Consider the following 112,480-nt stretch of genomic DNA (forward strand, 5'->3'; position numbering starts at 1 on the left):
TGGCGCACCATGGCACAGCACCCGCACGCGATCGCCGGCGTCGTCCTCGCCGCAGGTGCGGGATCGCGTTTCGGCGGGCCGAAGGCGCTCGCCCGCGATTCCGACGGCGAGGCGTGGATCGCGCTCGCCGTCGAGGTGCTGAGGGAGGGCGGCTGCGCGCCCGTTGTGGTCACGCTCGGCGCCTCCGCGGACCATGCCCAGGCGCTCGTTCCCGCGAACGCCGAGCCGGTGCGGGTCGAGGCGTGGACGCGCGGCCTGTCGGCATCGGTCGCGGCGGGCCTCGACGCGGCGGCCGCGCACGAGGTCGACGCCGTCGTGGTGATGCCCGTCGACACCCCGGATGCCGCGGCATCCGCCGTGCGCCGTGTCATCGCCGCGGCCGGCCCGCGACCGCGGCGGGCGCTCGTGCAGGCCACGTATGCGCGGCGGCCGGGGCATCCCGTGCTCATCGGTGCCGACCATGTGCGCCCGCTGATCGCGGCCCTGGAGGGCGACCGCGGTGCGCGAGACTACCTGCGTGCGAACGGCGCGGTCGCCCTCGAGTGCGAAGACCTGTGGAGCGGCGCCGACATCGACACGCGTTCCGAGGCCGGATCCGGAGGGTAGGGCGCCGATCGTCCGCCGGCGACTACCGCGTGCCGTCGAGCACGACGTTGAGCGCGGGCTCGCCCCTCACCATGCGCTCGGCCTGCGTGCGCACGAGTCGCGCGATGCGCGGCCGCATCGCGTCGGAGGCGCCGCCCACGTGCGGGGAGACGAGCACTCCGGGCAGGCGCCAGAGCGGGTGGCCCGGCGGCAGGGGCTCGGGATCGGTCACGTCCAGCGCGGCGCGGATGCGACCATGCTCCACGTGGCGCACCAGCGCGTCGGTGTCGATGAGCGGCCCGCGGCCGACGTTGACGACGAGCGCGCCGTCGGGAAGGGCCGAGAGCACCTCGTCGTCGATGATGTGACGGGTGCTCTCCCCGCCCGGCAGCGTCGTGATCAGGATGTCGGCGCCCGGCAGCAGCTCGGGGAGCTCCGAGACGCCGTGCACGACCACCCCGTCCTCCTCGCGGGCGCGGGAGGCGACGGGGACGATCTCCACCTCGAACCCCTGCAGGCGGGCGGCCACCGCCTTGCCGACCCCGCCGTACCCCAGCAGCAGCACGCGGCGATCGGCGAGGCTCGGGGTGAAGGCGGTCGTCCAGCTCTCGCTGATCTGCGAGTGCACGAAATGCGGGATGCCGCGCTGGGCCGCCAGCGTCAGGGCGACGGCGAGCTCCGCCGTGGACGTCTCGTGCACGCTCGCGGCGTTGGCGAACAGCGTGCCCTCCGGCAGGCGCTCCTTCATCCCCTCGTAGCCGATCGACTGCCCCTGGACGAGGCGCGTCTCCACGGTCTCGAGCATCGGCAGCCGCCTGCCGCCCCCGAGGTAGGGCGGGACCACGATGTCGATGACCGGCCGGGGCGCGGGGGTGGAGAGGTCCCACACGATCACCTCGACGCCCTCCGGCGGGGGTGTCAGGTCTTCGGCGAGCTGCTCGGTGGGCACGGACACGACGACGTGGGTCATGCTTCCAGCCTAGAGACGTCGCGCGGGCCGGGTTCGCGCGCCTGCCCGCACCGTTCGCCGGGGGCCGATCGGGGGCTTACCCCCTACGCCCCGCGCCGCCGGGGGCTACGCTCGGCATCGAACCGAAGGGAGCTTCCCCATGATTCCCGAGATCAACTACTGGGCCGTGCTCATCGCCACGGCATCGAGCATGGTCGTCGGCTCGATCTGGTACACGCCGAAGGTGTTCGGCACGAGGTGGGCGCGGCTCGCGAAGGTCGACATGGACCGGCCCGGCGCGTCCGCCGTGCTGCCGATCGTCGTGACGGTGATCGTGAGCTTCGTCACCGCCTGGGTGCTCGCGGGGGCCGTGGCCATCGCCTGGCACTTCTACGGCGGATCGTTCCTCGTGTCGGCGCTCGTGACGGGGCTCCTGCTCTGGGCCGGCTTCACCGCGGCGCGGTTCATCACCCACGACGCGTTCGAGGGTCGCCCGGGCGCGCTCACGGTGATGAACGTCGCGCACGAACTGGTGACGATCGTCGTAATGGCGCTCATCATCGGCGTGTGGCCCCCGGCCGGGACCGTCTGAACCCGCAGGCTCAGGCGGCGGCGCCCACGAGGGCCGCGACGGCGCTTTCGAAGAAGACCCGGCCGTCGGTACCCGATCGCATCGCGGCGCGGGTGTCGGGGCCGAAGCCGGGCTCGACCGCGTGCTCGGGGTGAGGCATGAGGCCCACGACGTTTCCGCGCTCGTTGCGCAGGCCGGCGATGTCGCGCAGCGATCCGTTGGGGTTGACGCCCAGATACCGGAACGCCACGAGACCCTCGCCCTCGATCCGATCGAGGGTGTCGTCGTCGGCGATGTAGCCGCCGTCCCCGTTCTTCAGCGGGATGACGATCTCCTGGCCGTCCGCGAAGCCGTTGGTCCACGCGGTGTCGGCGCTCTCGACGCGCAGCCGCTGGTCGCGCCGGATGAACTGCTGGTGGGCGTTTCTGATCAGCCCGCCGGGCAGCAGGTGCGCCTCGACGAGCATCTGGAATCCGTTGCAGATGCCGAGCACCGGCATCCCGGATGCCGCGGCATCCTTCACCTCGGTCATGATCGGCGAGTGCGCGGCGATCGCGCCCGCGCGCAGGTAGTCGCCGTAGCTGAATCCGCCGGGGAGCACGATGGCGTCGACGCCCTGCAGGTCGTGGTCGGCGTGCCAGAGCGCGACCGGCTCCGCGCCGGCGAGCGAGACGGCTCGGCGCGCGTCGGCGTCGTCGAGCGAGCCGGGGAAGGTGATGACCCCGATGCGCGTCGTCACGCGACCACCTCGATGTTCACGACATCCTCGATGACCGAGTTCGAGAGGATGTCGTCGGCGACCTCGCGTGCCTTGGCGAGCACGGCGTCGGTGACCTCGCCCTCGACGGAGAGCTCGAAGCGCTTCCCGATGCGGACGGCGCTGAAATCCTCGACCCCCAGGCGGGAGAGGGCTCCGGTGACGGCCTTCCCCTGCGGGTCCAGCAGCTCGGCCTTGGGCATGACGTCGACGACGATGGTGGGCATTCGAGGCTCCGGATGTCGCGGGTGGGGATCGCGGCAAGTCTAGCCGCCGGCGCGTTGCCGTCGCCCCGACGTTGTGCGGCGCGACCCCGGCAGAACTTCTTGACACTCGTGGGCGTCGATGATCCGCACGTTCTGGACCGTCGGGCTCGTCGCGGCCCGCCCCGCGGCGGCGATGCTGGGTCTGTTCACCTTCGTCACGGCATGGAACAACTTCTTCTGGCCGTTCATCGTGCTCGACCGGCAGAACCCGACCCTCCCGGTCGCGCTGTCGCTGCTGCAGTCCAACTACTTCGTCGACTACTCGATCGTGCTCGCCGGCGTGCTGCTGTCCACCATCCCCCTGCTCATCCTCTTCGTGTTCGCGGGGAGGCAGCTGGTGAGTGGCATCATGCAGGGGGCAGTAAAGGGCTGAGGCTGCTGCGTCACAGCGCCTTCCGTCCGTCATCTCCACCAAGAAAGGAGCGCGCGATGAGCGTGTCCGAAACACGTCCATTCCCGACCGACTTCCTGTTCGGCGCGGCCACCGCCGCCTACCAGATCGAGGGAGCGGCCTTCGAGGACGGGCGGACGGCATCCATCTGGGACGCTTTCGCGCGCGTTCCCGGAGCCGTCATCAACGCCGACAACGGCGACGTCGCCTGCGACCACTACCACCGGTACCGCGACGACGTCGCGCTGATGCAGCGCTTGGGTCTGCAGACGTACCGGTTCTCGACGTCGTGGTCGCGCGTGCGTCCCGACGGCGGCGCGGTGAACCCGGCGGGCCTGGACTTCTACAAGCGTCTGGTCGACGAGCTGCGCGAGGCGGACATCATCCCGTGGCTGACGCTGTACCACTGGGACATGCCCCAGGCCCTCGAGGAGAAGGGCGGCTGGACCTCGCGGGAGACCGCCGACCGGTTCGCGGAGTACGCGCTCTCGGTGCACGACGCGCTGGGCGATCGCGTCGACATCTGGACCACGCTCAACGAGCCGTGGTGCTCGTCCTTCCTCGGATACACCGCGGGGGTGCACGCGCCGGGGCGGCAGAGCGTCACCGACGGGGTCCTCGCCGCGCATCACCTCCTGCTCGGGCACGGCACGGTGGTGCGAGAGCTGCGCGCCCGCGACGCGGAGCTCGAGCTCGGCATCACGCTCAACCTGACGGTCGCCGAGCCGGTGGATCCGGCCGATCCCGCCGACGTCGACGCCGCCCGGCGCATCGACGGGCAGTTCAACCGATGGTTCCTCGACCCGATCTTCCGCGGGGAGTATCCGGGCGACATCCTCGGCGATCTCGTCACCGTGGATGCCGCGGCCCGCGCCGCCCTCGACGCAGCCATCCTTCCGGGCGACCTCGAAACGATCGCGACGCCCATCGACTCCCTCGGCGTGAACTACTACCACGGCGAGTTCGTCGGAGGCCACGAGGCCCCGAACCCCCCGAGGCCCGGGGAGGCCCCCACGGACCGCGAGGGAAGGTCTCCGTTCCCTTCGCACGAGGGCATCTTCTGGCACGAGCGGGGCCTGCCGCGCACGTCGATGAACTGGGAGGTGCAGCCCGAGGGCCTCACGATCCTGCTCGAACGGGTGTGGGAGGAGTATGCGCGACCGGCAGGCACGACGCTGTACGTGACCGAGAACGGGGCGGCGTACGACGATGTCGTCACGATGTCGGAGTCCGGCCCCCGCGTGCACGATGAAGAGCGCCGCGAGTTCGTCCGCATGCACCTGGGGGCCGTCCTCGACGCGATCGCCGCCGGTGTCGACGTGCGCGGATACTTCTACTGGTCGCTGCTCGACAATTATGAGTGGGCCTGGGGGTACGAGAAGCGGTTCGGCATCGTGCGGGTGGACTACGACACCCAGGAGCGCACCGTGAAGGACAGCGGCCTGGAGTATGGTCGCATCATCGCCGCGCGTGCCCTCGACCCGGAGTCGGCCGCGCGACGCTGACCCGTCCCGCGCCCGCGGCTCGACGGCGAAGCGCCGCTGCGCCCGGCGTCGTTCGTGCGCGGCGGGGCGGTCGACGGGGCGCTGGTCGCGTCGCAGCACGCCGGCGATGGCTTCATCGAGGCGATTGCCGCCGCCGTCCCGCTCGTGTTCGGCGGCCGTCCGGCCAGGTGGAGCGACACGCACCACTTCGTCGACGTCGACAACGTCGCGGGTGCTCGCGTGGCGACGCAGCACCTCATCGAGCGCGAGCGACATGATGGCGCGCGCCGCGATCCGCGTGCTCACCACCGAGGGTATCCGGGTGCCCGAGGACGTCGCGATCGTCGGCTACGACGACACTCCGGTCGCGACCGATCGCGAGCCCCAGCTGACGACGATCCGTCAGCCGCTCGAGCGGATGGGCGAGACGATGGCGTCGTTGCTGATCCAGGTGATCGCGGGCACGGCACCGGCGGAGCGGGCGCTGATCATGCCCACCGAGCTCGTGGTGCGCGAGACGACCTGATTCCGCGGATCCGCGGGGCTCAGCCGCGGCCGGGGGAGGTCGCCAGGAGCGCGTTCCCCCAGGGGTCCTCGAACGACAGTGTGCGTCCGTCATCCTGCACGGCCGTGCCGAAGTGGGCCAGGCGCTCGCCCAGACCGCCCAGGGCGTCGTCGTCGGGGAGCGTGAGATCGATGCGGCCGAGCCCGAGCGCCGGCATGCGGGGCCCCGCGCCCCGGGAGTTCCACACGTTCATCGCCATGTGGTGGTGGTAGCCGCCGGCACTGACGAACAGCGCCTGGCCGCCGAGGGCGGCCGTCTGGTCGAACCCGAGCCGGCCCACGTAGAACGCGTGGGCGGTGGCGATGTCGCCGACGGACAGGTGCACGTGGCCGACGGATGCCGGCGACGAGCCGCTCGCGGCATCCTCGCTCAAGTGCTCGCGGAGGAAGGCGGCCGGGTCGAGATGCAGCGTCGCCATCTCGATCTGCCCGTGGGTCCACGACCACGTCGTCCGGTCGCGATCCCAGTAGAGCTCGATCCCGTTCCCCTCCGGGTCGGTGAGGTAGAACGCCTGGCTCACGAGGTGGTCGGCGCTGCCGGTGAACGTGTGGGGCGCCCGGGTCGCGACGGAGTACAGGGCCGCGGCGAGGTCGGCCTGGCTCTCGAAGAGGATCGCGGTGTGGAACAGCCCGGCCGACCGCGGCGCGGCGGCGCGCAGGTGGGGGCTGTGCCGGAGCACCACGATGACCCGGCCGTCGCGGCCGAGCGCGACGGTGTCACCCTGGGCGTCGATCACGGTGAGCGTGATCACGTCGCGGTAGAACCGCGTCATGGCGTCGAGGTCGGCGACGTCGAGCGTGACGGCACCCATCGTCGTGGCCGGGTCGATGCCCGGGCGGGCTGTCTCATTCACATGTATGCATAACGCACGGCGAGGTGCGGGCATTCCGCGGGTCCCGGCCCGCCGATGGTCGGCCGGCGGGCCGGGAACCCGATCGGTCCTGCGGGTCTCCGCCGATCTGCCCGACCGCCGGCAGCGGGCCTCCGTCGTCGGCGCCGGTGCGACGCCAGCGGGCGATCGCGTTGCCCGCGTGATAGATCCCGAGCGCGGCGGCCGCGCCGAGGACGATGGCGCCGAGCTGGAAGCCGCCGCCCAGGTCCATCGTGAATCCGGCGATCGCGATTACGAGTGCGACGGCCCCGGTGTACTGGTTGACGGGCCGGGAGAAGTCCACGCGGCCCTCGACCCAGATCTTGATGCCGATGATGCCGATGAGCCCGTAGAGCGCCGTCGTGACCCCGCCGAGCACGCCCGCGGGGATCGAGTTGAACACCTCGCCGACCTTCGGCGAGAGGCTGAGGAGGATCGCGACCGATCCCGCCACCCAGTACGCGGCCGTGGAGTAGACCCGGGTCGCCGCCATGACGCCGATGTTCTCGCCGTAGGTGGTCGTGCCCGATCCGCCGAAGGCTCCCGCGAGGGCGGTGGCGGCGCCGTCCGCGATGAGCGCGCGACCGGTCGAGGCGTTGACCCGGTCATCCGTCATCGTCGCGACGCCGCGCACGTGGCCGACGTTCTCGGCGATCAGCACGAGCACGACGGGCAGGAACATCGCGATGACGCCCCACGTGCCGGGCGAGGCGAAGTCGGGCAGGGTGAAGGAGGGCAGGCCGATCCACGCGGCATCCGCCACCGCGGCGTAGTCGACCTCGCCGCGCAGCAGCGCCACGACGTATCCGACGATGACGCCGACGAAGATCGAGATGCGTCCGAGGAAGCCCCGGAACAGGACGCTGAAGAGCACGACCGCGACGAGGGTGATGGTGGCCGTGATCGGCGCCTGCTGGTAGCTGTCCCACGCCACCGGCGCGAGGTTGAAGCCGATCAGGGCGACGATCGCGCCCGCGACGACGGGCGGCATGAGCCGGTTGATCCACCCGAGGCCCGCGAACTGCACGACGACGCCCACGAGGGCGAGCAGGACGCCGGTGGCCACGATCCCCGCGAGGGCCGACCCCATGCCCGCCGACGCGGTGGCCGCCGTGACGGGCGCGATGAAGGCGAACGAGGAGCCCAGGTAGCTGGGCAGCCGGTTCTTCGTGATGAGCAGGAAGAGGATCGTCCCGACGCCGCTGAACAGCAGCGTCGTGGCGACGGGGAACCCCGTGATGGCGGGTACGAGGAACGTCGCCCCGAACATCGCGACGACGTGCTGCACGCCGACGGCGGCGGTGAGCGGCCAGTTCAGGCGCTCGTTCGGCGCCACGACGGCGTCGGGGGCGACGGTGCGGCCGTCGCCGTGCAGGCTCCACAGGGGCATGGGTTCTCCGTTCGGAAGGGTTGTCGGGTCGGACGCCGCGGTCGGCGCCCGACCCGGCTGCGCGAGGTGCGCAGTGATCGGGCTGGTGTCTCGTCGGGCGCTCAGGCGCCGGTGAGTCGCGTGAGCAGCTCGCGGTAGCGCGCGCTCGTGCGGTCGATGATGTCCGCCGGCAGGGCGGGTGGCTCGCCCGTGCGATCCCAGTGGGCGCCGAGCCAGTCGCGCACGATCTGCTTGTCGAAGCTCGCCATCCGCTGCTCGGGCGTGCCGCCGGCGTTCCACGCCTGCGCGTCCCAGTAGCGAGACGAGTCGCTCGTGAGCACTTCGTCGGCCAGGCGCAGCACGCCCTCCTCGTCGACGCCGAACTCGAACTTCGTGTCGGCCAGGATCAGGCCGCGCTTCTCCGCCAGGGCCGCCGCGCGCCGGTAGATCTCGAGCGAGAGGTCGCGCAGCTGCGCGGCCCGCTCGGCGCCGACCAGCTCGACCGTGCGCTCGTAGGCGATGTTCTCGTCGTGCTCGCCGACGGGGGCCTTGTATGCGGGCGTGTAGATCGGCTCGGGAAGCCGGTCGCCGTTGCCCAGGCCCTCGGGCAGCCCGATGCCGCACACCGTGCCCGAGGCCTGGTACTCCGCCCACCCCGAGCCCGTCAGATACCCGCGGACGACGCACTCGATCGGCGCCATCTCCAGCGAACGCACGACCATCGCGCGGCCGGCGACGGCGTCGGGCACCCGCGAGCGGGCGTCGTCGTCGAGACCGAGGTCGGCGGCGGCCACGAGGTGGTTCGGGATGCCGCGGCCACCGTCGCCGCCGGCGAGCATGTCGAACCACCACAGGCTCAGGGTCGTCAGCAGCTCGCCCTTTCCGGGGATGCCGGGCGAGAGCACGTGGTCGAACGCGCTGACCCGGTCGGAGGCCACCACCAGCATCCGCTCGGCCACGCCGCCCTCGGGCGTCGTGTCCGGGACGTACAGGTCGCGCACCTTGCCGGAGTAGACGTGCCGCCAGCCGGGAAGATCGTGGGGGGAGCTCACCCGCCCATTATCGCGGAGGCGCGCGGCGCGCCGTGGTCAGCGCCGCCGGGGGCGGTCCTCGCGCTTCGCGGAGGCGCCGTGGCGGTCGGGCTTGAGCTCGATGAGCTGGCCGCTGATGCGCGTGCCCTCGAGCCTGCGCAACGTGTCGCGGGGGAGCTCTGCCGGCAGCTCGACGAGCGAGAAGTCGGTGCGGATCTGGATCGCGCCGAAATCCTCCCGGCGCAGCCCGCCCTCGTTGGCGAGGGCGCCGACGATCTGGCGGGGCTCGACCCGGTGCCGGCGGCCGACCGAGATGCGGTAGGTCGCGCGCGTCGCGCCGCCGTCGCGGCTGCGGCGCTCGCGGCCGCCGCGGTCGGTACCCGGGCGCGCGTCGCGCTCGCGCTCGCCACGCGGTTCCGGCGCGGCGTCGGGCTCGAGCAGCAGCGGGGTGTCGCCCTGCGCGACGATCGCGAGCGCCGCCGCGACATCCGCTTCGGGAACGTCGTGGTGCTCGACGTAGTGGGCGACGATGTCGCGGAAGACGCCGATCTGCGACGGATCGGCGAGGGCCGCGGTGATCGCGTCGTCGAAGCGGGTGAGGCGCGTGGCGTTGACGTCGTCGACGCTCGGCAGCTTCATCTCGGTCAGGGGCTGGCGGGTGGCCTTCTCGATCGCGGAGAGCATGCGGCGCTCGCGGGGCGTGACGAAGCTGATCGCCGCCCCCGTGCGCCCGGCACGGCCCGTACGCCCGACGCGGTGCACGTAGGACTCGGTGTCGATCGGCAGGTCGTAGTTGACGACGTGGCTGATGCGGTCGACGTCGAGGCCGCGCGCCGCGACATCCGTCGCGACGAGGATGTCGAGCTTGCCGCTCTTGAGCTGGTTCACGGTGCGCTCACGCTGCGCCTGCGCGACGTCGCCGTTGATGGCGGCGGCGGTGTAGCCGCGGGCCCGCAGGCGCTCGGCGAGGGTCTCGGTCTCGTTCTTCGTGCGCGTGAAGACGATCATGCCCTCGAAGTTCTCCACCTCGAGGATGCGCGTGAGCGCGTCCACCTTCTGCGGGTACGACACGACGAGGTACCGCTCCGTGATGTTCGCGGAGGTCGTGGTCTTGGTCTTGACCGTGATCTCTTCGGGGTCGTTGAGGTACTGGCCCGAGATGCGGCGGATCTGTGCCGGCATGGTCGCGGAGAAGAGGGCCACCTGCTTGCCGGAGGGGGTGTCGGCGAGGATCGTCTCGACGTCCTCCGCGAAGCCCATCTTGAGCATCTCGTCGGCCTCGTCGAGCACGAGGAAGCGCAGCTCGGAGAGGTCGAGGGTGCCCTTGTCGAGGTGGTCCATGATGCGGCCGGGGGTGCCCACGACGATGTGTACGCCGCGGCGGAGGGCGGAGAGCTGCTGGCCGTATCCCTGGCCGCCGTAGACCGGCAGCACGTGCACGCCGCGCAGGTGCGCCGCGTACTTCTCGAAGGCTTCGCACACCTGCAGGGCCAGCTCGCGGGTCGGTGCGAGCACGAGTGCCTGCGGCGCCTTCTGCGACAGGTCGAGCTGGGAGAGGATCGGAAGTGCGAAGGCGGCGGTCTTGCCCGTGCCGGTCTGGGCGAGACCGACGACGTCGCGGCCCGACAGCAGGGGTGGGATCGTCGCGGCCTGGATGGCGGACGGGGTCTCGTATCCGACGTCCTTGAGTGCCTTCAGCACTGCATCGTCGAGACCGAGGTCGGGGAAGGTGGATTCGACGAGGGCAGGCTCTGCCTCGGCGTGCGTGTTCTTGGAGGAGGCCATACTGCGACCGTAGCCGGGTGCCTGCCCCGTCGCGACCCGGTGCGCGAGGGCGGACGCCCCGAGGGGTCGGCGCGGGCCTGGCGACCGGTGCGGCTCAGGCCCGGGCGCGGCTCAGGTAGTGCTCGATCACGTACTGCGCGATCGCGATCGAGCTCGTCGCGGCGGGGGAGGGAGCGTTGCGCAGCACCGTGACGGGCCCGACCTGGTCGACCGCGAAGTCATCGAGCAGCTCCCCGGCCCGGCCCCAGGCCTGTGCGCGCACGCCCGCCGACGTCTTCGCCGTCAGGTCGCTCATCCGCAGCTCGGGGATGAAGCGCCGCGCCTTGCGGTAGTAGAGCGGCTTGATGAGCGACCCGCTGATCTCGTCCACCCCCATGCGCCAGTGCTGCTTCGCGAGCGGCCATGCGCCGGGCCACCGCAGCGACGCCATCGTGTCCTTCGGAGAGATGCGCAGCCAGCCGTATCCCTCACGCGCCAGGGCCGGCACCGCGTTGGGCCCGACGTGGATGTCGTCGTACACACCGCGGGTGAAGTGCACGCCCAGGAAGGGGAAGCGAGGGTCGGGGACCGGGTAGATCATGCCGCGCACGAGGTCGCCGCGCTCGGGCGCGAGCTCCCAGTACTCGCCGCGGAAGGGGAGGATCTTGGGTGAGGGGTCTGCCCCGACGAGCTGCGCGACGACATCGGACTGCAGGCCCGCGCACGCGATCACTCGGTCGAACACGTGCTCTCCCGAGGGGGTGACCACCCGCACGGCGCCGTTCTCCAGGTGGATGCCGGTCACCTCGCTGTGCAACAGGATGTGCCCGCCCGCCGCGCGCACGTCCTGCGCCATCGCCTCGGTGATGGCGGCGTAGTCCACCGACGCGGTGTGCGGCGAGTGCACCGCGGCGACGCCCGCGACGTGCGGCTCGATCTCCCGGAGCCGGTCGACATCGTCGATGCGCACGAGATCGGGCACGCGGTTCTCGATCGAGCGTCGTTCGATCTCGGCGAGAGCGGGCAGTTCGGTCTCGTCCACCGCGACGACGAGCTTGCCCACCTCGCGGTAGGGCAGCCCCTTCTCCTCGCAGAACTCGCGGATCGACACCCGTCCCGCGGCGCACAGCGTGGCCTTCAGCGAGCCGGGCTTGTAGTACAGGCCGGCGTGCACGACGCCGGAGTTGTGGCCGGTCTGGTGGGCCGCAAGGCGCGCCTCCTTCTCGAGGACGGTCACCTCGCCCGCCCCCGTCATCGCCAGTTCGCGCGCGAGCGCGACACCGACGATTCCGCCCCCGATGATCCCGATGCGGTCAGCAGACATCCCGAGCTCCCCCCCAGAAACACGGTGCCCCCTGCACCGTCCCCTGCCAGAACCGTACCGGCAATCGCTTCGGCGCGCGCGCCCGGATCGGGAGGGCGCGCGCCCCGGTCAGTCCGCGACGCGGGCGGCGATGTCGGTGCGGTGGTGGGAACCCTCGAGGTGGATGCGCCCGAGCGCTTCGTAGGCCCGTTCGCGGGCTTCGCCGAAGCCCTCTCCGGTCGCGACGACGCTGAGCACCCGCCCTCCCGTCGCGACGAGCGCCCCGCCCCGCACGGCGGTCGCGGCGTGGGCCAGGTGCACGCCGGGGACGGATGCGGCGGCATCCGCGCCGTCGATGACCCGTCCGGTGACCGGGGCCTGCGGGTAGCCCTCGCTCGCGAGCACGACCGTGACGGCCGCGTCGCCCGCGAAATCGGGCCGCGGCTCGTGGTCGAGGTGACCGGATGCCGCGGCCATGAGCAGGCCCGACAGCGGCGTGCGCAGGCGCGGCAGCACGACCTGCGTCTCGGGGTCGCCGAAGCGCGCGTTGAACTCGATGACCTTGACGCCCTGCTCGGTGAGGATGAGGCCCGCGTAGAGCAGACCGATGAAGGGGGTGCCCTCGGCATCCAGGCGCCGGATGACGGGCTCGGCGATGTCGCGCGTGACGAGGTCGACGAACTCCCGCTCGGAGCCGAAGCGCTCGGCGAGCCACGGCAGGGGGGAGTAGGCGCCCATGCCGCCCGTGTTCGGGCCCGCGTCGCCGTCGTAGGCGCGCTTGTAGTCCTGCGCGGGGGACAGCGGCAGCACGGTGTCTCCGTCGGAGAGGAAGAAGAGCGAGACCTCGGGACCGGAGAGGAACTCCTCCACGAGCACCGCACCGCCCTCGAGGTAGGTCGCCGCGTGGGCGAGGGCGGCGGACCGGTCCTCCGTCACGAGCACGCCCTTGCCCGCGGCGAGGCCGTCGGCCTTCACGACGAAGGGGGCGCCGAGCTCGTCGAGCGCGGCCTCGACCTCCGCGGGCGTCTGGGCGCGCATGGCGCGGCCGGTGGGCACCTTCGCGGCATCCATGATGCGCTTGGCGAACGCCTTGGATCCCTCCAGCTGCGCTGCGGCGCGGCCGGGGCCGAACACCGGCACGCCGCGGGAGCGTAGCGCGTCGGCGACCCCTGCGACGAGGGGGGCCTCGGGCCCGATCACGACGAGGTCGACCGACTCGGTCTCGACGAAGTCGCTCACCGCGACGGGGTCGACGGGGTCGACATCGACGAGCGTCGCGACCTGCGCGATGCCCGCGTTGCCCGGGGCCGCGAGCAGGTCGTGCCCGGCGCCCTCAGACGCCAGCGCGAGGACGATGGCGTGCTCTCGCGCGCCGGAGCCGAGGACGAGGATTCTCACCCGGCCAGCCTACCCAGGGCCCCGCCGGGTACCGTGGTGGGGTGCCCCGAAAGATCTCCGTCGCCGACGGCCGCGCCGCGCTCGACGCCGTGAACGCCTCACCCGACGAGCCCGCCCGCGACGATCTCGCGACCGCCGTGCGCTACCTGCTGCAGCTGCTCGTGGAGAAGGCGCCGGGCAACGCCGTCGAGGTGAGGGTGCCCCCGTTCGGAGCCGTGCAGGCGATCCAGGGGCCGCAGCACACGCGCGGCACGCCGCCCAACGTCGTCGAGACCGACGCGGCGACGTGGATCGCGCTCGCGACGGGGGCCGTGCGGTGGGGGGATGCCGCGGCCGCCGGCCGCATCATGGCCTCCGGCGTGCGCGCCGACCTCTCCGACGTCCTCCCGCTCCGCCCCTGACCCCCCCACCCCGCGCCGAGACACCACTTCCGCGCCGAGACACCACGCCGCGTACGGTGGCTCGACGCAGAAGTGGTGTCTCGCCCGGGGGCAGCGCCCCGGCATCCGGTGGGAGAATGGTGTGGTGAGCACCGAACAGCCCGAGGGCACGCCCGCTGCGCAGAGCGGGGCGATGCAGGATGCCGCGGCCGGGCGTCAGCACTGGACCAGCGACGAGATCCTGGCCGCCAGCGTGAGGCGCGTGCCCAAGTACAGCGTCTTCATGGTCTTCGGCGTCGTCGTCGGCATCTTCGTCGCCCTGATCCTCACGTTCTCGTGGAACGGATCGGCGGGGCCGAGCCCGCTCACGGGGGTGCAGTACTCGTCGGCGCAGGTCTTCGGCTTCCTGGCGATCTTCTGCGGCGTCATCGGCCTCGGGATCGGCGGGATCGTGGCCCTCGTCATCGACAAGATCTCGGGCCGCCGCGCCCGCACCGTGCTCGCCGACCGGGAGACCGTCGTCGACGACTGAAAATCGTGCGGTCGCTGAACGTGCGCACGCTCACGGCTTCACCCCGTCAGGCGATCTCCGCGATGATCGGGTGGATCGCCGAGTCGAACGCGACCACGTCGCTGCGCAGGCCGTCGGTCACGGCGATCGTGAGCGACCCGATCCACCACACGCCGCGCTGCGACAGCGGCAGCACCTGGACGTTCAACTCGAACGAGTGCGCGCGCCGGCCCACCTCGCGCTCGTGCTGCGCGATCGCGCCCGCGTAGGCCCGGTACGACACCCCGCTCCGACCGATCGGCTCGGACGAATGGCGCTCGTGCACCCGGCGGGCGAAATCCAGCGCCTCGGGGTGGGCCGTCATCTGCTCGCGCAGCTCGTCGAACCCCTCGACCGGCAGCGCGGCGTACGTCTCGAATCCGTCGACGAGGTCGAGCGGTCCCGTCGCCGGATGCGCCTGCGGCTCCACGGTCAGCGCCCAGTACTCGCGCCACTGCCGCTCGAGCAGCGCCTGCGTGGCCTCGTCGCGCCGGCCGACCGGGGTCGTGGCCAGACCCCGGAGGGGCGGCAGCTCCTCGGGGGATCGGATGCCGATCAGCTGGCGCAGCGTAAGAGCCAGGATGACCGCGACACTCGCGTCTTCGCGGACCACCCACTCCGGCTTTCCGGCGCTGTGCATGCCGATATTGTAGGCGCGGGCGGTCGGTGGACGGCAGGCGCCCCCTGCCCTGCCGGTAGGCTGTGGGGGTGGCCGAAGCCTCGCACCAAAACTCCCCTGATCCCTACGCCGCCGCCGGTGTCGACACCGCCGCCGGCGACGTCGCCGTCGAACTCATGAAGACGGCGGTCCGGCGCACCCACGGACCGGAGGTGCTGGGAGGGGTCGGCGGATTCGCCGGTCTGTTCGATGCCAGCGCCCTGCGGGACTTCGAGCGCCCCCTGCTGGCGACGAGCACTGACGGCGTCGGCACGAAGGTCGCGATCGCCCAGGCGATCGACAAGCACGACACGGTCGGCCTCGACCTCGTCGGCATGGTCGTCGACGACATCGTCGTCGTGGGCGCGAAGCCTCTGTTCATGACCGACTACATCGCATGCGGCAAGCTCGTGCCCGAGCGTATCGCCGACATCGTCGCGGGCATCGCACGGGGCTGCGCCGAGACCGGCACGGCCCTCGTGGGCGGCGAGACCGCCGAGCACCCCGGTCTCCTCGGGCCGAACGACTACGACATCGCGGGCGCGGCGACGGGGGTCGTCGAGGCCTCCCGCATCCTCGGCGCGCAGCGCGTACGCGCGGGCGACGCGGTTCTCGCGGTCGAGTCCAGCGGCCTGCACTCCAACGGCTACTCGCTCGTGCGCCACATCGTCGCCGGCCGCGGCATCCGCTACGCCGACCGCGCGCCCGACCTCGGCGTGAACGGCGCGACGTGGGGCGAGGCGCTGCTCGAGCCGACCCGCCTCTACACGACCCCCCTCCTCGCGCTCGCCGCTGAGCACGGCGACGCCCTCCACGCCCTGAGCCACGTCACGGGGGGCGGTATCGCGGCGAACCTCGCCCGCGTGCTCCCCGCCGGAACGTGGGTCGACGTCGACCGCTCGACCTGGTCGCCGCCGCCCGTCTTCCGCATCCTCGCCGAGGCGGGCGACCTCGACCTGACCGACACCGAGGGCACATGGAACCTCGGCATCGGCTTCCTCGTGGTGATCGACGAGGCGGTGGCGGATGCCGCGGCATCCGCGCTCACCGCCGGCGGACTGCCCGCGTGGCGGGTCGGAACCGTGCGCGGCGACGCCCGCCCCGAGGGCGACTACGAGCAGGGGGCGAAGGGCGTCGACGGCGGCGCCGTACGCCTCGTCGGCGGCTACCGCGCGGATGCACCCGCCACGGACGGAGCGAAGTAACACCCATGTGCGGCATCGTCGGCATGGTCGGTCAGGGACCGGTCAACCAGGAGATCTACGACTCGCTGCTTCTGCTGCAGCACCGCGGCCAGGACTCGACGGGCATCGCGACCGCCGAGCCGAGCGGCGTCTTCCACATCGCCAAGGCGCGAGGCCAGGTGCGCGAGGCCTTCCGCACGCGCGACATGCGCGCGCTGATGGGAAACCTCGGCCTCGGACACGTGCGCTATGCCACGAAGGGCGCCGCCGGCAACGAGGAGGAGGCGCAGCCCTTCTACGTCAACGCCCCCTACGGCATCGTGCTCGTGCACAACGGCAACCTCACCAACACGCGCGAGCTCACGCAGGAGCTGTTCACGAAAGACCGCCGTCACCTCAACACCACCTCCGACACGGAGCTGCTGGTGAACGTGCTCGCCAACGAGCTGCAGGCGTCCATCTCGGGGCTCGACCTCGACCCGGAGCAGATCTTCCAGGCGGTCACCCGCGTGCATGAGCGCGTCGAGGGCTCGTACGCGGCGATCGCCCTCATCGCGGGATACGGACTGCTCGCGTTCCGCGACCCCTTCGGCATCCGCCCCCTCATCCTCGGCGCTCGCAAGACCGAGTCGGGCCGGTACGAGTGGATGGTCGCGTCGGAGTCGCTCGTCCTCGAGAACGGCGACTACGACGTCGTGCGCGACGTCGCCCCCGGCGAGGCGGTCTTCATCGACCTCGACGGCGCCCTGCACACGCGCCAGTGCGTCGCCGACCCGCAGCTCAAGCCCTGCTCGTTCGAGTACGTCTACCTCGCGCGCCCCGACTCGATCATGAACGGCATCTCGGTCTACGAGGCGCGGCTTCGCATGGGGGAGCGGCTCGCCGACACGATCGCGAGGTACACGCCCGCCGGCGCGATCGACGTCGTCATGCCGATCCCGGATTCGGCCCGTCCCGCGGCGATGCAGGTGGCCCGCAAGCTCGGCATCGAGTACCGCGAGGGGTTCTACAAGAACCGCTACGTCGGCCGCACGTTCATCATGCCGGGGCAGGCGGTGCGCAAGAAGAGCGTGCGCCAGAAGCTCAACGCCATGTCGAGCGAGTTCAAGGGCAAGAACGTGCTGCTGATCGACGACTCGATCGTTCGCGGCACGACGAGCAAGGAGATCATCCAGATGGCGCGGGATGCCGGGGCCAAATCCGTCACCTTCGCCTCCGCCGCGCCGCCGGTGCGCTTCCCTCACGTCTACGGCATCAACATGCCCTCGAGGCATGAGCTGGTGGCGCACGGCCGCACGATCCCCGAGATCGCGCAGGAGCTCGGCGCCGACTACATCGTCTACCAGGAGGTCGAGGACCTGAAGGCGGCGATCCTCGAGGGGTCGGATCTCGACGACCTCGACCTCAGCTGCTTCGACGGGCGCTACGTCACGGGCACCGTGTCGGAGGAGTACCTCGCGTGGGTCGAGGGAACCCAGACGTCCTGACGGGGCACCCAGCTTCCTCGAGATATATCGAGTTACCGTGGCACGGTGAGCGACCCTCAGGCCCCCTTCGAGCGGGAGATCCGGGCGGACATCGTCCGTGCCGAGCGACCCGACCGTCCTCTTCGCCGCCTGCTGCGCCGCCTGCGCGCGGGGGTCGCGCGGCACCGCGCGCTCGAGGCGGCCTACCGCGTGGAAGCGGCGCCGAGCTCGCAGGGCGGCCGCTGGGGTTCACCGCTGAGACGAGCGGCCCGTCAGGCCTTCTCGTCCTCGTATTCGTCGGCGTAGTCATCCGCCCACTTGTCGATGAACTCGTCTTCGCCCTCGGGGCTGTGTGCGAGTTCGCGCTCGAGCGCAGCGTAGTTCACCGACGGGCTGTACGACTTGAGCTCGCGGGCGATCTTGGTGTGCTTCGCCTTCTGACGGCCACGCCCCATGCGAGACCCCCTCACGATATGTGACTGCGGACGCTGAGTGATGATGTCCGCTGCGTTCATGACACCGGTCCGTGCGACCGGTAAGAGTAGCATTCAGAATAGCACGGGCGCGCGTGCCGAAGCCGGTATGCGCGGCCTCCGGCAGGAGGGAGGATTCCATGTCCGAGACCGATCCCGGCGCATCGGCGCGGTCGGAGGATTCCGACGAGGTCATCCACGGCGCGGTGATCGTCGGGGTGGTTCCGGGCCAGCCGACGCGCGTCCTGAAGGAGGCGGCGTACTATGCGCGCCTCATGTCGGCGCCGCTCGTCGTCGTCCACGTCGACGTCACGCGCTTCGTCACCTACGAAGACCCCGACGGGTTCGTGCACTCCGCGCCGATCGACCTGAACATCGCGCCGGGAGAGAGCGAGCTCGAGGAGGTGCGGGGCGTCGCGGCCTCCGTCTACGACTCCCGCGGCATCGCCTGGACGATGCGGCAGCTGGTCGGTGATCCCGCGCTGGCCATCAAGCACCTGGCCGAGAAGATCGACGCGAAGCTCATCGTCGTCGGCACGCGCAACCGCGGGCTCGGCGAATCGATCCGCGAGTTCTTCACGGGTTCCGTGGCGGCGCGGCTCGCCCACCGTCAGGGGCGACCGATTCTCGTGGTCCCCGTGACCGAGCCCGCCGCCGACGACGAGGAGATCTGGGCCGAGTAGGTCAGCGCTCGCGTCTCAGCGCGTCGCTCAGCGTGCGCGCGGCGTTCTCCAGCGCCTCGGTCAGCTCGTCGACGACGGATGCCGCGACGTCGCCACCCCGGGCGACGTGGGCCCGCAGCTCCGCCCGGACGCGTCCGCGGACGTCGTTCAGCGCGGCATCCGCCCGGTGCAACTGCTGGCGGCTGTGCGCGCGCGGATCCTCCGCCGGCGGTGACGCCTCGCCGTGCCGTTCCCGTGCGGCGGCGGCGAGATCGGCGCGAAGGCTCTTCATGGCCTCGCGCACGCTGCCGCGCACCTCCTCGGCGATGAGGCGCACCGAGTCGGTGAGACCCGCCTCGATGCCCTCGAGCTCCCCGGCGCGCGCGAGCACCTCGGCGCGTCCGGCCTCGGTGATCGCGTAGACGGTCTTGCGGCCATCGACCGACTTCGAGACGAGCCCCTCCTCCTCGAGCTTGGCCAGCCGCGGGTAGATCGTGCCGGCGCTCGGGGTATAGGTGCCGCCCGTGCGGTCGGAGAGCGCCTGGATGATGTCGTAGCCGTGGCGCGGAGACTCGTCGAGCAGATTGAGCAGGTACAGCCGCAGGTCGCCGTGGGAGAAGACGGGGCTCACGATGCGCCCTCCTCGATGTCGCCGGCCCGCGCCGATGCGGAGCCGGGGCGGCGCAGGACGGTGAGGTCTCCCGAGACCGAGTTCGTGCGCACGTCGACGAACGTTCCGCTCGGCTCACCCGTCGAGCCGGTGTACGTCGTGGGGCCCGAGCCCGAGCGCACCACCCCGTCCACCTGGATCCGGCCCGTGATGCTGCGGCAGACGTAGTTCGCCGGGAGGCCCTCGTCGAGGCGGATGGTGGTGTTGCCGGCGATGGTGTTCACGCTGATCTGCTGGATGTCGCCTTCGGAGTCGATGACGACGGCTCCGGAGACCGTGTCGACGTCGGCCTTGCGCAGCCCACCGGTGGCCGCGACGTCGCCGGAGACGCTGTTGGCGGAGAGCGAGCCGACGAGCCCACGAGCCTGCACGTCGCCGGAGACCGCGTTCACCTGGAGATCTCCCGTCAGGCCGTCGACGATGACATCCCCCGAGACGGTGTTTAGGCGCGCCTCGTGCTCCAGGCCCGAGACGAGGGCGGATGCCGAGACGACCCCGAGCGTGAGGGCGACCTCGCGCGGCACGGCGACGCTGATCTCGGCGCGCGGTCCGCCGGCCCCGAAGTTGCGGAACACGTCGAGGAAGTTGTCCCACCGAAGCTGCGGGTGGTCGATCTCGACGGCATCGCCGATCGCCTCGATCCGCAGGTCTTTCACGGTGACCGTGTGCACTTCGATGCGCACGCCCGGCTGATCGTGCGCCACGACGTCGATCTGTCCCCCGGCGAGCCCCACCTTGAGGGAGCGCACGCTCTCGAGGTCGATCACCCGCGACCCGCCGGGGTGGACGAGCCACTTCTCCATGGTCATCTCGTGCACCTCACGATATATCGTGAGGTGAAGATAACACGTTATATCGCGTTATGCCAGGGCATCGCGCAGAAATGCGGATGCCGCGGCCGACGAGACGTCGAGCCGCGGCATCCGCGGAGGTGGCCGGTCAGTGCACCCGATTCACTGACCGGCCGATAGAAGCGGCTATGCCCTGCGGTTGCCGCTGATCACCCGGAAGAGGAAGACGATCAGTGCGATGAGGCCCGCGATGATCGCGACCCACAGCAGCCAGTTCAGCGCCGAGTTCAGGCCACCTACGATGGCGAGGACGATCGCAACGACGATGACGATGATGAGTGCGAGGTTCATGGAGGGTCTCTCCCTTTCATGTCAGTCGCCCCCGGACGTGGGAGCGGAGTGCCGAAGCACGAGGACACTCTGCCATTACGCCGTGGGTTCTCCCGAGGGGCTTGACGGTCGCTCGCCCGCGATGGTAACTGCGGGTCTCGCCGCCGACGCCACCTGTCAAGCCCCCGCGCGCCGTGGACGCACGGCCCTAGCATCGCGGTGTTCACCCAGACGAGAGGAGTCGCCATGCCCCAGGGACGTGGATCGAACAGCCTGAAAGACCCGGAGCTGTATGAGGAGCTCCGCAAGGACGGTGCGTCGAAGGAGAAGGCCGCGCGCGTATCGAACGCGGCGGCACGCGACGGCCGGGGCGAGGTCGGCCGTCGCGGCGGGTCGTCGGGCGACTACGAGGACTGGACCGTGCGGCAGCTGAAGGGCCGCGCGAAGGAGCTGGGGCTCACGGGCTACTCCGGCAAGCGCAAGGCTGAGCTCATCTCGATGCTGCGCGATCACTGAGGGTGGCGAGGCTCAAGCGGGTCCGGCCGCTCGAGGACCGGGGCTTCACGCGCGTGCGCGCGGGGCGAGGGTTCCGGTACGTCGACCACCGGGGGCGCGTCGTCGCGCGGGTGCATCTCGATCGCATCGAGACCCTCGTCATCCCGCCCGCCTGGACGGACGTCTGGATCTGCCGGGAGGCGCGGGGACACATCCAGGCGGTCGGCGTGGACGACGCGGGGCGACGCCAGTACGTCTACCACCCCGACTGGAGCGCCCGGCGTGATCGCGGGAAGTTCGCGCGGGCACTGGCGCTCGCCGACGCCCTGCCGCGGGCCCGTGCCCGCGTGACGGTGGGACTGCGGCGACCGGAGCTCGACCGCGAGCGCGTCCTGGCGGTGGCGTTCCGGCTCCTCGACCAGGCGGCACCGCGGATCGGATCCGAGCGCTACTTCCGCGCGCACGGCAGCCGAGGGTTGACGACGCTCATCAGGCGGGATGCCGCGGTGGACGGCGACACGGTGATTCTCGACTTCCCCGGCAAGAGCGGGAAGCGGGCTTCCCTGAGCGTCGTCGACGCCGACCTCGCCGCCACGATCGCCGAGCTGGCGACGGGGCGTCCACGCGCCGCCCTGCTGTCCTATCGCCGCGGGCGTCGTCGCGTGCCCCTCGCGCCATCCGACGTCAACGCCTACGTGCGCGCGCTCACGGGTGGCACATTCACGGCGAAGGACTTCCGCACGCTGCGCGGCACGATCCACGCCGCCGAGGCGCTCGCGCGAGCGGGTACGGTGAAGACGGCGAAGGATCGCGCGGCGGCCGAGCGATCGGCGATCCGCTCGACGGCGGAGGCGCTGGGCAACACCCCCGCCGTGGCGAAGTCGAGCTACATCGACCCGCGGGTCTTCGCGCGGTACGCGCGCGGGCAGGTGCTCGATCTCTCCATCGCGCCCGAGTCGGCGATCCGCGACCTGCTGTCCTGAGGCGTCGGGCGTAGCGTTGGGGGGGTGTCCCCGATCCGCTGGAGCCTCCTGCCCCTCGTGATCCTCGGCGGCACGCTCGGTGTCGCCGCGCGGGAGGGCCTCCTCCTCCTGGTCCCGGCAGACGCCGCGCCCATCATGACGCTCGCGATCAACCTGGTGGGTTCGGCGCTGCTCGGCGTCGTCGTGGGCGCACTCGACGACCGGCATCCGCGCTGGCGCGCGGCTCTCGGAACCGGGGCGATGGGCGGGTTCACCACGTACAGCGCCTTCGCGGTGCAGGCGGTGGCCTCGGCCACCCCCGTCCTCGGCGTTGCGCTCGTGATCGCCACGCTCGCGGGCGGAGCCGTGGCGGGCTTTCTGGGCCTGGTCGCGGGCCGGGCGCTCGCGGATCGACCCGGCGAGGTCGAGGACCCGGCGGGCGCCGAATGAGCATCGGGCTGTTCGCCGTGGTGGCGCTGGCGGGGGGCGCCGGCGCGGGTGCGCGCTGGTTCGTCGATGTCGCGCTCGGGCGGGTCCTCCGTGCCCGCTTCCCCTGGGCGATCCTCCTCATCAACGTCACGGGCTCGTTCGCGCTGGGAGTCGTCACGGGCGCCTCCGCCGCGCTGGATGCCGCGGTGATCGCGGCCGTCGGCACCGGCCTCCTCGGCGGCTACACGACGTTCTCGACCGTCGCCGTCGAATCCGTCCTCCTCTGGGAGAGGCGGCAGCGCCGCCTCTTCTGGGCGAACGTGCTCGGCACCGCCGCCGCCGCGCTCGCCGCCGCGGCGCTCGGTGTGCTCGCGGGCTCGGTCGCCGCCGGGGCGGTGCTCGGATGAGATACTGAACTTCGATACACCTCCGTATCGAACGTCGCCGTCGCGACGCCCGAGCACTCCCGCGAAGGTCGCCCGTGTCGAAGCTCGCCGTGTTCAGTCTGCGCAACCGCGCGCTCATCGCCCTCGTCACGATCGTCGCCGCCGTCTTCGGCGGCCTCGCGCTGGCGAACCTGAAGCAGGAACTCATCCCCTCGGTCGAGTTCCCGCAGCTCGCGATCGTGACGACCTATCCCGGCGCGTCGCCGGACGTCGTCTCGAATGACGTCTCGACACCGATAGAGACCGCGATCCAGGGCGTCGACGGCCTCGAGTCGACGGTGGCCACGAGCACGACGAACGCCTCGATCATCCAGGCGTCGTTCACGTACGGCACCGACCTGACGACCGCCGAACAGAAGATCGTCCAGGCGATCAACCGCATCGACGGCCAGTTGCCGGAGTCCGTCGAGCCGAACGTCCTCTCGGCGAGCATCGACGACTTCCCCGTCATCCAGGTGGCCGTCACGGGGTACGAGGATGCCGAGGGCATCCAACGGCTCCTCGAGGCCAGCGTCATCCCCGACCTCGAGGACGTCGCGGGGGTCAACGCCGCCCAGATCGTCGGCGGGATCGGGCAGCGGGTGACGATCACGCCCGACCTCGAGCGCCTCGCCGAGCGCGGCTACACGCAGCAGGCGATCACCGACGCGCTCGACCAGAACGGCGTGCTCTTCCCCGGCGGGGAGATCTCCGAGGGTGACGAGACCCTGACCGTGCAGACGGGGTCGAAGATCACGACCGTCGACGAGCTCGCCGCGCTGCCCCTCGTCCCGACGGACGCGGGTCAGCTCTCGGCGGGCGCGACGACGATCGCCGACGTCGCCACGGTCGCCGAGAACCAGGATCCCGTGACGACCATCTCGCGGGTGGACGGCGAGCCGGCGCTCACCATCGCCGTCACGAAGCTCCCCGCGGCCAATACGGTCGACGTCTCCCGGGGCGTCACGGGCCTGCTCCCTGAGCTGGCCGACTCGCTCGGCGGCGCCGAGTTCACGATCGTGTTCGATCAGGCGCCCTACATCGAGCAGTCGATCGAGGCCCTGGCCCAGGAGGGCCTGCTCGGACTCGTCTTCGCGGTGCTCGTCATCCTCGTGTTCCTCTTCTCCGTCCGCTCCACGCTCGTCACCGCGATCTCCATCCCGACGAGCATCCTCATCACCTTCGTCGGTCTGCAGGCGTTCGGGTACTCGCTCAACCTGCTCACACTCGGCGCTCTCACGATCGCGATCGGCCGCGTCGTGGACGACTCGATCGTGGTGATCGAGAACATCAAGCGCCACTACGTCGGCGATGCCCCGAAGCTCCCCGCCATCGTCGCCGCCGTGCGCGAGGTGGCGGGGGCGATCACGTCGTCGACGCTCACGAGCGTGGCGGTGTTCCTGCCCATCGCGTTCGTCGGCGACATCACGGGCGAGCTCTTCCGTCCCTTCTCCGTGACGATCACCATCGCGCTGCTCGCATCGCTCCTCGTCGCGCTCACGATCGTGCCGGTGCTCGCCTACTGGTTCCTCCGCCCCGGCAAGGCCGTCGTCGACGACGAGGGCCGCGCGGTCGACCCCGAATCCCCCGACGCCCCGCCCGACCGGCTGCAGAAGTCGTACCTTCCCGTGCTCGGCTGGACGCTCCGCCACTCCTGGGTCACGCTGGGGCTGTCCGTGGCCCTCCTGGCCGGCACCGTGGCCCTGAGCCTGTCGCCCCTGCTGAAGGTCAACTTCCTCGGTGACACCGGGCAGAACACCTTCACCATGACGCAGGAGATCGGCCCCGCGCCGAGCCTCGCCGCGGAGGACGCGGCGGCCGCGGAGGTCGAGCGCATCCTCGCGGGAGTGGCGGGCATCGAGACGGTGCAGGTCTCGATCGGGTCGTCGGGCTCCCAGCTGCTCGACGCGTTCGGCGGCGGCGGCTCCGGCATCACCTACTCGATCACGACCGACGCGGACGCCGACCAGGTCGAGGTGCGCGAGCGCGTGCGCGAGGCGGTGGCCGACCTCGAGGATGCCGGCGAGATCACGATCGCCGGCGGCGGCGGCGGGTTCGGCTCCAGCGATGTCGAGATCGCCGTGAGCGCTCCCGATGCCGTCACGCTGCAGGAGGCGACGGACATCGTCGCGGCGGAGCTCGACGGACGCGAGGGCATCGGCCAGATCACGACGAACCTCTCCGCGTCGCTCCCGTTCATCTCCGTCGACGTCGACCGGCAGGCGGCCGCCGAGCGGGGCCTGTCGGAGGTGGCCGTGGGCGGGATCGTGTCGCGCGCGATGCAGCCGCAGCAGGCGGGCTCGATCGAGGTCGACGGCAGCGCGCTGTCGGTGTACGTCGCGGCATCCGATGCACCGGCCACGCTCGACCAGCTGCGGGCCCTGAGCATCCCCACCGTCTCCGGGACCGTACGCCTCGACGAGATCGCAGCGGTCGAGCGGAGCGAGAGCCCGGCCTCGATCACGACCGAGCGCGGGCAGCGCACGGCGACGATCAGCGTCACCCCCTCGACCGACAACCTGCAGGTGGCATCGGCATCGGTGCAGGCTGTCCTCGACGAGGTCGACCTGCCCACGGGGGCGGATGCCGCGGTCGGCGGCGTGCTCGCCGATCAGACGGAGGGCTTCGCGCAGCTGGGCCTGGCGATCCTCGCCGCGATCCTCATCGTCTACGTGATCATGGTCGCGACCTTCCGCTCGCTGCGGCAGCCGCTGCTTCTGCTCGTCTCGGTGCCCCTGGCGGGGACGGGAGCCGTGGGGCTCCTCGTCCTGACCGGCGTTCCTCTCGGCATCCCCGGGATGATCGGGGCGGTCATGCTCGTCGGCATCGTCGTCACGAACGCGATCGTGCTGATCGACCTCGTCAATCAGTACCGCGAGCGCGGTCTGAGCGCGCGGGAGGCCACCCTTGCCGGCGGATCCCGTCGACTCCGGCCGATCCTGATGACGGCGCTTGCGACGATCCTCGCTCTCGCGCCGATGGCTCTCGGCATCACGGGCCACGGCGGATTCATCTCGCAGCCACTCGCCGTCGTCGTGATCGGCGGGCTGGTGTCGTCGACGGTCTTGACGCTCATCGTGCTTCCCACCCTTTACAACCTCGTCGAGGGGGCGAGAGAACGTCGCGCCGACCGCCGTGACGGCGGCGCTAGCCTAAGCTCGGCTCCGCGTCCGCGCGGGCCGAGGTCGGGCGCGGGTGACGCCGCGGCGACGGAGAACGCGACGGCCGAGCAGAGCGCGAAGGGCGGCTCGATCGGGGGCCTGCCGCCGGCGCCCGCCGTGCAGCAGACGCTCCGACCCCGACACGACGACGGCGCGCGCTGAGGGATCGCCGGGGTCCCGTCGCCGCGGCGGCCACCGGCACGCCGCTCGGCGTCACCGCGGTGTCTCCGCTGTCGGCTCGGCGTGGCTGCGCACGGTCCATGTCGATCGCGAAGACGCCGATCCAGGTGAACATGAGAGCGAACGCGAGCACCTCGAACGCGGTCAGGTTGATGATCCCGAAGATGAAGAGGACGGCGCCGACCAGCAGGATGCCGGAGACCCACGCGGTGGATCGGAAGATGCGCCCCGGCATTCCACGCAGCAGCCACGGAGTGGTCGCCAGCATGCCGGCGAAGGCGAGCGTCATGCCGGTCGCGGCGCGGTCGTGCCAGAACTGCAGCGTGTTGACGGGGATGAAGCCCACCATCGCCAGGTGGAAGCCGACCGCACCGACCAGGAACGCGAGGGTGCGGGGCGCACGGCGGCTGCGCAGGACGGAGCGCCGGTGCATCTTCGTCATCTCGCGGTGCACGCGCACGGAGAAGACGAGGATGAGAGCACCCGTCATGATGAGGGTTCCGTTGAAGACGAATCCGGAGAAGACCCGGAACGCGCCGAGCTGACTGAAGTAGAGGACCCACCAGTCGGGATCCGGGGTGGTGGCGATGGAGGTGAGCGACCCGACCGCGATCAGTGTCATGAGCAGCGCGACGGCGTGGATCGTGCCGGTGTGACGGGCCGATGCCGATACCGCGAACGCGACGAAGGTCAGCGAGGCGGAGGCGAGCACCGTGGCCTGCAGGAGATTCGCCGCCCGGTCGTCGGCAAGCCAGTCGCAGGCGATGAAGACGAGCGCGACCGCCAGACCCGCGATCAGTGCGTACGCGACGGCCGCGGCGGCCCGGTCGAGGGCATCGGCCCGCGGCGTGTCGCTGTCGTCGGTGATGACGTGAGCATGCGCCCTCAGGGCGATGACGGCCGCCGTCGTTGCGGCGGCGAGCGCGGTGAGAGCACCGGCCGACCAGCCGCCCCAGAGCGGCACCTGCATGTCAAAAGGCGTGAGGAGGGCGGCGGCGCCGACGGCGCTTCCGGCGATCAGGGTCGTCCGCAGCGCACGCCAGGGTCGCAGGCTCGAAGGCGCTGACGGGGCGATAAGATCGACGGGACCGGGGGTTGTCACGTCAGGTCACCTTTCAGGCGTTCGGAGGATGTGACGGGTCCGAACCGAGAAGTCCCCAGTGGCGGTGCGTGCGCCGACTCCTCAGACCGTAGCGCCGTTATGTGTTCGTGTTCCCCATGAACGCAGCTCGCATCTTTAGTTGCCGAATTATACCGCCCTGTCATTGCGTTTTCGCTACAGACAGCCGGCATATACTTCCGCGGTCGCGGCTTCATGCCCCGGGGGAGATGCGTCCGGTCACAGGCCGCCGGACGTGATGCCCCACTCGAGAAGCCATTCCTCGCCGGGAGCGAGCCACCGCAGCGAGCGGCCCGAGTTCAGCGCGTCGGCGGGGGCGGTCATCGGCTCGACGGCGATCGCGAGAGGCTGGCCGGGGTAGCGGTCCGTCGTGAAGATCTGCACGTAATCGAAGCCGGCGCCCTGCCAGAGGGTGACGGTCTGGCCGGAGGGGGCGGTGAGGGTCGTTCGCGCGACCCCATCCTCATCGCGTCGGAGCGAGCCGAAGGCGGTGTCCATCTCGATGTCGCCCACCCGCCGGCCCTCGCGCAGGTCGGTCGACCCGTCGACGGGGACCTCGTCGACGGGGAGCTTCCGATCGTCGACGACGAAGCGCGTCGCACCCGGTGAGGTGAGGGTCAGGTCCGCGGTGTCGGCGGTGGAGAGCATGAGATAGGGGTGAGCGCCGAGTGCGACCGGCGCGTCCTCGCCGCCGAGGTTGACGATCTCGTGCGCGATGGCGATGCCGTCGGGAACGAGGCGGTACGACACCCGGGTGCGCAGATGGAACGGATATCCCGTCTGCGGCACGATGTCGGCCCCGAGCGTCAGCTCCCCGGCCGTGGTGGCGACCGGCTCGTAGGAGGTGAAGCGCAGCAGGCCGTGGGCGGCGTTGTGGAACTTCCGCTCCGACAGCGCCAGTTCGCGTGTCACGCCGCGCTGTGTCCACACCCCGTCGCGCACGCGGTTCGGCCAGGGAGCGAGCACGATCCCGGATGCCGCGGGCGTCGGCGAACCCGCCGGGTAGGGCGGCACGAGGTCGACCCCCGCGACGCGGAGGGCGCGCAGCGACGCGCCGACCTGCGCGACCTGGGCACTGACCCGTCCGTCGGAAGTGCGCAGGAGGTGCTGACGACCGGTGGGGTCGGTGCCGGCGTCGTCGCTGTCGGTCATCGTCATCCTCCGTCGTGTCCCACCCATGCTAGGCGCCCTCGGCGGTCGGTCAGGTGGCGTCGGCTACGCTGGGGAGGTCGGCTCTGAACACTGCGCGTGTGCGCGGATGGGTTTGTGAGTTCATGGGGCCGATGGTGAGCGCCGATCGGTGCACATGACCATCACGACAATGGCCCCGGCCGACGGATGTCCGGGTTTCGCTCGAGTGCGCTCGAGCGCTGTTCGCGTGCGAGAACAACCCAGGAAGGCATCCCCATGCCGAAGAACAAGAAGCCCGCAGGCGGCCGCCCGGCCGCGAACTTCGACCCGAGGTACGGCCAGCGCTCCGCGGCCAAGCCCGGAAGCCGCAGCGCGGGGCACCGCGGACACCGTCCCGACGAGGCCGAGCCCGCCGGGAAGCGCCGCTGGAGCGCGCAGGAGAAGGCGGGCCGCGACGAGGCCCGCGGCATCCGCACCCACAGCCGCGACGCGCGCGGCGGCCGCTTCGACGACGCCCGCCCGCCCCGCCCCGAGCGCGGCCCCCGCGAGGACCGTCCGGCGCGGTCGTTCGAGGGGCGTCCCCGTCGTGATGAGGGTGATCGTCCGCGTCGGTCGTTCGAGGGGCGTCCTCGCCGTGATGAGGGTGATCGTCCGCGTCGGTCGTTCGAGGATCGTCCGCGTCGTGAGTTCGGTGACCGCCCCGCGCGGTCGTTCGAAGACCGCCCTCGTCGCTCGTTCGACGACCGTCCGGCGCGAGGACGCGGCGACGCGGCCCGAGGCTCGCGGGACGGCGGAGCGCGTGCCGCAGGAGGCAACCGCTCGGACTGGAACGCGCGACCGGAGCGCACCGCGGCCCAGGAGCAGCGCGTGGACGTCGTGCACGAGCGCCTGCAGGCCGAGGCGATCCAGGCGACCGATGTCGACGGCGTCGGCTTCGGCGATCTCGGTCTGGGCGACAACATCGTCCGGGCGCTCGCCGAACTGGGTGCGGCGTCGCCGTTCCCCATCCAGGCTGCCACGATCCCCGAGGTGCTCTCGGGCCGTGACGTGCTCGCCCGCGGGCGCACGGGCTCGGGCAAGACGATCGCCTTCGGCGCGCCGCTGGTCGAGAGCGTCCTGCGCGCCCAGGCGGGTCAGCGACGCGAGTTCGGCCGCCGTCCGAAGGCGCTGATCCTGGCGCCGACGCGCGAGCTCGCCCTCCAGATCGACCGCACCGTGCAGCCCATCGCCCGCAGCGTGGGGCTGTTCACGACGCAGATCTACGGTGGCGTGCCCCAGGCCCGTCAGGTCGGCGCGCTCAAGAAGGGCGTCGACATCATCATCGGGACGCCGGGCCGCATCGAGGATCTCGTCGAGCAGCGCAAGCTCGACCTCTCCCAGGTGCAGGTCGCGGTTCTCGACGAGGCCGACCACATGTGCGAGCTCGGGTTCCTCGAGCCGGTGCAGCGCATCCTCCGCCGCACCGCCGACGGGTCGCAGAAGCTGCTTTTCTCGGCGACGCTCGATCGTGAGGTCTCGGCGCTCGTCGATGAGTTCCTCGTCGAGCCGGCCGTCCACGAGGTTGCGGGAGAGGACCAGGCCTCGAGCACGATCGAGCACCGCGTCCTCGTCATCGACCACCGGGACAAGGCCGAGATCCTCGACCGGCTCGTCGACCGCGACGGGAAGACGCTCGTCTTCGCCCGTACGCGCGCGTACGCCGAGATGCTCGCCGAGCAGTTCGACGACGCCGGCATCCCCGCGGTCTCCCTCCACGGCGATCTCAACCAGGCCAAGCGCACCCGCAACCTGCAGCGCCTCACCTCGGGACGCGTGCGGGTGCTGGTGGCGACGGATGTCGCGGCCCGCGGCATCCACGTCGACGACATCGACCTCGTGGTCCAGGCCGACGCGCCCGACGAGTACAAGACCTACCTGCACCGGTCGGGCCGGACGGGGCGTGCCGGAGCGACGGGACGGGTGGTCACGCTGATCACGCGTCAGCGCCGCCGGCGCATGACCGAGATGCTCTCCCGCGCGGAGATCACGGCGCCGTTCGAGGAGGTCTCCCCGGGCGACGACGTGATCGACGAGCTGGCGGGGTCGTCTCCGACGGCGGCCGAGCTCACCGCCTAGGGACCGCGGACCTGCAGGAGGGCGCCCCGGCTCGTCGGGGAGCCCTCCTCGTCGCCGTGCGGACGCCCTCAGAAGAGGGTGGGGTCGGCGAACCTCGGCGCCGCCCCCGCACCGCGCCGTCCGGTGGCCAGGACGGGCCCCGGCGCGGCTGCCCGCATCGGCTGCTCGTCCTCGTCGCCGCCGTCCAGCCGGTGCGCGCGCAGGAGCGGGCGCACGCGCTTGGCGAGCCACACGCGGTAGCCCTTCGGGGCGTACGACGTCTGGCCGGGGTACAGGCCGCGATAGGACGACACGAGCTCGGGGTGTTCGCGCTCGAGCCACTGGAGGAACCAGGGCTTCACGCCCGGGCGCAGGTGCAGCGCGCCGTAGATCACGCGGCGTGCGCCCGCCGCGGCGATGCGTGCGAGGGCGTCGTCGATCGCCGCGACCGAGTCGGTGAGATGCGGGAGGACCGGCATGAGGAAGACCGTGACGGCGAACCCGGCGTCGGATGCCGCGCGCACCGCCTCGAGCCGCGCGGTCGTGGTGGGCGTCCCGGGCTCGAGCGACTGCTGCAGGGCCTCGTCGAAGACGGCGATCGAGAACGACAGGTCGACCGGTACGTTCTCCGCAGCCTGCCGCAGGAGGGGCAGGTCGCGCCGGATGAGCGTGCCCTTCGTCAGCACCGACAGCGGTGTGCCCGACGCGGCCAGGGTCTCGATGATGTCGGGCATGAGCCGGTAGCGCCCCTCGGCCCGCTGGTAGGGATCGGTGTTCGTGCCGAGCGCGACGTGCTCGCGCTGCCAGGTCGCGGAGGCGAGCTCGCGCCGCAGCACATCGGCGACGTTGATCTTCACGACGATCTGCGAGTCGAAGTCCCGGCCCGCGTCGAAGTCGAGGTACTCGTGCGTCCCGCGGGCGAAGCAGTTGTGGCTGATCACCCCATTGGCGATGAAGTCGCCGGTGCCGGTCGTGATGTCGATCATGTCCATCTCGACGCCGAGATCGTCGATCGACTCGATGCGCAGGTCTGAGACCGTCTTGACTGCCGTCCCCGACAGGTCGAGCTTGCGGCTGATGGATGGCTCGGTGATGCGGAAGAAGCGCTCACCGCCGAACCCGAATCCCATCAGGCGGTTGCTTGTCGTCAGGTGAGGACGGCGAGCTGCTCCGCTTGTCGCGCCCGTGACGTGCTTCCAGCCCCGGTCGCTGAGGAATCGGTGGTCACCGCTCGCCACGAGTTGTGTGCCATCGGCCAGGTGAACGCGATGGGCGCGCTTGCGAGTCGACCATTTGGCGTCCACCCGCGTGCGCACGTAGCGACGGTATGAGCCGTGAACCTGGGTGCCCATGATCTCATCGCCGACTTGCACGGCCCGCAGGGAACGGCTGAATCCGTCGGCCATCAGGATCATCGTGTCGGGCGATAGGCAGTAGGCGCAGGCATGCGTGCAGCCCCGATAGGGGTTGATCGTCCAGGAGAAGGGCATCGCCGAGTCGCCGGGCACGTGGTTCAGTGCCGACCGGGACATGACCTCGTGAAAGGTGATGCCCGCGAACTCCGGCGTGGTGACGCTGCGCACGAGCCCGTCGATGCGCTCGAGCCCCGGCAGGGCGTCGGCGTCCACCGCCCCGATCTGCTGTCCCCGCCACCTCATGGCGAACAGTCGAACACAGATTCGATGATGAAGCAAGAAGACGTGCCCCATGATCGTCTCTGTGTGCGCCACCTCGCCGGCTGCGCGGCGTGCGGGTGAGAATGGGCGGGTGACCGACCCCGACGGCTCCGCATCCTCTCGTGCCGAGGCGAGGCTCGAGCGGGAGCGCGCAACGTCTCCCGAGAGGGTGCGCCGACGCCTCGTCTACGGGGCCGGTGGCCTGGCGGTGGTCGCCGCCTTCGCCGTCGCCGTCGGCGTCGCGCTGGCCGGGGCGGGGCCGGGAGCGGGCGGGCCGGCGCCCGCGGCATCCGCGACCGTCACGGCCGCGCCGTGGGCGAGCGCGATCCCCGCCCCCGACTTCACGGGCGAGCCCGCGGCCGTGACCGCCCTCTGCGACCGGCCCGGAGTGCAGCAGGCGCTCGCCGAAGGCGATGACGCCGCCGTGATCGCCGCGGCGGGCGGCGGGGAAGGGTTCCGACGTGCGGTGATCGACGGCGTGGCGCCCTGCATCAGCCTGCGCGTCGCCTCACACGTCTGGTCGGTCGTGAACAAGGCGCTTCCGATCGACCCGATCGACTTCGCGCCGTACGACTGGGTGGCCCCGCCCGGCACGCGCAACGGGCCGAACGCCGCGGTGCGCACCGACATCGCCCCGACCCTCGCCGACATGGCCGACGCCGCACGCGCCGCCGGCGTCGGCGACCTCGGGGTGCAGAACGGGTATCGCGGCTACTCGGTGCAGCAGCGGATCCACTCGCAGCGGGTCGCCGAGCTCGGTCGCGAGGCGGGGGAGCGCCTGGCCGCCCGGCCCGGTCACAGCGAGCACCAGACGGCGCTCGCGGTGGACGTCTTCGCCTGCGATCCCGGCTGCGGGTCGTCGGAGCAGTTCGGTGGGACGGCCCTGTCGGCCTGGGTGGTCGAGAACGGGTGGCGGTACGGCTGGATCGTGCGCTACGAAGACGGCTACACGCCGATCACGGGCTACGACCCCGAGGCCTGGCATCTGCGGTACATCGGGCCCGAGCTGGGGGCGGCCTACCACGCGGGCGGATTCCACACCCTCGAGGAGTTCTTCGGACTGCCGGCGGCGCCCGGATACGTCGATTGATCCCCGCCGCGGACGGCCGGTCCGGGGGCGCCGCGGATCAGCCCCAGGGCGCCAGCACGACGAACAGCACGGCCGTGACGACCCAGAAGGCGGCGACGAAGACGGTGTCGCGCGTGCGCCACGCCACGCGGTGGCGCTCGGTGCGCTCGGGGTAGGCGCCGAACGCGCGCGAGTCCATCGCGAGCGCCATCCGTTCCGCGTGACGGATGCCGCCCGCCAGCAGCGGCACGATGTACCCCGCCCGCCGGCGCGCCGCGGCGATCGGGCCCCGGCCCCGGGAGGCGCCTCGCACGCGGTGCGCGGCGCGGATCACCTCCAACTCGTACCGGAACCGCGGCACGAAGCGGAAGGCGGCCAGCGCCGTGTATCCGATGCGGTAGGGCACCCGCAGCTGCTGGACGACGGCGCGCGTGAGATCGGCGCCGCTCGTGGTCAGCCCCCCGATGAGGGCCAGAGCGAGAATCGCGCCGAGCCGCAGCGAGGTCGAGAAGCCGATCTCCAGCGCCGCCCCGTACAGCACGGCATCCCCGATCCGCACGACCACGACGTCGTGAGGGATGCGCGATGCGTCGGTCCACACGGCGAACCCGACGCCGACGAGCGCGAGGAAGGCGGGAACGGCCAGAAGCAGCACCGCCAGCAGTCGCATCGACAGGTGCGCCCCGACGAGGAGCACGGCGTAGGCCAGCACGAGGAACGCCGCCGGCGTCGCGAGATCGCGCACGAAGACGAGCATCAGCATCGCCGGCGCGGGGCCGGCGATCTTGGCCAGCGGCCCGAGCGCGTAGAGGAAGCGCCATCGGGACCGCGCGGCGGGCGACGCATACGGGTCGAACGCGGTGCGGGATGCCGGCACGACGGTGATCGCGTCGGTGCCGATCGGTGCGGAGGTCACGATCGTGTCCCGCCGGGGAGGTCGGACAGACGCGCGATCCCGTCGAGCTCGGGGTGGGCGGCGACTGCCCGCAGCGCCTCGGCCAGGGGCGGTCGTCGGAGCCCCGCTCGCCGAAGGAGGTCGGCGTCGGCGAAGAGCTCGGTCGGGGAGGTGTGTGCGAGCAGGCGCCCCCCGGCGAGCACCGCGGCCCGCGTGGCGTACTCCGCGACCAGCTGCATGTCGTGGGTCACGACGATCACGGTCGTGCCGCCGGCGTTCAGTTCCGCCAGGAGGGACATCAGCTCGTCGGCCCGCGCGCGATCCTGGCCGAACGTGGGTTCGTCGAGGGCGAGCACCGGGGCCCCCGCGATGAGCGCCGTGCCCACAGAGAGCCGACGTTTCTGCCCTCCCGAGAGGAGGAAGGGGTGGGATGCCTCGCGGCCCGCCAGGCCGAAACGCTCGAGCATCTCCGACACGCGCTCGGTGATCTCCGCCTCGGAGACGCGCCGCAGCCGCAGCGGCAGGGCGAGCTCGTCGAAGACGGTCGCCGCGACGAACTGGTGCTCGGGGTTCTGGAAGACGAACCCGACCGCGCGGGAGAGCGCCCCGGCATCCGCGCGCGACGGGTCGAGTCCGTTCACCTGCACCCGGCGGCGGGGCGGCGGCACGACGCCGGCCATCGCCTGCACGAGCGTCGTCTTGCCCGCCCCGTTGGCCCCGACGACGGCGAGGAAGTCGCCCGCCTGCACGTCGAGGTCGACGCCGCGCAGGATGTCGCGACCGCCGCGTGCGACGGTGAGGCCCCGCACGCGGACGAGGGGCTCGGAGTCAGGTGGCGGCGCGTGCCACACCGCGATGGGAGGATTCTGCGCGGGGCTGAGGAGCTTCGGCGCGGCATCCTCCTCCGGTTGCGAGCTGCTCGTGCGGGCCGATGGAGCCGGGCAGCTCTCGAGCGCGCGGCGGAGGTCTGCGGGCGTCAGTGGAAGGGGGTCGAGCGGGTATCCGGCGGCGCACAGCCGCAGGGCCGCGAGCGCCGCGGTCGGCAGCCAGACCCCGAGTCCGTGCAACTCGGCCGCGCGCCGGCGCAGGACATCGTCTACCGGCCCGTCCGCCACCAGTCGCCCCGCCGCGTCGAGCACCACGACGCGGGTAGCGAGCGCGACGGCCTGGTCGAGATTGTGCTCGACCAGCACGATGGTGCGGTCCCCGCGCGCGACGACGTCGCGCAGGGCGGCGTACACGTCGTCGATGCCGGCGGGGTCCAGGTTCGCGGTGGGTTCGTCGAGCACCAGGATGCCGGATCCCATCGCGAGCGCACAGGCGATCGCGAGGCGCTGCCGCCCTCCGCCCGAGAGCCGTTCGGGGTTCTCGGCCCGGCGCTCCCACAGCCCCACGCGCCGCAGCGCCGACTCGGCACGGGCGAGCACCTCGGCGACGGGGAGGCGCAGGTTCTCGGGGCCGAATGCCACCTCGTCGAGCACGGTCCCCGTGACGAGCTGGGCATCGGGATCCTGGAAGACCATCGCGACGTGCGTGCTGAGCAGGGCGACCGGCGTCGTCGTGGTGTCGAGGCCGGCCACCTCGATCCGTCCCGAGATGCCCGCCGGCAGGGAGTGGGGGATGAGCCCGTTCATCGCGAGCGTCAGCGTGGACTTCCCCGAGCCGCTGGGACCGAGCACGAGCACGACCTCGCCCGCTTGGACCGAGAGCGAGACGCCGCCGGGGGCGGGGGCCGCGGCATCCGGATACGTGATCGACACGTCGTGCAGCGCCAGTACCGGGCTCTCGGCGAGCGCGGGCGGATCGCTGACCGCCGGATGCGGGCGAGCGGGTACGGTCAAGGGGGCCTCGAGACGACGGGTGGGCTCCCAGGTTAGCCGACCCTAACCTGCCGTGGGCGGGTCGCGGCCGGCGGTCAGCGGGCGGTGGGGCGGGCGACGCCGGCGCGGCGCAGGGCCACACCGACCCACAGGCCCGCCGCGGTCCACGCGACGGGTCCGAGCACCGAGAGCACGACGTAGACGATCTGCGCCCAGACGGGCAGGCGTGCGAGATCGGCTGCGAAGCCCACGATCACCGCCACGATCACGCCGATGACGGCCGCGGAGACGAAGAAGCGCCACGCGCCCCACGCGCGGTAGCGCGTGAGCGCGGCGACGCCCTCCTGGATCGCGCCGAACAGCAGCGCCGTGCCGAGGAAGCGGGGCGCCCATGCCGGGTTGAAGGCGCTCGCGACGAGCGCCGCGATGACGTGTGCGAGGAGGGCGACGAGGGGGAGGCGGAGCAGCTCCTGCGCGATGATCCCCGGGAGCACGTGGCTGCCCAGCACGAGCCCGTAGACGATCGGCAGCGCCGCCACGACCACCGGCGTGAGCCACCCCGCGACGGCCCCGAGGAGCCCGGTCGCGACGCCGATCGCCGCGCAGATCAGCAGGACGCGCGTCGAGAGGGCTGTCGGGGTGCGCACCGGGCCAGGCTATCGCGCGGCACGGCGCCCCGGCCCGCCCGGCGGCCGTGAGTATTCGCCCGCGGTGGCGTGGCGAGGGCAGGGGCCGAGCCCGCTGGCGTCAGACCCGGCGGCGCCGCGGCGTGAGCCGCACGTGCGGCAGCGGGGGCGCGGGGATGCGCTCGGAACCGTGCCCGACGACGTGGCCGAAGCGGGGCGAGTCGGCCTCCCACTCGTCGCGGGCCGCGACGATCTCGTCGTGGCTGCGACCGACGAAGTTCCACCACATCACGATCTCGTCGGCGAAGGGCTCTCCTCCGAGCAGGAACACCGTCGCGCCCTCGGGGCCCGCGACGACGTCGATGTGGGAGCGATGGATGCCGAGGTAGAGCAGGTCGTGCGGGGCGAGGTCGAGGGCGGATGCCGCGGCATCCCGATGCGCGTGCACCCGTACGTCGCCGAAGACGCCCAGCAGGCCGTACTCCCACGCGGGTTCGAGCGGCAGGCGGGCGCTTGCGCCCGCCGCGATGCGCACCTCGACGCCCGCGAGCGGTGTGTGGACCGTCGCGGGCGATTCCGCCCCGCCGAAGGGCCCCATGACCACCGTCGCCTCTCCCGCGTCCTCGCCGTTCGGAGAGCTGATCGTCACCTCGGGCAGGTTCTCGTGGCGCTCGAACGCCTGCGGCCCGTGCCGCCGCGCGTCGGGCAGGGTGATCCAGAGCTGCAGGGCGTCGAGGGCCACGGCATCCTCTCCCGTGGAGTACTCGGAGTGGGCGATTCCGGCGCCGCTGGTCATGAGGTTGAGGGCGCCACGGGCGACGAGGACGTCGCTGCCGACGGTGTCGCGGTGGCGCACCTCGCCGACGAAGGGCCACGTGACCGTCTGCAGGCCGATGTGCGGGTGGGGTTCCACGCGCATGCGCGCGACCTGCGGGCCGAACCGGTCGAGGAAGCACCACGCGCCGATCATCGGCAGGTCGCGCTGCGGGAGCGCGCGGTGCACCTCCATGCCCCGCACGCCCCCGAGGGGCACGTCGCGCGAGGTCAGCAGCAGGGCGCGCGGTCCATCGCATGCGGCGGGCGCCTCGACCTCCTCCGGGCCCGCGTCGAGCCGGGTCATGCGGGGGATTCTCCGGGGCTCGCGGAGTCCTGCGCCTGCGAGGAGCGCGGCCAGTCGATCACGGCGCCCGCGACCTCGTTCTCGCTGAGGTACTTCGCGATGAACGGGCACAGCGGAACGATCGTGGCGCCCTCCCGGGCCGCGTCCGACAGCGCCTCGGAGGCGAGGATGTCGGCCAGGCCCTGCCCGCGGAACTCCTTCTCCGTCTCCGTGTGGGTGAACAGGATCCGCCCATCGGGCCGGGTCTTGTACTCGGCGAAGCCCGCGAGCTTGTCGCCGACGTGGATCTCGTAGCGCGAGGCATCCTCGTTGCGGGTCACCGTCGGTGTCGGATCGGTCATGGGACTCCCTCGGTCGGAACGGTCACCTCGGTCCAACGTACGGGCGCCGTGAGGTGTTCCGCGAGGGCCCCGGTTCGCCGTCGTGCGCCCCGCCGTCCCCCGCGCCCCGCCTCGGGCGGGCGGATGCCGCGGCGTGATGAGGAAGACTCGAGGGATGGACCTCCTCGCGACGATCCCCGACGATGCCGGGCCCGACGAGGTGTACGAGGCGTTCGCGCTCTGGGCCGAGCACCGGGGATTCACGCTCTACCCCGCGCAGGACGAGGCCGTGATGGAGCTCGTGTCCGGATCGCACGTGATCCTCTCGACGCCGACGGGCACCGGCAAGTCGCTCGTCGCGGTCGCCGCGCACGCGGCGTGCGTCGCCGGCGGCGGACGCACCTACTACACCGCCCCCATCAAGGCGCTCGTGAGCGAGAAGTTCTTCGCGCTCGCCGAGATCTTCGGCGCGGAGAACGTGGGGATGGTCACGGGCGACTCGTCGGTGAACCCGGATGCCCCGATCATCTGCTGCACGGCCGAGATCCTCGCCAACCTGGCGCTGCGCGAGGGGGCCGGGGCATCCGTCGACCAGGTCGTGATGGACGAGTTCCACTACTACGGCGAGCCCGATCGCGGCTGGGCGTGGCAGGTGCCGCTCCTGCTGCTGCCCCGCGCGCAGTTCCTGCTGATGTCGGCCACGCTCGGCGACGTCTCGGCGATCGCGTCCGACCTCGAGCGGCGCACGGGTCGCACGGTCGCCGAGGTGACGGGCGTCGAGCGTCCCGTTCCGCTGCACTTCTCCTACGCGCGCATCCCCGTGCACGAGCAGGTCGAGCAGCTGCTCGGCACCGGGGAGGCGCCGATCTACATCGTGCACTTCTCGCAGGCGGCCGCGATGGAGCGGGCGCAGGCGCTGTCGAGCATCAAGGTGATCTCGCGGGCCCAGCGCGACGAGATCGCCGAGGCGATCGGCGGCTTCCGGTTCACGACGGGGTTCGGGCGCACGCTCTCGCGCTACGTGCGGGCGGGCATCGGCGTGCACCACGCCGGGATGCTGCCGCGGTACCGCCGGCTCGTCGAGACCCTCGCGCAGCGGGGACTTCTGCGCGTCATCTGCGGCACCGACACCCTCGGGGTGGGGATCAACGTGCCGATCCGCACCGTGCTCCTGACGGCGCTGACGAAGTACGACGGTCAGCGGATGCGGCACCTGAGCGCCCGCGAGTTCCACCAGATCGCGGGGCGGGCGGGCCGCGCCGGCTACGACACGGCGGGAACGGTCGTGGCCATGGCGCCCGACCACGAGATCGAGAACGCGACGGCGATCGCCAAGGCGGGCGACGACCCCAAGAAGCAGCGCAAGATCGTGCGGAAGAAGGCCCCGCAGGGCTTCGTCTCATGGGGCGAGGCGTCGTTCGAGAAGCTGGTCGAGGCCGTGCCCGAACCGCTCGAGCCGCGCATGCAGCTCACGGCGGCGATGCTCATCAACGTCATCGCGCGCGGCGGCGACGTCTTCGCGAACGTGCGCTCGCTCGTCTTCGACAACCACGAGCCGCGCGCGCGGCAGTACGAGCTGGCGCGCCGGGCGATCGCGATCTTCCGCACGCTGCGGGATGCCGGGATCGTCGAGTACTCGGAGGGACGCGTCCGCCTCACGGTCGATCTGCAGCCCAACTTCGCCCTGAACCAGCCGCTCTCGCCGTTCGCGCTCGCCGCGATCGAGCTCCTCGACCCCCTCGACACCCCCGGGGCGGCCGGGACGGGGCACTACGCCCTCGACGTCGTGAGCGTCATCGAAGCGACGCTGGACGACCCGCGTCCCGTGCTGTCGCAGCAGGAGTTCCGCGCCCGCGGCGAGGCGGTCGCGGCGATGAAGCGCGACGGCCTCGACTACGACGAGCGCATGGAGGCGCTCGAGGAGATCACCCACCCGAAGCCGCTCGCCGAACTGCTGACCCAGTCGTTCGAGGTCTTCGCGACCAGCCAGCCGTGGGTGCGCGACTTCGAGCTGTCCCCGAAGTCGGTCGTGCGCGACATGTTCGAGAGGGCGCTGTCCTTCGGCGAGTTCGTCTCGCTCTACCAGCTCGGGCGCAGCGAGGGGCTCGTGCTCCGATACCTCAGCGACGCGTACCGCGCGATCCGGCAGACGGTGCCCGCGGAGGCGCGCACCGAAGAGTTGCTGGATGTGATCGAGTGGCTCGGCGAGCTCGTGCGACAGGTGGACTCGAGCCTCGTCGACGAGTGGGAGGCGCTCGTGAACCCCTCGCCGGCCGAGGCCGGCGCGCCCGTCGTGCCCCCGGCCCCGCCCTCCGTGGTCGTGAACCGCCGGGCGTTCACGGTGCTCGTGCGCAACGAGATGTTCCGGCGCGTGCAGCTCGCGGCGCTGCAGAAGGACGACGAGCTGGCGGAACTGGATCCCGACGTCGACTGGCCGGCGGCGTTGGATGCGTACTTCGACGAGCACGACGAGATCCTCACCGGCGGACCCGCGCGCTCCCCGGCGCTGTGCGTCATCGACGAGACGGATGCCGCGGCATCCGGTGTGTGGCGGGTCGAGCAGACGATCGACGATCCCGCGGGCGACCACGACTGGCGCATCCGCGCCGAGGTCGACCTCGGCGCCTCGGCCGACGAGGGCACGGCGGTGGTGCGGGTGCTCGAGGTGCGCCGGCTCTGACGGCCGCTCCCGGTCTGGTGTCGCGGGCCCGCCCGGCGTAGCGTGGCCCGAAACGGACGCTTCGGGGGTGGTCGTGATGGCCCTGTTCAGACGCCGGCGGCACGAGCCCTATGCCGCCCTCAGCGAGGAGGAGCGGATGTCGCGGTACGTGTATCTGCTGAACACGCTTCCCGCCGAAGTGATCGAGAAGGCGCACGAAGCCGCGTTCCGGGAACTCTCGGTGCGTGAGCGGCGCGAGATGTTCGATCGCCTGCGACCCTTCATGTCCGTAGAGGAGCAGGCCGGGAGGCCACGACCGGCTCTCATGGCCGGCGTGCTGCGCAGGATATCCGGGGTCAACGGCGGGACGACGGTGCGCGAGCGCGACGGCTCCGGAACCGGAGCGAGCACCGGAGCGGGCACCGCCGAGGATCCCCGGCGCGCGTTCGAGGACAGCCTGCAGGCGAACGCCATCACCGCGGCGATGGCGCAGCACTTCATCCTCTCGGCCGTCGTCGTGTCGTACTTCGCGCACGGCGCGGGGGCGGGAATGCTCGCCGCGCAACCCGCGTGGGTGTCGGACCTCGCGGCGACGGACGCCGCGGGCGCCGGGCACGCGGGCGGGTACGGCGGCGAGCACTCCGCGGGGTACGGGGACGGCGGCGGATACGACGGCGGCTTCGGCGGGGGATTCGGGGGCGGCTTCGACGCCGGGGGCGGCTTCGCCTGAGGCGTGACCCCGAACGGATCGGGGCCGGATGTCGGGGCGCGTCGTTACACTCGACGGGTGCCGCCCAGCGATCCCGACTCCGCTCCGTGGGGCGAGCCCCCCGAGGAGTGGGCGCCCCCCGAGGACGCGTGGATCCCGCCCGACGACTGGGCTCCGCCGGAGGGTGACGCTCCCCCGCCCGAGGATCGGGCGCTTCTCGCGGGTGAGGCCCCGGCATCCGCCCTGCTCGCCCCGGCCCCCACGCCCACCCCGGCACGCCACGACACCCCCATCGAGGCGCTGCGCACCGTCTACGGATACGACGCATTCCGCGGCGAGCAGGCGGCCATCATCGATCACGTCACGGCGGGCGGCGACGCCGTCGTGCTGATGCCCACGGGCGGCGGCAAGAGCGTCTGCTATCAGATCCCCGCGCTCGTGCGCGAGGGCACCGGCCTCGTCGTGAGCCCGCTCATCGCGCTCATGCACGACCAGGTCGACGCCCTGCGCGCCAACGGGGTGAGCGCCGCGTACCTCAACTCCACCCAGGCCGCCGCCGAGCGCGCCCAGGTCGAGCGCGACTACCTCGCGGGCAGGCTCGACCTGCTCTACGTCGCGCCCGAGCGGCTCAACACCTCCGCGACGCAGGCGCTGTTGCAGCGCGGGCGGCTGAGCGTCATCGCCATCGACGAGGCGCACTGCGTGTCGCAGTGGGGCCACGACTTCCGCCCCGACTACCTCGGCCTCGGCGACCTCGCCGAGCGGTTCCCCGGCGTGCCGCGCCTCGCCCTCACCGCCACGGCCACCCCCGCGACCCACCGCGAGATCGCCGAGCGCCTGCGGATGCCGCAGGCACGGCACTTCGTCGCCAGCTTCGACCGCCCCAACATCCAGTACCGCATCGAGCCGAAGGTCGAGCCGCGCAAGCAGCTGCTCGCATTCCTGCGGGCGCAGCCCGAGGGCGCGGCGGGCATCGTCTACGCGCTCAGCCGCAAGAGCGTCGACCAGACGGCGCAGTTCCTCCGCACGCAGGGGATCGACGCCCTGCCGTACCACGCGGGCCTCGACGCCGGCGTCCGGGCCGCGCACCAGTCGCGGTTCCTGCGCGAGGACGGCGTGGTCATGGTCGCGACCATCGCTTTCGGCATGGGCATCGACAAGCCCGACGTGCGCTTCGTCGCCCACATCGACCTGCCCAAGTCGGTCGAGGGGTACTACCAGGAGACGGGGCGCGCGGGTCGCGACGGCGAGCCCTCCGTCGCGTGGATGGCCTACGGCCTCGGCGACGTCGTGCAGCAGCGGCGCATGATCGACCAGAGCCCGGGCGACCGCACCTACAAGATGCGCCTCGGTCAGCACCTCGACGCGATGCTCGCCCTGTGCGAGACGGTGGGATGCCGCCGACAGAACCTGCTCGGATACTTCGGGCAGGGGGCGGATCCGTGCGGCAACTGCGACACGTGCCTCACCCCGCCCGAGACATGGGACGGCCTGGTCCCGGCGCAGAAGCTGCTCTCGACGATCGTGCGGCTGCAGCGAGAGCGGGGACAGGCGTTCGGCGCGGGGCACCTCATCGACATCCTCCGGGGGGCGCGCACCGAGCGCATCGCGCAGCAGCGGCACGACGAGCTGAAGACGTACGGCATCGGCGCCGATCTCACGGAGCAGGACTGGCGCAGCGTCATCCGGCAGCTGCTCGCGCGCGGCATCCTCGTCGCTCAGGGCGATTACGGCACGCTCGCCCTGAGCGAGGCGAGCACGGGGGTCCTCACGGGCTCGACCCCGGTCGCCCTCAGGCGCGACACACTGGGCCGCGGGGGAGGCGGCGTATCGTCCCGAGGGCGCAGGGCCGCGGCATCCGCGTCGCTCGACGAGGCCGACCAGCCGCTCTTCGAGGCGCTGCGCGCATGGCGCGCCGAGGAGGCGAGGCGGCAGGGAGTGCCGGCCTACATCGTCTTCGGCGACGCGACCCTGCGCGCGCTCGCCGAGCACCGCCCGTCGAGCGAGGCGGAACTCGGCGGCATCTCGGGGATCGGGGAGAAGAAGCGCGAGGCCTACGGCGAGGCCGTGCTCGCCGTCATCGCCGCCGCCTGAGGGTGCCACGGCCGGAGTCCCGGTCCGAGCGCGCGGGATGTCCTCAGCCCCGGGCTGTGGGCTCGCCACAAGTCAACGGGCCGACGGCGCCCCCGGGAGTTGGTGCTACTCCACAGTCGAGTTCCCGCATCGTTGTGGCAGTCCTACCATCGAGGAACACCCCCTTTCCGCGTCGAGAGGATGCCCCATGGCTGACGCCGCCGTCCGTCCGAACAAGCCCGCCACCGCCGCGCGCACGCCCGCAGGCGGCGCCACGCCTGCGCCCAACAGCGCCGCCGAGGCATCCGAGCCCCGCATCGACGTCGAGGGCGTCACCGACATGCTGCTCGGCACGTGGGCCGACACGCGCCGCGAGGCGCGCGAGATGCTCAAGGACCCCGCCTTCTGGCGCGTGGACGGCCTCGGCATGGACGAGCACCGGGAGCGCGTGCTCAGACAGCTCCACCTCCTCGTCGAGAACGGCGCCGTGCACCGGGCCTTCCCCGTCGAATACGGCGGGGAGGCCGACAACGGCGCGAACATCGCCGGCTTCGAGGAGCTCGTGGTCGCCGACCCGAGCCTGCAGATCAAGTCGGGGGTGCAGTGGGGCCTGTTCGGCTCGGCCGTGCTGCAGTTGGGCACGAAGGAGCACCACGACAAGTGGCTGCCCGGCATCATGAACCTCGACATCCCGGGCGCGTTCGCGATGACCGAGACGGGACACGGGTCGGATGTCGCGGCCATCGGCACGACGGCGACCTACGACCCCGAGGCGCAGGAGTTCGTCATCCACACGCCGTTCCGGGGCGCCTGGAAGGACTACCTCGGCAACGCCGCCCTTCACGGCATCGCTGCGACGGTGTTCGCCCAGCTCATCACCAACGGCGTCAACCACGGCGTTCACTGCTTCTACGTGCCCCTGCGCGACGAGAACGGCGACTTCCTCCCCGGCATCGGAGGCGAGGACGACGGGCTCAAGGGCGGGCTGAACGGGATCGACAACGGTCGCCTGCACTTCGACCAGGTACGGATCCCCCGCACCAACCTCCTCAACAGGTACGGCGACGTCGCACCCGACGGTACGTACTCGAGCCCGATCGCGACCCCCGGCCGCCGCTTCTTCACGATGCTCGGCACCCTCGTGCAGGGCCGCGTCTCGCTCGACGGCGCGGCGGCGTGGGCCTCGGCACTGGGCCTTCACATCGCCATCACCTACGCCACCCAGCGCCGGCAGTTTGATTCGGGCGGGGGGAGCGAGGAGGTCGTGCTGCTCGACTACGGCCGGCACCAGCGCCGTCTGCTGCCGCGCCTGGCCACGACCTACGCGCAGATCTTCGCGCACGACGAGTTCCTGCAGAAGTTCGACGCCGTCTTCAGCGGCGCCGCCGACAGCGACGCCGACCGCGAAGACCTCGAGACCCTCGCCGCCGCGCTCAAGCCCCTCTCCACCTGGCACGCGCTCGACACGCTGCAGGAGGCGCGAGAGGCCTGCGGGGGCAACGGCTTCATGTTCGAGAACCGGCTCGTGGGCCTGCGTGCCGACCTCGACATCTACGCCACGTTCGAGGGCGACAACAACGTCCTCCTCCAGCTGGTGGGCAAGCGCCTGCTCAGCGACTACGCGAAGCAGTTCAAGGGCAAGGATGCCAGGGCCCTCGCCGCCTACGCGGTCGGCCAGACGGCGGGCAAGGTCTTCCACGGGGCGGGCCTGCGCCAGCTCGGGCAGGCCGTCGGCGATCTCGGTCAGGTCGCCCGCTCGGTGGAGCGGGGCCTGCGCGCCGACCAGCAGCACCAGCTGCTGACCGAGAGGGTCGAGCAGATGGTCGCCGATGTGGCGGCGCGCCTGCGTCCCGCCCCCAAGCTTCCGCCGGCCGAGGCGGCAGAGCTGTTCAACCAGAACCAGTCCGAGCTCATCGAGGCGGCGCGCGCCCACGGCGAGCTCCTGCAGTGGGAGGCCTTCACGGACGCGGTGAACCGCGCCGACGGCGAGGGGACCCGCCAGGTGCTGACGTGGCTGCGCGATCTCTTCGGCCTGTCGCTGATCGAGAAGCACCTCGCATGGCACCTGATCAACGGGCGACTCTCCGCCCAGCGCGCGTCGGCGGTCTCGGCCTATATCGACCGTCTGTGCGCTCGGCTGCGCCCCCACGCCCTCGACCTCGTCGAGGCGTTCGGCTACGCACCCGAGCACGTCCGCGCGCCGATCGCGTCCGGCGCCGAGAAGCAGCGCCAGGACGAGGCCCGCGAGTACTACGCACGACTGCAGGCGTCGGGTGAGGCGCCCGTACCGGAGAAGGCCGCTCGACGGGCGTAATTACCGCATCGGGGGTGCGTAGCGCAACCGGCTGCCTCTCGGGCCGGTTCTTCCGTACTGTCGTCGGCGGCGCGTCGGGCGCCGTCCTCGACCAGGAAGCGAGTACACCGATGAGCATCGGCTTCGGCATTTTCCTCTTCGCCATCGGCGCGATCTGCGCCTTCGCGCTCAACCTCGACCTCGGCTGGATCGAGATCACGACCGTCGGCTACATCCTCATGGCCGCGGGCGCCGTCGTCACGATCATCGGGATCGCCCTTCTGGCGCGCCGCCGCAGCATCAGCTCCACGGAGCGCACGCAGGTCGACCCGGCCTCGGGCACCCGCGTGACGCAGCGCGAGGCATCCGCCCCGGACGACCCGCGGGTCTGAGTCCGGCCCCGCACGCATCCCGCGGACGGCCGCTGTCCGCGGGATGCGGCATATTGGTGCCCGAGAGGGAGGCGCCATGGCAGAGCAGCCGCACGAGCACATCGCCGACAGCCACGAGGTCATCCGTGTGGTGGGCGCGCGGGAGAATAACCTGAAGGATGTCTCCCTCGAGATCCCCAAGCGTCGCCTCACCGTCTTCACCGGGGTCAGCGGGTCGGGGAAGTCCTCGCTCGTCTTCGGAACGATCGCCGCCGAGTCGCAGCGCCTCATCGACGAGACCTATCCGACCTTCGTGCAGCAGTTCATAACGCAGCTGCAGCGGCCCGACGTGGACGCGCTCGAGAATCTCAGCGCCACGATCCGCGTCGACCAGGAGCGGATGGGGGCCAACGCCCGCTCCACCGTCGGGACCGCGACCGACGTGCATGCGATGCTGCGCATCCCTCAACACCCTCTCCGGCGGCGAGCGCCAGCGCCTCAAGCTCGCGATCAGCATGGCGAAGAAGGGAGCGGTCTATGTGCTCGACGAGCCGACGACCGGACTCCACCTCGCCGACGTGGACACCCTGCTGGGGCTGCTGGACCGGCTCGTCGACGCGGGCAATACCGTCATCGTGATCGAGCACCACCAGGCCGTCATGGCGCACGCCGACTGGGTCATCGATCTCGGCCCGGGCGCAGGACACGACGGCGGACGCGTCGTGTTCGAGGGCCCCCCGGCGGAGTTGATCGAGGCCGACACGCTCACCGGCCGACACCTGCGGGACTACGTCGGCGCCGATCGGTGACGGTGGTGCGGGGGATGCGCCGTCGTCGGATCAGCGGCCGGTGTCGAACAGGTGCCGGCCGCCGTGTTCCAGGACCTTGACCATGATCCCCCGCGCGCGCAGGTCTGCGACGGCCCGTGACTCTTCGTCGATGTCCCGCCCCAGAGCGTGGACGTTGGCGACGACGAGGACGTCGCCGCGGACGAGGGTCGCGAAGAAGCGGTCGAGGCGAGCGGACCACTCCTCGAGGATCTCGGGGGAGGGGTGGCGGAAGCCTTCGATGGGAACGCCGAAGCGGGTCAGCTCGTCGCGCTGTTGGACGACCGACGGCATCCCGGGGCGGGAGACGACCAAGCCGACCAGTCGTGCGCCGGCGGGCCTGGCCCGCCACCAGTGGCGGTCCCGCTGCAGCTCGACGAAGCACTTGGGGCATTCGGCGGCCGCGTGCGGCAGCGTGAGCGGGGCCGTGTCGGCCGTCGGGGCGGCGGCATGACGATGCGGTGCGCCTGCGATGCTCGCCTCGTCGATCATGATGCCTCCCCGGACTCTCGCTCCATTCTGCCCGAGCCGGGGCCCGGGGTCATGCCCTGTCGAGGCGGATCTGGAGACTCAGCTCCTCCGCGTCGAGCTCGTCGAGCGCGTGCCGGAGCGTCGCGGACCCGTAGTCGCCGTCGCCCCTGATCTCCACGAGGCGGACCCGCATGGCGCGGATCGCGGCCAGCCGCAGCTCGAGCACCTCATGGGCGGTCGCGGACAGGTCATCCTCGCGCGGCGCCGACCATCGCCGGGCGACCCGATCGCGGAGGACCGGATCGAAGGGCTCCCCGTCGCCCCGCCGTAGCGCCGGATCGGCGAGGGTGCGGGAGGCCGCCTCGTGCAGGTGCACGTTGAGCGCGTCGAGCTCAGTTCGCGACGGACGGTCGTGGTCCTCTCCTCCCAGCCCGAGCACACGCGTCAGCCACGCCAGCGTTCCGCCCTGCAGCAGGAGCGTCCCGGCGGCCACGAGGAAGGCCACCAGCACGAGCAGCGCCCGGCTAGGGGTGTCGCGGGGGAGGGTCTGGGCTGCCGCCAGCGTCACCGCGCCGCGCATGCCCGCCCACACGATGATCGTCCCGTGCCGCCATCCGAGGGGCGACGCCTCGAAGTAGTCGAGGTCGGCCAGCGCGCGGCGCACGCGGCGCCGGGCGCGGTGCCACGGGCGCCCTCGGGTGGTCGAGTGTGCGATATCCCGCGCCTGGGCGGTGTCGATGCGGCTCTCGAAGCGGCGCAGCATCGTGCGCCCTCCGAACCGCCGCCGCGCACGGCGCGACTGCAGCCAGATGAACGGGGTCACCCAGGCGACACGGACGGCCAGCACGATGAGCACCGCCGCGCCCGCGAGGCCGAGGGCATGGGCGAACCCGCCCAGCGTACGCTCGTTCTCGCCGAGGATCGCGGAGAGCTCGAGACCCATGATGAGGAAGACCGCACCCTCGAGCACCACCTCGACGGTGCGCCAGTTCACCCTGTCGGAGAGCCGCTGCTCCGGGGTGAACCACCGCGCGGCGCCCTGTCCCGTGACGATCCCCGCCACGACCGCCGCCACGAGCCCAGACCCTCCCGCCTGCTCCGTGGGGAGGTAGGCCAGGAACGGCACGACCACGCCGAGGGCGGTGTTCGCGGCGGTGTGGGAGATCAGCGCCCGCAGCCGCAGACTCACGAGCCCCACGACCAGGCCGATGCCGACGGCGACGACGACCGCCCAGAGGAAGTCGAGGACGCCCTCGCCGAGGACGAACGTGCCGGTGGTGGCGCCCACGGCGGAGCTGAGCAGGACGAGCGCGGTCGCGTCGTTGAGAAGACTCTCCCCCTCGAGCACCGTGACGACACGGGGGGAGATGCCGAGGCGCTTGACGATGGAGGTGGCCACGGCATCCGTGGGGCTGAGGATCGCTCCGAGGGCGATCGCCAGCGCGATGCCCAGACCCGGAACGGCCCACGCGAAGAACAGCCCGAGCGCGAACGACGTGAGCAGCACGAGCGCGATGGAGAGCCCGCTGATCGCCGTGAAGTCGCGGCGGAACTCCATGGCAGGCAGCGAGACAGCCGCCGAGTAGAGCAGGGGAGGCAGGATCCCCATGAGGATCCACTCCGGGTCGACGAGCAGGTCGGGCACGAAGGGGAGGAGGCTCACGACCACCCCGACGGTGACGAGAGCGAGCGGGGTGACGACCCCCAGGCGCGGGGCGACGGCGGTGATGACCGCGATCGTGACGACCGCGACGACGATGACGAGCAGCAGCTCCATCGATCAGGCGAATCCGAGAGCGCGCACCGCGTCGCGCTCGTCGATCAGCTCGGCGACCGAGGCGTCGATCCGGGATCGGGCCCGCTCGTCGATCGTCAGCCCCTCCACGACGCGGTAGCCGGTGCCGTCGGATGCGACGGGGAACGAGCACACGAGCCCCTCCGGCACGCCGTACTCGCCGCGCGACACGATGGCCGCCGAAGTCCACCCGCCCGGGGTGCCGTGCACTTCGTCACGGACGTGCTCGATGGCGGCGTTGGCCGCCGACGCGACGGAGGAGGATCCGCGCACCTGGATGATCTCGGCCCCGCGCCCCGACACACGCGGGATGAAGACCTCGTCGAGCCATGCCAGGGCATCCCCCACGCTTCCCATGCGCTCCGCGAGCACGCGGGAGAGCGGGCGGCCCGCGAGGGTCGCATGGCTGACGTCGGGGAACTGCGTCGCGGAGTGGTTGCCCCAGATCGCGACATCGCGGATCCACTCGACGGGCGCGTCGAGCACGGCGCTGAGCTGTCCGACAGCGCGGTTGTGGTCGAGGCGGGTCAGCGCCGAGAAGCGATCGTCGGGCACGCCGTCGGCCGCGGCGGCCGCGATCAGAGCGTTCGTGTTCGCGGGGTTGCCCACGACGACGGCGCGCACATCCGGTGCCGCGGTGGCGGCGATGGCGGCCCCCTGCGGGCCGAAGATGCCCGCGTTGGCGGCCAGCAGATCGGCGCGCTCCATGCCGGGCCCGCGCGGCCGCGCGCCCACGAGCATGCCGATGTCGCACCCCTCGAACGCCACGCGCGGGTCGTCGGTGACCTCCACGCCATGAAGGAGGGGGAACGCGCAGTCCTGCAGCTCCAGGGCTGCGCCCTCCGCGGCCCGGATCCCGGAGGGGATCTCGAGGAGCCGCAGACGCAGCGGGCGATCGAACCCGAGCATGTCGCCGGCGGCTATCCGGAACAGGAGCGCGTAGCCGATCTGACCGCCCGCGCCCGTGATGGTCACCGTCGTGTGCGTCATGATGTAGACCCTATTGCGCGCCGCGCGGGACGTCAGGTGCGCGCCTCGGGGCGCGACGTGGCAACCCGCCGCGGGGCCCGGCACGCGATACCGTGACGGAATGGAATCACGCGGTGCATCGGGCGCCTCCTCGCCCCTGTATCCGCCGATCGAGCCGTACGACACCCGTGAGCTGCTCGTCGGCGATGGTCAGCGGCTGTACGTCGAGCAGAGCGGCAACCCCGACGGCAAGCCGGTCGTCTTCCTCCACGGCGGGCCCGGGGCCGGCACCTCGCCGTGGCAGCGGCAGCTGTTCGACCCGGAGAAGTACCGGATCGTGCTGTTCGATCAGCGCGGATGCGGGCGGAGCACTCCGCACGCCAGCGCGCCCGACGCCGACCTTCGACACAACACCACGTGGCATCTCGTGGCCGACCTCGAGATGCTGCGCAAGAACCTCGGCATCACGGCGTGGCAGGTCTTCGGCGGCTCCTGGGGCAGCGCGTTGGCGCTGGCCTACGCGCAGACTCATCCCGAGTCGGTGACCGAGATCGTCCTGCGCGGAGTGTTCACGCTGCGCCGGGTCGAGCTCGAGTGGTTCTACGAGGGCGGCGCCGAGGCGATCTTCCCCGATCTCTGGGAACGGTTCGTCGCCCCGATCCCGGTGCTGGAGCGCTCCCGGATGATCGACGCCTACCACCGCCGTCTCTTCGACGCCGATCCTGCCGTGCACCGTCCGGCGGCGCTCGCGTGGACGACGTGGGAGGCCTCGACCCTGACGCTCCGGCCCGATCCCGAGCTCGTCGCCTCGATGACCGACGCCGACGCGGCGACCGCCTTCGCCCGCATCGAGAACCACTACTTCGTTCACGGCGGCTGGCTTCGGGAGGGGCAGCTGATCGAGGATGCCGCGCGGCTCCGCGGCATCCCGGCCGTGATCGTCCAGGGGCGGTACGACGTGTGCACCCCCGCCATGACCGCGTGGGACCTGCACCGTGCGTGGCCCGAGGCCGAGCTGGTCATCGTCGACGATGCGGGGCACTCCGCGACCGAGCCCTCGATCCAGGCCGCCCTCGTGGCCGCCACCGACCGTTTCGCCGCTCGCTGACCGCGACGCCCGTGCTCGACGGGGACCCTGCCGCCCGCCTTCACGAGACGCGGCAGCTGAGCCGGCGCGGCCGGCGGGCGTCAGAGGAGGTTGAGCTCGCGCAGCTTCGTCTCGACGTCGGCGTTGGTCGGCTCGACGTGGTGCGACGAGTCGGGGTAGACGACGACGGGGATGTTCGTGCGACCCGAGATGTCGCGCGCGACATCGGCGGCCGCCGGGTCGGCCTCCAGGTCGACGTAGGTGTACGCGACGCCCAGGCCGTCGAGCTGGCTCTTGGTGCGACGGCAGTCGCCGCACCAGTTGGCGCCGAACATGGTGATCGTGTCGGGATTCACAGAAGTCATGACGACAAGCCTACGAGGGATCCGAAGGCCGGGCTCCGGCGAGGAGCTCAGACGATGGCCGTGCGCGCGCCCGGGTCACCCGCCCCGGCCGTGATCAGATCGAGCGCCCGTCGCAGCGTCGAGCTCGAGGTGTGAGCCGTGTAGGGGAAGTAGACGACCTCGACCCCGACGTGCGCGAAGTCGCGCTCCAGCGCGGCCCCCTTCTCGGTGCCGCGCCAGTCGTCGCCCTTGAAGAAGTGGGTGAAGCCGACGTCGTGCCAGGCATCCAGCTTCGACGGCGTCGTCTCGATGTGCACCCGGTCGACGAAGCGGATGCCGCGGACGATCTCCGCTCGCTCCGCGGTCGGGACGACCGGCTCGATCCCCTTGACCTGTCGGAGCATCTCGTCGCTGACGACGCCGGCGACGAGGATGTCGCAGTGCTCCTTGGCGTGGCGAAGGATGTTCAGATGCCCGACATGGAAGAGGTCGAACGCTCCCGCGGCGTAGCCGATGCGCTGTCGCATGTGGATTCCCCAGATTCCCCGATGCCCGGCTCCCCCGCCGCGCGGCCCGGCTCCCCAGCCGTGCTGCGGCCAGTGTAGCGGTCCTCGCTCGAGGTCACACCTCGCGGCGGGAGTACTCGCGGTAGCGGAGGCCGAGGGCGCCCGAGACCATTCCCGCCCCGCGGGCGGCCAGACGCGCCCCGCGTGCGTCGTGGACGACCGACCGACTCAGCCGTCCCCACGCCCAGCGCAACGCGCCTGCGGCGGAGCGCGCCGCGCCTCGTCCCGCCCAGCCGAGACGGCGAAGCGCGCGTCCTCGAACGGAGTCCTCCAGCAGGACGTCGCAGGCCGCGGTCGTGGTCCCCACCCGGTACGCACGCCGCAGCACCCATCCCCGCCGGGTACGCTCCGGCGCGACCGGGTCGAGCACGCGTGCGTCGGGGGCGGAGACGATGCGCGCCCCTCGGAGCGCGGCCTGCCGGGTGAAATAGATGTCCTCGCCCCCGGTGGCGCCGAACCTCTCGTCGAACGCGAGCGCGAGCCGTGTCGCGGTCCGCAGATCGATGAGCAGGTTGTTCGATGGCGCCGCCTGCATGCGCGCGCCGGCGGGGAAGCGCACCCGCCGGAAGAAGCCGCCCGCGCTCAGCCACGGGTCGACGGGGCCGTCGAAGACGGACTCCACCTCGCCGGAGACGAGGTCCGCCCGGCCCGCGAGCCAGGGCTCGACGAGCGCCGCCAGCCACCCGGGCTCGGGGGTCTCGTCGTCGTCGATGAACGCGACCGCGACGGCTCCCCGGTCGCGGGCTGCGGTCAGGGCGGTGTTGCGCACGGCGCTCAGGCCGCGGCGCGGTTCTGCGACATAGTCGCACGCCGCCTCCCGCGCGATCGCTTCGGCCGAGCGCTCCGGATCGTTGTCGACGACGATCACGGACGCCGATACCTCCGTCGTCGCCGCGATCTCCTCGGAGAGCAGGGGAAGCAGACGCCGGAGCGTCGCCGCACGCCGGAAGGTGGGCACGGCGATCGCGACGCGCGGCCGCTCCGGGTCAGCCACGACCGCGACTCCGCCGTGCGCGGACGGCCAGGCGATACGCCGTGCGATGACGCAGGCCCGCCGCCGACCAGTCGCGAGCGTCGAGCGTCGGCGATCCGGCGGGCGGCCCGTCGCCGACGGCGGCCATGAGCGCCCGCAGCGCGTCGGCCGAGATGTCCTCGCGGTAGAGGTGGACCCACGCGTGACCGACCTCATCGCGCAGGCTCCGGTTCACGGCGTTGTCGGGGACGAGCACCGGTCGCCCGAGCGAGAGGGCCGCGAGGACCGCGCCCGAGTTGTGCATGTGCCGGTAGGGCAGCACGACCGCGCTGCACGAACGGACGGCGCTCGCGAAGTCATCCTCGGAGAGGAATCTGAGATCCGTGGAGACACGCTGGTCCGTGGCCGCGCGCGCCCGCACCTCTTCGCCCAGCGCCCCGCTCGTGGGATTGCCCGACACCCGCAGCGACCAGTCGGGGTGCGTCGGGGCGGTCTCCGCGAAGGCGGCCAGCAGCTCCTCCACCCCCTTGTAGCGCCGTACGAGCCCCACGAAGCCGAGCGTCCTGGGTTGCGGGGCCGGGGCGGGCGCGTCGCGGAACCACTCGCCGAAGTGCCCGTGGGGCACGAGGGTGGATGCCGCGCCGGGCGGAACGGGCGTGTTCTCGTTGAGCACGATGCGATGGTCTGCGACCCGATCGATGCGTACCAGCAGCCGTCGCTGCCAGGCCGTGACGTCCCGGGGCAGCTCGAGGTTGTGGACCGTCCGGATCACGGCGATGCGTCCGAGGCTCAATCGCGCCACGAGCGCCGTCGCATACAGGGTTCGCGCGGCCGCCTTGATGCGGTTCCCGCCGCCGAAAAGGGTCTCGGGCCAGTGGAAGTGGAGCGCGTCGTATCGGCCGAAGAGCGCCCGGCGGCGGTCGAACCGGAGGTGGTCGATCCCGTCCGTCCGCGCGAGCGCGCGGTCCAGCAGATGCACGTACGGATTGCTCGTCGGACGCGGTGCGCCGAACGACTGCATCACCGTCACGGCACGCCGCGACATCCCCTTCTTCTCCCCCATGGGTGCACAGTCTGCCATCTCCGACCGTGCGCGCGGGGAGACCGAGGCCCTATGCTCTACTCCCATCGACGTGCATGAGATGGGGGTCTGGCATGTCAGAGACGTTCGCCGTGTCGTACCGGCGGCTTGCCGCCGCGCAGAAGGGACACGCGCGCGGGGCGCCGGGGTACTCCGTCTACGTGAATCGCCGCGCGGGGCGCGTCCTCGCGACGCTCGCGCACGGATGGGGTCTCACGCCCAACCAGGTCACGCTCGTCAGCGCCGCCCACACGCTGGTGGGGCTCGTGGTGCTGGCGGTCGCGCCCGCCCAGGCGTGGACGGGTGTCGTCGTCGCTGTGCTGCTCGCCCTCGGCTACGCCTGGGACTCCGCTGACGGGCAGCTCGCGCGTCTGCGGGGAGGGGGTTCCCTCGCCGGGGAGTGGCTCGATCACTTCGTGGATGCGGTGAAGATCGCGTCGCTGCACCTCGTGGTCCTCGTCGCGTTGTGGCTGCACACGCCGTACCGGGAGTCGGCCTGGCTCGTCGTCCCCCTGCTCTTCTCGGTCGTGGCGGTCGTGAGCTTCTTCGGCATGCTGCTGAACGACCTGTTGAAGGGCAAGAAGGGCGTCGCCTCGACGCACGCTCGCGGCGGCGGCACGTTCGCGCGCTCCATGCTCCTGGTCCCGACCGACTACGGTCTGCTGTGCCTGGTCTTCCTCCTGTGGGGCTGGACGACGGGCTTCCTCTGGGTCTACACGCTCCTGCTGGTCGCCAACGGCGCGTTCCTCGCCCTGGCGACCGTGAAGTGGTTCCGTGAGATCCGCGCGCTCGACCGGGTTGCGGCATGAGCCGATCGGCGCTCGTCATCGTCAACTACGGCTCGAGCGAGCTGCTCGCGCGCAACGCCGCCCGACTCGAGCTGCCCTCCCGCTGTCGTCTCGTCGTCGTCGACTGCTTCAGCAGCGACGCCGAACGGGCCCGCGTGCGGGCGCTCGCTGACGCACGGGGGTGGCGCGCCGTGCTGCTCGAGGAGAACGCCGGATTCGGCGGCGGCGTCAACGCGGGGGCGAACCTCGCGATCGCCGAGGGCGCGGACGTCGTCGTCACGCTCAATCCCGATGCCTTCCTGGAGCGCGATGCGCTCGCGACCCTCGTCGCGGCGGCGGCCGCGGACCCCGCCGCCCTGGTCGTGCCGCGCATCGTGGACTCCTCGGGCCGGCCATGGTTCGGCGGGGCGGATCTGTACCTCGACGACGGGTCGATCGCCGGGGCATCCCGACGGGACTCCCGCGCCGGGCGGCCCCGACGCGAATGGGCGACCGGCGCGTGCCTGGCTCTCTCGGCCGACCTGTGGCGCCGCGTCGGTGGTTTCGACGAGGACTACTTCCTCTACTGGGAGGACGTAGATCTCTCCCACCGTGTCATGGACGCAGGCGGGAGGATCCTGCTCGCCGACGCGGTCGCGACGCACGACGAGGGCGGCACACACGACGATGCGGCGTCGGGGCGTGCCAAGTCGGAGACCTATTACTACTACTCGATCCGCAACCGCCTGCTGTACGCGGCCAAGCACCTCGACGCGGCGGGATCCGCGGCATGGCTGCGCGCGACGCCGCGGGTGTCCTACGCGATCCTGCTGCAGGGCGGCCGCCGCCAGCTCGTGACGCTGCCGCCCTGGCGTGCATACGTCCGCGGCATCCGCGACGGCCGCCGGCTGCTGACAGCACGCGGCCTGCCCGGCATCGGGCTCCCCGAACGATCCGAGGCGACCTTCGACCGAACTGGAGCATCGTGATGACCAAGTCCACGCGAGCGTCGATCCTGACCGTCTGCGCGGCCAACGTCTGCCGCTCGCCCATGGCGGAGTTCACCCTCGACGACGTCTTCTCCCGCGATCCGCGTTTCGAATCCGTCCGGGTCGGCAGCGCCGGCGTGCGCCCCGCGAAGGAGTCGGAGGTGTGCGATGCGGTCGCCGCGCGGCAGGAAGGCGAGCGATGGAGCGAGCGCGTCCGCGCGCATCGTCCCAGCGGCGTGACGCCCCACAAACTCGCGCAGGCGCGATTGATCCTCACCGCGTCCCGTTCGAGCCGTTCGACGATCGCGCGACTTGCTCCAGAGGTGCGCGAGCGCACGTTCACGATGAACGAGGCGCTCATCCTGGGGGCGGGATACCGGCGCGAGGGCGAGATCGCAGGGGTCGAAGCGGTGTCCGCATTCGCGGCGTACCTCGACACGCAGCGCGGCCTGCAACCGCTCGTGCATCCTCGACGGCGGTTCCCCTGGTCGCGCGTCGCCACCGATCCGCTGAACATCTTCGACGGGCACAACGCGGGGTCGAAGGCCCATGCTGCGACGGTGCGCGAGGTGGATGCCGCGATGCGGCGGCTCGCCGCGCTCATCATCGGTTTGCCCGCACCCGCGAGGGAGGAACGCAAGAGGGTCGCGGAACCCGCCTGAGATCGCGCCCGCTCGGGCGCGTCGACAAAACGCGGTGGGTGCCCTACACTCGCCGCAGGGTGACCAACTGGGGGGTCGCCCAACTGGGGAAACTGGGGAATCACACGTGAGGTCGTTCAACGACTCGCGTCGCGGGGGCGACGCGTTTTTCGACCGTGGTACCGCCGTTGCGGCCGCGGCACTGTTCTGCATCCTTCTGACGGGATGCTCGGGGGGAGCGCCGGCCGCTCTCGATTCGGTCGCGCCGGCGAGCATCTCTTCGCCCGTTCCGACGCCCACCGGCATGCCGACCGACGATCCCGAAGACGGTGGCGCCGCGGCGCCGCTGCCGACCGTCTCGGCGCCGCTCGACGAGCCGATCGAGCTCGACACCGGCGTCGTGCTCGCCGTCTCCGCCCTGCGGGTGATCACGGTCGAGGCCGCCACTCCCGGCGAGGTGTCGGGACCGGCGATCGCGGTCACGGTCACGGCGCGCAACGATTCCGACGCGGCGTCGTCCGTGGATTCCGCCGTCGTCTCGGTCACCACCGATGACGGCGGTCTGGGTATCCCGACCACCGCCGGGCCGGGCAGCCCGCTCAGCGGCGAGCTCGCTCCGGGCGCGAGCGCCGAGGGAACCTACGTCTTCATGCTCGATCCCGCGGACGACCGCGGCGTCACCGTCATCGTCAGTCACGCCGCCGGCGAGCCCGTCGCGCTGTTCACAGGACGCACGTCCTGATCATGGGAGATCGCATGAACGCGTCCACGCGCCACCTTCGTCGGCTGGCCGCCATGGTCACCAGCGCCGCCGTGATCGTCGCCGGCACCGTGCTCTTCGCCGGCACCGCGGCATCCGCCGCGGACCTGCCCTCGCCCGCGCCGTTCCTGCAGCGCGACGACTCGATCGTCACCGCCGATCCGCTCCCGACGGTGCAGATCGATTCCGGCTACGTCTGGGCCCAGACGACGATCGGGAACACGGTGTACGCGGCGGGAAGCTTCTCGAACGCGCGCGCACCGCTCGCCGCGCCCGGGACGAACCTGACGCCGCGAACGAACATCCTGGCGTACGACATCACGACGGGCGCGCTGCTCTCGTTCGCTCCCTCCGTCAACGGTGTCATCCGCTCGATCGCCGCGTCTCCGGACGGCACGCGCATCTACATCGGCGGCTCGTTCAACTCCGTCAACGGTCAGACGCGGTGGAACGTCGCCGCGCTCGACGCCGTGACGGGCCAGCTCGTCGGGGGCTTCGCCCCGTCCGTGGGGGGCGCGGGCGTCTACGGGATCGCGGTCACGGCCGGAACCGTCTACGTCGCGGGAAGCTTCACGCAGGCGAACAATGTCGCGCGTCAGAACCTCGCCGCGTTCAACGCTGCGACGGGCGCTCTCCAGACATGGGCTCCCACGTCGGATCTGCAGGTGGACGCCCTCGTGGTCGAACCGGGGACCGGCCGGCTCATCGCGGGCGGTCGCTTCTATCAAGTGAATGGCGCGGTTCAGCGCGGTCTCGCCGCGCTCGACCCGGCGACGGGAGCGACCTTCACCGGTTGGCAGGCTCCCGCCTCGATCCGCAACGGCTGGAACGATGGCGAGTTCGCCGGTCGTGCCGGAATCTTCGCCCTCTCCACCGACGCGACCGGGGTCTACGGGACGGGCTGGGTCTTCGCGAATGCCTCGGTCGGCAACCTCGAGGGGACCTTCGCCGCCGACGCGGGAACCGGCGCGCTCCGCTGGGTGGCCGACTGCCATGGCGACCACTACGGCGTCTACTCCAACGGCAGCGCCGTGTACACCACGAGCCACACCCACCAGTGCGACACGGTCGGCATCTGGCCGGAGATGCCGACGCGTCAGTACCGCTACGTCGAGGCGTACACGACCGACGCACGCGGCACGCTCACCCGCTCCCCTTCGACGGGGTCGCTCTATCAGAGCTGGGAGGGCACCCCCTCGCCGGCCGTCTACAGCTGGTTCCCCGACTTCACGGTGGGCACGGCGTCGGGCCTCGGCCAGGCCGGTCTGTCGATCACGGGAGCCGGGCAGTACATCTCGGTCGCCGGCGAGTTCACGACGGTCAACAACCAGCGGTACCAGGGGATCGTGCGCTTCGCGACCAACCCGAGCACGGGGAAGAACCAGGGTCCGCGACTCTCCGGAAGCACCTGGCAGCCCACCGCAAGATCGCTGACGCCCGGTCGTGTGCGTGTGTCGGTCGCCATGAACTGGGATCGAGACGACCGCGACCTCACCTACGAGCTGCTGCGCGAGGGCGCGGCCACTCCGGTGGTCACACGGGAACTTGTGTCGCGGTGGTGGGATCCCGCGAGCATCATCCTCGAGGAGAAGGGCCTCGACCCGGGTTCGACGCAGACCTACCGCGTGAGGGCGACGGACGGTGACGGCAACACCGTCACCAGCGCGCCCGTGAGCGTCGAGGTCGCCGACGGCGAGGTCTCGCTCTACGCCGACACCGTGCTCGACGACGGGGCATCCCTCTACTATCCCCTCGGCGACATCACCCAGGACTGGGCTGGCTCGAACCCGCTGGTCGCGGGAAGCGGCGTCGCGTCGGTGGAGCCGGGGGCCGTTCAGGGCAGCACCGGTCAGAGCGCATCCGACTTCAACGGAACCTCCAACGGTCGTGTGACAGCGGGCGATCGCGTCGCGCCCGGTGCGGAGTTCTCGGTGGAGATCTGGTTCAAGACCTCGACGACGCGGGGCGGCAAGCTGATCGGCTACGGCAATTCCCGCACGGGAACATCGGGAAGCCATGATCGGCACATCTACATGCAGAACAACGGCCGGCTGACGTTCGGCGTCTATCCGGGTTCGGTGCGCACGGTGTCCACGACCAGCTCCTACAACGACAACCAGTGGCATCACGTGGTCGCGACCCAGGGCGCAGGGGGCATCTCGCTCTATGTGGACGGCGAGCTCGTGGGCACAGACCCGTCGGCCACGACAGCCCAGAACTACTCCGGGTACTGGCGGATCGGCGGAGACAACCTCAGCGGGTGGCCGAACCGGCCGACGTCGAACTGGTTCGACGGAGCGCTCGATGAGGCCGCCGTCTATCCGAGTGCGCTCTCGGCGTCGCAGGTCCTCGCGCATCACGCGGCCGGTCTCGGTCTCGAAGCCCCGACCGCGGCGTTCACGTCCTCGTCGGCCGACCTCCTCGCATCCTTCGACGGGTCGGCGTCGACCAGCCCGGACGGCCGAGCCATCGAGTCCTACGAGTGGGACTTCGGCGACGGCGCGACCGGCACGGGCGTGACGGTGACCCACGAATACGCCGGCGCCGGTACCTACGACGTCACCCTGACGGTGACCGACGAGGCCGGGCTGAGCCGCTCCGTCACGCAACCCGTGAACGTCGCGGCGCCGAATCAGCTGCCGAGCGCTGCCTTCGATGCCGTCGTGAACAGCCTGACGGCGACCGTGAACGGGTCGGGGTCGTCCGACCCGGACGGAACGATCGCGGAGTACAGCTGGAACTGGGGTGACGGAACACCGGACGGTTCGGGATCGACCGCATCGCACGTGTACGCCGCCGATGGCGACTACACGGTCACGCTGACGGTCACGGACGACCGAGGGGGACAGGCGGCGTCGGCACGCACCGTCTCGGTCAGCCACGTGGCGCCGGTCGCCTCGTTCACCGCGGCCACCGCGGGCCTGGGGGTGTCCGTCGACGCGACCGCGTCCTCGGCATCCGACGGCGCGTCCCTCGAGTACGCGTGGGAGTGGGGCGACCAGAGCGCAGCTTCCAGCGGTGTGGGAGCCTCTCACACCTACGCGACGGCGGGGACGTACACGGTGTCGCTGACGGTCACCGACTCCTTCGGGGCGGTGAACACGAGCTCCCAGGAGGTCTCGGTCTCGGCCGTGACGTTCGCTGCGGCGGATGATTTCGAGCGGTCGGTGGGTTCGGGGTGGGGTTCCGCTGATGCTGGTGGGGCGTGGTCTGCGATGTATGGGGCTGCGTCTGTGGGGTCGGTGTCCGGGGGTAAGGGTGTGGTGACTCTTCCTGCGGGGAACACTCGGAATTTCGCGTTGCAGGGTGTGTCGGTGCGGGATTCGTCGACGTCGGTGCAGTTCTCGGTGGGGGATGCGCCGTCGACGGGGAACTCGTATGTGGGGGTTGCGGCGCGGCAGACGTCGTCGGTGGATTACACGACGAGGGTGTGGATGCGCAGTGATGGTTCGGTGTGGCTTGTGGTGCAGCGTTCGGGGACGGTGCTTGCGGCGCCGGCGTTGAACGGGGTGTCGTGGGCTGCGGGTGATGTGTTCACGATGAAGACGGAGGTGTCGGGTGTGAGCCCGACGACGATCCGGTCGAAGGTGTGGAAGGAGGGGACGGCGGAGCCGGCCAACTGGCAGGCGTCGGTCACCGATTCCACGCCGGGGCTGCAGCAGGCGGGTTTCGTGAGTACTCACTTCGCTCGTGCGGGGTCGGCGTCGGCGCCGGCGACGGTGTCGTTCGACGGGTTCCGGGTGACGGATCTGCAGGCTCCGGTGACTCCTCCGGCGAATGTTGCTCCGGTGGCGTCGTTCTCGTCGGCGGTGTCTGATCTGGTGGTGCAGGTGGACGGGTCGGGGTCTTCGGATGCTGATGGTTCCGTGGTGTCGTATGCGTGGGGATGGGGTGATGGTTCCGCGGCGGGGTCGGGGGCCACGGCGTCTCACACGTATGCGGCGGCGGGGACGTACACGGTGTCGTTGACGGTGACCGATGATGACGGTGCCACGCACACCACGACGGGTCAGGTGACGGTGACGGCACCGGATGACGAAGAGCCCCCGGCGGGCGAGTTCGCTGCGGCGGATGATTTCGAGCGGTCGGTGGGTTCGGGGTGGGGTTCCGCTGATGCTGGTGGGGCGTGGTCTGCGATGTATGGGGCTGCGTCTGTGGGGTCGGTGTCCGGGGGTAAGGGTGTGGTGACTCTTCCTGCGGGGAACACTCGGAATTTCGCGTTGCAGGGTGTGTCGGTGCGGGATTCGTCGACGTCGGTGCAGTTCTCGGTGGGGGATGCGCCGTCGACGGGGAACTCGTATGTGGGGGTTGCGGCGCGGCAGACGTCGTCGGTGGATTACACGACGAGGGTGTGGATGCGCAGTGATGGTTCGGTGTGGCTTGTGGTGCAGCGTTCGGGGACGGTGCTTGCGGCGCCGGCGTTGAACGGGGTGTCGTGGGCTGCGGGTGATGTGTTCACGATGAAGACGGAGGTGTCGGGTGTGAGCCCGACGACGATCCGGTCGAAGGTGTGGAAGGAGGGGACGGCGGAGCCGGCCAACTGGCAGGCGTCGGTCACCGATTCCACGCCGGGGCTGCAGCAGGCGGGTTTCGTGAGTACTCACTTCGCTCGTGCGGGGTCGGCGTCGGCGCCGGCGACGGTGTCGTTCGACGGGTTCCGGGTGACGGATCTGCAGGCTCCGGTGACTCCTCCGGCGAATGTTGCTCCGGTGGCGTCGTTCTCGTCGGCGGTGTCTGATCTGGTGGTGCAGGTGGACGGGTCGGGGTCTTCGGATGCTGATGGTTCCGTGGTGTCGTATGCGTGGGGATGGGGTGATGGTTCCGCGGCGGGGTCGGGGGCCACGGCGTCTCACACGTATGCGGCGGCGGGGACGTACACGGTGTCGTTGACGGTGACCGATGATGACGGTGCCACGCACACCACGACGGGTCAGGTGACCGTGACGGCACCGGATGACGAAGAGCCCCCGGCGAATGTTGCTCCGGTGGCGTCGTTCTCGTCGGCGGTGTCTGATCTGGTGGTGCAGGTGGACGGGTCGGGGTCTTCGGATGCCGATGGTTCCGTGGTGTCGTATGCGTGGGGATGGGGTGATGGTTCCGCGGCGGGGTCGGGGGCCACGGCGTCTCACACGTATGCGGCGGCGGGGACGTACACGGTGTCGTTGACGGTGACCGATGATGACGGTGCCACGCACACCACGACCGGTCAGGTGACCGTGACGGCACCGGATGACGAAGAGCCCCCGGCGGGCGAGTTCGCTGCGGCGGATGATTTCGAGCGGTCGGTGGGTTCGGGGTGGGGTTCTGCCGACACGGGCGGGGCGTGGAGCGTGCTCTACGGCCCGGCGGCGAGCGCGACCGTCACGGCTGGGAAGGGGACCGTGACCCTGTCGACGTCCGAGACCCGTAACTTCCTGCTCAACGCGACGCCGGTTCGCGACGCCGACGTGCGGGTGGACGTCGCCCTCGACGCGGCGCCGTCGACGGGCAACTCCTACGTGGGTGTCGTCGCGCGCCAGGGAGCAAGCGAGAACTACCAGGTCAGGGTGTGGCTGCGAACGGACGGCAGCGTCTGGCTGGTCGCGCAGCGCGGCGGAACGGTGCTGGGGGTGTACCCCGTGCCCGGGCTGACGCGTGCGGCGGGCGACACCTTCACGCTCCGTGCCAGCGTCACCGGCGCAGACCCCACGACGATCGCCGCCAAGATCTGGCGGGCCGGCCAGCCGGAGCCCGCCGACTGGCAGATCTCGGTCACCGACGCGACGGCGGGGCTGCAGGCCGCGGCACCCGTCGGGCTCCACGCGAACCGCGCCGGGGCCACGACGACACCGGGGGTCTTCACGTTCGACGCGTTCCGGCTGACCGACGTGCAGTGACGACGGCCGGGGGAGGGGCTCTGGCCCCTCCCCCGGCTAGGCTCGCTGCAGCACCGAACGGGGGGGACGGGGGCATGGGCGTGTCCATCGACATGATCATGATGCTGCTGCTCGCGCTCTGCAGTGCCGTCGTCGCCGCTCTTCTGTTCCGGGCCAGCCCCAAGCTGGCGTTCGTCGTCTGGACGGTGGTGCTGTTCTTCGTCCCGGTGTGGATCGGAGCGACGGCGGGATTCTTCTGGGCGGCCATCACCGCGGTCACTCTCCTCGTGCTCGCGGCGAACCTGCGCTCGATCAGGCTGTCGATCGTCGATGCCTTCATGGCGGCCTTCGCCCTTCTCGTCGTCGGCCAGTTCGCGCTGCGGATGGTGACGCTCTCGGATGCGGTCATCGGCATCCTCGAGTGGACGCTCCCCTATATATGGGGGCGCGTCGTGCTCGCCCGGGTGAGCGGCTCGTTCGTGACGCGCGTGCTCGCCGCGGTCGCGACGGGCGCTGCCGTCCTGGCACTTGTGGAGTTCGCGACGGGCCAGAACGTCTTCCTCCTGCTTCCCGCGATGGGCTCGTCCTTCGAGGTGTGGGGGGAGCTGCAGCCGCGCGGAGGATTCATCCGCGTCGAGGGCGCATTCGGTCATTCGATCGCGCTGGGCGCGTCCCTGGCGATGTCCGCCGCGTTCATCCTGGCGGCCCGCTGGAGCACCGTGGTCAAGGTGCTCGCCCTCGCCGCGGTCACCGCCGCCGTCGTCGTCACGTTCAGCCGGATCGGGCTGGTCTCGCTCGTCCTGACCGTGGCGCTCTCCGTGCTGACCCTCCCGCAGGTGAGCAGGCGCACGCGGGTGGTGGTCGCCCTTGTGGGGGCGATGACCGCGGCGGTGGTCGTGCCCTTCGTCTCGGACGTCTTCATCGAGGCGGGGCAGGAGGCATCCGGGAGCGCGGACTACCGCACCGACCTGTTCACGCTCCTCACCCAGGTTCAGCTCTTCGGGTCGGCGGGCGATTGGGAGAACCTCACGGTGGGGGGAAGCTACCTCGGCCAGTTCGCCAGCTCGATCGACAATGCGTTCCTGGTGATGGCGCTGCGTCTCGGATTCGTGCCGACGGCCCTCCTGCTCGCGGCTCTGGTCGTCGTCGCCGCGCGATGCCTCGTCCCGCGGCGGGCGAACCCGGCCGGCGTGGCGGTGGCGGCACAGCTGCCCGCCCTGTTCGCGGTGGCGTTGATCACCCAGTACGGGATGTACCTGTGGTTCCTCGTCGGTCTGGCCGTCGCCTGGTGGGAGGTGGAGCGTCCGCAGCTGCCCGCGGCCCTGGCCACCGATCGGGGCGAAGGGCGTCAGCTGCCGGCGTTGTCCCCGTAGAGGCGCCCCCGGTGATGCCTGATGTACAACGCGAAGGGCAGCACCTGGAAGATCACGACGCTGGCCGCATTGGCCACGGGCGGCGCGAGCACCCCGAGGGGCCCGACGAGCACGATCGTCAGGACGACGGTCGACAGCGCCATCGCGAGAGCGGGCACCACCTGGAACCGGATCCCCTCCTTGTCCATGATGAACATGCCGAGGGGGTAGAGCACCGCCTGCACCGTGACCATCGCCCCGAAGGCGAGGATCAGGTCGGCCGGGACGACCAGTTCTCCGTCCGAGATGAGGTCGAACAGCCACGGCCCGATGAGCAGGATGACGGCGCAGATCAGGGCGATGCCGGCCCCGAACCCGAGCGCGAGCAGGAAGGGGCCGCGTCGCAGCTCGCCGCGGGATCGCGCCTTCGTGAAGGCGGGCCAGAGCGTCACGCCGGCCGCCGCGACGAGCGCCTGCAGCGCGAAGAACACCTGACCCGCCACGCCGTACTGCGCTACCGCCACCGCCGTCGCACCCTGAGCGAGGATGAAGCGCGGCAGCACCATCGACAGGGGTGTCGCCAGAAGCTGCGCGAGCATCGGCCAGCCCACGTCCATCACCCGCGCCCCGGCATGCCGTCTCGGTCGCAGCGAACGTGCGACGGCGCGTGGCAGCAGCTCTCCGCTGGCCCTTACCGCCACCGCCGTTCCCAGGAGCGCGGAGACGAGGGTTGCCGCGAACGACGCGACGGCGAGAAACGAGTGCAGTGCGGCGTCGCCCGTGGACAGCATGAGCCACACGAAGAAGAGGGTGAGGGGAGACACGATCCCCTGGAGCAGGATGACGAGGGGGTTGCGTCCCATCCCGAGCAGGATGCGCTGCCACATCCCGAGCCACATCCACGCCGCGAAGAGGCCCACGCACACGAAGGCGGCCAGATCGGCGTGCGGGATGTTCTCCGCCGCCGAGCCCAGCAGAGCGCGCCAGCCCCCGGTCAGGAACAGGACGACGTTCACCGCGGTGACCGTCGCGGCGAAGATCATCTGGACGCGCAGGACGGTGAGTGCCTGGCGGGAGAGCCGCTCGTCGCGTCGGATGTCCGGGCTGGCGGCGATGGAGTTCACGACCACCGCGCCCGCCCCGAGGTCGCTGAAGGAGACCAGTCCCGGCAGGGCGACGAGCAGAGAGAAGAACGCGTAGACGTCGACCCCGCCCTGGCCGATGACGAGCCGGGCGGTGAGGATGCCGCACACGAGCGATACCGCCATGGTCACCACGCGGGCGCCGGTGGACAGCAGGGCTGTGCGCATGCGGAACCCCCGTCCCCCCAGACAAATCCGCGCAGCGGCGTAGGTACTGTAGCATCGGGATCGGACCGAGGATGCTGCATGGGGGTGCGGCGCCGCGATCATCAGGCGTCGGTCCGCCGTCGGGGGAGGACCGGTCTTGAAGTCTGATTTTTCCGGCTGGACGCTGGCCAGGGTCGGGGACGCTCTGCGCAAGTTCTGGCTGCTGATCCTGGCGCTCACGCTCGTCGGAGGGGTCGCCGCGTTCGGCCTCTCCGCCACCGTGACGCCGGTGTTCCAGTCGACCGCCACGCTCTACTTCGCCCTGAATCAGGGCACCAGTGCGTCCGACCTGAACCAGGGCTCCACCTACACGCAGAACCAGATGCTCTCGTTCGCTCAGCTGGCCACGTCCTCGCGCGTCCTCGAGCCCGTGATCGAGGAGCTGGGCCTCGAGGACACCCCGCGTCAGCTCGCACGCTCGATCGCGGTGTCCATCCCGCAGGACACGGTCATCCTGCAGGTGCAGGCCTCGTCCACCGACCCCGAGCAGTCCGCGGCGATCGCGAACGCCATCTCAGAGAGCCTCGCCGCCGTCGTCGGGGAGGTGGGCCCTCGCGGCCCCGAGGGATCCGCCACGATCACGGCGACCGTGATCGACGAGGCGGTCGTGCCGCTGTTCCAGGCCATCCCCAACAAGCCCCGGGACGCGGCACTCGGCGCCTTGCTCGGGCTCATGCTTGGCGTCCTCACCGCTCTCGTCGTGGCGATGGCCGACACGCGGATCCGCAGGGAGGAGACGCTCGCTCAGGTGACACCGGCGCCGATCCTCGGGTCGATCACGCGCACCCCGTCGCCCGGCGGCGGCCCGCAGGGGCTCATGGTCGCGAGGGAGCCGCTCGGGCACACCGCGGAGGAGTTCCGCCGCATCCGCTCGTCGCTGACGTACGCCTCGGTGGCCGATCGCGCCCGCCGCATACTCATCACCTCGTCGGTGCCCGCAGAGGGGAAATCGACGTTCGCGGCGAACCTCGCGCTCACGCTCGCCGGGCTCCGTCACAGCGTGCTGCTCATCGACGCCGATCTGCGCCGCCCGCGCGTCGCAGAGTACTTCGGGGTCGAGGGCGCCGTCGGGTTGACCGGAGTGCTGGTCGGAGAGGTCGACCTCGACGTTGCGAAGTTCAGCCGTACAGACTCCACCCTCGACGTGCTCCCCTCGGGTGCCGTGCCCCCGAACCCGTCGGAGATGCTCACCTCCGACGCGATGCGGCAGCTTCTGGCGGCGGTGACCGATCACTACGACTTCGTTCTCGTCGACTCGCCCCCGGTCCTGAGCGTCGCGGATGCCAACCTGCTCTCGCCCCTCATGGACGGGGTCATCGTGGTCGTCGACGCGACCAAGACCCGGCGTCCGCAGCTGACCGAAACGCTTCGGATGCTGGAGAACGCGGGCGCCCGCGTCCTCGGGCTGGTGCTGAACAAGGCGCGCGCGCCGCGTCGCCGCCAGTCGTACTACGCGGACGAGGGCGCGCAGCCCGAGCTCGCACGGGATTGATCGAATTTCTCGTGACGGGAGGATCCCTCATCGGCCATAATGGGCCGCGACGGCGACCGATCTGGGGTGGAGGGTCTGCCGTGCGGGGCGGGAGGGGAACCGCGTGGAGCTAAGCGTGATCGTGCCGACGTTCAACGAGGCGCCCAATGTCGCCGAACTGGTACGACGTCTCGGCGACGCGCTGCGCGGGCTCGAGGCCGAGGTCGTCTTCGTCGACGACAGCACGGACGACACGCCCGCGGTCGTCATGGCGGTGGCCGCCGAGGCGCCGCTTCCGATCAGGCTCATCCATCGGGAGCGCCCGACGGGCGGCCTGGGCGGCGCGGTCATGGCCGGTGTGGATGCCGCGGCATCCGACCTCTGCGTCGTGATGGACGGCGACCTGCAGCATCCGCCGGAGAAGATCCGCGAACTCGTGAGCGAGCACGAGCGAAGCGGCGCCGACGTCGTGGTGGCGTCCCGGTACGCCGGCGGCGGAACGTCGGGGGGATTGAGCAGCCGACTGCGCGTGCTCGTCTCCAGCGCCTCCACTGCGGTGACCAAGGCGATGTTCCCGATCCGCCTGCACGGGTGCAGCGACCCGATGACGGGGTTCTTCCTCGTCGATCGTCGGGTCGTGGACGGGGAGGCCCTGCGACCGCGGGGATTCAAGATCCTGCTGGAGATCCTCGCCCGCCAGAACCTCCGGGTATCGGAGATCCCCTTCGACTTCGCGGACCGGCACGCGGGAGAGTCGAAGGCGTCCCTCCGCCAGGGGTTCCGGTTCCTCACCCAGCTCGGTTACCTGCGATTCGGGAAGATGTCGCTGTTCGCGATCATCGGCGGTCTCGGGGCGGTGGCGAACCTGTTGATCATGGCCGCGCTCATCGCCTTCGGGCTCGATTACGTCTGGGCGGCCGTGATCGCCGCCGAAGCCACGATCATCGGCAACTTCCTCCTCATCGAGAGGTTCGTCTTCCGGGATATGAGGGATGCCGCGTCGGGCGTCTGGGTGAGATTCGCCAAGTCCTTCTCCTTCAACAACGCGGAGGCGCTCGTACGGATCCCGGTCATCTACCTGCTGGTCGAGACGTGGCACGTCTCCAGCATCCTGGCGGCGGCGCTGACGCTCATCGTGGCGTTCATCGTCCGGTTCGTGTTCCACTCGCTGGTCGTATACGCCCCTCGGAACCCCGCGGCGAGCTCGGCCGCGCGGCGCGTGGTCGAGGCGGTCGACTCCGAGGTCGTGAAGCCGGGGGAGCTCTAACCCTCGGGGCTCACGGCGCGGGCGATCGCTTCCCGGTACCGCCGGGGCGCGTGGCGATCCGCGGCCCGCGCGGCCTGAGCGGGCAGGTCGGTCACGATCCGCGGCCAGTCGGCCGCGAGTTCGGTGAGGGCGACGGCCAGCGCCGCGGGATCGTCGGGCGTGACCAGCCGGGTCGTCGTGTAGCCGCCGGCGGCCTCCCGCAGGCCGCTCGTGTCGCTCGCGACGACCGGCCGACCGGCGAGTACGCCCTCGACCGCGGTGTTGCCGAACGGCTCGTCGATCCGTGAGGGAACCACGAGCACGTCCGCCGCCGCGATCCGCGGCCACACGTCGGCGACGAAGCCCGTGAAGCTGACGTGCACGGCGGTGTCGGACGCGGCGAGCTCCCGCAGTTCGCGTTCGTACCACTCGTAGCCGGGAAAGGTGGAGCCGATGAGCTCGACGTGCACCGGGTCGCCGCTGCGGCCGAGACGCTGCGCCGCCCGGAGGACGACGTCGGGACCCTTCCTCGGCGAGAGCCGCCCGACGTAGGCGACGCGGAGCCCCTCCGTGAGCTCGGGGCGGGCGGGTGCCGGCCGCTCGGGACCGGCGACACCGTTCGGCACGACCGTCGCGCGGTCATCCAGCGAGGGGAACGAGGAGAGCATCGTGCGCAGACTGAATCTGCTGTTGACGAGCACGCGATGGGCGCAGAGCAGCGGTGAGTACAGCACGGCGTTGACGATCCGGTGCGCGGATGCCTCGGCCTCGTGCGCGTGGCTGACCGTGCGCCGGCCCCGGGCGCGCGCGATGATCGGCCACGCCGGCAACGTGAGGGTGCTGATGTAGACGGCGTCCGGATCCACCCTCGTGATGAGGCGCCATGCGGACCCCGTGCCGCGGAAGAGGTCGCGGAAGAGCCGCGACCAGCCGCGAGGGCGCAGCAGCGCCTTCCGCAGGACGAGCATCGAGGTCACGACCACCCGCGCTCCCGTGGCGGAGAGGTGCTCGACGAGCGGTCCCGCGTCGGGGAGCGCGACGACGACGTCGAACCCGGCATCCCGCATGCCCGCGACGCTTTCGAGAAGCATACGGTCGGACCCGAACAGCTCGGCGCCCGGGTGCGCGACGAGCACCGTGTGGGGCCGAGGGGAGGAGGTCATCCCGGCCGAGCCTACTGCGCGGCGCGACCCGCGGCCGATCACGGGCACCTCGCCGGGATCAGGCGCAGGATGCCGAAGCTCTCCTCCGGTCCGAGCATGGCGTCGCCGCAGCCGCTGTCGGCGAGTGCCCGCCGCGCCTCGCCGGGGGTGAACGCACCGCGGGTGTAGATGACCCAGGCCCTCTCGGTGTCGCCGTCCTCCTTCGCGGTGGTGTGCAGGGGGTCGGCCGAGTCCACCCGGCGGACGGAGATCACCGGCTGCGTGCCGGTGGTCAGGTCGCTCTGGAGGGCCGACACCCAGCCCTCGTCGCCTCCCGCGCGGGCGACCCCGGAGGCGACGCCCACCTCGTTGTAGAGCTGGACGACGAGCATGGTGTCGCCGGCGGCCACCTCGCCGGAGAGTCGCTGGGCGAGCCCGGGGAAGTCGTCCACACGCCACTCCTGCGCCAGCACGGGTGCGGAGAACGCGGCGGCGCTGACGACCGGGGCGGCGACGACGATGATCGCGACGGCGCGGCGCACGGCGCTCCGCCCCGATTGCCAGGTGCCGAGCCGCGCGGCGGCCGCGCCCACCAGGAGCCCCCAGCCGATCACGCCGGGGGCGAGATACGTCGTGCGCAGGTACGGTGTCGCGGTCACCGATATCGCAAGCAGGATCGCCCAGGGCCCGCAGGCCAGCGTCAGCGAGCAGGCGAGGAGGGCGAGCTCCCGCGCCCGCGCCGGCCGCGGCATCCTGAGGGTCAGCGTCACGGTGACGACGCCGACGACGAGGAGGATCGCGACCGCGACGAGTTCGGGGCGCTCGAAGGCCCCCTCGCGTCGGTAGGTCAGCGTGCTCGCGAGCGTGCCCGCGGCGCTGCGCGGGTCGGGCCGGGGGATCCACGCGACCTGGGCGCTCTGCGACGCGGCGAGCAGCGCGACCGGGACGACGACCGTGACAGCGGCGGCGGAGGCGAGCAGCCAGCGCCCGAGCACCCGGCGCGACGCGGCGAGCACGGCGAAGGCGGGCAGGGCGAGCAATGCGAACAGATGCATGAGGCCCGCTGCGGCGACGGCGGCGGCATAGCCCGCCCACGGCAGGACGTCGCGCCGCGGCGCCCCGCGGGGACCGGTCGCGGTCGTCATGGCGAGCAGCGCGAGGGCGACGAACAGGGTCGCCAGGGCGTAGGGTCTGCCGGTGGCGGCGAGCTGGAGCGAAAGCGGGTTGAGGCCGACCATGATCCCGGCGGCGAGCGCCGCGGCATCCCCCCACCATCGCCGCGCGATCACCGCGACGACGGTGGCGGTCAGCGCGGCCGCGAGGACGGAGGGCAGGCGCAACCCGACCGCCCCCGGAAGCACCGCCTGTCCGGCAGAGCTGAGCAGGTAGTACGGCGCCAGGACGGCGTCGACGTGGCCGACCGCGCTCAGCAGGTCGGGCAACGGCAGCTGGGCGAAGGACAGTGAGGCGATCTCGTCGCGCCACAGCGGGGTGCGCGTCGCGATGACGGTCGCCAGGATCAGGACGAGGGCCCCGGGCAGCGCGACCGACGCGATGCCACGCGCGCTCCACCGATCCGTGCTGCGCGCGGTGGCCGGCGCCGCCGTGCGGGAGCTCAGCGGCGAAGGTCCGCGTGGGCGGAGGCGCTGGACCACGGTGCGGGCGATCGATGTGCGCTGCGGCCGACGGGGTGCACGCTCTCGCCCGAAGCGAGGCGGAGCGCGAGTCGCTCGTAGTCGTCGGCGACGCGGTCCCAGCGGAAGACCTCCGAGACGCGCTGCTTGCCCGCGAGCCCCAGATCCTGCGCCCGCTGCACGTCGCTCTCGACTCCGGCCAGCAGCGCGGTCAGGTCACGGGCGTCCTCGAAGAACCAGCCCTGAGAGTCGAGCACCTCGCGGTTGAACGTCACGTCGTAGGCCACGACGGCCGCGCCCGCACCCATCGCGCGCAGCAGCGAAGGGTTCGTCCCTCCCACGGAATGGCCGTGGATGTATGTGAAGGAGTGGGCGTAGAGAGCGTCGAGCAGCTCCTGGTCGAAGATGCCGCCGAGGAACCGGATGCGGGGGTCATCGCCGGCCGCATCGTGGATGCGCTGCGTGTACTCCGCGCTGTACGGTGCGGAGCCGACGACGGCCAGTGGCATCGTGGCGGTGCTGCGACGGTAGCCCTCGACGATCTCGAGCACGTGGTTCTCGGGTTCGAACCGCGCGACCACGAGGTGGAAGCCGCCCGGGGTCAGCCCCAGCTTCTCGACGCCGTCGACGGGGAGGTCGCCGAGCACGGGCGCGCCATACCGGATGAGTTCGGTGGGCACCCCGAACTGGTGGTCGTAGTAGTCCGCGATGCCGGGCGCGTCGGCGATCAGGGCGTCTGCCTGACGCACGCCGAACTCCTCGGCGAAGCGGTAGTAGGCCTTGCCCCGCGCGCCCCACTTGGAGCGCTTCCACTCGAGCCCGTCCATGTGCAGCGCCGTGCGGATGCCGCGGGCCCGCAGCAGCGGGAGGAACGGGGCGTTGGCGGCGTTGAAGACGAAGGCGGCATCGGGGCGCCGTCGGGCGATCGCGTGCAGGGTCGACAACCCGGTGTGGCTCAGCGTCTCGAGCTGCTTCTGACGAAGGGCGGGCAGGTGCACGACCCGCATGCCCAGGTACTCGCGCGCGCGGGACTCGGAGCCGCGCGTGTACACGCACACGCGGTGTCCGCGCTCGACGAGCCTGCGTCCCACCTCCTCGACCGCGGTCTCGAAGCCGCCGTAGGCCGCGGGCACCCCTCGGGTGCCGATCATCGCGATCGTCAGCGTGCGGGTGGCGGACCGCGGCGGAGCGGTCTGGAGAAGGTCGAGATTCTGTTCGATGACCATGGTCAGTAAGCGCCCTTCGGATGGATCATGACCTTGCCTGTGCGCCACATGATCATGAGATCGTTCATGACCGACCAGTTCTCCACGTAGCGGAGATCGAGTCGGACGCTGTCGTCCCATGACAGATCGCTGCGGCCGCTGATCTGCCACAGACCTGTGATGCCGGGCTTGATGTACAGGCGACGGAACACGGTTCCGTCGTACGCGGTGACCTCGCTGGGCAGCGGGGGTCGCGGCCCGACGATGCTCATGTCGCCGATGAGCACGTTCCAGAACTGCGGCAGCTCGTCGATCGAGTGCGCGCGGAGGAAGCGGCCGACGCGGGTGACACGGGGATCGGCCTTCAGCTTGAAGAGGGGCCCTGCCCCGTCGTTGCGCGCCCGGAGTTCCTCGAGCTCGCGCTCCGAGCTCTCCCGCATCGAGCGCAGCTTGAGCATCGCGAACTCACGGCCGTCGCGCCCGACCCGCGTCTGACGGAAGAACACCGGTCCCCGCGAATCGGCCTTGATCGCGATCGCGGCGACGGGCAGCAGGGGCAGCATGACGGCGAGCGCGAGGCTCGAGACGGCGATGTCGAGAGCCCGCTTCAGCAGGTGCTGCCCGCCCTCGTATACGGGGATCCGGACGTGGATGAGCGGCAGGCCGTCGACCGGGCGGAAGGACAGCCGCGGACCCGCCACGTCCGTGAGTCCGCTGGAGACGACCAGCTCGGCCGCCGTCCCCTCGAGCTGCCAGCTGAGGCGCCGCAGATGGTCGGGGTCATCGGGTGGCAGGCTCGCGACGATGATCGTATCGGCGCCGAGTTCTTGCGCGATGACGGCGGCGCTGCCGGCGGTGGAGACGATGTCGTATCGCCGGCCGGCGACGACGAGGCTCGCTGCGCCCTCGTCGTCGGTCGCCGCGCCGACGACGATGTAGCCGTGCAGGGCATCGCGCTGGAGCCGGTCGATCATGCGGGCGATGTCGATGCGGGAGCCGACCACGATGGCCCGGGAGGCGTAGTGGCCGAACCGGCGCTGTGCGATCAGCCACCGACGCCAGCCCCACCGCGTCGCCAGCAGCGCGAGGAGGCCGAGCGGCATGGCGAAGATCAACTGGACGCGCAGGCCCGGCCACTGGAAGACGAGGAAGGGGATGGCGAGGAATCCGAAGGTCAGTCCGGTCGCGTGCGCCACGCGCTTGTACTCGGTCGCCCCGGAACCGAGCACACCCGCGACGCGCGTATGCATGAGACCGAGGAAGAGCGACCACGTTGCGGCGGTCAGCAGTGGGACCCGCGCGAGGAACCACGGATCCTGCGCCAAGAACTCGGGAGCCCAGATGAGGACGGGGATGAGCGCGGCGGCCGCGACGACGGCGAGCACGACGACCGTGTCGGTGGCACGCAGCCTCCGCACGTAGCGGCGCTCCCACAGCCGCCGCATCTCGAGGCCGGGCTGGATCCGCGGCGTCACCGTCGTGCGGAGGGCCGCGTCGACGGCGCGCGGAGCGGCGACCGGCCGGTAGTCCTCGACCTGCGGAGCGCGCAACGGCAGGACCGGCGCGACGGTCGGGTCGGCGGCCGTCATCCCGCGGCCCCCGCGAGTTGCGTGCGCGAAGCGTCCCCACAGAGCATGTCTTCCCCAATGACACTCGTCGGATGCCCCAGCATCCGTCGTTCCCCAGCACTCGCGGTGATCCCACATCCCCGCGCCGGTGTCCCAAACACCGGCGTGCGCGAGTCACTCTACTGCACGTGCCTCGCGCGGCAACAGGGGCACGTCACGAGGCGTTGACCGGGTCGTCATCCCCCGGGACGCCTGCGTTCTCGTTCCGGCCATCGAAGCCGCCGAGGTCGGTGACCGTGGCGGATCGCTTGTCCCAGCGCCGCAGCCGCCCCGCTCGTGCCCGGATCTCGCCGCCGATCAGGGGCAGTACCGCTGCGATGTCGGCGAGCCGGACACGTCGCGCGAGCGTGACGTGGGGTGTCCAGTCTCCCGCCGCGGTGTGGGGGAGATCCTCGTCCTCGCCGGCTGCGCCGTGGACATCGGCGTGGAGGCGCAGCAGCGCCGCGGTGGGGACGACCGATCGCGCCAGACGCTGACCACGTTCTCGGAGTGCATCGCCTCAGCATCGCGCATCGTGCGCGCGTGCCGCATGAGAGGCATGCTCGCCGCTGCCGCTCGGTGAGCGGCCACCGCCACAAGAAGGCGGACATGAAGAAACCCCCTCCATGTAGAAGCTAGGAGAGGGCCTCAGTGGCTCCGACCGGCATCGATCCGGTGACCTTTCGATTTTCAGTCGTGCGCTCTACCAACTGAGCTACAGAGCCGTGCAACGCGACGTTGCTCGTCCATTCTACGGCAACCGGGGTTCAACAAGAAAAATCCTGGTCAGGTGGAACTTCACTTTGACGTGATCACTCCTGCACAGCTACGGCGACCCCTGACTTTCAGTGGCTCTCAACGACGATCTCGCCCGCTTTGTGGCCCGGATGTGGCACAGATGTGGCACGCGGAGAGGGACGATTCTCGTCGGTTCGAGACTGGCTCCACGCCCTCAATCCCATGACGACTTGAGCATGAACGAGGTCGGATCGCCCCATGCCGCGAGCACCTGGAGGATCTCGGGCTCGACTTCGACGCTGATCCCGAGCGTTCATCCGGTAGCTGGCAGAGCGGCGGCCCGTCCCCTGGATCGGGCCTCCGCTCATGTGCTGTGGAGCTGACGGGGCTGGGCCACAGAGGGCAGTCGCTGCCGCTTCTGTGGCCCAGCCGCACGTCATCCGTCACGCATCGCGGATGCTGCGGGGGAATCTGCCGTTGCTGACCGTTGCGGATCAGTACAGCGGCGGCATCGGGCAGCCCACCGCTCGGCGAAACCGTCTCACCCATCGAGGCGCATAACGGATACCCGTACTATTGTTACGGATTCCCGTAACGGCCACAAGGATGGATCGCGGTCTGCTGGAATCGTGCCCGACGCCAACAGCCCTGTCCGCGAACCCGACTTCGCGGCCATGCGACTGCGGCTCGCGCGACTCAGACAGCAGCGTGGCTGGTCGTACAACGAGCTCGCCGCCCGCTCCGGTGTCGGCCGCAACACGCTCGTGACACTGGAGAACGGCAAGCCCCGCAAGGAGGATGGTCCACCAGAGACGCACGGCACGCTGCTGACTTGGTATCGGATCGCCGAAGCCCTCGACATGACGCTCGGCGAGTTGCTCGCCCCGCTTCAGCCGCATCGCTCGCCTGACGCATCAGCCTCACAGCAGAGATAGCGGCAGCCGGTCGACCATGCAGGGCCGCTACGGAGAGAGAGCGGGGATCGGTCAGGTCGCTATCGGCACGGGCGTCTTGTCTGCGACGTCCTGCCGTTCGCGCTTCACCGCCCGCCGTCGGGCCACCGCTTCTCTCGTGCGAGCGACCGTGAGTGCGAGCAGGCTGTAGGGGTCGAAGGTGATGAACTTGGCACTGTTCCAGAACGTCAGGAGCACAAGCAGGTTCAACGCCGCGGGTGCGCCAGACTGAATCCATGCGGCTAGCAGGATCGTTGCCATCCAGTACGCCAGGCCGAGCAGCATGAACGGGATGCCGAACTTGAGGCGGTCTCGGCGGCGAAGCCACGCCAGCAGCCGGTTCGTCGGCGCGTAGCTGAGCAGGGCGTGAACGCGAACGCTCGCAGACAGGATGGGTCTGAGCACGGTGACTCCCTCGTATCAGGCCGTCGCTACGGCCTCGGGCTGCTTATGCAGGTGCAAGTACGAGAGGTCACCCGATGACGGGAGCACGCCTCCCAGATCACGTTCGCTGGGTCGGCACAGATGAGTCCTGCGAGTTCAACGATACTCCGATGGTTCGACATCCGCGACGGATCGAGCATTGGCAACGGGTTGAGAGGCGTTCGACGGTGATGCGGATCAGTGCCTCCTCTTGCCAGGAGACACGCACCGTTGGCTCTCGACGAGATGCGCCGCGTCAGCATGAGACAGCGGGTGAGAGGGTCGTTTCCACGGCCGGGTCTCTGGCCGTCGCCGCCGTCTTTGGGGGCGCCAAGGATGGCACGGTAGGCTTGAGGCGATGATCTTGTCGGCTCGGAATCCTCAGTCTGCGATGTTGGCTGAGCGGTTGCTGATAACGAGGATCATTACCAGCCTCGGACTCACCCTGCTCCTCATGCTCGGCATCGCGGGCGCAGGACACGGAGAGTCGGAGGGTGCGCCGCCAGTGTCGCTGGCGATGACCGCACTCGTCGATCCGCATGTGGACCTACTGAGCCACGGCCCAGCTGCGGCGAGCCACGGCGCAGAGCATGAGGTGTTCTCAAGCGGTTTGCAGGAGTCGAGCGCCCTGATGGGCGCGGCGTTGTGCATGCTCGGGATGCTGTGCGGCCTCGTCTTCGCGGTGTTGATACGCGGGTTGTGGCGAGGGCGCACCCCTCCCGATCGCGGGTTGCTGCTGCCGCGCGTGTTGTCGTTGCTTCCTGCTTCGGTCGCGCGTCCGCGCGCGACCGTTCTGTCTCTGACGCAGTTGGGCTTGTCCCGAACCTGATTCTCGGCACACCGTCCCTCTCGGGACGGTGCTTCGCCCCGGGCTGTGCCCGGGTTCTGTCCTGTGCCGTGTCTGTGTTTGGTGTACCCGATGAAAACCCCTGTGAAGGCGACGTTGATCGCGGTCGCGGTCGCTGTCGTGCTGGTGTTGGCTGCGATCGTCTATGCCTTTGTCGATCAGAGCCCAGCCCCACCCGGCTTCGAGGTTGGGCGCGTCACCGACTTCCTCGCCTACGGCAACCTGTCCATCGGCAACCTGGCGGACATTGCCCTCGTCGCCGGCGTCATCCTCGTCGGTCTCATCCTCTGGATACGCCGCCGTTACGTCGGTGTCGTGGAGAAGGATGCCGCAGCCTCTCCAGGGACGGTCGCCCCCACGGGTTCGGCGGTGAGCGGCTCATGACCTCGAAGGTGCGCGCGCCGTCGCGGTATCAGCGCAATGCGTTCGCGCCGAGCCTGATCGCTGCGGGGACGTTGTTCGTCGCACCGCTGCTGCTGGGCGGAGACTGGTTCCTGGTCGTGCTGTTCCTGGTGTCGATCCTCGCGCTGATCGTCGCGTGGTTCGCGATCCAGGCGCGGCAATGGTGGTGGATGCCGGTGTTCGCGGCGATCGCGGTGCTGTGGAACCCGGTGTTCCCGTTCCCGTTCACCGGGCCGGTCTGGACGGCCGCGCAGCCGGTGACTGCGGTCGTGTTCCTGGTCGCGGGCGCGATGGTGAAGGTGAAGCGCACATGAGCCGTCGCTCGCTCACCGTCACCGCGGCATTGCTCGCTGCCCTGGTGCTCGCCGGCTGCACGAGCAACGACTCGCTCGCCCAGCAGTACCGTGAAGGGAACGAGAGAGGATACATCTCCGGGGAGTTCCGAGTCGTGGAGATCGCCCCGCAGGACCGCGGCGAGCCGGTGGTCTTCGGGGGCGTGACGGAGACCGGCGAGGCGGTGTCCAGCGACGACTACCGCGGCGGAGTGCTGGTCGTGAACTTCTGGTTCGCCGCGTGCGCGCCGTGCATCGTCGAAGCGCCGCTGCTCGAGCAGGTCTGGCAGGACTACCAAGAGCAGGGCGTCGCGTTCCTCGGGATCAACATCTACGACCAGCCCGCCACCGCCCTGTCGTTCGCGAGAGACAACAACGTCACCTACCCCAGCGTGATCGACGTCGACGACGGGAGGGTCAAGCTCGCGTTCGCGCAGGTCACCCCCATCCAGGCCACGCCCACCACGCTCTTCCTCGACCGCGACGGACGGGTCGCCGCGCGGATCATCGGGCAGCTCGCCAGCGCGTCCATCCTGTCGACGCTCGTCGCCGACACCCTGGCGGAGTCCTCGTGAACCCGGGCGCAGTGGTCGTCGACGGCGCCTTGTGGGTGGCGATCCCGCTCGCCGTGCTCGCCGGGCTCGTCTCCTTCGTCTCCCCGTGCGTGCTGCCGCTGGTGCCCGGCTACCTCGGCTACCTCGGCGGCGCGAGCGCCCGCGCCTACACGCCCGCGCCGACTGACGGGACAGCCACGGCCACGGCCACGGCCACGGCCACGGCCACGAGAGAGCGGACCCGGCTGCTGCTGGGCGTGACCTTGTTCATCGCGGGGTTCACGGTCGTGTTCGTCACCGTGACGATCCTCGGCGGCACGTTCGGGTTCCTGCTGCTGCAGTACGCGAACATCCTTACCCGCGTCTTCGGGGTGGTCATCATCGTGCTCGGGCTGGTGTTCATCGGGTTCTTCGGCATCGCCCAACGCACCCTCCGCCCTCGCATCCAGGGGCACGCGGGGCTCATCGGCGCGCCCCTGCTCGGGTTCGCCCTCGGCGTCGGGTGGACCCCGTGCATCGGCCCGACGCTCGCGGCGATCCTGTCCATGTCGTGGAACCTCGGCGACCCCGCACGCGCCGGCCTGCTCGGGCTCGCGTACTCCCTCGGGCTGGGCATCCCGTTCCTGCTGCTCGCCCTCGGCTGGGGGTGGGCGTCCCGCTCGGTGGGGTTCCTGCGCCGTCACATCCGCGCCCTCAACCTCGTCGGCGGCAGCATGCTCGTCTTCCTCGGGATCCTCATGGTGACCGGGGCGTGGACGGCGCTGATGTCCGCGCTGCAACAGGTGGTGATAAATGTCCCCCTCCCGCTCTGACACCGCCGCCGAGGTCGCGACAGACCCGCTCCGCCCCGGCGACCACACCGACGCCGACCCGCCAGGGATCACTCAGCCCGTCCTCGGGCTGACCGGCTGGCTGCGGTGGGGGTGGCGGCAGCTGACCAGCATGCGCACCGCGCTGGTGCTGCTGCTGTTCCTCGCGATCGCGGCCGTGCCCGGCTCGCTGTTCCCGCAGCGCAGCGCTGACCCCAACGGCGTCATCCAGTGGGAGCGCGACAACCCGGACATGTTCCCGCTCGCCGATGCGGTAGGGATGTTCGACGTCTACCTGTCGCCGTGGTTCTCCGCGATCTACCTGCTGCTGTTCACCTCCCTCATCGGCTGCGTCATCCCTCGCGCGAAGCACCACTACAAGGCGCTCCGAGCCCGGCCCCCACGGACTCCCGCCCGGCTGACGCGCCTCGCCGAGCACGAGGAGGCAGAGCTTCCTGCGGCGAGCGGGCGGCCCGACCCGGCCAGGTACGCGATCGAGCTCGCCGAGCGGCAGCTGCGTCGCGCGGGCTACCGGGTCGAGCGGTACGACGGGCGCGGGTGGGTGTCGGTGTCAGCCGAGCGCGGCTACCTGCGCGAGACCGGCAACCTGATCTTCCACATCGCCCTGGTTGGCGTGCTCGTCGCGGTCGGCGTCGGCGGCGCGCTCTCCTACACCGGGCAACGGGTCGTGGTGGAAGGCACCACGTTCGTCAACGCGCTCAGCAGCTACTCCTCGTTCAGCCCCGGCCAGTTCATCGACGGCACCGGCCTCGCCCCCTACTCGCTCACCCTCGACGACTTCCAGGTCTCGTATCGGCTGCCCGGCACCCCCGGCGCAGGACAGGCTGGCGACTTCTCCGCAGACCTCACCATCCGGGTGCCAGGCCAGGAGGACCGGGCAGAGAGCGTGATCGTGAACTATCCGATCACCGTCGAAGGCGACCGCATCTACCTGCTCGGCAACGGGTACGCGCCCACTCTCACCGTCCGCGACGCCGACGGCGAGATGGTGTACAGCGAGTCGCAGCCGTTCCTGCCGCAGGATGCGAACATGACCTCCCTGGGGATCGTCAAAATCCCGGACGGGCTGCCCGAACAGCTCGGCCTGGTCGGGTTCCTCTACCCCACCCAGGGCGTGCTCCCCTCGGGGGCCTTCACGTCGATCTATCCCGACGTGGTGAACCCGGTAATCACCTTCAACGTGTTCAGCGGCGACCTGGGCATCGACGACGGCACACCGCGGTCGGTGTACACGCTGGAGGTCGAGGGACTCACCCAGCACACCGGCGGCGACACCGGTCTGGACTCGATCGAGCTCACCCCCGGCGCCACCGCCGATTTGCCGAACGGATGGGGCACCATCACCTGGGAGAGCGTGAGCGACGCCGATCCGGTGAAGAGATTCGCGTCGCTGCAGATCCAGCGTGACCCCACCAGCGGATGGGTGCTCGCGTTCTCGATCCTCGCCACGCTCGGCCTGTTCGCCGGTCTTTTCGTGCCCCGCCGCCGCCTCTGGGTCAAAGCCCACCCCGCAGCCGAGGGCATCCGCGTCGAGTACGCGGGACTCGCCCGCGGCGAGGACCCCGCCCTCGCACGCGCCGTCGCCGACCTCGCCGCGCAGCACACCACCACCTACGTCGACGAGGCGGGAACAGCGCCAGGACCAGGACGACGAGCGAGTGGATCCCCGCCGACCCGCCCATCACCATGAGTAAGGAGCCTCCGATGCCCGGAGCAGAAACGCTCTCCCTAGACGCAGTATCGCTGCTGCTGGTATGGACGGCGATCGCCGTCTACCTGCTGGCCTTCATCGCTTACACGATCGACCTCGCCCAGCGCGCAGCCCGCACGGGCGCGGCGCACGAGCCGCGGCAGACGCCCGCCCTCGTCGGTGCGTTCGCGTCGACGAGAGCGCAGGACCACGATGCCGCGGAGCCGCGCACCGCGCAACACGACCTGCACGCACCCCCTGGGAAGCGAAACCGGCTGCTGTGGGCAAGGATCGGCACCGCGCTCACGATCCTCGCTTTCCTGTTGCAGCTCGGCGGCACCGTCGGCCGCGGCATCGCCGCCGAGCGGGTTCCGTGGGCGAACATGTACGAATTCGCCCTCACCGGGACGCTCCTCATCGTCGCCGTCTATCTGCTGGCGCTTCGCTGGTACGACCTCCGGTTCCTCGGAGCGTTCCTCATCGGCATGGTCGTGCTGCTGCTGGGCGGGGCCACGATCTCGTACTACGTCGAGGTCGTCCCGCTGATGGACCCGCTCAAGAGCGTCTGGCTGGTCATCCACGTCTTCGTCGCCTCCCTGGCCACCGCGCTGTTCGCGATCGCCTGCGGCATCTCCATCACCCAGCTCCTGCAAGCCCGCCGGGAACGCCGCGCACAAGCATCGTCGGATGTCGCGGGCAACATCGGCCCAGGGTTCCTGCGCACTCTTCCCACCGCCGACGTGCTCGAATCTCTCGCCTACCGATTCGCGATCGTCGGCTTCGTGTTCTGGACGTTCACCCTCATCGCCGGAGCGATCTGGGCCAACGACTCCTGGGGACGCTATTGGGGCTGGGACGTCAAGGAAGTGTGGACGTTCGTGATCTGGGTGATCTACGCCGGCTACATCCACGCCCGCGCGACCCGCGGATGGCGCGGCACCCGCTCTGCCTGGCTGTCCATCACCGGGTTCGTCGCGGTGCTGTTCAACTTCACCATCGTCAACATGTTCTTCCAGGGACTCCACGCCTACTCAGGACTCACCTGACCTCGCGGACAGGACCTTCACCGCCCAGGGCAGTGCTGCTGCCGGCACCCACGGATTGTAGTCACACATGCGAATCGGCATCACGAGCAAGAAGACGCTCTTCCTGCGCCACCTGCGTATGGCGGGCCTCTCGGCACTGCTGGTCTACCTGTTCTACTCGTCGTATTCGGCTTGGGGGGTTCAACCGGCGCTGTGGCCCGACTGGGGCGAGGACCATCCCTTCTGGCGGGCGTGGGCACATGCCGCGTTCGTGCTCTTGTTCTTCGCGCTGATCCTGTCACCAGCCTCGACTCTCTGGAAGCCTGTGCAGCGTCTCTTGCCTTGGAGGCGGGAACTGGGGATCTGGTTCGCGGTGCTGGCGCTGGGTCACGGGTATGCCATCTGGGACCGTTGGGCGCGGTGGGACGTGGGCACGCTCTTCGGGTTCCAGTACGTCGAGGAACTGGGCAGCTACATCCTTGCCCGCCCCGAGGTCGGCATCATGAACATGATGGGGCTGGTCATGCTTCCCATGATCATGCTGCTCGCCGTGACCTCCTCCGACAGAGCGGTGAGCTTCCTCGGTGGATCGTCGTGGAAATGGATTCACAGGAGCTTGGTACACGCGATCTTCTACATCGCGATGCTGCGCGGAGTCTTGTACTTCTTCTACTTCTTTCAGACCACTCCGCCCGACTGGCGGGTGTATCCGCCCATCTGGTTCATGTACGTCTTCCTGGGAATGGGTGTCGTGGTGGTCTCGCTCCAAGGAGCCGCCTTCGCCAAGACGGTGCTCCAGCGGAGGAGTCAGCGGCAGGAGAACGGGATCCTCGCGATTCTCGCGATGTCGGGTGTGGTCGCGATGTTCGTCGCGCCGATGGCGCTCATGCTCGGGACGGTGGCCTACTTCGACAGCCGCCTCCTCAAGGAGAACCCCACACTCGCCGGACAGGCGCAGGCCCCGCAAGACCCGCAAGCTCCGGTCCCTGACGAATACGCGCAGAGCTTCGAGATGGTCATCCACGCCGACGGACAGGACAGCCGCCTCTGGGTAAGGGACCTGGACGACGCACCATCCTTCCGATTGACCGCCGAAGTCGGAGGAGCACCGGTTTCGGAACAGATCTACCGGTTCAGCGACCGGACGTTGTATGTCGCCGAGCAAGGACCAGGCCCAAACCTGACATGGTCGCGGATGGAGGACATGGATCCAGAAGACATCGGTCTCCCGCAGATGATCTTGGAGCCAGCCGTTTGGGCTGCGCAGTACGGACCCGGGGAACACCGGATCCCGGTTGCCGAGGGAGAACTGCAGGTCACCATCCACAGCGTGGACGAGCCCATCGCCGACGCCGTCTTCGAGATCCCCGAGGACGCAGACCCGGTGCCGAGGTGAGCCCCACCCCTCTGTCGGGAGCCGCCCCGCGACGACGCTGCCATCCGCTTTGCTGAGCCCTCTGGCGCGGTCGGGGACGCCGGTGCGATGGTCAAGGAGTTCGCACCGGCCCCGCGGTAGGTCCACTGCTAGACGGCGACGTCGAGGCCGGGTAGGTCGCTGAAGCGTGCCTTGAGGTCGAGGGAGACGACCTGACGGCCGGTCTGTCGTGCGTGCGCAGCGATGATGAGGTCGTGGGCGCCGCGCGGGCTTCCCGCGCGCCGGACGTAGTCGAGCAGTGCCGCGTGTTCTGCTGCCGTAGCTCTCGTGTACGGCAGGACTTCGATCGTCTCCTCGACGTCGTGGACGAACTGCTCGCGCGCCTGCCGGCGAGTCGCGTCCGCGGCCAGGACGCCGTGCCGCAGCTCGGCGAGCGTGATCGCCGAGATGGCGAGGTCGTCGGACTCCGAGACCGGCCAGGCACCCGGCCCTTGCCGATCGAGCTGGATCAGGGCGTTGGTGTCGAGGATCAGTCGCGCCACGGGTCGGACGCGTCCACGGCCAGGAGCTCGCGCGCGCTCACGGCGTCGGCGGCGAAGTCGTCGTCGAGCGGCGGGCGTCCGGCGCGGCGGGCGAGGAAGCCGGCGATCGTGCGGCTGGCGGCCGGCACGATCCGGGCGATCACCCTGCCGTCGCGCACGACGGTGTACTCCTCGCCGTCGTGCTCGACGTGGTCGAGCAGCGCGGAGAACCCCCGGGAGGCGTCTCGTGCGGAAACGGTGGTCATGACAGCAATGATACACCCGTGTCAGACACGTCAGACATAGGTGGGGCGCGTGCCTGCTTGGCGTCGGGTTTCATGGTCGGTCGGCGATCCTGCGTGCGATGATCGTGGCGTCCCGCGATACCTTGTCGAGCGTGTCGGCGCCGGGTCTGCTGTACCGGGGGATGCCCGCGACGAACAGCCCGGGCATGGCTGTGGACGGGAATCGTGCCGGTGTGGTGCGCACGGGGTCGGGGAGCCAGTCGTCTGCGGGCTCGAAGCCGGTAGCGAGGACCACCGAACGGGGGGCGATGCGCGTGCTGTCGGCCAGCATCACGGTCACGGAGTCGGCAGCGGTCACCGCCGGCGTTACGCGAACGCCGGCGCGACGCAGCTTCTGGTAGCTGTCGCCGAATACGGGCTCGGGTCGCCGTCGACGCAACCACGCCCGTGCGCTTCCTTCGGCGGGGAAGGCAGTCAACGGCAGTTGGCCGCGGTGGGCGCGTACCGAGAGCGTGACCGTGTGGGATCCGAGAAGATCCCGGGCGATCTGAACGCCGCTGTTTCCTCCGCCCACGATCAGCACGTCACCAGGGGGTATCTGGCGCGGGTACCGGTAGTCGCCGCTGTGCATCATCGCCCCGGGTAGCTGCAGCGAGGCCGCCCACGCGGGTACGCGTGGGTGAGCGGCCGCGCCTGTGGCGCAGACGACGTTGCGGGTCTGCACGTCGCCGACGGTGGTGGACAGCTGCAGGGTCGGGCCCGTCCCGCGGCGTTCCACGCTGATCGCTCGTACGTCCCAGACCGGCTTCACGCCTAGCTGCCTCTGAACGTCATCGAGGTAGTCGGCGATCTCATCGCCGCGTAGGTGCCGTGCCGGGTCGCCGGGTATGCGGTGGTGAGGGAGCGCACTGTGGGCGGCGTCGCTGAGCAGGGTCAGCGAGTGCCAGCGTGACGACCAGCTCCGCTGCCCCGCGGGGGCGGCGTCGATCATGACGAAGTCTTGCTGTGGCCGCAGTCCTTGCCCGATCAGCGCGGCGGCGACGGCCAGTCCCGACTGTCCGGCGCCGACGATGATCGCCCGCCGATGGGACAGCCCCGCCGGCATCATCACTCACCCCCTCGTGTGAGGCTCGGACGATCGCCGGGCGTGAGCTGCGCGTCGATCTGGCGCGGCACGGCGGCTGCGCGGACGAGGGCGGCTGTGGCCGCAGGAACAAGGGTCATCAAGGGAGGTCTCCAAACACATCACCGGGCACGAACGCAATCCACCGAGGTGGGTGGACGCCGGATAGGACGGCGCCCGCTCCGGTGGTCAGGTTCGGGAGATCGACAGCTGCGTCAGCGTCAGCGCCGATCGCCGAGACGACGTCGCAGGTGGCGCCTGGACGGGTGTGGGGGACGTGGGCGCCGTCACGAGTTGTCGCCGGCGGGGCGGGGCGGCCAGGCGAGCCAGGGCGATCAGAGCGGCCCCTGCCCAGACCGCGAAGAAGCATGCCGCCAGGTGGCCGGCGTCCGTTCCCGCGTCGCTTTGTGCCGGCAGCGCGGCCGGGTGCCCCGCCGGCGCATCCTCCCCCGCTGCCTGCGCGTGTGTGGTCGCCACGGAGGAGATCGCGGCGACCGGATGCGAATCCGCCGTGCCCCGGGTGTCGCCGTGCGATGCGGACCACGCGGTGACCGCGAGCAGCAGCACCAGCACGGCCCGGGCGACAGGCCGCATCCGCGGCAGGCTGCGGCCCGAAGCCCCGAGAGCGGCCGCCCACGACGCCCGCGCCGTCACGATCCCGCCCCAGCGCCTGCCGGCGTGAGCGCCGGCTCGTCGGTCGCGCGAGAACGCGTGACCCTGCTGAGCACGCCCGTGAGGGCCAGGGCACCGATACCGCCCCACAGGATGATCCCGGCCAGCACAGGGCCGAGCAGGACACCGGGGGTGGTTCCGGTGCGAAGCTCCACGTCGGCGACCAGCGCGCCCGCGGTCCCGGCGGGCAGGGAGTCGACGGTGGTGCCGTCGGGCGCGATGATCTGGCTGGTGCCGACAGTGGAGACGTTCACGACGCTGCGGCCGGTCTCGATCGCTCGCATCCGGGCGAACGCGAGCTGCTGCAGGTTCTCGTCGGTGTCGCGGAAGTCGGCGTTGTTGGTCTGGAACACCAGCACCTGGGCGCCCGCCCGGACGCTCTCGGCGATCACGTCGTCGTAGATCACGTCGAAGCAGATCGCCAGCCCCACCGGCGTCCCGTCGACGATCACCACGGGAGGGTCGGTGCCGTGCGTGTACTCCCGCTGGATGAGCCCCACCAGATCGGGGGCGAGGGCGTTGTAGAACTCCCGGTCGGGCACATACTCCCCGAACGGGACCGGGTGGCGCTTCGCGTGCGTCTGCACGTCGGCGCGACGCGGCGCGGCAGCCCCGGTCGGCAGGTCCCAGAGGAACGAGGTGTTGTAGGCATCGTCGCCGACGACCGTGGCGGCGTTGGCCAGCAGCGGCGCGCCGGCCCGCTCCGCGACCCCGGTGAGCTCACGGGCCAGGCGGGCGTCCTGGAACGGGTCGCCGTCCAGTCCCTCCGGCCACACCAGCAGATCGAGGTCCTCCCCCTCCACCGCGATGCTCGCCTCAGCCTGCGCGCGTGCGATCGCACCCGGTTCGCGTTCGTCGAAGTAGCCGGAGGGTCCGTTGCCCTGCACCGCGCCGATCCGCATCGTTCCCGACCCCGTCGTCGGGAACGCCGGCACGAGCATCAGGATGCCGGCGATCACCACGGGAAGCGCTGCCGATGCCGTCCGCCGCCATCCCGACACGCGCACCCACTCGATCGTCACGGCGACCGCGAACACGATCGCGAAGCTCAGCCCGCTCACCCCGGCCCAGGAGGAGATGGTCGCGACGGGGCTCTCCGCCTGCGTCATCCCCAGCCGCGCCCACGGGAACCCGCCGTACGGCCACGCCCCCATCAGGATCTCCCGGCCCGTCCACAGCGCCGCCAGCAGCAGCGGCAGCAGCAGCATCCGCCCCGTCCGGCCCGGGGCGATGCGCGGCATCCACCGGTAGGCGAGGGTCAGCGGGATCACCCCGACCGCGGTGAGCGCAGCCTGCACGACGGTCAACGCCAGCCACGGCACCGGCCCGAGGTAGCGGGAGGTCCACGACACCAGCAGCGCGAAGAACACCGCCCCGAAGACCGCGCCGACGCCGAGGGCGCCCGCTGCGCTGCGTCCGATCAGCGCGCACAACAGCAGCCCGGCAGCGATCGGCGCGGCCACCCACACCCCGGCCTGCGGGTAGGCAAGGTCCATCAGCAACCCGGCCCCGGCTGCGACCGCGAGCGCCGCCCACAACGGCAGCAGCGGGAAGAGCTGCCGGGGTGTGTCTGTGCGCGAGGTCATGTCAGGTGGGTTTGCGGCTGGCCAGGACCGCGCCGGCGATCACCAACAGCGCGCCCATCGGATACCCGGCCGCCAGGTCGATCCAGCCCTCGGGCTGCCCCGGGCCGAACGCCTCGATGTGGGCGAGCCAGTGCACCACGACGATGAGGGCACCGACAGCCATGATCGCCTGCCCGGCCCGCAGGTACCGGCGACGACGACGGTACCTCGCGGCCGGATCGGGGTCGGGTCGTGGACGACGTGTCATCCGGGTGCTCCTTCCCGTACGTCGATAGGTGGCCCCGGCACCGTCGCGCCAGGGGTGGGAGCGCGTCCGGGCAGGTACGGCGACGGTTCCGGTTCCGGGTGGCGGCGGGACTGCACGACGATCAGCGCGACGCCGGCGACGGCGATGAGGGCGGCCATCAGCAGGTTGACCTTCACACCCCACAGCAGCAGCCCGGTCGGATCCAGGCGCAGCGCCTCGAGCCAGGCGCGGCCGGTGCCGTAGACGATCAGGTACGCGCCGAGCGCCTTGCCCCACCGCAACGGCACTCTGCGTTCGATCAGCAGGATCGCGGCCGCACCGGCGAGGTTCCACAGCATCTCGTACAGGAACAGCGGGTGGAACAGGGTGTCCGGGGGCAGCCCGGGCGGGAAGGCGTGGTTCGCGGGGTCGATCTGCAGCCCCCACGGCAACGTGGTGGGGGCGCCGAACAACTCCTGGTTGACGTAGTTGCCCCACCTGCCGATCGCCTGCGCGATCAGCAGCCCGGGCGCGAGGGCGTCCGCGAACGAGAGGAACCGGATGCCGGCACGCCGGCACGCGAGCCACGCGGCGACGCTGCCGGCGAGGATCGCTCCGAAGATCGCCAGACCGCCCTCCCACACGTACAGCACCCGCCACAGGTCCGCGCCCTCGTAGAAGTAGTCCGCGGGGTGGGTGAGCACGTGGTAGAGCCGGCCGCCGACGATCCCGGCCGGAACCGCCCACAGGGCGACGTCGACCACGACACCCGCTGGTGCGCCGCGCTGCCGCAGCCGGTGGGAGGTGAGCCAGACGGCGATCACGATCCCGGCGATGATGAACACCGCGTAGAAGCGGATCGTGAACGGCCCCACCGCGAACCCGGTGACGTCCGGGCTGGGGATGAACGCGCCGATCATGACCGGTATCCGAGCACCGTGGTCATGCCGGTCTCAGCGTGGTAGATGTTGTGGCAGTGCGCGACCCACAGACCGGGGTTGTCGGCGTCGAAGTCGACCGTCAGGGTCTGGCCCGGGAGGATGATCGAGGTGTCCTTCCGGGGGCCGCCGTTCGCGTGCTGGTAGGTGTGGCCGTGCAGGTGGAACGGATGCCACATCTCGGTGTCGTTGCGAATCCGCAGCTGCACCCGCTCCCCCTCGCTGATCGCGTGCGCGTCCCGCAACGGGTCGTTCATGTCGAACCGGCGCCCGTCGATCCCCCAGTCGTACGCCTCCATCCCCCCGGTCAGCGCGAGGTGCACGACCCGGTCGGGGGATGCCTGGTGCAGGGCGACGGCGGCGGTCGCGCTCAGCCCGGCAGCGGTGCCGACCCTGCCGGTCCCGAGCTCGGCGACGGGGACGTCGCTGGCCGGTGCCGTGCCGGCGCCGGTGCGCAGCAGCGCGAACGCGCGATCCTGCTTTCCTTCCGCGTCGGCGACGACGGGGAACACCCCGTCGCCCAGGGTGACCTGCAGGTCGTAGCGTTCGCCCATCCCGATCAGGATGCTGTCGACCTCGACCGGGTCCACGGGGAACCCGTCGGTGTGGGTGATCGTTAGCCGGTGGCCGCCGACGGCGAATCGGAACGCGGTGTCGCTGCCGGCGTTGATGACACGGATCCGCACCCGTGCTCCGGGGGTGCCGGTGAACTGTGCGGGGTCCGCTGTCGGCTTCCCGTTGATGAGGTAATGCGGGTAGTAGACGTCACCGGCGTCGCCGCCGAGCAGGTCGGAGGTGGCGCCCATCAGCAGGTTCCCCATCCGCATGAACATGTCGCCCATCCCGCCCATGTCGCCCATCCCCGCCGACAGGTCCGAGAGGACCTGGTCGGGGGTGGCGGTGACCCCGTCGAGCCAGTCGTCGAGGATCAGCACCCATTCGTCGTCCCACGTGACCGGCTCGTCCGGGTCCTCCACGATCAGCGCGCCGTACAGGCCGTGGTCCAGCTGGGGGCCCACGTGCGGGTGGAACCAGTAGGTGCCCGGATGCGGGGCGACGAACTCGTACACGAACTCCCCGCCCGGCCCGATCGGGGCCTGGGTGACCGGCGGCACCCCGTCCATGTCGTTGCGGAGGGCGAGCCCGTGCCAGTGCACGGACGTATCCGCCTCGAGCCGGTTGCGGACCGTCGCTCTGAGGGTGTCGCCCGCTCCCAGCCGGATCACCGGGGCGGGGACCCCGCCGAACGCCCATGTGGACGCCGGCGTGCCGGCGAGGTCCAGGGTGGCCGCCGCGGCGATCAGCTCCACCGCGGTGACCCGCCCGGTGCCTCCCCGAGCGCGCTCCGTCCCGGCCACCTGCTGACCGGCAGGCTGCACCCAGCGCGCCTCGGGGGCGCAGGAGGCCAGCACGATCGCCGCGGCCGCGCCGACGCCGACGCCGAGCAGCCCCCGGCGGGTCAGCATCGCCCGCGACAACGCGGCGGGTGTGCGAGGCAGGTCAGACACGTTCGGGCTCCTTCACCGCGGCAGCCGATCCCGTCGTGTCCGCGGCCTGTGCGGGCAGCCGCAGCCGCTTCAGCAGCAGCGCGTTGACGGCGACGATCACGGACGAGCCGGACATGCTGATCGCTGCGATCTCCGGGGAGAGCATGATGCCGAACGCGGGGTAGAACACCCCCGCGGCGATCGGCAGGGCGAGGGCGTTGTACCCGATGGCCCAGCCGAGGTTCTGCCGCATCTTCCGCAGCGTTCCCTTCCCGATCTTCAGCGCGATCGCGACATCGAGGGGGTCGGAGCGCATCAGCACGACGTCGGCGGTCTCGATGGCGACATCCGTGCCGGCGCCGATCGCGACGCCGAGATCGGCTTGAGCGAGGGCGGGGGCGTCGTTGACGCCGTCGCCGACCATCGCGACCTTCTTCCCCGCCTGTTGCAGCTCGGCGACCTTCTGCGACTTGTCCTCGGGCAGCACTTCGGCGATCACGGTGTCGATGCCCAGCAGCGCGGCGATCCGTTCCGCGGTGGGCTGGTTGTCGCCGGTGAGCATCGCGACCTCGATGCCCTGCTCGTGCAGGGCGTCGATCGCGGTCTTCGCGCTCTCCCGCGGCGCGTCGGCCAGGGCGATGACGCCGGCGATCTGCCCGTCGACGGCGAACAGGATCGCGGTGCGGCCCGAGCCCGCCAGTTCCCGCTGGGATGCCTCCACGGGGGTGATGTCGATGCCCTCGGCGGCCATCAGGCGGGTGTTGCCGAGCACGACCCGCTTCCCATCGACGGTCGCTACCGCGCCCTGCCCGGTGATGTTGCGGAACGCGGTCGCGGTGCGGCGCGGGATGTCGCGGGCGTCGGCGTACGCGACGATCGCCTGGGCGAGCGGATGCTCCGACTCCCGCTCCGCCGCGGCGGCCAGGCTCAGCAGCTCGAGGTCGTCGCCGCCTGCAGTGAGGTAGTCGGTGACCTCCGGCTCCCCCTTGGTGAGAGTGCCGGTCTTGTCGAAGACGACCGTCGTGATGCGGGCGGCGGTCTCGATGCCGGTCGCGTTCTTGAACAGCACCCCGCGCTTGGCGCCCAGGCCCGTGCCGACCATGATCGCGGTCGGGGTCGCGAGCCCGAGCGCGTCGGGGCAGGTGATGACCACGACCGTGATCGCGAACAGGATCGCCATCGGCACGTCCATCCCGGCCAGCAGCCACACCACGAAGGTGCCCGTCCCGCCGATCAGGGCGACGAACACGAGCCAGAACGCGGCCCGGTCGGCGAGCCGCTGCCCTGGGGCCTTGGAGTTCTGCGCCTCCTGCACGAGCTTCACGATCTGCGCCAGCGCTGTGTCGGACCCGACCTTGGTCGCGGTCACCCGGAGGGTGCCGACGGTGTTCACGGTCGCGCCGATCACCTCCGAACCGGGGGCCTTCGTCACCGGCATCGACTCGCCGGTGACCATCGACTCGTCCACCTCGGACTCGCCGGACTCCACGACCCCGTCGGTGGGGATCTTCGCCCCCGGCCGGACCAGCATCAGATCCCCGGGCACGACCTCGCTGGTGGGGATCTCGACCTCCTGCCCGTCGCGGATCACGACCGCCTGCGAGGGCGCGAGCTCGAGCAGGGTGCGGATCGCGTCGTTCGCGCCGCCGCGGGCGCGCATCTCCACCCAGTGCCCCAGCAGCACGAAGGTGGCGAGCACGGTGGCGGCCTCGTAGAACACCTCGCCGCCGCCGGTGAGGGTGATGAACAGGCTGTACAGCCAGCCCGCGCCGACACCGACCGAGACCAGCACCATCATGTCCAGCGTCTTCGCCCGCAACGCCCGGTAGGCGCCGTCGAAGAAGATCCACGCCGAGTAGAAGATCACCGGCAGCGACAGGATCAGCATGAACACGTCGTCGCGCAGCCCGAACGGGGCCGGCACCTCGAACCCGATCACCTCCCGCCCGATCGGGGACCACAGGGTGATCGGGATCGACAGGATCAGCGCGACCAGGAACCGGTTGCGCATGTCGCGGATCATCGCGGCCATCGACATCCCGCCGCCGTGCCCGCCGTGGCCCATCATCTCCTGCGCGCTGTGCGCGGTCGGCTCGGCGCCGTGATCGTGCCCGCCTGCCGCGGGAGCGGCGCCGTGTCCGGCGTGCTCACCGACCTCGGCCGGGTGGGCGTGGTCTGTCGGAACAGTCTCACCGCTGTGCTCACGGTCGGGAGCGGTGTGGTGCTCATGCCCGGCGTGACCGGCGTGACCGGGGTCAGCCTGGGCCTCGTGGCCGGTGTGCGCGTCATGATCGGCATGCGCATCATGCCCTCCGTGCGGCCCGTGCCCCTCGTGACCGGCGTGCCCGTCGTGGCCGGCAGGCATCTGGTGGGCGTGCGGGTCGTGCGCGGGGTCGCAGATGTGGTCGGGGACGGACTGCCCGGCGCAGTGGTAGCCGCACTCGATGACCCACTGCTGCAGATGCGCGACCGATGTCGTCTGCGGGTCGTAGGTGACCGTCGCGGTCTGCGAGACCGGGTTCGCGTCGACGGCGATCACACCGGGCTGGCGGCCCAGGTGGGCTTCGGTGACGTTCTTGGAGGTCGCGCGGATCATGCCGCTGACCTGCAGGGTCACGGTCTGGGTGTCGTTCATCACAGTTCCTTCCCGATGACGGGGTCGGTGGCAGGTGTGTCAGTGTCGGGGTGGGGCCATCGCCAGTCGGCGACGGCGGGAATGTCGGTGCCGTGCTCACGGGTGTGGGCGCGGGCGCGCAGGCGCGCGTCCTGCAGCTCCTGCCGCAGGCCGGCGTGGCGGGCGCCCAGGCCGGGGACGTGGTCGAGGACGTCGATGGCGAGCCGGTACCGGTCGAGGTCGTTGAGCATGACCATGTCGAACGGGGTCGTGGTGGTGCCGCGCTCCTGGAAGCCGTGCACGTGCAGGTTCTGGTGTCCGGCGCGTTTGTAGGTGAGCCGGTGGATCAGCCACGGGTAGCCGTGGTAAGCGAAGATGACCGGCTTGTCGGGGGTGAAGATCGCGTCGAACTCCCGATCCGGCAGCCCGTGCGGGTGCTGGTCCTCGGACTGCAGCCGGGTGAGATCGACCACGTTCACCACCCGCACCTTCAGGTCCGGGACGTGCTCGCGCAGCAGCGCCGCCGCGGCGAGCACCTCGAGGGTGGGCACGTCGCCGGCGGCGGCGAGCACGACGTCTGGCTCGATGCCTTCGGTCTCGGTGCCCGCCCACGGCAGGATCCCGAGCCCGCGGGTGCAGTGCTCGATCGCCTCGTCCATGGTCAGCCACTGCGGGGCGGGCTGTTTGCCGGCGACGACCACGTTGATGTACCCGGTCGAGCGCAGGCAGTGGTCGTAGGTGGACAGCAGCGTGTTCGCATCGAACGGGAGATACACCCGGACGACGTCCCGGCTCTTGTTCAAGGCGACGTCGATGAACCCCGGATCCTGGTGGCTGAACCCGTTGTGATCCTGCCGCCACACGTGACTGGACAACAGGTAGTTGAAGCTCGGGACCGGCTCCCGCCACGACACGGCGCGGGCGGCTTCGAGCCATTTGGCATGCTGGTTAAACATCGAATCGACGATGTGCGTGAACGCCTCGTAGCAGTTGAACAGGCCGTGCCGGCCGGTCAGCACGTAGCCTTCGAGCCAGCCCTGGCACTGGTGCTCGCTGAGCACCTCCATCACCCTCCCCGTCGGGGCGAGGTGCTCGTCCACCGGTTCCACGGCCGCGTTCCACTGCTTGCCCGCAGCCGAGTAGACGGATGGGGCGAGGCGGTTGGAGGCGGTCTCGTCCGGCCCGAAGATGCGGAAGTTGTCCGGGTTGTCCCGGATCACCCCCGCCAGCCACTCACCCAGCACCCGCGTCGCCTCCCCGGTTCCCGCACCCCGCTCCGCCGGGTCGACCGGCTGCGCGTGCTCCCGGAAGTCCGGCAGCCGCAGCGGGACGGTCAGCTGCCCGCCGTTGCCGGCCGGGTTCGCGCTCATGCGCCGATCCCCCTCCGGCGCCACCGCGACCGTCACGGCACGCGGGGCGCCGGTCACGTCGAACAGTTCGTGGGGCCGGTGGGAGGCCAGCCAGTCCTCGAGGATCCGCAGATGCTCCGGGGTGTCGCGGACCTCCGCGAGCGGCACCTGGTGCGCCCGCCAGGTGCCCTCCACCGGGAGGCCGTCGATCACCTTCGGGCAAGTCCACCCCTTCGGGCTGCGCAGCACGATCGCCGGCCACGCCGGACGCTCGTGCAGGGTGCCGGCCGCGGCGGCGGCCTTGATGTCGGCGATCCGGTCCAGCACCGCATCCAGCACGCCCGCGAACTTCGCGTGGGACTCCTGCGGAGATTCATCGTCGAAGCCGACCGTCACGACAAAAGGCTCATGGCCGTAGCCGCGCAGCAGCGCGACCAGCTCGGCCTCGGGGATGCGGGACAGCACGGTCGGGTTCGCGATCTTGTAGCCGTTCAAGTGCAGGATCGGCAGCACCACCCCGTCTGCGGCGGGGTTGAGGAACTTGTTGCCGTGCCACGCGGTGGCCAGCGGCCCGGTCTCGGCCTCACCGTCGCCGATCACGCAGGCGACCAGCAGGTTCGGGTTGTCGAACGCGGCGCCGTATGCGTGCACCAGGGAGTAGCCGAGCTCCCCGCCCTCGTTGATCGACCCGGGCGTCTCCGGGGACGCGTGCGAGGGGATCCCGCCAGGGAACGAGAACTGCCGGAACAACGCCCTGACCCCCGCCTCGGTGCGGTCGATCTGCGGGAACCGCTCGGTGTAGGTGCCGTCCAGATACGCGTTCGCGACCATCCCCGGGCCGCCGTGCCCGGGCCCCGTCACGTACAGGGTGTTCAGGTCCCGGTCGCGGATCGCGCGGTTCAGGTGTGCGTACAGGAAGTTCAGGCCCGGGGTGGTGCCCCAATGGCCCAGCAACCGCGGCTTGATGTCGTCGGGGGTGAGGCGGTGGCGCAGCAGCGGGTTATCGAGCAGGTAGATCTGCCCGATGCTCAGATAGTTCGCCGCCCGCCACCACGCGTCCACCCCCGCCAGGGCGGCGGGGTCGGCGGGTCCGGTGCGGTGCGCCCACGCGGTGGGCGCTGGTGCGGTGGTCATGGTCGTTCTCCTGTCGAAGCGGTGGCCGGGCGGAGGATCGTGGTCTCGTCGGGGGCGGGGCCGAGGCGGACGATGCCGCGGTCGTCGACGAGCAGCACCAGCCCCTCCCCGGTCGCGGCGATCGCCTGCACCCGCCCGGTTGCGGTGCCGACCTGCTCCCACGTCGCGGCGGGTGCCAGGCGCCACACGGTCCCGTCGGTGTCCACCCCGGCCAGAGTCTGGTCCGCGGCGGCCACGGTGTACAGCAGCGGCGCGTCGGCGACCGCGACGAACGTCACGCCGCCGTCGGTGCTGGTCTGCAGCCCCTCCTCGGTCGCCGCGTACACCGCCTCAGCACTGGCGGCGAGCCCGGCGACCCCGGTGAGGGTGGCCCCATCCGTCCACGTGGCGCCGGCGTCGATGCTGATCCGCAAAGAGGGCATGGTGGATCCGATCCCGTACAGCGTGCCTGTGGGATCGGTGGTGATGAGGTGGAAGTCCTCGGTCCCGGTGAATGCGACCGGCTCCCAGGTCTCGCCCGCGTCGATGCTGCGGATCAGACCGAGGTTCGGGGCACCGAGCTCCGGCGGCGTGGATGAGCCGGGATGCCCGGACGCCAACCAGGTGCCACCCGTGACGGTGAACCCCATCGCGTCGAACTCGTATCCGCCCACGGGACCGGTCGCCTCCCCCTCCTCGTCGATCCGGTAGATGCCGGTGTGCGTGCCCAGCAGCACCCCGGTGCCGTCCGGGGCGATCGCGTGCACGTGCCCGAGCGGGTCCGGGTCACCCACCGGCCCCGGTGGCGGGGCGGGGGTGCAGGCGGCCAGCAGCAGCGCGGCGGCGGTCAGCGCCGTGGCTGCGGCGACGGTCGTGAGGCGGATGGTCAACGGAACCTCCATGAGAATGTGGCTGTGAGTTTCGTCGCCGCGCTCGAGGCGGCGCGAGCGCCGACGGCTACCGGGCGTGCGGGGTGTCCCGCACGCCCGGTGCGGTCACAGGGTGGCGAGCAGGTCCCGCATGGTGGTGATCTCGGCGGTCTGGTCCTCGATCACCTGGGTGGCGAGGGCGGTGACGTCCGGGTTCTGAGCGGCATCCAGCGCCATCTCGGCCATCTCGATCGCGCCCTGGTGGTGCACGATCATCTGCTCGAGGAACAGGCGGCTCGCCTCCGGGCCGGACGCGTCCTCAAGGGCGGTCATGTCGTTTTCGGACATCATCCCGTCGCCGTGGTCCATGCCGCCCATCGGCTCCTCGACACCCCAGTCCGCGAGCCAGCCGCGCATGGTCTCGATCTCGGGTCCCTGGGCGTCCTTGATCTGCTGAGCGAGCTCGGTCACCTGCGGGTCGACGTCGGTCTTTGCCAGGACGATGTCGGCCATGTCGATGGCCTGCTGGTGGTGCGGGATCATCATCGTGACGAACATCTCGTCGGCGGCGTTGAACTCTGCCGCGGGTTCGGTGGTCTCGGTCATCCCGCCGGGTCCGTGGTCCATGCCGGGCATGGTGCCGTCCTGCGGGGCGCAGCCGGCCAGGACGAGAGCGGCCGCGAGCACGGCGGAGCTGGTCAATGCGATGGTGCGCAGTTTCCTCATGATGAGGGTCCTTTCGTGTCAGTCAAGTGCATGAGGTGATTCGGTGCCCGGGCAGGGCGGAGCATCCCCCGGACAGGGTCCGGGAAGAGGCGACGGCGAATCAGGTGCGACTGATCGAGAGGACGAGAAGAGACGGAGCGCGGGCGCGGGCCACCCCGCGACGGGCGAACCGCAGCCCGGTGTCGGCGGTGCGGGCAACAACGGCGAGCACCCCGGTGAGGACAGGCGCGGCGATCAGCAGTAGCCCGACCAGGAGAGCGAGGACGCACGCCATCATCAGCATCGAATGATCCTGCGCCGGCATCGACCCCATCGGTGCGGCACAATCACAGGGCGCCGCTTGGGCGGTGCCGGGATGAGCGGCGCCGGGAGCCGTGCTGTGCAGCTGTGCTGCCGGGGCGGCGTCGGAGACGGCGGCCGTGACCGAGGTGGACGCCGCCGGCGTGTGGGGGTCTGCGGTGCCACTGCTGAGCACGTGCATCGCCAGCAGGCCGCCGATCACCGCGGCCGCGAGGGCGACGGCGGCCAGGGCGCGCACGGGGAGCCGGTGGTGGTGCATCATCGAGCGGATGGCGAGCATCACCGGGACCCCCTTTCAGAGTCCAGGGTAGCCGCAGCCGCCGGATGGGCCCCGGCGCGGCGGGATTTCTCGCGCAACGCAAGCAGCCCCAGCGTGTCGTCCTTGATCTGGGTGCGGCCGATCACCTGCCAGTGCGCGGAGAGGTGCTCTTCGAGGAACCCGAGCACCTGAGTGAACGGGACGATGTGCCAGGGGGCGCCCGGATGCGGGGCGGAGGTGGGGTTGCCGAACACGACCGTACGGATCGTGTGCCCTTCCGGGGCGATGGCCCGCCCGGTGCGCAACAGCTCCGCGACCAGCCATGGCGCGTCGGCGGGCCGGCAGCAGCCGAACCGAGTGAGCGCGGCCTCCAGCACGGCAGGGTCGCGCATCGCGGGGTTCGGGTGCGGGCGGCCCTCCTTCACCTCGCCGACGATCATGTCGGCCGCGCCGGTCACCGCGCCCAGCGCCGGATCCAACGGGGCGTCGGCCGGGCCCGTCGTGCCGGAGGTGCGGTGCAGGCGAACGGCGAGGATGTCCAGGTCGGTGACCGTGCGCGCAGGACGGGTCGCGGCATCCAGCACCGGGTACTCGGCGACCGTGAGATACCCATTCACCCGCAAGTACGCCTGCACCACCGCCACCGCGACATCCATCCCTGCTCACCTCGCTCCGGGTACTCGTCTTCGCGCTGCTCGTGGGCCGGATCAGGCGGCCGCGGCGTACCGGGCGGGGTCGGCGTCCCACAGCGGCCCGCAGTCCGCGCAGCAGAACCAGTACCGGCTGCCCTCGTAGTCGCGGAACAGGCCCTTCGACTCCGCCTCCTCCGGGTTGACCAGGTTGCCGGGCATCACCGGGCAGCGCACCCGCTCGCTCGCGCCCGGCGCCGGCTCATGGTGATGATGCGATCCGTGGTCATGGTCATGGTGCGCGTGGTCGTGCGCGCCGTGGTCGTGGTCGTGGGAGTGGGCGGTCATCGGTGGTTCTCCGTTCTCGTGGGGGTCAGGACACGGCGGCGGGGACGCGCTCGGCGTGGGCGGGTGCCGGTGTGGGGACGCCGGGCAAGGGGCGGAAGCGGCGCAGCCGGAGGCTGTTGGTGACCACGAACACGCTGCTGAACGCCATCGCCGCGGCCGCGACGACCGGGTTGAGCAGGGCGAGCATCGCGACCGGGATCGCAGCGACGTTGTACGCGAACGCCCAGAACAGGTTCCCCTTGATCGTGCCCAGGGTGCGGCGGGCCAGCCGGATCGCGTCGGGCACCACCAGCAGGTCGCCGGACACGATCGTCAGGTCACTGGCGGTGATGGCCGCGTCGGTGCCGGTTCCCATCGCGATGCCCAGGTCGGCGGCGGCCAGCGCGGCGGAGTCGTTGACCCCGTCGCCGACCATCGCGACGACGTGCCCGGCCTCCTGCAGCGCCCGGATCGCGTCGAGCTTGCCGGCGGGGGTGACCCCGGCGCGGACGTCGTCGATGCCGGCCTGCCGGGCGATCGCGTGGGCCGCTCCCGGGTTGTCGCCGGTGAGCAGCACCGGGGTCAGGCCCAGCTTCTTGAGCCGGACGATCGCCTCGGCGCTGTGCGGTTTGAGGGTGTCGGCGATGCTGATGGCGCCGCGCACGGCCCCGTCCCACGCCACCACGATCACCGTCGCCCCCGCATCCTCGTCCGCGGCGATCCGTGCCGCGAGGTCGTCGGGGACGCTCAGCGCCCACTGGTCGGCCAGCCACCCGGCGCGCCCGGCGACCACCGCCCGCCCGTCGACGACGGCCTGCACCCCCGCGCCCGGGTGAGCCACGAAGCCCGAGGCGGGCAGCAGCGGCCGCTCGGGTGCGGCGGCGACGATCGCGCGGGCGATGGGATGCTCCGAGCCGTCCTCGACGGCCGCCGCCACCCGGACCAGCTCCTCCGGGTCGGTGCCTGGCACGGGGTGGACGGTGGTGACGGTCATGGTGCCGGAGGTGACGGTGCCGGTCTTGTCCAGCACGACCGTGTCGATCCGGCGGGTCTGCTCCAGCACCTGCGGTCCGCGGATCAGGATGCCCAGCTGCGACCCCCGCCCGGTGCCCACCAGCAGCGCGGTCGGCGTCGCGAGCCCGAGCGCGCAGGGGCAGGCGATGATCAGGGTCGTCACCGCGGCGGTGAACGCGACCTCGGCGGGCGCGCCGACCAGCATCCACACGGTGAACGCGGCCACGGCCAGGGCGATGACGACGGGCACGAAGATCGCGGAGACCCGGTCGGCGAGGCGCTGCACCTGCGCCTTCCCGGTCTGCGCCTCCTCCACGAGCCGGCCCATCCGGGCCAGCTCCGTGTCGGCGCCGGTGCGGGTGATCTCCACCAGCAGCCGGCCACCGGCGTTCACCGTCGCCCCCACCACCCGGGAGCCCGGCGAGACCTCGACCGGGACGGACTCGCCGGTGAGCATCGACTCGTCCACCGCGGAGGAGCCCTCCCGGACCAGGCCGTCGGAGGGGATCTTCTCCCCCGGCCGCACCACCACGAGATCCCCCGGCACCAGCTGGGCCACCGGGACCCGCTGCTCGGTGCCGTCGCGGAGCACGGCGGCATCCTTCGCGCCCAGCTCGAGCAGCGCGCGCAGCGCCTCCCCGGACTGCCGCTTCGCGCGGACCTCCATGTACCGGCCGGCGAGAATGAACACCGTCACCAGCGCCGCGACCTCCAGGTACAGCTCGTGGCCGCCGGCCTGCGGGGTGCCGAACAGCTGCAGGCTCATCCGCATCCCCGGCATCCCCGCGCCGCCGAAGAACAGCGCGTACAGCGACCAGCCGAACGCGGCCAGCACGCCCACGCTGATCAGCGTGTCCATCGTGACCGCGCCGTGCCGGAGGTTCACCGCCGCGGCACGGTGGAACGGCCACGCCCCCCACACTGCGACCGGCGCCGCGAGCATCAGCGCGAGCCACTGCCAGTTCGTGAACTGCCACGCCGGCACCATCGACAGCACCGCCACCGGCAGGCTCAGCGCCGCCGACACGATCAGCCGGTGCTGCAGCGACGCCAGCTCGTCATCCCGCGACGGCGCCGCATCGGCCGCGCCGTCGGGCGGGGCGGGCACGACGGCGTCGTAGCCGGCGGCCTGGACGGTCGCGATCAGCTCGCTGTCGGGAGTGTCGTCGGTGCGAACCCGCGCCTTCTCGGTGGCGAAGTTGACGGTCGCCTCCACGCCGGGCAGCTTGTTCAGCTTCCGCTCGATCCGGGTCGCGCACGACGCGCACGTCATGCCCGTGATGTCGAGCTCGACATCACGCACGCTCATGAGACCGGCGCCAGCCGGTACCCGGCGTCCTCCACCGCCTGCCGCACCGCGTCCGCGTCCAGCGGCGCGGCGCTGCCGACGGTGACCTTCGACAGTCCACCGGCGTGCAGCTCCACATCCACCGCTCCCACGCCGGAGATCTCGGACAGCTCCTCCGTGACGCTCGACACGCAGTGACCGCAGGTCATCCCCTCCACGAGGTACTCCGCCACCACCTCCGTCCGCGACGTGGACGCCGCCTCCTCCTTGACGGAGGCGTGCCCGGAGCAACAGGCGCACCCGCCGCCGGACTGCGTCAGACCCAGATCACGAGACTCAAGACCAGACATGTGCTCTTTCCTTTCGATCGAAGAACTAAGACGTGCAAGGGGCAGTCAGGAGCGGACCAGGCGGGCGATCGCGGCGTTCGCCTCGCGGAGCTTCTCCTCCGCGACCGGGCCTCCTTCGGCCGTGGCCTCCGCGACGCAATGCGCGAGATGGTCTTCCAGCAGCGCCAGCGCCACGGACTCCAGCGCCTTCGTCGCCGCCGACACCTGCGTCAGCACGTCGATGCAATACACGTCCTCATCGATCATCCGCGCGATCCCGCGCACCTGACCCTCCGCGCGGCTCAGCCGCGCCAGCAGGGCCGGCTTGATGTCCACATACCCGTGTGCCATCTCGCACCTCCACCCACAACCTACCATACCCTGTAGGGGTACAGGGTGTAAGGTGAGGTCATGACCGGCATCCAGGAGACGCGGCCCGCACAGACCACCCGTTGGCACGTGGTGACGGGCGGTCCCAGCTCGGGCAAGACCACCACGGTCAACCTGCTGCGCGACCGCGGATACACGACGACGATCGAGCACGCCCGCCACTACATCGACCTGCAGCGGATCACCGGACGCAGCACCGAGGAGATCCGGGCCCGGCAGGGCGAGTTCCAGCGCGCCGTCGTCGAGATGCAGATCACGCAGGAGCGCTCCCTCGACCCGGGCGAGACGGTGTTCCTGGACCGCGCCCTGCCGGACTCGCTCGCCTACTACCGGTTCCTCGGCATCGACCCCGCCCCGGCCCTGCTCGACGCGCTGGCCGGCGCCCGGTACGCGACGGTGTTCCTGCTGGACCTGCTGCCGCTGGCGCCCGACTACGCGCGGACCGAGGACCCCGCCGCGCAGCGGCGCATCCACGACCTGCTCGGGCAGGTATACCGGGAGCTGGGGTTCCCCGTCGTCACCGTCCCCGCGCTCGCCCCCGACGCGCGAGTCGACCTCATCCTGCAGCGTGCGCTTGCCGACCGGTCGGCGGAGGGGAACGTGCGCTGATGACTGCGAACAGGAGCCGGTACCGGCAGATCGGGGCGGTGCTGCGCCGGCACGGGCTCGGTGTCCTGGCCGGGGTGCTGGGCCTGGGCGGCTGGGTGCCGTTCCACCGCGGCGCCCTCGGGCACGCCCGACAGGAGGACCCCTACACCAACCCCGAGCACGTGCGGGTCGCCCTCGAAGAGCTCGGGCCGACCTTCGTCAAGCTCGGCCAGATCCTCTCCACCCGCCACGACCTGCTCCCCGAGGCGTGGGTCGCCGAGTTCACCAAGCTGCAGGACAACGTCGCCTCGGCGCCGTGGGAGGGCATCCGGGATGTGCTCCGCGACGAGCTCGGCGCCGACCCGGAGCAGGTGTTCGCCCGGTTCGACCCGGTGCCGCTGGCGGCCGCGTCCATCGGGCAGGCGTACGCGGCGACCCTGCACGACGGCACCGAGGTCGTCGTGAAGGTGCGCCGGCCCGGGGTGGTCGCGCAGGTCCACGAGGACCTCGACATCCTCCGCAACCTCGCCGACCGCGCCGAACGGCGGTGGGACGCCGTCCGGCAGTACGACCTGCCCGGGCTGGTGGAGGAGTTCTCCCGCACGCTGCGCGGCGAGCTGGACTACCTCCAGGAAGCCCGCAACGCCGAACGATTCGCCGAGAACTTCGCCGCATCGACCCAGGTGCGCATCCCCCGCGTCTACGCGAACACCACGACCTCACGGGTGCTGACCCTGGAGCGGATGAGCGGGGTGCGCATCGACGACCTGGAGGGCCTGGACGCCGCCGGCATCGACCGGACGGCGCTCGCGCGGCTGGGCGCCGACCTCGTGCTCACGATGGTGTTCGACCACCGGTTCTTCCACGCCGACCCGCACCCCGGGAACATGTTCGTGCAGCCCGACGGCGCCCTCGCGCTGATCGACTTCGGGATGGTCGGCGAGCTCACCGAGCAGACCACCGACAACCTCGCCGGCATCGTGCTCGCCTTCACCCGCGACGACCCGGACGCCCTCACCACCGCCCTGACAGAGCTCTCCCGGACCACCGACATCGTCGACCGGGCTGGGCTCCGCCAGGCGATCACCGCGTTCACGGCCCGCTACCGGGGCCGTTCGCTGTCAGAGATCAGCCTCGCGACCATGCTCCAGCAGCTGCTCGGCATCCTGCAGCACCACCAGCTGCACCTCCCGCAGGAGACGGCGCTGCTGTTCAAAGTGCTCATGATGGCCGAAGGGACCGCCGCCGGCCTGGACCCGGACTTCCAGATGCTCGACGCCCTCCAGCCCTACGCCGAGCACCTCACCCGCGCCCAGCTGTCCCTCCCGGCCCTGGCCCGGCGATGGGCGCGCGCCGGAGCCGACACCGGGGCGCTGCTCACCGAACTGCCCGCCACCCTGCGCCGGCTCCGGCACCTCCTCGAAGACGGCGGGTTCGAGGTGCACCTGCGCGCGGCCGAGCTGGAACCCCTCGTCGGACGCGCCGAACGCGTCGGCAACCGTGTCGTCGCGGGAATGATCGCCGCCGCGCTGATCGGCGGGATCGGCACCCTCGTCGGCGGGAACACGAAATGGCGCTCCCGGGAGGGCGTCCTGATCGGCGCCGGGACCGGCACGATCGGCGCCCTCGGCGGCTACCTGCTGTGGACGCTGCGGCGGCGCCGGCCCCGGCCCCACCGCTGACCGCGCCTGGCCTCGAGAAACATCATGGAAGGAGACGAAGATGGACCGGATCAGAGTCGGCGTCAACGGGTACGGGGTGATCGGCAAGCGGGTCGCCGACGCCGTCCACGCCCAACCCGACATGCACCTGGTGGGCGTCGCGGACATCGTCACCGACTGGCGGATCCGATCCGCCGTCCCGCGGCTGCCCGTGTTCGCCGCGACACCCGACGCGCACACCGGCCTGGTGGACGCGGGCATCCGCCCCGCGGGCACCCTCGACGACCTCCTCGCGCAGAGCGACGTGATCGTCGACACGACACCCAAGCACGTCGCCGCCCGAAACCTGCCCCGCTACCAGGCGGCGGGAGTGAAGGCGATCGTGCAGGGCGGGGAAGCGCACGACACCACCGGGCACTCCTTCGTCGCCCAGGCCAACTACGCCACCGCGCTCGGCCGAGACCTGACCCGGGTGGTGTCCTGCAACACCACCAGCATCGTCCGCGTCCTCGGCGCGCTCGACGACGCCGGGCTGCTGCTGCGCGCCCGCGGGGTCCTCATCCGCCGCGCCACCGACCCGTGGGAATCGCACCTGGGCGGCATCATGAACACGATGGTCCCCGAACCGGTCATCCCCTCCCACCAGGGCCCCGACGCGAAGACCGTGCTCCCGGGCCTGGACGTGGTCACCATCGCCGCCAAAGGCGCGCACACCCAGACCCACAACCACTACTGGACCCTGCAGCTCACCCGCGAGGCATCCCGTGACGAGGTCCTCGACGCGCTGCGCGCCGCACCCCGGATCGCGTTCATCCGCATGTCCGACGGGCTGGTCGCCCTCAACTCCACGGTCGAGCTGATGCGCGACCTCGGCCGGCCCCGCGGGGACATGTGGGAGGTCGCGGTCTGGGAGGACCTCGTCACCGTCGACGGCGACGAGGCGTACCTCACCTACCAGGTGTGCAACGAGGCGATCGTCGTCCCCGAGACCGTCGACGCGATCCGCGCCCTCACCGGCACCGTCACCGACCCCGCCGCCTCCATCCGCCTCACCGACACGACCCTCGGCATGAGACAGGACTTCCTCACCCCGGAGCGGTCATGACCGGCCCGCACGCAGAACCGCCCCGCACACCACCTGCAGGACGCGTGTGGATGTGGGTGATCATCGCGCTGGCCGTCGCCGGGATCGTGATCTACCTGGTCGTCGACCACTGGACCCACCTCGCGGCCGCCGCCCCGTACGTCGGCATCATCGCGATCGCCGCCATGCACCTGTTCGGCCACCGCGGACACGGCGGGCACGACGGGCACGACGGCTCCGGACGACACCGTGAACAGCCCCGTCACGACCACACGGACCCGCCCGCCGACGACGCCGCATGAGCACGCCCACCGCGGCCGGCACCGAACGGCGGGCGCCGAGCCCGTGGCGGATGCTGTGGGTCACCTTCGCCTGGGGCTCGTGCTTCGTCGCGATCAGCGTCGGGCTACAGGACGCGCCGCTGCTGTGGCTCGCAGCCCTGCGCGCCCTCGTCGCCGGCGCTGCGCTGCTGGTCCTCACCGTCATCCGCCGCGCGCCCGTCCCCCGCGAGGTGCGCAGCTGGAAGCTGATCGGCGTGCTCGGCGTGGTGAACGTCGCGATCGCGTACGCGGCGATGTTCGGCGGCACCATCGGCCTGACCACCGGGGTCGCGTCCGTGCTGGCCAACATCCAGCCCGTCCTCATCCTGCTGCCCGCCTGGTGGCTCTACCGAGAACGCCCCTCCCTGCGGTCGGTGGCCGCGATGCTCGCCGGGCTCCTGCTCATCGTGCTGCCCGCCGGCGCCGGGACCGGGGCATGGCTGTCCCTCACTTCCGCCGCCGCCGTCACCGCCGGCACCCTCATCAGCCGTGCCGTGCGCGCCGACCCGTTCCTCGTCGCCGCCGTGCAGCTGCTGCTCGGCGGGGGGATCCTCCTGGTCGCCGCCGCGATCGTCGAAGGCCCCCCGGTCATCGACTGGACGCCGGGATTCGTCCTCTCCCTGCTGTGGATGTCTCTGGCCGGCACCGCCGCGACCACCGTCGCCTGGTACGCGGAGACGCAACGTTCCCGGCTCGACATCCTCACGACCTGGACAACCCTGCGCGAAGCATCAGTCGTCCCGAGGTGGACGAAGTGGACCCTCGTTCCCGCGCGCTCACCAAGGAGGAGGTCGACCTCGTTCTTCAGATGATCCCAGAGGGCGTCTACCGTCGCTACGCGGCCGCTCTCGCCTACACCGGAGGGCGTGCTGGTGAGGCCACCGCCGCACGGGTGGTCGACGTAGACCTCCCAGCGAGGGTGATCCGGGTGCGACGCAGCATATCTCCGGGGCGGCACGGCGAGCTCATCGAGCAGACCCCCAAGAGCCACAAATGGCGACCTGTGCCGATCGTCGATGACTTCGTGCCCTACGTCAAAGAGGCGATGGCCGGCAAGAAGCCACAGGAACGCCTGTTCGCCGGGAAGCGGGGAGGCAGACTCACGAACAAGACGTTCGTGCGCGCGGTGAACTGGCCGAAGATTCGCGAGGCGCTCCATCGCCCGGACTTCAAGGTCAAGGACCTGCGCCACACGTTCGCGACACTCCTGTTCGACGCCGGAGTGTCCGCCCCCGACGTGCAGCAAGCGATGGGGCACTCCAGCCTCCAGGTCACCGAGCTGTACAGCCGTTCCCGCGACAACGCCACCGCCGGTACCGGACGTCGGCTCAGCGCCTTCCTCCGTGGCTCGCGGACGCCTGGAAGCTCGCCGAGCACCCAAGACGCTCCCGCGAGATCAGACCCTCCCTCGCTCTGATCGACGGGGCCTTCAGACGGCCCTCATGTGGCACAGGATTGAGAACTTGTGGCACAGATGTGGCACACAGCCTCTGACGAGGGGTTCAGGCATCGGGCGGGCAAAGAAAAATCCCTGGGTGACCAGGGATTTAGATGGTGGCTCCGACCGGCATCGATCCGGTGACCTTTCGATTTTCAGTCGAACGCTCTACCAACTGAGCTACAGAGCCGCACGGTGAACGCATCGCCGTGTCCTAAACGAAAAGCCCTCCGAGAAGGGCTTGTCGCTCGGAGCGACCCTGACGGGACTTGAACCCGCGACCTCCGCCGTGACAGGGCGGCACGCTAACCAACTGCGCTACAGGGCCATGCTTATTCAGTTTTTACGTGACCCCAACGGGATTCGAACCCGTGCTACCGCCGTGAAAGGGCGGCGTCCTAGGCCGCTAAACGATGGGGCCGAGCGAACCTCAGGGGCTCACGCTTACCGACGGTCAAGCATACGCATTAGCCGACAAAATCGCCAATCGAGGGCGCGGCGACCCTGCGCGGGCCGATGAGGGGAGCATGCTTGGCTCGGCGCCCGGGCGCCCTCGGCGGACCCTGACCGTTGCGCGTGTGAAAGATGTTGCTTACTGTGGTTGATGTTATGGACTCGAGTCGGGGAGGGCTACGTGTCGGAAACGCCTGATGGCGTGCGCGGGCCGGCGAGCGCCGAGAGCCTCGCCTGCGAGCCCACCCGGAGCGCCTTCGGTGCCACGCGTCGCCCCGCACTCTCGCGTCGACGGATGCTGGGGCTCGGCGCCCTCGGCCTGATCGCCGTCGGCGCCGCGGCATCCGTCGCCGTCCCGATCCTGCCCGCGTTCGCGGCTGATTACCCGACGTGGGACGACGTCCAACGCGCGAAGGGCAACGAGGCGGCCAAGGCCGCCGAGGTCACCCGCATCCAGAACCTCATCCAGCAGCTCGCGGCCAACGTGGCGCGCACGCAGGCGGCCGCCGAGGCCGCGGCGGCCGAGTTCTTCGCCGCGGAGGAGGCCTTCTTCGCGGCCGCCGCGCGTGCCGACGACCTCCAGGCCCAGGCCGACGCCCAGGCCGCCGAGGCGGCCGCGGCATCCACCCGGGCCGGCCGGGTCGCCTCCCAGCTCTACCGCAGCGGCGGCGACGACACCTCTCTCGAGCTCTTCTTCTCCGGGTCGCCCGACGGTGCCGAAGACCTGCTGGGCAAGCTCGGCACGATGGACAAGGTGCTCGAGCGCAACCGCGAGACCTTCGCCGGCGCCGTCACCGCGCGCAACAACGCGCAGTCGCTCAGCGACCAGGCGGCCGTGGCCCGTGACGAGCGCGACCGCCTCAAGCAGGAGGCCGAGCAGAAGATGATCGCCTCGCAGGAGGCCGCGCTCGCCGCGCAGGCCGCCCTGGACGAGCAGGCGGAGTACATCGTCGTGCTCGAGGCGCAGCTCGCCGCGCTCCAGGACGCGACCGCCCAGACGGTCGCCGGCTACCAGGCCGGCGTCGAGGCGCGCCGCCGCGCGGAGGAGGAGGCCCGACGCCGCGCGGAGGAGGAGGCCCGACGCCGCGCCGCGGAGGCCGCGAGGCAGAACCAGAACAACGGGGGCGGCAACGCCAGCCCCCCGGGCCAGCCGAGCGGGTCGGGCTGGGCGCGTCCGTCGGGCGGTCGCGTGACGGGGCGCTACGGCAACCGCGCCCAGATCTGCACCCCGGGCTACGGGTGCACCGGCTACCACTACGGCACCGACATGGCCAGCGGCTGGGGCGGCGGGATCTTCGCCGCGGGATCCGGCCGCGTGACGTACGCCGGCTCGTACGGCCAGTTCGGCAACCAGATCCGCGTCGACCACGGCGGCGGCATCACCACGACGTACTCGCACTGCAGCTCGTTACTCGTCGGCTACGGGACGAATGTCTCGGCCGGCCAGCTCATCGCCCGCGAGGGCGACACGGGACTCGTGCAGGGCGCGCACCTGCACTTCGAGGTGCACCAGGGCAGCTCGCGCATCAACCCGGAGTCCTTCATGGCGGCCCGCGGCGTCGGCATCTGACGCCACCTCCGCCTGCGGCCGGAGACGACGAACGCCGAGGATCCCGCGGGGTGCCTCGGCGTTCGCTACGCGATGACGGTCAGAGCGTCGAGGGTGCTTCGCCCTCGCCCTGCGTGCGGGTCTGACCCTCGTGCTCGTCGAAGCGCTCGATCGACTCGGCGAGCAGGCGCTCCGCCTCGGCGGCATCCGCCCACTCGTCGACCTTGACCCACTTGCCGGGTTCGAGGTCCTTGTAGTGCTCGAAGAAATGACCGATCTCGTTCTTCGTGTGCTCGGGGATGTCCTGTACGTCCTGGATGTGGCTCCAGCGCGGGTCCTTCGCCAGCACGGCGACGAGCTTGTCGTCTCCGCCGGCCTCGTCGCTCATCTTCAGCACGCCGACGGGGCGCACCTTGACCATGACGCCCGGGTGCATGTCGTAGTCGAGCAGCACGAGCACGTCGAGCGGGTCGCCGTCCTCGCCCAGCGTGTTCTCGAAGAAGCCGTAGTTGGCGGGGTATCCGAACGCGGTGTACAGCACGCGGTCGAGGTAGACGCGGCCCGTGCCGTGGTCGACCTCGTACTTGATGCGGCTGCCGCGGGGGATCTCGATGACGGCGTCGTGGGCGCTCATGGTGCTCCTCGGTGCGGGCGTGGGTAGGTCGGCGGATGCCGCGGACCAGCCTAGTGCGGCCATCTCGGGCATCGCCGCCCGGCCGGGCCCATCCCCGTGCGCCTCCCCGCGGTAGCGTGAGCGGATGCCCGAACGAGAGCCCCTCGCGCCGGCCGTCGCCGCCACCCGGCTGGCGGTGCGGCGGGCGCTGGCCCCGTACGCCGGCGGCGCGGTCGTCGCGGGCGTCTCGGGAGGGGCGGACTCCCTCGCGCTGGCGGCCGCGCTCGCCTTCGAGGCGCCCGCGCTCGGCATCGCGGCCGTCTCCGTCACGGTCGACCACGGGCTGCAGGCCGGGTCGGATGCCGCCGCCCGCGATGCGGCGGAGGCGTGCCGGGCGATGGGGCTCGAGGCCCGCATCGCCCGTGTCGAGGTCGCCGGCCCCGGGGGGCCCGAGGCGGCCGCGCGCCGGGCCCGCCTCGACGCCCTGCGGGCGGCCGCGGCCCAGGTCGGCGCCCGGGCCGTCCTCCTCGCCCACACCCTCGACGACCAGGCGGAGACCGTGCTGCTCGGTCTCGCCCGCGGGTCGGGGGCGACGAGCCTCGCGGGGATGTCGCCCGCGCGGCGCGATCCCGACGGCCTCACGTGGCTGCGCCCGCTGCTGGGGCTCCGCCGAGGCGACACGGTCGCGGCGTGCGCGGCGCAGCACCTCGCGCCCTGGCAGGATCCGCACAACGCCGACGAGGCCTTCGCCCGGGTCCGAGTGCGCCGGAGCGTCCTTCCCCTGCTCGAGGCCGAGCTCGGCCCCGGCGTCGCGGAGGCGCTCGCGCGCACCGCCGACCAGCTGCGGGAGGACGACGAGGCGTTCCGGGACATGATCGACGAGACGATCGAGGACATCGTCGAGCACGCCGAGGCGGGCATCGCCGTGTCGGTTGCCGCGCTCGCGGCCAACCCGGCGGCGCTGCGCCACCGCGTCATCCGCCACGTCGTCGCGAGCGAGTTCGGCGTCTCGCTCACGCGCACACAGACCCTCGAGGTCGGCCGTCTCGTCACCGACTGGGCGGGGCAGGGCCCCATCGATCTGCCCGGATGCCGCGCGACGCGCTCCGGCGGCATGGTGGTGTTCGCGGCCCGCGCGTGAGCCCGCGCGTGAGGGGGATGCGGCGCGCCTAGACTCGATCCATGCGCGCCGCCGACATCGCCGACGACCTGACCGACGTCCTCGTCACCGAGGAGCAGATCGCCGCCAAGCTCGAGGAGCTGGCCGCACAGGTCGCCCACGACTACGAGGGCAAGGACCTCCTGCTCGTCGGGGTCCTCAAGGGGGCGGTCATGGTGATGGCCGATTTCTCCCGAGCCCTGCCGATGCTCGTGCCGATCGACTGGATGGCGGTTTCCTCGTACGGCACCGGTACGCGCTCGAGCGGCGTCGTGCAGATCCGCAAGGATCTCGACACCGATCTGCACGGCAAGCACGTGCTGATCATCGAGGACATCATCGACTCCGGCCTGACCCTCAGCTGGCTGCTCGAGAACTTCGCCTCCCGTGGTGCGGCGTCGGTCGAGGTGCTCGCCCTGCTGCGCAAGCCCGACGCGATGAAGGTGCACGTCGAGTGCCGCTACGTCGGCTTCGACATCCCGAGCGACTTCGTCGTCGGCTACGGGCTGGATTACGCCGAGAAGTACCGCAACCTCCGGGATGTCGCGGTGCTCGCGCCGCACGTCTACTCCTGACGCCGGCCCGCCCTCGTACGCCGTGGGCGAATGCACAGGTCACCCCTAGCGAGCCCGCGATACTCTGGGGCGACCGCCGTGGGCGGACCTGCGACGAAAGGGAACCGGGGCGACCCCCGCCACCATGGACTTCAAGAAGATCTCCCGCAACCCCCTGATCTACGTTCTGCTGATCGGGGTGCTGCTCATCGTGGGCTTCACGCTCATCTCGAGCCTCGGCGGCGCCCGGCAGATCTCGACGCAGGAGGGCCTCACCCTTCTCGCGGGCGACACCGTGACCGAGGTGGTCAACACCGACGGCGACCAGAGGGTGGACCTCACCCTGTCCGAGGCGTACGACGGCGCCACCGACGTGCAGTTCTACTACGTCTCGGCCCGCGCCGACGAGGTGGTCTCGGCGATCGATGCGGCCGACCCCGCCGACGGCTACAACGACGTGGTCCCCCAGCCCAGCTGGTTCGACGGGTTCCTGTCCCTCATGATCCCGCTCCTTCTCCTCGGCCTGCTGTTCTGGTTCCTCCTCTCCTCCGCGCAGGGCGGCGGGAGCAAGGTCATGCAGTTCGGCAAGTCCAAGGCCAAGCTCGTCTCCAAGGAGTCCCCGACCGTCACCTTCGCCGACGTCGCCGGCTCGGACGAGGCGATCGAGGAGCTCCAGGAGATCAAGGACTTCCTGAAGGACCCCTCCAAGTTCCAGGCCGTCGGCGCCCGGATCCCGAAGGGCGTGCTGCTGTACGGCCCTCCCGGAACGGGCAAGACGCTCCTCGCCCGCGCCGTCGCGGGGGAGGCGGGAGTGCCGTTCTACTCGATCTCGGGCTCGGACTTCGTGGAGATGTTCGTCGGCGTCGGCGCGAGCCGCGTGCGCGACCTCTTCACCCAGGCCAAGGAGAACTCGCCCGCCATCATCTTCATCGACGAGATCGACGCGGTCGGCCGTCACCGCGGCGCCGGCATGGGCGGCGGGCACGACGAGCGCGAGCAGACTCTCAACCAGATGCTCGTCGAGATGGACGGCTTCGACCCCAAGGTCAACGTCATCGTCATCGCCGCGACGAACCGTCCCGACATCCTCGACCCCGCCCTGCTGCGCCCGGGGCGCTTCGACCGGCAGATCGGCGTCGACGCTCCCGATCTCAAGGGACGTCAGCGCATCCTCGAGGTCCATGGCCGGGGCAAGCCGCTGGCCGACGGCGTCGATCTCGAGGTCGTGGCCCGCAAGACTCCCGGTTTCACGGGCGCAGACCTCGCGAACGTCCTCAACGAGGCCGCCCTGCTGACGGCGCGCTCCAACGCGCAGCTCATCGACAACCGGGCCCTCGACGAGGCGATCGACCGCGTGATGGCGGGGCCGCAGCGCCGTACCCGAGTCATGAAGGACAAGGAACGGCTGATCACGGCCTACCACGAGGGCGGCCACGCCCTCGCCGCGGCCGCGATGAACCACACCGACCCCGTCACGAAGATCACGATCCTGCCCCGCGGCAAGGCCCTCGGCTACACGATGGTGCTGCCGCTCGACGACAAGTACTCGATCACGCGCAACGAGCTGCAGGATCAGCTCACCTACGCGATGGGCGGGCGCGTCGCCGAGGAGATCGTCTTCCACGACCCGACCACCGGCGCCTCCAACGACATCGAGAAG

At 71.0% G+C, this 112,480-nt stretch carries 105 protein-coding genes, 4 tRNA genes and 4 pseudogenes (1 of these 113 cut by a window edge); 54 read left to right on the forward strand and 59 right to left on the reverse strand.

What is annotated here, in order from left to right:
* Window positions 1-9: 9 nt before the first annotated feature.
* A complete protein-coding gene (locus tag RYJ27_RS00550) occupies window positions 10-606 on the forward strand; it encodes a nucleotidyltransferase family protein (protein ID WP_330170870.1) in 597 nt (198 codons plus the stop codon).
* Window positions 607-628: 22 nt separating this feature from the next.
* Here the strand turns inward: RYJ27_RS00550 and RYJ27_RS00555 are convergent, their stop codons facing one another.
* Window positions 629-1,555 (reverse strand): 2-hydroxyacid dehydrogenase, encoded by a 927-nt coding sequence (locus tag RYJ27_RS00555; protein WP_330170871.1) that lies wholly within the window; start codon window positions 1,553-1,555, stop codon window positions 629-631.
* 139 nt (window positions 1,556-1,694) lie between these two features.
* On the opposite strand from RYJ27_RS00555, the gene RYJ27_RS00560 reads away from it, so the two are divergent.
* A complete protein-coding gene (locus RYJ27_RS00560; RefSeq protein WP_330170872.1) occupies window positions 1,695-2,126 on the forward strand; it encodes a DUF1761 domain-containing protein in 432 nt (143 codons plus the stop codon).
* A 10-nt stretch (window positions 2,127-2,136) separates the two neighbouring features.
* Here the strand turns inward: RYJ27_RS00560 and purQ are convergent, their stop codons facing one another.
* Both purQ and purS read right to left on the reverse strand, forming a co-directional pair.
* Complete coding sequence (gene purQ, locus RYJ27_RS00565) at window positions 2,137-2,844, reverse strand: phosphoribosylformylglycinamidine synthase subunit PurQ (RefSeq protein WP_330170873.1); 708 nt, start codon at window positions 2,842-2,844, stop codon at window positions 2,137-2,139.
* Window positions 2,841-3,089: a phosphoribosylformylglycinamidine synthase subunit PurS gene (gene purS / locus RYJ27_RS00570; RefSeq protein WP_330170874.1), complete on the reverse strand. Its 249-nt coding sequence runs from the start codon at window positions 3,087-3,089 to the stop codon at window positions 2,841-2,843. Before purS ends, purQ begins: the two co-directional genes overlap by 4 nt.
* A gap of 112 nt (window positions 3,090-3,201) precedes the next feature.
* Here purS and RYJ27_RS00575 point away from each other — a divergent pair.
* From RYJ27_RS00575 to RYJ27_RS00585, 3 genes and pseudogenes are all read left to right on the forward strand, one after another.
* A pseudogene (locus RYJ27_RS00575) lies at window positions 3,202-3,501 on the forward strand (ABC transporter permease family protein); the annotation flags it as partial.
* 56 nt (window positions 3,502-3,557) lie between these two features.
* Window positions 3,558-5,024, forward strand: coding sequence for a GH1 family beta-glucosidase (locus RYJ27_RS00580; RefSeq protein WP_330170875.1), 1,467 nt, complete (start codon window positions 3,558-3,560; stop codon window positions 5,022-5,024).
* Window positions 5,025-5,277: 253 nt separating this feature from the next.
* Window positions 5,278-5,529, forward strand: a complete 252-nt coding sequence (locus RYJ27_RS00585) for a substrate-binding domain-containing protein (RefSeq protein WP_330170876.1) — start codon at window positions 5,278-5,280, stop codon at window positions 5,527-5,529.
* A 19-nt stretch (window positions 5,530-5,548) separates the two neighbouring features.
* Here the strand turns inward: RYJ27_RS00585 and RYJ27_RS00590 are convergent, their stop codons facing one another.
* The 6 genes from RYJ27_RS00590 to purD form a co-directional block, all read right to left on the reverse strand.
* Window positions 5,549-6,379 (reverse strand): VOC family protein, encoded by an 831-nt coding sequence (locus RYJ27_RS00590; RefSeq protein ID WP_330172071.1) that lies wholly within the window; start codon window positions 6,377-6,379, stop codon window positions 5,549-5,551.
* Window positions 6,380-6,413: 34 nt separating this feature from the next.
* On the reverse strand, window positions 6,414-7,829 hold the full coding sequence (locus RYJ27_RS00595; RefSeq protein ID WP_330170877.1) for a uracil-xanthine permease family protein: 1,416 nt from the start codon (window positions 7,827-7,829) through the stop codon (window positions 6,414-6,416).
* 101 nt (window positions 7,830-7,930) lie between these two features.
* Entirely contained in the window at window positions 7,931-8,860 is a 930-nt protein-coding gene (locus tag RYJ27_RS00600; protein ID WP_330170878.1) for a phosphoribosylaminoimidazolesuccinocarboxamide synthase, read from the reverse strand.
* A 36-nt stretch (window positions 8,861-8,896) separates the two neighbouring features.
* Window positions 8,897-10,624, reverse strand: a complete 1,728-nt coding sequence (locus tag RYJ27_RS00605) for a DEAD/DEAH box helicase (RefSeq protein WP_330170879.1) — start codon at window positions 10,622-10,624, stop codon at window positions 8,897-8,899.
* 94 nt (window positions 10,625-10,718) lie between these two features.
* Complete coding sequence (gene lhgO, locus RYJ27_RS00610) at window positions 10,719-11,927, reverse strand: L-2-hydroxyglutarate oxidase (protein WP_330170880.1); 1,209 nt, start codon at window positions 11,925-11,927, stop codon at window positions 10,719-10,721.
* Between the two features lie 108 nt (window positions 11,928-12,035).
* Window positions 12,036-13,304, reverse strand: a complete 1,269-nt coding sequence (gene purD, locus RYJ27_RS00615) for a phosphoribosylamine--glycine ligase (RefSeq protein WP_330170881.1) — start codon at window positions 13,302-13,304, stop codon at window positions 12,036-12,038.
* A gap of 41 nt (window positions 13,305-13,345) precedes the next feature.
* Here purD and RYJ27_RS00620 point away from each other — a divergent pair, with 41 nt between their 5' ends.
* Together RYJ27_RS00620 and RYJ27_RS00625 are read left to right on the forward strand one after the other, a co-directional pair.
* Window positions 13,346-13,705: a sterol carrier family protein gene (locus tag RYJ27_RS00620; protein WP_330170882.1), complete on the forward strand. Its 360-nt coding sequence runs from the start codon at window positions 13,346-13,348 to the stop codon at window positions 13,703-13,705.
* 124 nt (window positions 13,706-13,829) lie between these two features.
* Window positions 13,830-14,216, forward strand: coding sequence for a potassium transporter Trk (locus tag RYJ27_RS00625; RefSeq protein ID WP_330170883.1), 387 nt, complete (start codon window positions 13,830-13,832; stop codon window positions 14,214-14,216).
* 46 nt (window positions 14,217-14,262) lie between these two features.
* Here the strand turns inward: RYJ27_RS00625 and RYJ27_RS00630 are convergent, their stop codons facing one another.
* Window positions 14,263-14,874, reverse strand: coding sequence for a zinc-binding alcohol dehydrogenase (locus RYJ27_RS00630; protein WP_330170884.1), 612 nt, complete (start codon window positions 14,872-14,874; stop codon window positions 14,263-14,265).
* A 68-nt stretch (window positions 14,875-14,942) separates the two neighbouring features.
* Here RYJ27_RS00630 and purM point away from each other — a divergent pair, with 68 nt between their 5' ends.
* The 3 genes from purM to RYJ27_RS00645 are packed head-to-tail and all read left to right on the forward strand — an operon-like array spanning window position 14,943 to window position 17,848.
* Window positions 14,943-16,097 (forward strand): phosphoribosylformylglycinamidine cyclo-ligase, encoded by a 1,155-nt coding sequence (gene purM / locus RYJ27_RS00635; RefSeq protein WP_330170885.1) that lies wholly within the window; start codon window positions 14,943-14,945, stop codon window positions 16,095-16,097.
* A 5-nt stretch (window positions 16,098-16,102) separates the two neighbouring features.
* Window positions 16,103-17,563, forward strand: a complete 1,461-nt coding sequence (purF, locus tag RYJ27_RS00640; protein WP_330170886.1) for an amidophosphoribosyltransferase — start codon at window positions 16,103-16,105, stop codon at window positions 17,561-17,563.
* 45 nt (window positions 17,564-17,608) lie between these two features.
* Window positions 17,609-17,848 carry a hypothetical protein gene (locus RYJ27_RS00645; RefSeq protein WP_330170887.1) on the forward strand — a complete coding sequence of 80 codons (240 nt, stop codon included), beginning with the start codon at window positions 17,609-17,611 and terminating at the stop codon, window positions 17,846-17,848.
* On the opposite strand, the gene RYJ27_RS00650 is transcribed toward RYJ27_RS00645, so the two are convergent.
* Window positions 17,815-17,997 (reverse strand): DUF3073 domain-containing protein, encoded by a 183-nt coding sequence (locus tag RYJ27_RS00650; RefSeq protein ID WP_330170888.1) that lies wholly within the window; start codon window positions 17,995-17,997, stop codon window positions 17,815-17,817. The genes RYJ27_RS00645 and RYJ27_RS00650 overlap by 34 nt on opposite strands.
* Before the next feature lie 158 nt (window positions 17,998-18,155).
* Between RYJ27_RS00650 and RYJ27_RS00655 the strand changes: the two genes are divergently transcribed.
* On the forward strand, window positions 18,156-18,698 hold the full coding sequence (locus tag RYJ27_RS00655) for a universal stress protein (RefSeq protein WP_330170889.1): 543 nt from the start codon (window positions 18,156-18,158) through the stop codon (window positions 18,696-18,698).
* A gap of 1 nt (window position 18,699) precedes the next feature.
* On the opposite strand, the gene RYJ27_RS00660 is transcribed toward RYJ27_RS00655, so the two are convergent.
* The 3 genes from RYJ27_RS00660 to RYJ27_RS00670 form a co-directional block, all read right to left on the reverse strand.
* The gene (locus RYJ27_RS00660; protein ID WP_330170890.1) at window positions 18,700-19,308 is read right to left on the reverse strand and encodes a PadR family transcriptional regulator; all 609 of its coding nucleotides are present in this window, start codon (window positions 19,306-19,308) and stop codon (window positions 18,700-18,702) included.
* Window positions 19,305-20,156 (reverse strand): DUF4097 family beta strand repeat-containing protein, encoded by an 852-nt coding sequence (locus RYJ27_RS00665; protein ID WP_330170891.1) that lies wholly within the window; start codon window positions 20,154-20,156, stop codon window positions 19,305-19,307. The genes RYJ27_RS00660 and RYJ27_RS00665 overlap by 4 nt, the downstream gene beginning before the upstream one ends.
* 168 nt (window positions 20,157-20,324) lie before the next feature.
* Complete coding sequence (locus tag RYJ27_RS00670; protein WP_330170892.1) at window positions 20,325-20,489, reverse strand: hypothetical protein; 165 nt, start codon at window positions 20,487-20,489, stop codon at window positions 20,325-20,327.
* Window positions 20,490-20,714: 225 nt separating this feature from the next.
* Here RYJ27_RS00670 and RYJ27_RS00675 point away from each other — a divergent pair, with 225 nt between their 5' ends.
* The 5 genes from RYJ27_RS00675 to RYJ27_RS00695 all read left to right on the forward strand — a co-directional run bounded on the left by RYJ27_RS00675 (window position 20,715) and on the right by RYJ27_RS00695 (window position 26,102).
* Window positions 20,715-20,984, forward strand: a complete 270-nt coding sequence (locus RYJ27_RS00675) for a DUF7218 family protein (protein ID WP_330170893.1) — start codon at window positions 20,715-20,717, stop codon at window positions 20,982-20,984.
* Window positions 20,985-20,986: 2 nt separating this feature from the next.
* On the forward strand, window positions 20,987-21,946 hold the full coding sequence (locus RYJ27_RS00680) for a DNA topoisomerase IB (protein ID WP_330170894.1): 960 nt from the start codon (window positions 20,987-20,989) through the stop codon (window positions 21,944-21,946).
* Window positions 21,947-21,970: 24 nt separating this feature from the next.
* Window positions 21,971-22,375, forward strand: a complete 405-nt coding sequence (locus RYJ27_RS00685) for a fluoride efflux transporter FluC (protein ID WP_330170895.1) — start codon at window positions 21,971-21,973, stop codon at window positions 22,373-22,375.
* A complete protein-coding gene (locus RYJ27_RS00690) occupies window positions 22,372-22,761 on the forward strand; it encodes a fluoride efflux transporter FluC (protein WP_330170896.1) in 390 nt (129 codons plus the stop codon). The genes RYJ27_RS00685 and RYJ27_RS00690 overlap by 4 nt, the downstream gene beginning before the upstream one ends.
* Before the next feature lie 74 nt (window positions 22,762-22,835).
* Window positions 22,836-26,102 (forward strand): efflux RND transporter permease subunit, encoded by a 3,267-nt coding sequence (locus tag RYJ27_RS00695; RefSeq protein WP_330170897.1) that lies wholly within the window; start codon window positions 22,836-22,838, stop codon window positions 26,100-26,102.
* Window positions 26,103-26,217: 115 nt separating this feature from the next.
* Here RYJ27_RS00695 and RYJ27_RS00700 read toward each other — a convergent pair.
* Both RYJ27_RS00700 and RYJ27_RS00705 read right to left on the reverse strand, forming a co-directional pair.
* A pseudogene (locus RYJ27_RS00700) lies at window positions 26,218-27,090 on the reverse strand (DUF998 domain-containing protein); the annotation flags it as partial.
* Window positions 27,091-27,459: 369 nt separating this feature from the next.
* The gene (locus RYJ27_RS00705) at window positions 27,460-28,392 is read right to left on the reverse strand and encodes an aldose 1-epimerase family protein (protein WP_330170898.1); all 933 of its coding nucleotides are present in this window, start codon (window positions 28,390-28,392) and stop codon (window positions 27,460-27,462) included.
* Window positions 28,393-28,647: 255 nt separating this feature from the next.
* Here RYJ27_RS00705 and RYJ27_RS00710 point away from each other — a divergent pair, with 255 nt between their 5' ends.
* Complete coding sequence (locus RYJ27_RS00710) at window positions 28,648-30,486, forward strand: DEAD/DEAH box helicase (RefSeq protein ID WP_330170899.1); 1,839 nt, start codon at window positions 28,648-28,650, stop codon at window positions 30,484-30,486.
* A 68-nt stretch (window positions 30,487-30,554) separates the two neighbouring features.
* Here RYJ27_RS00710 and RYJ27_RS00715 read toward each other — a convergent pair whose 3' ends face one another.
* Window positions 30,555-32,123 (reverse strand): Rv2578c family radical SAM protein, encoded by a 1,569-nt coding sequence (locus RYJ27_RS00715; RefSeq protein ID WP_330170900.1) that lies wholly within the window; start codon window positions 32,121-32,123, stop codon window positions 30,555-30,557.
* Between the two features lie 109 nt (window positions 32,124-32,232).
* Between RYJ27_RS00715 and RYJ27_RS00720 the strand changes: the two genes are divergently transcribed.
* Entirely contained in the window at window positions 32,233-33,231 is a 999-nt protein-coding gene (locus RYJ27_RS00720) for a M15 family metallopeptidase (protein ID WP_330170901.1), read from the forward strand.
* A gap of 37 nt (window positions 33,232-33,268) precedes the next feature.
* On the opposite strand, the gene RYJ27_RS00725 is transcribed toward RYJ27_RS00720, so the two are convergent.
* The 5 genes from RYJ27_RS00725 to RYJ27_RS00745 form a co-directional block, all read right to left on the reverse strand.
* On the reverse strand, window positions 33,269-34,087 hold the full coding sequence (locus RYJ27_RS00725) for an energy-coupling factor transporter transmembrane component T (RefSeq protein ID WP_330172072.1): 819 nt from the start codon (window positions 34,085-34,087) through the stop codon (window positions 33,269-33,271).
* A gap of 35 nt (window positions 34,088-34,122) precedes the next feature.
* Complete coding sequence (locus RYJ27_RS00730) at window positions 34,123-35,946, reverse strand: ABC transporter ATP-binding protein (RefSeq protein ID WP_330170902.1); 1,824 nt, start codon at window positions 35,944-35,946, stop codon at window positions 34,123-34,125.
* A gap of 74 nt (window positions 35,947-36,020) precedes the next feature.
* A complete protein-coding gene (locus RYJ27_RS00735; RefSeq protein ID WP_330170903.1) occupies window positions 36,021-36,572 on the reverse strand; it encodes an ECF transporter S component in 552 nt (183 codons plus the stop codon).
* 100 nt (window positions 36,573-36,672) lie between these two features.
* Window positions 36,673-37,671, reverse strand: a complete 999-nt coding sequence (locus RYJ27_RS00740; protein ID WP_330170904.1) for a pirin family protein — start codon at window positions 37,669-37,671, stop codon at window positions 36,673-36,675.
* Complete coding sequence (locus RYJ27_RS00745; protein ID WP_330170905.1) at window positions 37,668-38,012, reverse strand: GNAT family N-acetyltransferase; 345 nt, start codon at window positions 38,010-38,012, stop codon at window positions 37,668-37,670. Before RYJ27_RS00745 ends, RYJ27_RS00740 begins: the two co-directional genes overlap by 4 nt.
* Window positions 38,013-38,166: 154 nt before the next feature.
* On the opposite strand from RYJ27_RS00745, the gene RYJ27_RS00750 reads away from it, so the two are divergent.
* From RYJ27_RS00750 to RYJ27_RS00780, 7 genes and pseudogenes are all read left to right on the forward strand, one after another.
* The gene (locus RYJ27_RS00750) at window positions 38,167-40,671 is read left to right on the forward strand and encodes a DEAD/DEAH box helicase (protein WP_330170906.1); all 2,505 of its coding nucleotides are present in this window, start codon (window positions 38,167-38,169) and stop codon (window positions 40,669-40,671) included.
* 76 nt (window positions 40,672-40,747) lie between these two features.
* Window positions 40,748-41,380, forward strand: coding sequence for a hypothetical protein (locus RYJ27_RS00755; RefSeq protein ID WP_330170907.1), 633 nt, complete (start codon window positions 40,748-40,750; stop codon window positions 41,378-41,380).
* Window positions 41,381-41,437: 57 nt separating this feature from the next.
* A complete protein-coding gene (gene recQ / locus RYJ27_RS00760) occupies window positions 41,438-43,453 on the forward strand; it encodes a DNA helicase RecQ (RefSeq protein WP_422732847.1) in 2,016 nt (671 codons plus the stop codon).
* A 187-nt stretch (window positions 43,454-43,640) separates the two neighbouring features.
* Window positions 43,641-45,746: an acyl-CoA dehydrogenase family protein gene (locus tag RYJ27_RS00765; protein WP_330170908.1), complete on the forward strand. Its 2,106-nt coding sequence runs from the start codon at window positions 43,641-43,643 to the stop codon at window positions 45,744-45,746.
* A gap of 14 nt (window positions 45,747-45,760) precedes the next feature.
* Window positions 45,761-46,117, forward strand: a complete 357-nt coding sequence (locus tag RYJ27_RS00770; protein ID WP_330170909.1) for a DUF6458 family protein — start codon at window positions 45,761-45,763, stop codon at window positions 46,115-46,117.
* Window positions 46,118-46,193: 76 nt separating this feature from the next.
* Window positions 46,194-46,559: pseudogene (locus RYJ27_RS13490) on the forward strand (nSTAND1 domain-containing NTPase); the annotation flags it as partial.
* Window position 46,560: 1 nt separating this feature from the next.
* Window positions 46,561-46,905, forward strand: a pseudogene (locus RYJ27_RS00780) (ATP-binding cassette domain-containing protein); the annotation flags it as partial.
* A 30-nt stretch (window positions 46,906-46,935) separates the two neighbouring features.
* Here the strand turns inward: RYJ27_RS00780 and RYJ27_RS00785 are convergent.
* Genes RYJ27_RS00785 through RYJ27_RS00795 form a run of 3 tightly spaced genes read right to left on the reverse strand, consistent with a single transcriptional unit; the run spans window position 46,936 to window position 50,179 of the window.
* Window positions 46,936-47,415 (reverse strand): recombinase family protein, encoded by a 480-nt coding sequence (locus RYJ27_RS00785; RefSeq protein ID WP_330170910.1) that lies wholly within the window; start codon window positions 47,413-47,415, stop codon window positions 46,936-46,938.
* 49 nt (window positions 47,416-47,464) lie between these two features.
* The gene (locus RYJ27_RS00790; protein WP_330170911.1) at window positions 47,465-49,171 is read right to left on the reverse strand and encodes a cation:proton antiporter; all 1,707 of its coding nucleotides are present in this window, start codon (window positions 49,169-49,171) and stop codon (window positions 47,465-47,467) included.
* 3 nt (window positions 49,172-49,174) lie between these two features.
* Window positions 49,175-50,179 carry a malate dehydrogenase gene (locus RYJ27_RS00795; RefSeq protein ID WP_330170912.1) on the reverse strand — a complete coding sequence of 335 codons (1,005 nt, stop codon included), beginning with the start codon at window positions 50,177-50,179 and terminating at the stop codon, window positions 49,175-49,177.
* A gap of 100 nt (window positions 50,180-50,279) precedes the next feature.
* Here RYJ27_RS00795 and pip point away from each other — a divergent pair, with 100 nt between their 5' ends.
* Window positions 50,280-51,266, forward strand: a complete 987-nt coding sequence (pip, locus tag RYJ27_RS00800) for a prolyl aminopeptidase (protein ID WP_330170913.1) — start codon at window positions 50,280-50,282, stop codon at window positions 51,264-51,266.
* Window positions 51,267-51,346: 80 nt separating this feature from the next.
* On the opposite strand, the gene RYJ27_RS00805 is transcribed toward pip, so the two are convergent.
* The 4 genes from RYJ27_RS00805 to RYJ27_RS00820 form a co-directional block, all read right to left on the reverse strand.
* The gene (locus RYJ27_RS00805; protein ID WP_330170914.1) at window positions 51,347-51,610 is read right to left on the reverse strand and encodes a glutaredoxin family protein; all 264 of its coding nucleotides are present in this window, start codon (window positions 51,608-51,610) and stop codon (window positions 51,347-51,349) included.
* Between the two features lie 47 nt (window positions 51,611-51,657).
* Complete coding sequence (locus RYJ27_RS00810; RefSeq protein WP_330170915.1) at window positions 51,658-52,116, reverse strand: FAD synthase family protein; 459 nt, start codon at window positions 52,114-52,116, stop codon at window positions 51,658-51,660.
* Between the two features lie 94 nt (window positions 52,117-52,210).
* On the reverse strand, window positions 52,211-53,149 hold the full coding sequence (locus tag RYJ27_RS00815; RefSeq protein ID WP_330170916.1) for a glycosyltransferase family 2 protein: 939 nt from the start codon (window positions 53,147-53,149) through the stop codon (window positions 52,211-52,213).
* On the reverse strand, window positions 53,142-54,191 hold the full coding sequence (locus RYJ27_RS00820; protein ID WP_330170917.1) for a glycosyltransferase: 1,050 nt from the start codon (window positions 54,189-54,191) through the stop codon (window positions 53,142-53,144). The genes RYJ27_RS00815 and RYJ27_RS00820 overlap by 8 nt, the downstream gene beginning before the upstream one ends.
* Before the next feature lie 92 nt (window positions 54,192-54,283).
* Here RYJ27_RS00820 and RYJ27_RS00825 point away from each other — a divergent pair, with 92 nt between their 5' ends.
* The 6 genes from RYJ27_RS00825 to RYJ27_RS00850 all read left to right on the forward strand — a co-directional run bounded on the left by RYJ27_RS00825 (window position 54,284) and on the right by RYJ27_RS00850 (window position 64,594).
* On the forward strand, window positions 54,284-55,018 hold the full coding sequence (locus RYJ27_RS00825; RefSeq protein WP_330170918.1) for a CDP-alcohol phosphatidyltransferase family protein: 735 nt from the start codon (window positions 54,284-54,286) through the stop codon (window positions 55,016-55,018).
* Window positions 55,015-55,965 (forward strand): glycosyltransferase family 2 protein, encoded by a 951-nt coding sequence (locus tag RYJ27_RS00830; RefSeq protein ID WP_330170919.1) that lies wholly within the window; start codon window positions 55,015-55,017, stop codon window positions 55,963-55,965. The genes RYJ27_RS00825 and RYJ27_RS00830 overlap by 4 nt, the downstream gene beginning before the upstream one ends.
* Window positions 55,965-56,627 (forward strand): arsenate reductase/protein-tyrosine-phosphatase family protein, encoded by a 663-nt coding sequence (locus RYJ27_RS00835; RefSeq protein ID WP_330170920.1) that lies wholly within the window; start codon window positions 55,965-55,967, stop codon window positions 56,625-56,627. The genes RYJ27_RS00830 and RYJ27_RS00835 overlap by 1 nt, the downstream gene beginning before the upstream one ends.
* 106 nt (window positions 56,628-56,733) lie before the next feature.
* A complete protein-coding gene (locus tag RYJ27_RS00840; protein ID WP_330170921.1) occupies window positions 56,734-57,348 on the forward strand; it encodes a hypothetical protein in 615 nt (204 codons plus the stop codon).
* 14 nt (window positions 57,349-57,362) lie between these two features.
* Window positions 57,363-63,242: a PKD domain-containing protein gene (locus RYJ27_RS00845; RefSeq protein WP_330170922.1), complete on the forward strand. Its 5,880-nt coding sequence runs from the start codon at window positions 57,363-57,365 to the stop codon at window positions 63,240-63,242.
* Window positions 63,243-63,316: 74 nt separating this feature from the next.
* Window positions 63,317-64,594, forward strand: a complete 1,278-nt coding sequence (locus RYJ27_RS00850; protein WP_330170923.1) for a hypothetical protein — start codon at window positions 63,317-63,319, stop codon at window positions 64,592-64,594.
* On the opposite strand, the gene RYJ27_RS00855 is transcribed toward RYJ27_RS00850, so the two are convergent.
* Window positions 64,570-65,883, reverse strand: coding sequence for a lipopolysaccharide biosynthesis protein (locus tag RYJ27_RS00855; RefSeq protein ID WP_330170924.1), 1,314 nt, complete (start codon window positions 65,881-65,883; stop codon window positions 64,570-64,572). The two genes, RYJ27_RS00850 and RYJ27_RS00855, sit on opposite strands and share 25 nt — an antisense overlap.
* Before the next feature lie 136 nt (window positions 65,884-66,019).
* On the opposite strand from RYJ27_RS00855, the gene RYJ27_RS00860 reads away from it, so the two are divergent.
* Both RYJ27_RS00860 and RYJ27_RS00865 read left to right on the forward strand, forming a co-directional pair.
* A complete protein-coding gene (locus RYJ27_RS00860) occupies window positions 66,020-67,414 on the forward strand; it encodes a tyrosine-protein kinase domain-containing protein (protein ID WP_330170925.1) in 1,395 nt (464 codons plus the stop codon).
* Window positions 67,415-67,517: 103 nt separating this feature from the next.
* Window positions 67,518-68,660 carry a glycosyltransferase gene (locus RYJ27_RS00865; protein ID WP_330170926.1) on the forward strand — a complete coding sequence of 381 codons (1,143 nt, stop codon included), beginning with the start codon at window positions 67,518-67,520 and terminating at the stop codon, window positions 68,658-68,660.
* On the opposite strand, the gene RYJ27_RS00870 is transcribed toward RYJ27_RS00865, so the two are convergent.
* From RYJ27_RS00870 to RYJ27_RS00890, 5 genes are all read right to left on the reverse strand, one after another.
* Window positions 68,657-69,802, reverse strand: a complete 1,146-nt coding sequence (locus tag RYJ27_RS00870; protein WP_330170927.1) for a glycosyltransferase — start codon at window positions 69,800-69,802, stop codon at window positions 68,657-68,659. The two genes, RYJ27_RS00865 and RYJ27_RS00870, sit on opposite strands and share 4 nt — an antisense overlap.
* A gap of 38 nt (window positions 69,803-69,840) precedes the next feature.
* Window positions 69,841-71,436: a glycosyltransferase family 39 protein gene (locus RYJ27_RS00875; RefSeq protein WP_330170928.1), complete on the reverse strand. Its 1,596-nt coding sequence runs from the start codon at window positions 71,434-71,436 to the stop codon at window positions 69,841-69,843.
* Window positions 71,397-72,641 (reverse strand): DUF1972 domain-containing protein, encoded by a 1,245-nt coding sequence (locus tag RYJ27_RS00880; protein WP_422732848.1) that lies wholly within the window; start codon window positions 72,639-72,641, stop codon window positions 71,397-71,399. Before RYJ27_RS00880 ends, RYJ27_RS00875 begins: the two co-directional genes overlap by 40 nt.
* A 2-nt stretch (window positions 72,642-72,643) precedes the next feature.
* On the reverse strand, window positions 72,644-74,209 hold the full coding sequence (locus RYJ27_RS00885; RefSeq protein WP_330170929.1) for a sugar transferase: 1,566 nt from the start codon (window positions 74,207-74,209) through the stop codon (window positions 72,644-72,646).
* Between the two features lie 193 nt (window positions 74,210-74,402).
* Complete coding sequence (locus RYJ27_RS00890; RefSeq protein WP_330172075.1) at window positions 74,403-74,687, reverse strand: hypothetical protein; 285 nt, start codon at window positions 74,685-74,687, stop codon at window positions 74,403-74,405.
* Between RYJ27_RS00890 and RYJ27_RS00895 the strand changes: the two genes are divergently transcribed.
* Window positions 74,601-74,810: a hypothetical protein gene (locus RYJ27_RS00895; RefSeq protein WP_330170930.1), complete on the forward strand. Its 210-nt coding sequence runs from the start codon at window positions 74,601-74,603 to the stop codon at window positions 74,808-74,810. The genes RYJ27_RS00890 and RYJ27_RS00895 overlap by 87 nt on opposite strands.
* A gap of 69 nt (window positions 74,811-74,879) precedes the next feature.
* Here RYJ27_RS00895 and RYJ27_RS00900 read toward each other — a convergent pair.
* A tRNA-Phe gene (locus RYJ27_RS00900) sits at window positions 74,880-74,952 on the reverse strand.
* Window positions 74,953-75,594: 642 nt separating this feature from the next.
* Between RYJ27_RS00900 and RYJ27_RS00905 the strand changes: the two genes are divergently transcribed.
* Entirely contained in the window at window positions 75,595-75,900 is a 306-nt protein-coding gene (locus RYJ27_RS00905; RefSeq protein ID WP_330170931.1) for a helix-turn-helix transcriptional regulator, read from the forward strand.
* Between the two features lie 51 nt (window positions 75,901-75,951).
* Here RYJ27_RS00905 and RYJ27_RS00910 read toward each other — a convergent pair whose 3' ends face one another.
* The gene (locus tag RYJ27_RS00910; RefSeq protein ID WP_330170932.1) at window positions 75,952-76,323 is read right to left on the reverse strand and encodes a sulfate permease; all 372 of its coding nucleotides are present in this window, start codon (window positions 76,321-76,323) and stop codon (window positions 75,952-75,954) included.
* 376 nt (window positions 76,324-76,699) lie between these two features.
* On the opposite strand from RYJ27_RS00910, the gene RYJ27_RS00915 reads away from it, so the two are divergent.
* From RYJ27_RS00915 to RYJ27_RS00950, 8 genes are all read left to right on the forward strand, one after another.
* The gene (locus RYJ27_RS00915) at window positions 76,700-77,170 is read left to right on the forward strand and encodes a hypothetical protein (protein ID WP_330170933.1); all 471 of its coding nucleotides are present in this window, start codon (window positions 76,700-76,702) and stop codon (window positions 77,168-77,170) included.
* Between the two features lie 90 nt (window positions 77,171-77,260).
* Window positions 77,261-77,572, forward strand: coding sequence for a signal peptidase II (locus tag RYJ27_RS00920; RefSeq protein WP_330170934.1), 312 nt, complete (start codon window positions 77,261-77,263; stop codon window positions 77,570-77,572).
* The gene (locus tag RYJ27_RS00925; RefSeq protein WP_330170935.1) at window positions 77,569-77,904 is read left to right on the forward strand and encodes a DUF6804 family protein; all 336 of its coding nucleotides are present in this window, start codon (window positions 77,569-77,571) and stop codon (window positions 77,902-77,904) included. Before RYJ27_RS00920 ends, RYJ27_RS00925 begins: the two co-directional genes overlap by 4 nt.
* Complete coding sequence (locus RYJ27_RS00930) at window positions 77,901-78,497, forward strand: TlpA family protein disulfide reductase (RefSeq protein ID WP_330170936.1); 597 nt, start codon at window positions 77,901-77,903, stop codon at window positions 78,495-78,497. The genes RYJ27_RS00925 and RYJ27_RS00930 overlap by 4 nt, the downstream gene beginning before the upstream one ends.
* Entirely contained in the window at window positions 78,494-79,288 is a 795-nt protein-coding gene (locus tag RYJ27_RS00935; protein ID WP_330170937.1) for a cytochrome c biogenesis CcdA family protein, read from the forward strand. Before RYJ27_RS00930 ends, RYJ27_RS00935 begins: the two co-directional genes overlap by 4 nt.
* The gene (gene resB, locus RYJ27_RS00940; protein WP_330170938.1) at window positions 79,269-80,996 is read left to right on the forward strand and encodes a cytochrome c biogenesis protein ResB; all 1,728 of its coding nucleotides are present in this window, start codon (window positions 79,269-79,271) and stop codon (window positions 80,994-80,996) included. The genes RYJ27_RS00935 and resB overlap by 20 nt, the downstream gene beginning before the upstream one ends.
* A 14-nt stretch (window positions 80,997-81,010) precedes the next feature.
* Complete coding sequence (gene ccsB / locus RYJ27_RS00945; protein WP_330170939.1) at window positions 81,011-82,042, forward strand: c-type cytochrome biogenesis protein CcsB; 1,032 nt, start codon at window positions 81,011-81,013, stop codon at window positions 82,040-82,042.
* A 67-nt stretch (window positions 82,043-82,109) separates the two neighbouring features.
* Window positions 82,110-83,417, forward strand: coding sequence for a hypothetical protein (locus RYJ27_RS00950; protein WP_330170940.1), 1,308 nt, complete (start codon window positions 82,110-82,112; stop codon window positions 83,415-83,417).
* A gap of 128 nt (window positions 83,418-83,545) precedes the next feature.
* Here RYJ27_RS00950 and RYJ27_RS00955 read toward each other — a convergent pair whose 3' ends face one another.
* The 18 genes from RYJ27_RS00955 to RYJ27_RS01040 all read right to left on the reverse strand — a co-directional run bounded on the left by RYJ27_RS00955 (window position 83,546) and on the right by RYJ27_RS01040 (window position 101,362).
* Complete coding sequence (locus RYJ27_RS00955; protein WP_330170941.1) at window positions 83,546-83,938, reverse strand: PIN domain-containing protein; 393 nt, start codon at window positions 83,936-83,938, stop codon at window positions 83,546-83,548.
* Entirely contained in the window at window positions 83,926-84,183 is a 258-nt protein-coding gene (locus RYJ27_RS00960; protein ID WP_330170942.1) for a type II toxin-antitoxin system Phd/YefM family antitoxin, read from the reverse strand. Before RYJ27_RS00960 ends, RYJ27_RS00955 begins: the two co-directional genes overlap by 13 nt.
* Window positions 84,184-84,253: 70 nt before the next feature.
* Complete coding sequence (locus RYJ27_RS00965; protein ID WP_330172076.1) at window positions 84,254-85,270, reverse strand: flavin-containing monooxygenase; 1,017 nt, start codon at window positions 85,268-85,270, stop codon at window positions 84,254-84,256.
* Window positions 85,271-85,474: 204 nt separating this feature from the next.
* Window positions 85,475-85,879 carry a hypothetical protein gene (locus RYJ27_RS00970; protein WP_330170943.1) on the reverse strand — a complete coding sequence of 135 codons (405 nt, stop codon included), beginning with the start codon at window positions 85,877-85,879 and terminating at the stop codon, window positions 85,475-85,477.
* Between the two features lie 56 nt (window positions 85,880-85,935).
* A complete protein-coding gene (lnt, locus tag RYJ27_RS00975) occupies window positions 85,936-87,543 on the reverse strand; it encodes an apolipoprotein N-acyltransferase (RefSeq protein ID WP_330170944.1) in 1,608 nt (535 codons plus the stop codon).
* Between the two features lies 1 nt (window position 87,544).
* Entirely contained in the window at window positions 87,545-87,790 is a 246-nt protein-coding gene (locus tag RYJ27_RS00980; protein ID WP_330170945.1) for a hypothetical protein, read from the reverse strand.
* Complete coding sequence (lgt, locus tag RYJ27_RS00985; protein WP_330170946.1) at window positions 87,787-88,689, reverse strand: prolipoprotein diacylglyceryl transferase; 903 nt, start codon at window positions 88,687-88,689, stop codon at window positions 87,787-87,789. The genes RYJ27_RS00980 and lgt overlap by 4 nt, the downstream gene beginning before the upstream one ends.
* Window positions 88,686-90,173 (reverse strand): multicopper oxidase family protein, encoded by a 1,488-nt coding sequence (locus tag RYJ27_RS00990; protein WP_330172077.1) that lies wholly within the window; start codon window positions 90,171-90,173, stop codon window positions 88,686-88,688. Before RYJ27_RS00990 ends, lgt begins: the two co-directional genes overlap by 4 nt.
* A gap of 34 nt (window positions 90,174-90,207) precedes the next feature.
* Complete coding sequence (locus RYJ27_RS00995; RefSeq protein ID WP_330170947.1) at window positions 90,208-92,829, reverse strand: heavy metal translocating P-type ATPase; 2,622 nt, start codon at window positions 92,827-92,829, stop codon at window positions 90,208-90,210.
* On the reverse strand, window positions 92,829-95,291 hold the full coding sequence (locus RYJ27_RS01000; protein WP_330170948.1) for a phosphoketolase family protein: 2,463 nt from the start codon (window positions 95,289-95,291) through the stop codon (window positions 92,829-92,831). The genes RYJ27_RS00995 and RYJ27_RS01000 overlap by 1 nt, the downstream gene beginning before the upstream one ends.
* Entirely contained in the window at window positions 95,288-96,160 is an 873-nt protein-coding gene (locus tag RYJ27_RS01005) for a F510_1955 family glycosylhydrolase (protein ID WP_330170949.1), read from the reverse strand. The genes RYJ27_RS01000 and RYJ27_RS01005 overlap by 4 nt, the downstream gene beginning before the upstream one ends.
* Window positions 96,161-96,265: 105 nt before the next feature.
* Complete coding sequence (locus RYJ27_RS01010; protein WP_330170950.1) at window positions 96,266-96,865, reverse strand: DUF305 domain-containing protein; 600 nt, start codon at window positions 96,863-96,865, stop codon at window positions 96,266-96,268.
* A 100-nt stretch (window positions 96,866-96,965) separates the two neighbouring features.
* Window positions 96,966-97,445, reverse strand: coding sequence for a DUF6153 family protein (locus RYJ27_RS01015; RefSeq protein ID WP_330172078.1), 480 nt, complete (start codon window positions 97,443-97,445; stop codon window positions 96,966-96,968).
* Window positions 97,445-98,080, reverse strand: coding sequence for a hypothetical protein (locus tag RYJ27_RS01020; protein WP_330170951.1), 636 nt, complete (start codon window positions 98,078-98,080; stop codon window positions 97,445-97,447). The genes RYJ27_RS01015 and RYJ27_RS01020 overlap by 1 nt, the downstream gene beginning before the upstream one ends.
* A gap of 51 nt (window positions 98,081-98,131) precedes the next feature.
* Window positions 98,132-98,401: a hypothetical protein gene (locus tag RYJ27_RS01025; protein WP_330170952.1), complete on the reverse strand. Its 270-nt coding sequence runs from the start codon at window positions 98,399-98,401 to the stop codon at window positions 98,132-98,134.
* Window positions 98,402-98,426: 25 nt separating this feature from the next.
* Complete coding sequence (locus RYJ27_RS01030; protein WP_330170953.1) at window positions 98,427-100,703, reverse strand: heavy metal translocating P-type ATPase; 2,277 nt, start codon at window positions 100,701-100,703, stop codon at window positions 98,427-98,429.
* Entirely contained in the window at window positions 100,700-101,032 is a 333-nt protein-coding gene (locus tag RYJ27_RS01035; protein WP_330170954.1) for a heavy-metal-associated domain-containing protein, read from the reverse strand. Before RYJ27_RS01035 ends, RYJ27_RS01030 begins: the two co-directional genes overlap by 4 nt.
* 45 nt (window positions 101,033-101,077) lie before the next feature.
* Entirely contained in the window at window positions 101,078-101,362 is a 285-nt protein-coding gene (locus tag RYJ27_RS01040; RefSeq protein ID WP_330170955.1) for a metal-sensitive transcriptional regulator, read from the reverse strand.
* Window positions 101,363-101,422: 60 nt separating this feature from the next.
* Between RYJ27_RS01040 and RYJ27_RS01045 the strand changes: the two genes are divergently transcribed.
* The 6 genes from RYJ27_RS01045 to RYJ27_RS01070 are packed head-to-tail and all read left to right on the forward strand — an operon-like array spanning window position 101,423 to window position 106,471.
* Window positions 101,423-102,010: an AAA family ATPase gene (locus RYJ27_RS01045; protein WP_330170956.1), complete on the forward strand. Its 588-nt coding sequence runs from the start codon at window positions 101,423-101,425 to the stop codon at window positions 102,008-102,010.
* A complete protein-coding gene (locus RYJ27_RS01050) occupies window positions 102,010-103,671 on the forward strand; it encodes an ABC1 kinase family protein (protein ID WP_330170957.1) in 1,662 nt (553 codons plus the stop codon). Before RYJ27_RS01045 ends, RYJ27_RS01050 begins: the two co-directional genes overlap by 1 nt.
* A 40-nt stretch (window positions 103,672-103,711) precedes the next feature.
* Window positions 103,712-104,755, forward strand: coding sequence for a type II glyceraldehyde-3-phosphate dehydrogenase (locus RYJ27_RS01055; RefSeq protein ID WP_330170958.1), 1,044 nt, complete (start codon window positions 103,712-103,714; stop codon window positions 104,753-104,755).
* A complete protein-coding gene (locus RYJ27_RS01060) occupies window positions 104,752-105,036 on the forward strand; it encodes a DUF2933 domain-containing protein (protein ID WP_330170959.1) in 285 nt (94 codons plus the stop codon). Before RYJ27_RS01055 ends, RYJ27_RS01060 begins: the two co-directional genes overlap by 4 nt.
* The gene (locus RYJ27_RS01065) at window positions 105,033-105,866 is read left to right on the forward strand and encodes a DMT family transporter (protein ID WP_330170960.1); all 834 of its coding nucleotides are present in this window, start codon (window positions 105,033-105,035) and stop codon (window positions 105,864-105,866) included. Before RYJ27_RS01060 ends, RYJ27_RS01065 begins: the two co-directional genes overlap by 4 nt.
* The gene (locus tag RYJ27_RS01070; protein ID WP_330170961.1) at window positions 105,809-106,471 is read left to right on the forward strand and encodes a tyrosine-type recombinase/integrase; all 663 of its coding nucleotides are present in this window, start codon (window positions 105,809-105,811) and stop codon (window positions 106,469-106,471) included. The genes RYJ27_RS01065 and RYJ27_RS01070 overlap by 58 nt, the downstream gene beginning before the upstream one ends.
* A gap of 135 nt (window positions 106,472-106,606) precedes the next feature.
* Here RYJ27_RS01070 and RYJ27_RS01075 read toward each other — a convergent pair.
* The 3 genes from RYJ27_RS01075 to RYJ27_RS01085 form a co-directional block, all read right to left on the reverse strand.
* Window positions 106,607-106,682: transfer RNA gene (locus tag RYJ27_RS01075), tRNA-Phe, on the reverse strand.
* Between the two features lie 64 nt (window positions 106,683-106,746).
* Window positions 106,747-106,820: transfer RNA gene (locus tag RYJ27_RS01080), tRNA-Asp, on the reverse strand.
* Window positions 106,821-106,840: 20 nt separating this feature from the next.
* Window positions 106,841-106,913: transfer RNA gene (locus RYJ27_RS01085), tRNA-Glu, on the reverse strand.
* Window positions 106,914-107,126: 213 nt separating this feature from the next.
* Here RYJ27_RS01085 and RYJ27_RS01090 point away from each other — a divergent pair.
* Window positions 107,127-108,515 carry a M23 family metallopeptidase gene (locus tag RYJ27_RS01090; protein ID WP_330170962.1) on the forward strand — a complete coding sequence of 463 codons (1,389 nt, stop codon included), beginning with the start codon at window positions 107,127-107,129 and terminating at the stop codon, window positions 108,513-108,515.
* Between the two features lie 79 nt (window positions 108,516-108,594).
* Here the strand turns inward: RYJ27_RS01090 and ppa are convergent, their stop codons facing one another.
* Window positions 108,595-109,128 (reverse strand): inorganic diphosphatase, encoded by a 534-nt coding sequence (ppa, locus tag RYJ27_RS01095; protein WP_330170963.1) that lies wholly within the window; start codon window positions 109,126-109,128, stop codon window positions 108,595-108,597.
* Between the two features lie 124 nt (window positions 109,129-109,252).
* On the opposite strand from ppa, the gene tilS reads away from it, so the two are divergent.
* The 3 genes from tilS to ftsH all read left to right on the forward strand — a co-directional run.
* Window positions 109,253-110,248 (forward strand): tRNA lysidine(34) synthetase TilS, encoded by a 996-nt coding sequence (gene tilS / locus RYJ27_RS01100; RefSeq protein ID WP_330170964.1) that lies wholly within the window; start codon window positions 109,253-109,255, stop codon window positions 110,246-110,248.
* 41 nt (window positions 110,249-110,289) lie between these two features.
* Window positions 110,290-110,841: a hypoxanthine phosphoribosyltransferase gene (gene hpt / locus RYJ27_RS01105; RefSeq protein ID WP_330170965.1), complete on the forward strand. Its 552-nt coding sequence runs from the start codon at window positions 110,290-110,292 to the stop codon at window positions 110,839-110,841.
* A 124-nt stretch (window positions 110,842-110,965) separates the two neighbouring features.
* Window positions 110,966-112,480 carry the 5' portion of an ATP-dependent zinc metalloprotease FtsH gene (ftsH, locus tag RYJ27_RS01110; protein WP_330170966.1) on the forward strand. The gene runs 495 nt beyond the window's last position, so only the first 1,515 of its 2,010 coding nucleotides appear in the window; the start codon lies at window positions 110,966-110,968; the stop codon falls past the right edge of the window.

This window comes from Microbacterium limosum, from assembly GCF_036324365.1.
In the GTDB taxonomy this organism is placed as follows: domain Bacteria; phylum Actinomycetota; class Actinomycetes; order Actinomycetales; family Microbacteriaceae; genus Microbacterium; species Microbacterium limosum.

Coding starts and splice junctions, on each gene's coding strand:
- RYJ27_RS00550 (WP_330170870.1), top strand. CDS start 10: ATGGCACAGCACCCGCACGCGATCGCCGGCGTCGTCCTCGCCGCAGGT.
- RYJ27_RS00555 (WP_330170871.1), bottom strand. CDS start 1,555: ATGACCCACGTCGTCGTGTCCGTGCCCACCGAGCAGCTCGCCGAAGAC.
- RYJ27_RS00560 (WP_330170872.1), top strand. CDS start 1,695: ATGATTCCCGAGATCAACTACTGGGCCGTGCTCATCGCCACGGCATCG.
- purS (WP_330170874.1), bottom strand. CDS start 3,089: ATGCCCACCATCGTCGTCGACGTCATGCCCAAGGCCGAGCTGCTGGAC.
- RYJ27_RS00580 (WP_330170875.1), top strand. CDS start 3,558: ATGAGCGTGTCCGAAACACGTCCATTCCCGACCGACTTCCTGTTCGGC.
- RYJ27_RS00585 (WP_330170876.1), top strand. CDS start 5,278: ATGATGGCGCGCGCCGCGATCCGCGTGCTCACCACCGAGGGTATCCGG.
- RYJ27_RS00590 (WP_330172071.1), bottom strand. CDS start 6,379: ATGGGTGCCGTCACGCTCGACGTCGCCGACCTCGACGCCATGACGCGG.
- RYJ27_RS00595 (WP_330170877.1), bottom strand. CDS start 7,829: ATGCCCCTGTGGAGCCTGCACGGCGACGGCCGCACCGTCGCCCCCGAC.
- RYJ27_RS00605 (WP_330170879.1), bottom strand. CDS start 10,624: ATGGCCTCCTCCAAGAACACGCACGCCGAGGCAGAGCCTGCCCTCGTC.
- lhgO (WP_330170880.1), bottom strand. CDS start 11,927: ATGTCTGCTGACCGCATCGGGATCATCGGGGGCGGAATCGTCGGTGTC.
- RYJ27_RS00630 (WP_330170884.1), bottom strand. CDS start 14,874: ATGCACAGCGCCGGAAAGCCGGAGTGGGTGGTCCGCGAAGACGCGAGT.
- purF (WP_330170886.1), top strand. CDS start 16,103: ATGTGCGGCATCGTCGGCATGGTCGGTCAGGGACCGGTCAACCAGGAG.
- RYJ27_RS00650 (WP_330170888.1), bottom strand. CDS start 17,997: ATGGGGCGTGGCCGTCAGAAGGCGAAGCACACCAAGATCGCCCGCGAG.
- RYJ27_RS00655 (WP_330170889.1), top strand. CDS start 18,156: ATGTCCGAGACCGATCCCGGCGCATCGGCGCGGTCGGAGGATTCCGAC.
- RYJ27_RS00665 (WP_330170891.1), bottom strand. CDS start 20,156: ATGACCATGGAGAAGTGGCTCGTCCACCCCGGCGGGTCGCGGGTGATC.
- RYJ27_RS00670 (WP_330170892.1), bottom strand. CDS start 20,489: ATGAACCTCGCACTCATCATCGTCATCGTCGTTGCGATCGTCCTCGCC.
- RYJ27_RS00675 (WP_330170893.1), top strand. CDS start 20,715: ATGCCCCAGGGACGTGGATCGAACAGCCTGAAAGACCCGGAGCTGTAT.
- RYJ27_RS00690 (WP_330170896.1), top strand. CDS start 22,372: ATGAGCATCGGGCTGTTCGCCGTGGTGGCGCTGGCGGGGGGCGCCGGC.
- RYJ27_RS00705 (WP_330170898.1), bottom strand. CDS start 28,392: ATGACCGACAGCGACGACGCCGGCACCGACCCCACCGGTCGTCAGCAC.
- RYJ27_RS00710 (WP_330170899.1), top strand. CDS start 28,648: ATGCCGAAGAACAAGAAGCCCGCAGGCGGCCGCCCGGCCGCGAACTTC.
- RYJ27_RS00715 (WP_330170900.1), bottom strand. CDS start 32,123: ATGAGGTGGCGGGGACAGCAGATCGGGGCGGTGGACGCCGACGCCCTG.
- RYJ27_RS00740 (WP_330170904.1), bottom strand. CDS start 37,671: ATGACCCGGCTCGACGCGGGCCCGGAGGAGGTCGAGGCGCCCGCCGCA.
- RYJ27_RS00745 (WP_330170905.1), bottom strand. CDS start 38,012: ATGACCGATCCGACACCGACGGTGACCCGCAACGAGGATGCCTCGCGC.
- RYJ27_RS00750 (WP_330170906.1), top strand. CDS start 38,167: ATGGACCTCCTCGCGACGATCCCCGACGATGCCGGGCCCGACGAGGTG.
- RYJ27_RS00755 (WP_330170907.1), top strand. CDS start 40,748: ATGGCCCTGTTCAGACGCCGGCGGCACGAGCCCTATGCCGCCCTCAGC.
- RYJ27_RS00765 (WP_330170908.1), top strand. CDS start 43,641: ATGGCTGACGCCGCCGTCCGTCCGAACAAGCCCGCCACCGCCGCGCGC.
- RYJ27_RS00785 (WP_330170910.1), bottom strand. CDS start 47,415: ATGATCGACGAGGCGAGCATCGCAGGCGCACCGCATCGTCATGCCGCC.
- RYJ27_RS00790 (WP_330170911.1), bottom strand. CDS start 49,171: ATGGAGCTGCTGCTCGTCATCGTCGTCGCGGTCGTCACGATCGCGGTC.
- RYJ27_RS00795 (WP_330170912.1), bottom strand. CDS start 50,179: ATGACGCACACGACGGTGACCATCACGGGCGCGGGCGGTCAGATCGGC.
- pip (WP_330170913.1), top strand. CDS start 50,280: ATGGAATCACGCGGTGCATCGGGCGCCTCCTCGCCCCTGTATCCGCCG.
- RYJ27_RS00805 (WP_330170914.1), bottom strand. CDS start 51,610: ATGACTTCTGTGAATCCCGACACGATCACCATGTTCGGCGCCAACTGG.
- RYJ27_RS00810 (WP_330170915.1), bottom strand. CDS start 52,116: ATGCGACAGCGCATCGGCTACGCCGCGGGAGCGTTCGACCTCTTCCAT.
- RYJ27_RS00820 (WP_330170917.1), bottom strand. CDS start 54,191: ATGGGGGAGAAGAAGGGGATGTCGCGGCGTGCCGTGACGGTGATGCAG.
- RYJ27_RS00825 (WP_330170918.1), top strand. CDS start 54,284: ATGTCAGAGACGTTCGCCGTGTCGTACCGGCGGCTTGCCGCCGCGCAG.
- RYJ27_RS00830 (WP_330170919.1), top strand. CDS start 55,015: ATGAGCCGATCGGCGCTCGTCATCGTCAACTACGGCTCGAGCGAGCTG.
- RYJ27_RS00835 (WP_330170920.1), top strand. CDS start 55,965: ATGACCAAGTCCACGCGAGCGTCGATCCTGACCGTCTGCGCGGCCAAC.
- RYJ27_RS00845 (WP_330170922.1), top strand. CDS start 57,363: ATGAACGCGTCCACGCGCCACCTTCGTCGGCTGGCCGCCATGGTCACC.
- RYJ27_RS00850 (WP_330170923.1), top strand. CDS start 63,317: ATGGGCGTGTCCATCGACATGATCATGATGCTGCTGCTCGCGCTCTGC.
- RYJ27_RS00855 (WP_330170924.1), bottom strand. CDS start 65,883: ATGCGCACAGCCCTGCTGTCCACCGGCGCCCGCGTGGTGACCATGGCG.
- RYJ27_RS00870 (WP_330170927.1), bottom strand. CDS start 69,802: ATGACCTCCTCCCCTCGGCCCCACACGGTGCTCGTCGCGCACCCGGGC.
- RYJ27_RS00880 (WP_422732848.1), bottom strand. CDS start 72,641: ATGGTCATCGAACAGAATCTCGACCTTCTCCAGACCGCTCCGCCGCGG.
- RYJ27_RS00885 (WP_330170929.1), bottom strand. CDS start 74,209: ATGACGGCCGCCGACCCGACCGTCGCGCCGGTCCTGCCGTTGCGCGCT.
- RYJ27_RS00915 (WP_330170933.1), top strand. CDS start 76,700: ATGATCTTGTCGGCTCGGAATCCTCAGTCTGCGATGTTGGCTGAGCGG.
- RYJ27_RS00920 (WP_330170934.1), top strand. CDS start 77,261: ATGAAAACCCCTGTGAAGGCGACGTTGATCGCGGTCGCGGTCGCTGTC.
- RYJ27_RS00925 (WP_330170935.1), top strand. CDS start 77,569: ATGACCTCGAAGGTGCGCGCGCCGTCGCGGTATCAGCGCAATGCGTTC.
- RYJ27_RS00930 (WP_330170936.1), top strand. CDS start 77,901: ATGAGCCGTCGCTCGCTCACCGTCACCGCGGCATTGCTCGCTGCCCTG.
- resB (WP_330170938.1), top strand. CDS start 79,269: ATGTCCCCCTCCCGCTCTGACACCGCCGCCGAGGTCGCGACAGACCCG.
- ccsB (WP_330170939.1), top strand. CDS start 81,011: ATGCCCGGAGCAGAAACGCTCTCCCTAGACGCAGTATCGCTGCTGCTG.
- RYJ27_RS00950 (WP_330170940.1), top strand. CDS start 82,110: ATGCGAATCGGCATCACGAGCAAGAAGACGCTCTTCCTGCGCCACCTG.
- RYJ27_RS00960 (WP_330170942.1), bottom strand. CDS start 84,183: ATGACCACCGTTTCCGCACGAGACGCCTCCCGGGGGTTCTCCGCGCTG.
- RYJ27_RS00965 (WP_330172076.1), bottom strand. CDS start 85,270: ATGATGCCGGCGGGGCTGTCCCATCGGCGGGCGATCATCGTCGGCGCC.
- RYJ27_RS00970 (WP_330170943.1), bottom strand. CDS start 85,879: ATGCGGCCTGTCGCCCGGGCCGTGCTGGTGCTGCTGCTCGCGGTCACC.
- lnt (WP_330170944.1), bottom strand. CDS start 87,543: ATGACCTCGCGCACAGACACACCCCGGCAGCTCTTCCCGCTGCTGCCG.
- RYJ27_RS00980 (WP_330170945.1), bottom strand. CDS start 87,790: ATGACACGTCGTCCACGACCCGACCCCGATCCGGCCGCGAGGTACCGT.
- lgt (WP_330170946.1), bottom strand. CDS start 88,689: ATGATCGGCGCGTTCATCCCCAGCCCGGACGTCACCGGGTTCGCGGTG.
- RYJ27_RS00990 (WP_330172077.1), bottom strand. CDS start 90,173: ATGCTGACCCGCCGGGGGCTGCTCGGCGTCGGCGTCGGCGCGGCCGCG.
- RYJ27_RS00995 (WP_330170947.1), bottom strand. CDS start 92,829: ATGAACGACACCCAGACCGTGACCCTGCAGGTCAGCGGCATGATCCGC.
- RYJ27_RS01000 (WP_330170948.1), bottom strand. CDS start 95,291: ATGACCACCGCACCAGCGCCCACCGCGTGGGCGCACCGCACCGGACCC.
- RYJ27_RS01010 (WP_330170950.1), bottom strand. CDS start 96,865: ATGAGGAAACTGCGCACCATCGCATTGACCAGCTCCGCCGTGCTCGCG.
- RYJ27_RS01015 (WP_330172078.1), bottom strand. CDS start 97,445: ATGCTCGCCATCCGCTCGATGATGCACCACCACCGGCTCCCCGTGCGC.
- RYJ27_RS01020 (WP_330170951.1), bottom strand. CDS start 98,080: ATGGATGTCGCGGTGGCGGTGGTGCAGGCGTACTTGCGGGTGAATGGG.
- RYJ27_RS01025 (WP_330170952.1), bottom strand. CDS start 98,401: ATGACCGCCCACTCCCACGACCACGACCACGGCGCGCACGACCACGCG.
- RYJ27_RS01030 (WP_330170953.1), bottom strand. CDS start 100,703: ATGAGCGTGCGTGATGTCGAGCTCGACATCACGGGCATGACGTGCGCG.
- RYJ27_RS01035 (WP_330170954.1), bottom strand. CDS start 101,032: ATGTCTGGTCTTGAGTCTCGTGATCTGGGTCTGACGCAGTCCGGCGGC.
- RYJ27_RS01040 (WP_330170955.1), bottom strand. CDS start 101,362: ATGGCACACGGGTATGTGGACATCAAGCCGGCCCTGCTGGCGCGGCTG.
- RYJ27_RS01045 (WP_330170956.1), top strand. CDS start 101,423: ATGACCGGCATCCAGGAGACGCGGCCCGCACAGACCACCCGTTGGCAC.
- RYJ27_RS01050 (WP_330170957.1), top strand. CDS start 102,010: ATGACTGCGAACAGGAGCCGGTACCGGCAGATCGGGGCGGTGCTGCGC.
- RYJ27_RS01055 (WP_330170958.1), top strand. CDS start 103,712: ATGGACCGGATCAGAGTCGGCGTCAACGGGTACGGGGTGATCGGCAAG.
- RYJ27_RS01060 (WP_330170959.1), top strand. CDS start 104,752: ATGACCGGCCCGCACGCAGAACCGCCCCGCACACCACCTGCAGGACGC.
- RYJ27_RS01065 (WP_330170960.1), top strand. CDS start 105,033: ATGAGCACGCCCACCGCGGCCGGCACCGAACGGCGGGCGCCGAGCCCG.
- ppa (WP_330170963.1), bottom strand. CDS start 109,128: ATGAGCGCCCACGACGCCGTCATCGAGATCCCCCGCGGCAGCCGCATC.
- tilS (WP_330170964.1), top strand. CDS start 109,253: ATGCCCGAACGAGAGCCCCTCGCGCCGGCCGTCGCCGCCACCCGGCTG.
- hpt (WP_330170965.1), top strand. CDS start 110,290: ATGCGCGCCGCCGACATCGCCGACGACCTGACCGACGTCCTCGTCACC.